Genomic DNA, 113356 nt, shown 5'->3' with positions numbered 1-113356 from the left:
GCGGAGTCTTCCGAAGACGATCGAACAGTTTGCCGTCAATGGCATTGACTATGAGGCTCAGGATATCGTGGTGATGGATGTGTTTGATTATTTCCGGTATGCCGGGCGGAAGGGGCTTGAGTTCGATCTGGTCGTCCTGGATCCGCCGAGCTTTGCCCGGTCCAAAAAACGCACGTTCAGCGCGGCGAAAGACTATGCCGCTCTGCTGGAGGACGTGCTTGCCGTCACGGCAAAGGGCGGAACCGTGATCGCCTCGACGAACCATGCCGGATTCGGAATGAAGAAGTTTAAGACGTTTATCGACAAGGCATTCCGTTCAGTCGGCAGAAAGTACCGCATCGTGAAGGAGTACCGTCTGCCGGACGATTTCCGCACACCAAGAAACTCTCCGGAATCCGATTATCTGAAAGTGGCGGTCATCCGGGCGGACGGGTGACGAAAAGTTTGTTAAGAGTTTGTGAAGATGCCCCACCCCCCGTGCAGATTCCGTTAGGATAGGGTGGACATCTTTTTGGGAGGGTTTTTAATGGAAAAGAAGGAAAGAGGGCGGTATGGCGAAATCTTGTCGGCGTCGCTCAAGCTGGGCCTGACGTCTTTCGGGGGGCCTGCCGCCCATCTCGGCTATTTTAGGGACGAATACGTGAAAAAACGGAAGTGGCTCGATGACCGGGCATACGCTGATCTGGTGGCGCTGTGCCAGTTTCTCCCCGGACCGGCCAGCTCACAGGTCGGCATCGGAGTGGGCCTGATCCGAGGCGGGGTCGGCGGCGCGATGCTGTCGTGGTTCGGCTTTACGATGCCGTCTGTCATCATTCTCATGCTGTTTGCATATCTTGTTGCTGGTGATGTGCCGTTTGATACCGGCTGGATCCGCGGCCTTAAGATTGTCGCGGTCGCGATCATCCTCCACGCACTGATCGGCATGGGGAAAAACCTGACGCCTGATGCGCCAAGAATAGCGCTTGCGGTTTTGGCGGGAGCGGGCGTGCTGCTCGTGCCGACGGCCTGGGGCCAGATCGGCGTCATCGTTCTTGCAGGCCTGATCGGTTATATCTTATACAGGAACAGGCAGGACGGGAACGGCGGAGAAGATGCGACGATCCCGATGCCGATCGGGAAAAAAGCCGGCGCACTGGCATGGGCGCTGTTCTTCGGTCTTCTCGCGCTGCTGCCGGTGATCAGCCGGGCAGCGGATCATATTCTCGTCTCAATCACCGATATTTTCTATCGGGTCGGTTCAATCGTCTTCGGCGGCGGCCACGTCGTCCTGCCGATGCTCGAGCGGGAAGTGGTGCCGCAAGGGTACATGGACGCAGAAACTTTCATTGCGGGCTATGGTGCCGCACAAGCCGTGCCCGGACCGCTGTTTACGCTGTCCGCATACATCGGCATGATCATGGACAGTGTGCCCGGAGCGCTTGTCGCGGTTGTTGCGATGTTCCTGCCGTCGTTCCTTCTCGTGATCGGAGCTCTGCCGTTCTGGTCGATTCTCCGCAAGAAAACTTGGCTGAGGGCGGCGCTGACCGGCGTTAATGCCGCTGTCGTCGGGATTCTCGCGGCGGCTCTGATCAACCCGGTCATCCCGAGCTCGATCTTCTCGGTTTGGGACGTCGGAGTCGCTGCACTTTGTTTTTGGCTGCTTCAGTTCAGGAAAACACCGCCATGGGTCGTCGTGGTGGTCGCTGGCGTACTCGGTGCCCTGCTCCATGCGTTTCTCTGAAGCTGGCCTCCACAAATAAAGAATCTTGTTTAACTGCACCCATTCTCGGGCAAGATTAATAAGTCAAGTGCAAATTGAGAAATTTATCTGAAAACAGTTGACATGGGCTGATCCGTAAGGGTAGTCTGTTAAGGCAAACAAACTAACGGAAAGGGAGGTATGGACGATGTACAACATGATCATTCCAATCGGACACGACAACAATTGCATATCGCCATGCCTGCCCGCACTGCGGCCGTAATCTGACGGCACCAGTGTCAATACACGGGGTCCGGCATGCCTGCCGGACCCTTTTTCATTGAGCGCGCCTCCATGATTCGGGGGCGCGTTTTTGTGCCTTTTTAGGTATCACCGTGCACTTGCGCGCTGAATACAAAACAAAAACCGGAGAGGAGAAATGGTGATGTGCATCACAAAAGAACGCAAAATTCTCGTCAAGGAATCTAAAGAAGGCGGGTAGTCCCCGCCTGGAGAGAAGGGATAACCAATGTTCTCAGTCTTATTCAAACTGAACTGGTTCTTCAAGGAAAATTGGAAGCGGTACACGGTGGCGCTTATTTTGCTTACGTTCACCAATATCCTCGTCGTCGTCCCGCCGTGGCTGATCGGCCGGGCGATCGACACGATGTACCGCGGCGACATGACAAAGGGGCTGCTCATGACCTTTGCCGGACTGATGCTCCTCGTCATGGCGGTCAACTACGCCTCGAACTTTATCTGGCAGTACCAGCTGTTCGGCGGGGCGAACGTGATCGAGCGTGTTCTCAGGAGCCGGCTCATGAAGCACTTCCTGAAGATGACGCCGACATTCTACGAAAAAAACCGGACGGGCGACCTGATGGCGCGCTCGACAAACGACCTGCGCGCAATTTCGGAAACGGCGGGATTCGGCATCATGACGCTGATCGACTCGACGCTTTACCTGGCGACGATCTTGCTGACTGCCGGCTTCCTCGTCTCGTGGAAGCTGACACTGGCGGCCATCCTGCCGTTGCCGATCCTGGCCATCGTCATGCAGGTGCTCGGCAAGAAAATCCATGAGCGGTATGTCGTGGCACAGGACGCCTTCGGTGAACTCAACGATGACGTGCTCGAGGCGGTTGCCGGTGTCCGTGTTGTCAGGGCCTATGTCCAAGAACGTGCCACTGAAGAAAAGTTCAGAAAGAAAACGGAAGAAGTGTACGAGAAAAACATGGCGGTCGAGCGCATCGATGCGCTGTTCGCACCGACATCAAAAGTGCTCACCGCGGCCAGCTACGCAATCGGGCTAGGCTATGGTGCCTTCCTCGTCTCGACTGGCGAGATGACGCTCGGCAACCTCGTCACATTCAACGTCTATCTCGGGATGGCCGTCTGGCCGATGATTGCGATCGGCGAGCTGATCAACGTCATGCAGAGGGGGAATGCCTCCCTCGACCGGGTCCACGAGACACTGTCCTATCTGGAAGACGTGCGGGATCCGGACCGGCCAAAACGGGCCGGACAGCCGGATGACGTCACGTTCGATGACGTGACATTCCGCTACCCGCAGTCGTCGTCGGTCAACCTGGACCGCGTCAAAGTACGCCTTGAGCGTGGCGGAACACTCGGCATCGTCGGAAAAACGGGCAGCGGAAAGACGACCTTCATCCGCCAGCTGCTCCGGGAATATCCGGCAGGGGACGGGGAACTCCGTTTTTCCGGGGTCTCCGTCAGTGACCTGACAAAAGACGAAGTGCGGGACTGGATCGGTTATGTTCCGCAGGATCATGTCTTGTTTTCACGGTCCATCCGGGACAATATCCTGTTCGGCAAGCCGGACGCGACCGATGCGGAAATCGATGAGGCAATTCGCCTGTCGCATTTCCGAAAAGACCTGGCGATGCTGCCGCAAGGGCTTGAAACGCTCGTCGGAGAAAAGGGCGTCGCGCTGTCAGGCGGCCAGAAACAGCGGATCTCGATTGCCCGGGCACTCATCAAGGACCCGGATATCCTGATCCTCGATGACTCCCTGTCGGCGGTCGACGCCAAGACCGAGACGGCCATCATTGAAAACATCCGGCAGGGCCGGAAAGACAAAACGACGATCATCACGACACACCGGCTGTCGGCGATCGAGCATGCCGACTGGATCATCGTCCTGGAAGACGGCAAAGTCACCGAAGAAGGGACACACGCCTCCTTGCTCGAATCGGGTGGCTGGTACCGAGAACAATTTGACCGGCAGCAAATCGGGGAGGTGGATCACCATGAATAAGGGAAAACGGCTGGTCCGCTATGCGACGGGCCAGAAACGCTATGTCATTCCCGGCGTGATCTGCCTGGCGCTTGCTGTCGCGGCCGATCTTGCCGGACCGCTGATTGCGAAACGGATCATCGATGACCATATCGCCGGCAGCGAAGGGGGCGGAATGGAATTCGCACCGATCCTGATGCTGCTTGCGGTCTTTATGGGCCTGGCCATAGTCACGGCGGTGTTCCGCTACTCGGAATACCTGCTCCTCCAGAAAGGAGCGAACCGCATCATCCAGAAGATGCGGAACGAAGTTTACGGCAAAATCCAGACGCTTCCGGTCCGCTACTTCGACAACCTGCCGGCGGGCAAGGTAGTCGCGCGCATCACAAACGACACGGAAGCGATCCGCGACATGTACGTCACAGTGCTGTCCCAGTTTGCGACAAGCGGCATGTACATGATCGGGATCTTTGCCGCACTACTGTATCTCGAACCGGCGATGGGAGCGATCACGCTTCTGCTCATTCCGGTACTTTATATCTGGATGATCTCCTACAGGAAGTACGCCTCCAAGTACAACAGGATCATCCGCAGCAAGGTCAGTGACCTGAATGCCATGATCAACGAAGCCATCCAGGGCATGACGATCATCCAGGCTTTCCGCAGGGAAAAGCAGATGAAACAGGAATTCGATGAGCTGAACGATGAGCACTTCAAGTACAACAACAAGCTGCTGTTCCTCGACTCGGCGACGTCGTTCAACCTGGTCGACGTCCTCAGATCGATGACGTTCATCGCGTTTATCCTGTACTTCGGCAACGTGGCGCTTTCCGCTCCGGCGGCGATCTCCGTCGGTGCACTGTACGCCTTCGTCGACTATATCACACGCCTCTTCAATCCGATCACGGGCATCGTCAACCAGTTTTCCCGCCTCGAGCATTCGCTTGTCGCGGCGGAGCGGGTATTCGAACTGCTCGACCAGGAAGGCGAGGACGTGAGCGACGAGAAGATCACCCGTTACCGCGGGAACGTCCGGTTCGAGAATGTCTGGTTCGCCTACAAGAATGAGGAGTATGTCCTGAAAGGCATCGACTTCGAAGCCAAGCAGGGCGAGACGGTGGCGCTCGTCGGCCACACCGGATCCGGAAAAAGTTCGATCATGAACCTGCTGTTCCGGTTCTACGACCCGACAAAGGGCCGGATCTTGATCGACGGGACGGACATCACCAAACTGTCCCGCCAGACAGTGCGCGACCATATGGGCATCGTCCTGCAGGATCCGTACCTGTTCACGGGAACGATCGGGTCGAACATCAGCCTGGACGATCCGCGGATTTCACGGGAAGACGTGGAACGTGCCCTTGAGGCCGTCGGCGGCGACCGGGTGCTGAAGCATCTGCCGGACGGCATCGATGAGCCGGTCGTGGAAAAGGGCAGCACCCTGTCCGCCGGCCAGCGCCAGCTTGTTTCATTCGCCCGCGCGCTCGCGTTCGACCCGGCGATCCTCATTCTCGATGAGGCGACGTCGAACATCGACACCGAGACAGAAGAAATCATCCAGCATGCGATGGACGTGCTGAAAAAAGGGCGGACAACATTCGTCATCGCCCACCGGCTGTCCACGATCAAAAACGCGGACCGCATCATCGTGCTCGACCGCGGCGAAATTGTCGAGCTCGGCACCCATGACCAGCTTCTCGCCTATGGCGGCCAGTACGCGCAGATGTATAAGCTCCAGGCCGGTTCGCAAGCTGCGGGGAAAACCGGATAAACGCAGGGGCTGGGCAATTGCCCAGCATTTGTCAGTCTCGTCATTCCACCGCTTAATTTCGTCATTCGTCAGTTCAGTTTCGTCATTCGCACGTTTAGTCTCGTCATTCACAGCCGTCCGGTTGCGAATGGCGAGACTTTTGACGTGAATGACGAAATCGGAGTCGCGAATGCTGAAATCGGGCCTGTGATTGCCGAAATCGATTGGACCGTTTCCGGCATATATAACGGGAGAAGATTGACTCCAGCTCTTGTTTCAATAATAATCTGAATAAACATATAGAGTTCTAAGGGGGAAACAAATGATGAAGTCGAGCCGGGAGGAAGTCCTGTCCATAACAAAAACACTGGTCCGGCAGGAAAGCATTGTGAACACGGACGGGGAAAAGCTGCTTGCGCAAAAGCTGCACACCATGATTGCCGGCTTTTCTTATTTCCGGCACCATCCGGATCAGCTGGTCCTTGCCCGGACAACGGATGATGAACGGGAACGGCACAATGTCATGGCGTTTGTCAAAGGTACGAAAGGTAAAAGTAAGCGCACCGTGCTTCTGATGGGCCACTTGGACACGGTCGGTACAGATGACTTTGTCCATTTGCAGGAAGATGCCTGCCATCCTGACCGGCTGATGGAAAAACTCCAGGAAGAGGCACTTCCCGATACCGTGAAGGAACAGTTGGATTCCGGCGACTGGCTTTTTGGCCGGGGTGTCCTCGATATGAAAAGCGGCTTGGCCAGCAATACATACTTGCTGAAGTATTATTCCGAGCACCCCGAAAAGCTGGACGGGAATCTTGTCTATCTGGCGGAGTGTGATGAGGAGGACAGCTCACACGGAATTTTGTCCGCGCTGAACATTCTCAGCCAATGGAAAGAAGAACACAGTTTCCGCTATGTGGGGGCCATCAATGCGGACTTCGTGTCTCCGCGTCACACGGAAGACAGGAACCGTTATGTCTATAAGGGAACCGTCGGGAAATTGCTTCCTTCCTTTTTCATCGCGGGAGCCGAAAGTCATGTGGGTTCCTGTTTTGAGGGACTGGATCCCAACCTGATTGCGGCGGAACTGACGAGGCAGATCAGCTACAATCCTGAACTTTGCGATGAAGCTGATGGGGAAGTGACCGTCCCTCCGGTTTCCCTGAAACAGACCGATCTCAAGCCGGGCTATACCGTTCAGACCGCCTTGTCCGCATTTGCCTATTACAATTTCTTCGTCCATTCATGGTCCCCGAAAGACGTATTGGAGAAGTTAAAAGGGCAGGCCCTCGCGGCATTTGAGAATGCCTTATCAATTTACGATGAGAGGTATCATCAATACTGCAAAACCGCCGGAGAGCCTGTTCGCCGGATACCTTGGCCACCGAGAGTGTTCACCTTTGAGGAGATGGAAACACTCCTGATCAAGGAGCACGGAAAATCGTTCACTGATCATATGGATCGCTTTAAAGAGAACCTCCTGGAAGACACCAGTCTGGATGTCAGGATGTTTTCCGTGAAGGTGGTGGAAGAAGTGTGGAAGTGGATGGCCGACCGGTCGCCGGCGATTGTCCTGTTCTATTCCTCCCTCTACTCGCCAAGAATCCGGATCACCGGAGAAACCCCGGAGGAAGCAGCGCTGAACAGGGCACTGGACCGGGCCATTGAGGAAGTGCAGCCCATGTATCCCCACCCGATCAAGGCCAGAAATTTCTTCCCCCATATATCCGACATGAGCTTCGTGGCCATCAGTGACGATGAAGAGGGGATCGAGGCAGTCAGGGACAACAATCCGGCATGGGGAACCAAACATTTCGTCGACTACGGAGCGGTGCGTGAACTCCAGATTCCCGTCATCAACATCGGACCATACGGGATGGATGCCCACAGCAAGCTGGAACGGGCCGAAATGACTTATTCGTTTGAAGTCGTTCCGACATTGACCCGCAGAGTGATTGAACGGCTGATCGGCACAGAGGAAGAGGACGCCAGAATCGGCGCGCCGGAAACAGAGTCCGGCTTCCGGTAAGAGACCGAATAACGATTCAAAGAGAGAAGCAAATAGAAAAAGAGGATTCTGCCGTTATGGAATCCTCTTTTTCATTTTGCCATGAAATCAACTATTTAGTGTTCAGGACCTGAGTGATTACCTCGCAATTCCGAGTGATTACCCCGGGCCAGATACCGTCCAATGCAATGATTTGATTGTGTTTTCCGTATGATTTGCATATAATCCGATTAACGAAATAATCGGAAGGCGAAGATTTCTTATGATGACTTGGTTTCGGGACTGGAAGCGAAAGATTTTAGCATTCAACCGGAATGTCCGGCTGTTTATACTGGCCAATATCCTCATCCAGATCGGGATGGGGGTATTTGCCGTGATGTACAACTTATACATCAAAGCCCTCGGTATGCCTGAAACCGTAAACGGCAGCATCATCTCGATGACGGCACTCGCAACGGCGATCATCCTCATTCCGGCAGGGTTGCTCAGCGACCGGTTCGGCAGAAAATGGCTGCTGATCGGCGGGTCCGTGCTGACGATGCTGACGCTGTTCTACCGTTCAGTGGAAACGGCTGAGGGCACACTTGTGGCGGCCGCGTTCGTAACCGGGCTCACGATGGCATTTGTGCAAGTATCGGGCGTCCCATTCCTCGCGGAAAACTCGACCGCATCGGAACGGGTCCATCTGTTCAGCCTTTATTTCTCACTCGTTACTGTGGCCGGAGTGATCGGCAGCCTTGGCGGGGGAGTGATCGCGGACGTATTGGAAAAATCGTTCGGTCTGTTCGAAGTGGATTCGATCCGCTGGTCACTCCTCGCAGGAGCGGCAATCTTCGCTGCTGGGATTCTGCCGCTTTTCTTCCTGTCTGGAGGAAAACAGGCGGACCAGCCGCAAGCGACTTCGGACCGGATTCCCGAACCGCCTGAATCCGGGGAGCCGGAAGAGGCGGCGCTCGGCCGCAACGTCAGGCTCATTTTCCATTTGGGACTCGCCAACCTGCTGATCGGTTTCGGATCGGGGCTTGTGATTCCGTACTTGAACCTGTACTTCGCGAACCGGTTCGCCGCGTCAAACGCTTATATCGGGCTGATTTTGTCACTCGGCTCTGCCATGACGGCTGTTGCGATGATGATCGGCCCCATGCTTGTCAAACGGATCGGCAAAGTAAAGGCGCTCATCTTTTTCCAGCTGGCGTCAATCCCGTTTCTGTTCCTGACGGCATATACGATGTCGCTCGGCCTAGCATCACTCGGATTCCTCATGCGCCAGGCGCTCATGAACGCCGGCAACCCGATCCAGAGCGCCATCTCGATGGAAATCGTTCATGACAAATACAAAGGCCTTGCAAACTCCGTTAACCAGACCGTGTTCCAGATAGGCTGGGCGGCAATGGGTCCCGTTTCCGCAGGACTGGTCGTCGCATACGGATCCTACTGGGGATACGCATGGGCGTTTACGATTACAGGCGTGCTGTATATGATTTCGTCAACGTACTATTACTTTGTGTTTGGAAGGAGGAAACTGTTGGGGGAATGAGAGTGACTGGCTGAATCTTAACGCGCTGCTTATCCGTATCAGTGTGAAAGGGGGAACGGCAATGATTCGGATTCTTCTGGTCATAGGCGTCATCGGATTTCTCGTTTCTGCAATTACCCTCGAGGCGTGGTCGGGAGGAGAGCGTGCACGGAATCGTTTTGACGGAGAAAGTGAAGCATCAAAGGAAGTTCGGGCGAAAGTGACTCTCTTCTCTGCGATCTGCGGCTTCGTTGCGTTTGGAGCAGCGGCATTCATGTACTTTTTGTGAGAACGAAAAAAGACTAAATGTAGTGTAGCCATCTAGTTGGGAGAGTGGTGGAGATGTCATGAATGTTCAAGCTCATCTGCTGTTCCGTCTTTTCGTCCATGTCACTCTGATTTTAATGTTTTCCCTATTAAGTCTCCCTGCCGCTTGTGCCGCATCAGACCGGCAAACGGTAGAAGATCGATTATCGGATTATCTAAAAACGCATCAGGAAACGGCGGCAGGAGTCGCCGTGATTGTCTTCAATGATGGTGAACTCACCTATCTGATGGACGGGTTTGCAGATCGTAATCGAAAAATCCTGATTGATGAGGACACGATTTTTGAATGGGGTTCCGTTTCCAAAATCCTCGTCTGGATCAGTGTTTTGCAGTTGGCCGAGGCCGGGCGGCTTGATTTGGATGAAGATATCGCGACATATCTGCCAGAGGATTTCCGGCCGGAAATTTCGTACGATAAACCCGTTACATTGGAACACCTCATGAATCACACAGCGGGCTATGATGACAGCTACACGGATTTAATGGTCCTGAATCCACCTGAGGTGAAATCATTAAGAGAAGTACTCGAAGCCGCGGACGTACGGCAAGTGTTTCCTCCTGGCCAAGTCGTTGCGTATTCCAACTACGGGGCAGGGCTTGCTGCTTACATTGTTGAACATGTGAGCGGGATGGATTACCGGGAGTATGTTGAGACCCAAATTTTCCAGCCTCTTCAGATGACGAAAACCGCAATAGACCCCGAACAGGACGACCATGATTGGGTAAAAAAGCAAAGGAAAAACGTGCAGGGTTACACAGAGGATCTGCAGCTGATCGAACAAAACCGGTATGTGATCCCGGTGTATCCGGCCGGAAGTGTCATGGGCGTCGCCCCGGATCTTCAAAAGCTGATGCTGGCGCTGCTTAGTGAAGATGGCGCCCCCTTGTTCCGATATCGCCATACGGCTGATTCTTTGTTGGAGCCCACTTTATATTATCCGGGTACGGATATTCCCAGGATTGCCAATGGACTGTTTTTCTTGCCGTCCGCCAGCGGACAAGTTTTTGGCCACGGCGGAAATACGTTTGCTTTCAGCTCTTCATTTTATGTGGATCGGCAGGCGGACACCGGTGTAGTGGTCGTGACAAATATGGCGGGTGAGAGTACCTTCACTCTGGGGATTCCTGAAATCATTTTCGGGGACTACAAACACAAGGAAGGCCACCGAGCGCTGGAGGCATCATCAAAATGGGCAGGAATTTACGAGCCCGCCCGCGTGCCTCGCCACGGATTCAGCAAGGTGTATGGACTGTTTCTCAGAAGCGAAGCGAAGCCGTCCAGCGCACACGAATTAACGATGAACGACCTCCGTTATTCACAGGCAGAGCCGGGAATTTACCTGACTGAGGACGACTTCAGTGCTTATGCGCTGGATGTGTATTCGGAGCATTGGGGAAATGGCAAAACATTATCATCCGCGCAGACGGACTTGTTCCGCATCCCTCTTTACCGACATCTCCTTGAATGGGGTGCGATTGTTCTGGGGGGCCTCGCTGCGCTGCTGTCCCTTTGTTTCGTGCTCTTCTCCATGGTAAGAAGAGTGCGGAAAAACTCATTCCTGTTGGCGCAGCATAGTTTAAATCTCCTGGTGGTCCTCAACATCATCTGGGTCGGTTATCAGACAGGATCAATGACCACCTATCGATCGATTCAGCCGTTCTTGACCGTTAATTTGTTTTACATGGTCGGATCACTGATCATCAGCGGCATCTTAATTTTTCAAATGAGATTTAACCCGATCAGCAAGCGGGATAGATTAGCAAGCATTCTGACTGTAATGACCGCTCTGATAGTGACGGGCAACATCCTGTACTGGGAATTTTATTTTTGATTCATTCCAGAAAAAGCCTCCACGTCCGATTCGGCCGTGGAGGCTTTTAGCGCTTATCGTTTTTGGTTGTCCGCAGTATTGATCATGCGGTTCTGCTCGTTCGGCTCGCGGGCCTTGTCCTTCATCGCTTCCTGTTCGCGCCGCTGCTGTTCGTTCAGCCGGTCCTTCTCTTCAAAGTTGTTCTGCGATTTACTGTCTCCCATCGGGAATTCCTCCTTCCGGTAATACTCAAAGTATTCCCGGCAAAGGCCCGAATCAAACGGTCCTGTCCTTTTGTAATGAAAGATCAGCAAGGTGCCCCGAAAGATCAGTAAGAGTCCGTGAAAGATCAATAAGGTGTCCCGAAACATCAGAATCCGGCGGTGAAAGATCACCAAGGGGCCGGGGCATTTCGGTCACTCATAGACGTGGAACGTCATGAGTTCATGGATCATTTCTTTGACCTGGTCCTCATCCGGCGGCGTGTCGCCCGACCAGACGATCGATCCGTCCTGGCGGTAGTCGCCGCCGTATCGCTTATTTTTATAATGGAAGGAAAATGTCCAGCCCGGAAGCTGGCCTCCTTCGAACATCGGCTTGTACGTGAAATGCTGCAGCATGTCCCTCATCCCTTTCATGATGGCCGCCCCGAACGCATACCTTGGTGGAAAGGTGACGAAAGGATGCGACCGCGTGTTTACCGATCAGCTTCGCGAGGCGATTGAGGACGAGTACAAGGCGTACTACTTCTACAAGTCGATGGCTTCGCTCACGAATGACCGGTATTGGCTCGACTTCATCCAGCATGCGATGGATGATGAGAAGAGCCATTACGAAATGTTCCAGCAACTCTATTATATGCTGACGGGCGCCTACGTTCAAAGCCTCAGGAAGCCGGGACCGGTGGACAACCTGAAAGGCGCACTCAAGCAGGCGATCCGGGATGAGCTGGAGGCGACCGATAAGTACAAAATCATGATGCTGGAATCCCCGCTCCAGGAAGGGGTCAATCCGCTGTTTATCGCAATGCACGACGAAATGGAGCACGCCATCCGGTTCTCGATGATGTACAACGCCATCTGAGCGGTGGCGTTCCTTTTTCTGTATAAGACTCTGTCTGTTATAATAGGACGGACACCAACAGAAAAAGGTGAAGTGATTGAACGCATTTCTGACCATCGCGCTGATGGCCATAATCGGCGCCATCATTGGGGGCATGACGAACCATCTGGCGATCAAGATGCTGTTCCGCCCCCACGAGGCAAAATATATCGGAAACTGGCGGGTGCCGTTCACCCCGGGACTGATCCCGAAGCGGCGTGACGAGCTGGCCAGGCAGTTCGGCCGCATTGTCGTCGATTATCTCCTGACGCCGGATACGTTCCGCAACAAGCTGTTTACGCCGGCTGTCCGGAAAAAGGCGGAGGGCGTTATCGGCCGCCTGATCGGCAAGCATGTATTCGGCGGGGACAAGACGTTATCGGACTGGCTGGACATGGCTGGCATGCGGGATGCGGACACCAAAATCGAGGCGGCCGCACTCCGGCTTGTCGATGGCAAGTTCGAGGAAGCGAAAAAGCGGCTCCTCACCGGCACGGTCGCGGAACAAGTGCCCGCCCGCTGGATGGAGGAGGCGGAAGAAAGGCTTCCTGAAATCCGCCGTTATATCCTGTCTCGCGCCATGGAATATGTAAACTCCTTCGAAGGACGGCAGACGATCCGAAAGATGCTCGACGACTTCCTTGAATCCCGCGGGACGTTCGGCGGCATGCTGCAGTCGCTGTTCGGAAATTCGGAAACCCTCGTCGATAAAATCCAGAGGGAAGGGCTTAAATTCCTATCGGCTCCAGGGACAGCGCGTCTTTTGGATGGACTGATCGAAGGCGAGTATGAGAAGCTGAAGAACCGTCCGGTCGAAGAGCTGATCGGCGGGTTTGACTGGGACGGCCTTAAGGCATCGGTCCTCGACTATGTCCGCAAAGAGCTGGCCGCTGGCGAGCGGCTGGACCGTACACTGAAAGACTATTGGCCTGAAGGGGAACCATGGGTGGCACGCAATGTGACACCCGCCCTCACCGACTTCGCTTTCAGGCAAGCGGAAGCGAAGATGGAAGAGGCGCTTGGCCGTCTGAAAATTGACCAGATGGTAAAAGAGCAGGTCGACTCGTTCCCAGTATCCAGGCTGGAAGATCTGGTTCTCGGGATCTCCAGACGGGAATTCAAGATGATCACGGTTCTTGGAGCGGTGCTTGGCGGCCTGATCGGGATCATCCAGGGTCTGATCGTATTTCTGATTAACTGATTGGAGTGGTGAAAATGGCAGTGAATATTTATGATGATATCAACCGGCTGGAAGCGACATTCCGCAAGACGGATGAGTTCGCAGCACTGGTCCAGGCAATCAATGACGTCAAGGCGGATGAAGAGGCACTGAACATCTTCCGTAACTTCCGGAAGATCCAGATGGACCTCCAGCAAAAGCAGATGGCAGGCGAGGAGATTGACGGGGACGTCATGGAATACGCGCAGAAAACGGCGCAGCTGGCCCAAAACAATCCGAAGATCGCCGGCATGCTGCAGGCTGAAATGCAGCTGAGCCGCATCATCGAAGATGTCAACCGGATTCTCATGAAGCCGGTGCAGACGCTTTACGAAGAAATCTGATTGACGACCAGGCCGTCCGGGGCATTCCGCTCCCGGGCGGCTTTTTCGTATCCGTAAATCGGACGGCTTCTGTCGTGAATCGCTCCGCCTGTCCATACAATGTAGGAAAGTCTTTTGAATAGTGACGGGCGCAGGCGAACGGGAGGGGAGCGGCAAATGAATGAGCTGAATGTCTGTGTGATCGGCACCGGGATGATTTCTGATTTTCATTTGCAGGCGTACAAGCGGAACAATCGGGTGAAGTTGTACGGGGTGTATGACCTGTCGGCGGAACGGGCGAAGGAAAAGGCGGCGCGTTACGGAGTAGAGAAGGTATTCTGTTCCGTTGATGAGGTGTTTGCGGATCCGGAAGTGGATGCGGTCAGCATTTGTACGTGGAACCACACCCATGCGGAACTTGGCGTGGATGCCCTGCGGAGCGGGAAGCACGTGCTGATGGAAAAACCGCTCGCGATGACTTATCCGGAAGCGCTTCGGATCCGGGATGCCGCAAAGGACCCGGACGTTGTATTCCAGGTCGGGTTTGTCCGCCGTTTCGCTGCGGGGACCCGTGTGCTGAAAACGTTCATCGATGACGGACTGCTCGGTGAGATTTACTATGCGAAGGGCACGCATCTCCGCAGGGTCGGCAATCCCGGCGGGTGGTTCGCGGACCGCTCCAGGTCAGGCGGCGGGCCGCTCATCGATCTCGGGGTGCACCTTCTGGATGTCTGCTGGTACTTGATGGGGAAACCGGAAGTCGCACGGATCAAAGGGGTGACGTTCAGCGAACTCGGAAACCGCGGTAATGTGGAGGCTCTTTCATTTTACAAGGCGGCGGACTACAGTGCCGACCGGAATGACGTGGAAGACCTGGCGGCGGCGATGATCATGTTTAAAAACGGAGCGACGCTCATGCTCGATACCTCGTTCAGCCTCCATGCCAAAAAGGACGAAACCGCAATCCGGCTCTACGGGAAGAAAGGAGGGGCGGAGCTCGAACCGGAACTCGTGCTCATAACAGAACAGAACGATACGATTTTGAACATCCACCCCCAGATCGACCATTTGACGATCGATTTTGACGAGGCGTTCGGCGCTGAAATCGACCATTTTGTCGCCTGCTGCCTGGACGGCAGAAAATCGGAAGCGCCGCTTGAGGACGGGCTTGAAGTGATGAAGATGCTGGACGGTGTCTATGAATCATCAAAAACCGGACGGGAGGTCGTTTACGATCAGGCTGACGAATAAAGTCGGGGTCATCACGGACAACTTGAGGCTGCCGGTGCGGGAAGCATTGACGAAGGCGAAGGAGATGGGGGCTGACGGCGTCCAGATGTATGCCGTGTCGGGAGAGCTCGACCCAAAGGAAATGAGCCCGGCCAAAAGGCGTGAGCTGAAGGAGTTTATCGATGGCCTTGGCCTTGAAGTCTCGGCGCTTTGCGGGGATCTGGGCGGGCACGGATTCCAGGACCCGGCGGCGAACCGGGAGAAGATCGAGAAATCCAAGCGGATCATTGACCTTGCCAAAGACCTTGGAACGGACATTGTGACGACGCATATCGGGATTGTGCCGGAAGATAAGGCGGGCAGGACATATGCCGTTATGCAGGAGGCCTGTGGGGAGCTCGCTTCCTATGCGAAGGAGATGGACGGGTATTTCGCGATCGAGACGGGGCCGGAGACGAGCGCCAAGCTGAAAGCGTTTTTGGACAGCCTCCCGGGGGATGGGGTTTCAGTGAACTTCGATCCGGCTAATCTCGTCATGGTCACCGGAGACGATCCTGTACAGGGGGTGCATGTGCTGAAGGAGTATATCGTCCATACCCATGTAAAAGACGGCATCCGGCTGCGTGCGGCCGACCCGCGGGATGTGTATGGGATGTACGGGTACAGGCCGGGCGGCTCTCACGGGGATATTGCGGAGATGGTGGAGCGGGGAGACTATTTCCGCGAGGTCCCGCCCGGCGAGGGGGCGGTCGATTTTGACGCCTACTTCCGGGCGCTGCAGGAGATCGGATATGGCGGATACCTGACCGTGGAGCGGGAAGTCAGGACGGATCCGGTCCGGGATATATCGGAAGCTGTCCGCTTCATCAACAAGTACCGGCATCCGCCGTGAGAAAGGAAGACTCATATGGCGGAAGAAAATGAATTCGGCGGACCTGTCTGCTATAATAAACGGAGATTTTTCATTCCACTGAAACAAGGAGCACAACATGAAACCAGTTTATATACAAGAATCGTTCGAGCAGGACTGGGTCCGCATGTTCCAAAACATTGCCAATTTGTTCTTTGAGGAAACCGAGATGGTCAAGGAGGAACCGGAGGATGGCGTCAGCGTCACTTTCCACTGGTCCGAGGAAGGCGGCATCATCCGCGGACGGGCCATGCTCCGGGATGGCGGCCTCGAATACACCGCTGCCTATGAAGAAGAATCTGCGCATTGCGGCGATCCGAAAGCGGAAAAGCGCCAGCTGAAGCGGGTGCTTTCCCACGTCTTCCTTGATGTCCTCGAGCAGTCGACGGGACTCATCCAGCCATGGGGCATCCTGACCGGCATGAGGCCGACAAAGCTGTACCACAAGATGCGCCGGGAGGGACTCACGCACGAAGAAATCTCGGAGCGGCTGATCAGTGACTACCGCATCACACCGGAAAAGATCGAACTCATGAAAGACATCGTCGCGCGGCAGCTGAAGATGATCCCGGACCTCGACCAGATCGGCGAGGAGGTCAGCGTCTACATCGGCATCCCGTTTTGCCCGACGAAATGTGCTTACTGCACGTTCCCGGCCTACGCACTTCCGCGCCGGGGCACGCGCGTCCAGTCGTTCCTGGACGGGCTTCACGTGGAGATCGAGGAAATCGGCGCCTGGCTGAAGGAGCGCGGAATCAAAGTGACGTCCGTCTACTTTGGCGGCGGCACGCCGACGTCGATCGAAGCGCATGAGATGGACGCGCTCTACGAGACGCTTTACAAGTCCTTCCCGGACATCGAAAACGTCCGCGAGATCACGGTCGAGGCGGGACGTCCCGACACGATCACGCCTGAGAAGATCGATGTCCTGAAAAAGTGGAACATCGACCGGATCAGCGTCAACCCGCAGTCGTACACCGACGAGACCCTCAAGGCGATCGGCCGGTTCCATACGGTACAGGAGACGATCGACAAATTCCACCTTTCCCGCGACATGGGGATGAACAACATCAACATGGACCTGATCATCGGCCTGCCGAACGAAGGGACGGAGGAGTTTGCGCACTCGCTCGCCGAGACGGAAAAGCTCCAGCCGGAATCGCTGACCGTCCATACGCTGTCGTTCAAGCGGGCATCCGAGATGACGCGCAACCGCTCCAAGTACACAGTGGCGGACCGCGACACCGTCGTCGACATGATGCACATGGCGCAAAACTGGACCGCGCGGAATGGTTACGTCCCGTACTACCTGTACCGCCAGAAAAACATCCTCGGCAACCTCGAGAACGTCGGCTATTCCAAGCCGGGCGAGGAAAGCATCTATAACATCGTCATCATGGAAGAGGTCCAGACGATCATCGGGCTCGGCTGTGGCGCGTCAAGCAAGTTCGTCAATCCTGAAACCGGCCGCATCACCCAGTTCCACAACCCGAAAGACCCGTCGGCGTACATCCTGAGCTATTCGGAATCGATCGACAAAAAGATCGAAATGCTTGATGAGCTGTTCGGCGGAGCGGTAACGGCAAAATAAGGGGCAGGAAATCCGGTTTGAATGCACTCACGGCAAGTTTCGAAGCACTCGCCCGGAATTTCGAGTCACCCGGCTGTCATTTTCACAAATAAGACCCGACCGGATTGCCGGTCGGGTCCAAATTTTAGCTTTTCACATTGTCCGGATGAAATGGCGAGTCCGGATTTTCTTCCACCACGCTGAACGTATTGCCATCCAGGTCGAAAAAGTCGAAGTACTTCATGCCGTTTTCTTCCTTGACCGGCGTCGTGACGACCGCGCGGGTGCTGAGCTTCAGGTGCAGGGCGCGGACATCCGGGACGAGCAGGTTGTAAAAGACATGTTGCTCTTTTTCATCCAAAAGGAATTCCGTGCCTTGGCGGGTCTTCGTGCGCACGAGCGCAAGCTGAGAAGAGCCGCCCGGCAGCGCGTAGCCGATGCCGCCTTCCCATTCACCGATCCGCTTGAGCCCGAGATGGGATTCGAACCATTCGGCAGAATGATCCAAATCCGATACCGGAACAAAAATGCTGCCGATTTTCATGATCAAGTTCCTCCCTGAGAACATTTCTTCCTGTTTATTATAGCGAATCTACCGAAAGTATTGGTGAGCTGGACTTGGAAAGAAGTGTTTTTCATAAATAATTCTCCTTGGAATAAAGGAAAACGCCTTAGCGGCACCGAAAGCCTACAGTGGTGAACGACTATTCATATCTATAGGAAGAGGTGTCGTTTTTGGCATACGAAACAATCCGCCTTGAACGGGACGGAAGACTGGCGCGAGTCGTCCTCAACCGTCCCGATGCGATGAATGCGATGAACAGCACGATGATGAAGGAACTGGCCGATGCATTTGAAGAACTTAAAGAGGACCGTTCCGTCCAGGTCGTCATCCTGAAAGGCGAAGGCCGGGCGTTTTCCGCTGGCGGCGACATCAAGCAGATGATCGATCCGGAAAACCCGATGGACCTGAGTGTTGTCATGAAAGACATCAGCCGCCTGGCAATTGCGCTTTATACGCTGCCGCAAATTACGATCGCTTCCGTGCATGGCGCCGCGGCGGGCCTCGGCTTCAGCATGGTCCTTGCTTGCGATGTGATCATCGCGGAACAGTCGTCGAAACTTGCGATGAACTTTATCGGCATCGGACTCGTGCCTGACGGAGGCGGCCACTTCTTCCTGAAGGAGCGGATCGGCGTTCCGAAAGCGAAGCAGATGATCTGGACGGGCGATGTCATGCCGGCCGAGCAGGCGGCGGGCTGGGGACTGATCGACGAGGTCGCCCAGGACGGCACAGCGCATAAGGAATCGGAAGGGATGGCGAAGAAACTTCTGTCCACACCGATCAGCGCGATGATCGCTTCAAAGGGAATCCTCCACACGTCCCGTCTTGAGGAGTTGCGGAGCATCCTGGAACTTGAAAGCGACGCCCAGCAGGCTATGAGGGAAACTGCCGACCATAAAGAAGGCATCAAGGCATTCGTTGAAAAACGAAAGCCGGCATTTACAGGACAATAAAAGAAACCCGCAGCATCCGTTGAACGGATGCCGCGGGTTTTTCTGTGTCAGGAATGGAACAGCAGCAATTTGCCTTCCGGAGAGGCCAGGCGGTGGGTCTGTTCGGACAAATCCTTTTCATCGAGGAGTGCGCGCCCCTTTTCCTTCGCCGCGTCGTCATGCTCCGCTTCGAATGTTTCCTCCGTGATCAGTTCCCCGTCCTGCTTGTAAGCCGTCAATTTGTACGTCTTCATATCAGCATCCCCCTTTCGATTCTATCCCCATTATAAAAGATATTCTGAAAAAATGAACGAATTTTGTAAAGGTTGCTTGACGCCTTGAATAAAGTAAAGTAGGCTTTACGTAAAGTTAGGTTTACGTAAAGGAGGCTTTACCTTGCGCATACAGCGTATTGCCGTGCTGAAAACACCGGGAAAAGGCGTCTTTACCGGACTTGCAATTTACCAGTCCGCAGTGGCGGGGCTGTTCATCCTTTCATCGGTTCTGTCGGGAAAGTTTCCGGTCGGGCATGAGCTGCTGCTGGCCTCCACGGCGATCATGCTGTGGTGCCTGTCCGCGCTGCACCCGCATTTTGCAGCAGATGATGAGCGCTGGAGAAAGATCCGGGAACGCGGGATGTTCTACAACTACTTTATCCTGCTCGTGTTCCTGGCGGTTCTCCTGACAGTTTTTGCTCTGACACCATTGGAGATGAACGGTTACCAAACTGTATCCGTCATCGCTTCATTTCTCATTTCATCTGTATTTATCACTTTTGTCGCCTTGTCCAGGAAGATGTAGGAGGTGGACATGATGAAGCCCAGTGAAAAGTTTACCACGTGGTTCTTGATCGCCCTGATGATCATCATTGGATTTTGGGGCTTAGCCAGAGTGATCAGTCAGCTCCAACACGGAGAGCTCGGCTGGTTCGCGGCACTGCTTCCTTTTATGATGTTGATCCCACTGTTCTACAACCTGATGGTTTTCCCGCATTGGGACATGAAGGATGAGCGGTGGCGCCGGATTATCGAAGGTTCGTCTTTCTTCAGTTCCCAAATCTTCATCCTGGTGCTGGCCGGTCTGATTCTCGTGTTGGCAACCTACCCGACCAATTGGACGGCGCTGCAGGCTGTGCTTGCCATCTTCGTGTTTTTCGGATTGACCAATGCAGTGACCACGATTGTCTTGACGAAAAGGATGTAGGAGGAAGCCATGAAAAACTATATCAGGGACAATCGGTCCGAGCGCGGGATGACGCAGGACGATCTCGCCGAAGCGCTCGGTGTTTCAAGACAGACGATCATCTCACTGGAAAAGGGACGGTACAATCCGTCGCTGGAACTGGCATTCAAGCTGGCTGGCGTATTCGGCTGCCGCATCGAAGACTTATTTGACCCGGAGGAGGAGTGAAAGATGCGTGAAGGATTTGAACTTGGTTCGTTTTTGGCAGGCCTGCCGCTCGGTTTCCTGGTCGCAGCCATCGTCCTGTTCTTTAGCTGGAGGAAAGGCAAGAAGGAGCGGCGGTATGATGAACGGTTCCATGCGATTCATAACTGGGCACGGTCGTTTTCCTGGGTCGTCACGACGATTGTGATACTCATCGCCTGGGCGGTCGTGATGATCATCGAGCCGGTCGGGACGGCCTTTTTCGTCCTGATGACGATCTATATGCTGCATATGATTTCATATATTGTCGGCGCAGCCATTGCCTCAAGACGGTATTAAGTTGAAACCTGCAGTTCGGATGAACCGTAAAGGAAATGAAAGGGGAGAGACGATGGCGCTCGAATTAAATCACGTTACGAAGAAGTTCGGGGAGTTTACGGCGGTCGACAACCTGTCGCTCGCAATTGGGGAAGGGACGATGTACGGTTTTCTCGGGGCGAACGGGGCGGGCAAGACGACGACGTTCCGGATGATCCTCGGGCTCCTCAACCCGACTGAAGGACGCATCACCTGGAAGGGGAAGCCGATCGACTACGGAACAAGCCACAAGATCGGCTACCTGCCGGAAGAACGCGGCCTTTATCCAAAAATGAAGGTGGAAGAACAGCTGATCTTCCTCGGAAAACTCCGCGGCATGCACCGGCTTGATGCCAAAGCGGCAATTCGCGAATGGCTGGACCGCTTTGAAGTCCCCCACTATCTCAACAAAAAAGTCGAAGAGCTTTCCAAAGGGAACCAGCAGAAAATCCAGGTCATTGCAGCCCTGATGCACAAGCCGGAGCTGGTCATCCTCGATGAACCGTTCTCAGGCCTCGATCCGGTTAATGTGGAAATACTGAAAAGCGCAGTCAAGGATGTGCGCAATCAGGGCGCGACAATCGTGTTCTCCAGCCACCGGATGGACCATGTCGAGGAATTGTGTGAACAGCTGAGCATCGTCCACAAAGGACAGCAGATCGTGGAAGGGTCCCTGCGAGATGTCAAGCGGTCGTTCGGCAGACAGAATGTCCGGATCCGCTCCGACTATGACCTGACGGCCCTGCAGACCGTACCTGGTGTCCGCAACGCATCCTATGCGCTGAATGGGGCAGTCTTCCAGGTGTCCGACGACGAGACGGCGCACCGCCTGCTCCAGGAGGCGCTGAAGGCCGGACCGGTCCGCCACTTCAGCATCGAGGAGCCGTCGCTGCAGGATATCTTCATCGCGAAAGTGGGGAACGAGCATGCGTGAATTCTGGATCATCTTCAAGCAGGCATTCATGAGCAAGGCAAAGTCGAAAACTTTCCTCATCACGACCGCCGTGGTCGTCGCCGGAATCTTCCTCCTGGCGAACATCACGACGATCATCGGGGCGTTTGACGACGGGGAGGAGGACAGCAAGGCCATTCCGGTCGTGACGGACAATGAAGCGGTCGTGGACCGGCTCGCTCAGCAGCTAGCAGCTATGGGGGAGGAAGCTGAGTTTAAAGTGACCGGAGATTTGCGCGGTGCACTCGAAGATCAGCTGAAGGAAGGCGAAATCGAGTCGTTCCTCATTCTCCAAGTCCCGGATGGCAATTCAATCGAAGCCGAATATGTTTCGGAGAGCTCGGAAATGTTCGGCTTCCCGATGATGCTGCAGGAGGCCCTGCAGTCGATGCAGACCGAGATGCGTGCAGAAGAGATGGAACTCGAACCGGAACAGGCAGCCGCGCTGTTCGAGCCGGTCGTCTTTGAGCAGACAGCAATTTCTTCCTCCGGCAAGACAGAAGAGGAAATGAACCAGGCACGGATCCTCGTGTATGTCCTCATGTTCCTCATCTACTTCGCGGTCATCATGTATTCCAACATGATTGCGACGGAAGTGGCGACCGAGAAGTCCTCACGCGTCATGGAAATCCTGATTTCCAGCGTTTCTCCGGTCAAGCACATGTTCGCGAAGGTGCTCGGCATCGGCATGCTCGGCCTTGTGCAGATGCTGCTGTTCGGCATCACTGGGTACTTGGCGATGAAGTCGTCCTCCTCCGTTTCCGACATGTCGGAGGAGCTGTTCTCGACACTGGGCCTCGGGAACATCCCTGCCAGCACCATCATCTACGCCATTTTGTTCTTTGTCCTCGGCTACTTCCTGTATGCGGTGCTTGCTGCTCTGCTCGGGTCACTCGTCAGCCGGACAGAGGACGTGAACTCTTTGGTCATGCCATTGACATTGATCATCGTCGTGGCGTTCATCATCGCGGCTTCCGGCCTGTCGACTCCGGATGCGGCATTCGTGACCTATTCGTCCTATGTGCCGTTTTTCGCCCCGCTCGTCATGTTCCTCCGCGTCGGGCTGCTTGATCTCCCATGGTGGGAGCCGGCGCTTGCAATCGGGCTCATGGTACTGACGATTGGGGTGCTCGGCTGGTTTGGCGCACGCGTCTACAAAGGCGGCGTTCTCATGTACGGCCCGTCCCGTTCGCTGAAAGACCTGAAAAAGGCAATGCAGCTCGGGAAGGAATAATGGCATTTCTCCTCCGCTCCGGCGGGGGTTTTTTAATGTATGATTCCTGAAAATGATGAAACAGGATTTGAGTATGATGAACGAGTGCTTGAAAGTGCCGAAAGAGCGTTTGAATGTGCTGAATAAGTGCCTGAAAGTGATGATGGGGTTTCTAGCTACTAGTGCGTACATTCCCAAAGTAGAATTCGAAGATCTCATTTCCAAGCCCTCCCTGATATGATAGAATAAGAACAAACATTCGCTTTAAGAGGAGGTGTCCGGATGACGATCCGATTCATCCATTCGGCTGACCTGCACTTGGGGAGTCCGTTCAAAGGTTTTACCGGTTTGCCGGGCAAGATGGCAGAAACTGTCCGTGAAAGCACGTTTACGGCGTTCCGCAATCTGATCGACCATGCCGCCAGGACGCGGCCGGATTTTCTGCTGATTGCAGGAGACATATACGACGGCGAGGACCGGAGCCTGCGGGCGCAGGAGCGATTCCGCCAAGGCATGGAAACGCTCCGCGGGGCGGGCATTCCCGTCTTTGTCAGCCACGGGAACCATGACCATCTGGCGGGTTCCTGGGTCCGGTTTTCCCTGCCGGACAATGTCCGTGTGTTCGGACCGGACGTGGAAACGGCTGAATTGATCATTCGCGGGACCGCCGTGAAGATCCACGGCTTCAGCTACCCGGAACGTCATGTTACAGAACCGGTCATCCGGCATTATCCGCAGGCGGGCGGCGATGCCGTCGAAATCGGAATGCTTCACGGAAGCATCCGCGGGGACGAGGCGCACGATGTGTACGCGCCGTTCACGAAAGACGAGCTCCTCGATAAAGGCTATGACTACTGGGCGCTCGGCCATATCCATAAGCGCCATGTGCTCCACGGTCAGCCGCCGATTGTCTACCCGGGAAGCCTTCAGGGACTTCACCGGAAGGAAAGCGGCGTAAAGGGATTTTATGACGTGACGATCGGGCAGGAGAAAGCGTCACTTGATTTCATTCCCGCGGGCGCGCTCGTCTTCGGCGAAGCAGAAGTGGAGTGCGCCGGCATTCGCCATGCGGACGAGTGGCTGGACCGCTGTGTGGAACAGATCCGGGTATTCCGTGAAGCGAACGGTCCCGGGCTGGTCGACCTCCGGCTTACCGGGATCGACGAAGTGGCGGAAGGGATGTTCGGCGATGCTCCGGAATCCGAATGGCTGGAATTCATCCGGGAAGCGGCCATGCGCGATTGCCCGGATGTCGGTATCCACCGGATCACATGGGAGCGTGCTGCCGCTCCCGCGGTTCCCGGCGGGCTGTTCCGGGATGTGATGGATGAACTCGTCAACTGGGACGGGGACGGCTGGAAAAGCCGGCTGTCCGACCTGTACGGTCACCGCCAGGCGTACCGGTTCACCGGCCGGCTGGATGAGGAAAGCCTCAGGGAGATCAGGGAAGAAGCGGAGCGGCTGCTCACCGACGGACTGATGAAAGGGGGACGGGCGGAATGATGACCATCACGAAGCTCGTCATCTATGGGTTCGGCAAGCATGAGAACGTGACAATCAACCTTCAGTCGGGCATCAACGTGCTGTACGGGCCGAACGAAGCAGGAAAGACGACGATCCGGCAGTTTATCCTCCACACGCTTTTCGGTTTTCCGCAGCGGGGAAGTTCGCTTCTCCGGTACGAACCGAAGACAGGCGGCGCATACGGCGGACAGGTCCACGTGACCGACAGCGATTTCGGCCCCTGTGTGATCGAACGGATTGCCGGCCGCTCCGCCGGTGAAGTGACCGTCCGCTTTCAGGACGGCAGGGAAGAAGGTGAGGAAGCGCTCGGGCGGCTGCTCCGTGGATACGACCGGCAATCGTTCGAATCCATCTTCTCTTTCTCGCTCCTGCAGCTTCAGGAAATCGGCCGGATGAATGAAGAAGAACTCGGCCAGGCGCTGATCGCTTCCGGAACGACCGGTGCTGAGGATCTTGCAGGGTTCAAAGCGCAAATGGAAAAAGAGATGGATGGGCTGTTCAAAAAATCCGGCCGTGTTCCCCGGATGAATGTCTTATTAAATGAGCTGAAGGAAATCGAGGACAAGATCGGGGAGTATCGGAAAAAGTCGGATGATTATGCCCCCATGAAAAAGCGAGCGGCAGACCTCGCCCTTCGATTAAAGGAGATTGCAGAAGAGGAAGCGGCACTCACAGCCGATCAGGAACGGCTGTCGGTCCTCAGGCAGGCTGCTCCGCTTGAAATCGAGCGTCTGCAGGCGGAAAAAGAGTTGCGGGAAATCGGCGATGCGCCATTCCCGGCAGATGGGATCCGCCGGTATGAGGCGCTGAAGGACCGCAAGATGGCAGCAGATGCAGCGATCCGGAATCTTCAGGAGCGGATCGCCGCTGTTGGCAGAGAAATGCCGGAAGAGCCGGATGCGGAGCGGCTATCAAGCCTCCGGTCGGTTCTCGCGGAAGAAGCGGCCTGGCATGAAGCACGTTCCATGGAGTCAGGTGCGGAACAGTCGCTGCGGGAGTTTGCCGGCATGAGGGACGGCCACCTTGCGCGTCTCGGTCTGGATGACGGAGAGACAGTCGCACGGGCGGACGCCTCGATCCGGAAAGAGGAAGAACTTCACGGTCTGTCCCAAGAGCATGACCGTGCCTTAAGAAATCTTGAGCGGCTGGATGAGCGAATTGCCGAAAAGACAGCCGAGGCCGGCCGGCTTGCCGAACAACGGACCGGGCTTGAGGCATCCGGGCCGGATGACGAGGAGATTGAATGGGCGTCGAAATGGCCCTCGCTCAAAAAGCGCCTCGCGGCCGCGGAAGCCAAGCAAATCGCTGGGCAAACCGATAGCCGGCTGCCGATCCTGATTCTCTTAGGTCTCGCCATACTGATCATTGCCATGGCCATCTTTTCGGAAAACTGGCTGTTTGCTGCTGCCGGAGTGGTAGCGGGTGTCGCTTCCGTGTACTTCCTCTTAAAGGGAGGAGGCGGTGATGACGGACTGACGGAGGACGAGCGTCGGCTTCTCAGCCATTATGGCGGAAGGGAAGAGGAACTGGACCGCAGGGCAGAACGGGTCGGACGGCACTTTGCTGAATTGGACCGGCTTATCGAAGCCGAAGAACGGATCCGGAGCGAGGTGGCGGAACTCCGCAGTTTAAGGAAAAACGCTGCCGCGGCCCTTGACCATACCGAAAACCGTTTAGGAGCATTTCTCGAAGCCTACGGCATTACCGGCAGGCTGCCTGCCGCCATCGTGCCGGAACTTTTTCGGCTGGTCCGGGAACTTCAGGAAACAATGCGCCGTTTCCGTGCCGAAGAAGAAAAGCGGGACCGGGCAATCCGGACATCCGGTTCCATCAGGAGCCGCGCGCATCAGCTGATCGGGCATCCGGTCCCGGATCCGCTTCTGTTTTCCGCTCTTAAAGAAGCGGAGAGGGACCTTGTGCGGGCTGCCGAGACGAGGGTGCGGCTGCTTGAGGAACAGAAGAGGCTGATAGAGGAGCGGGCCGAGGCGAAAAGCCTCACTGCAGCTTTCGAGACCGAAATCGGGACGCTGTTTGATGCAGCTGCAGCTGCCGATGAGCAATCGTTTTATGAAGCCTCCGGGAAAGCCGAGAGAAAAGCGGAACTCCGGGAGACGCTCAGACGCATCGGCGAGCAGTTCAAGCAGGTCGGCGCTCCCGGTGAGACAGATATTCCGGACATCGAGAAAATTGGTCTTCGGATGGAGAGGAACCGAGTATCCCTGCAGTCACTCTCGGATGACCGGAGCCGTCTGCTCAAAGAGCAGGCTGAATTGGAAGCTCGAATGAGTCATCTTGTGACGGACACCGCATATGATGCCCTGTTGCAGGAATTCGAAGACAAGAAGGCAATGTTCCGCGAGCTCGCCGTAGAATGGGCTGCCCGGAAAGCCGCCGTCTCTGCGATTGAGGGTGCCACGGGAAAACTCAAGGAACAGAAACTTCCGGACGTCATCGGGCGGGCTTCCGATTGGTTCAGAAATCTCACCGGCGGTGCCCACGCGGCACTTGTGCTGACTCACGGCGGACGGATCGAGGCCGAAGGGGAGAACGGTCTGCGGTTTGATTTGCATGAGCTGAGCCAGGCGACAAAGGAGCAGGCCTATATCTCCATGAGGCTGTCACTTGCCGCTTCTCTGCTGGATTCAGCCCCGTTCCCGATCATCATGGACGATCCGTTCGTCCACTTCGACCGGATGCGGCTCGGCAATATGATAAACTTATTGGAAGAATTGAAGATTCATCACCAGTTCCTGTATTTCACCTGCCACAAGGAGATGGCGGGCGCCTTCAGCGAGGCCGCCGTCATCCGCGTGGCCGAAGCCGGGAGCGAAAGGGGAGTGCTCAAATGAAAGGAATCGGAACCGAAACCAAAGGAATCGGAACCTATAAAACAGGCGAGCGTGTCGATCTGTTCATGCTCATCAAGCAGGCGACCAAGGGTATCACGACGACGGGAAGCCCATTTATGACGCTTATCCTGCAAGACAAAACGGGGGATATCGAAGCAAAGCTGTGGGATGCGAAAGAGGAGCACGAGAAGATGTTCCAGCCGGCATCGATTGTGCGAGTCGGCGGCGATGTCCATGAATACCGGGGCAGAAACCAGCTCCGCATCAAAAGCATCCGTCCTGCCAAGCCGGATGAGCCGATCCAGATTTCCGACCTTGTGCCGAGCGCCGAGAAGTCAAAAGAGGAACTTTATGAAGAACTGTCTCCCTATATCTTCGAGATTACTAACCCGAACATCCAGCGCATCACCAGGCATTTGCTGAAGCAGCATCGGGAGGCGTTCCTCGTCTACCCTGCGGCAACGAAAAATCACCACGACTACGTATCAGGCCTGCTCGACCATGTCGTCTCGATGCTGCGCCTCGGCAAGGCGATCGCCGAACTGTATCCTACCCTGAACAAGGACCTTCTGTATGCGGGGATCATCCTCCATGATGTCGGCAAGGTCGTGGAACTGTCCGGCCCGGTCGGCACCGTTTATACGCCAACGGGCAATCTCCTTGGACATATCACGATCATGGTCAACGAAATCGCCATGGCCGCAAAAGAGCTCGGCATCGAAGGAGAGGAAGTCGTACTCCTGCAGCATATGGTGTTGAGCCACCATGGCAAGGAAGAATGGGGCAGCCCGAAGCGCCCGATGCTGAAAGAAGCTGAAATCCTCCATTACATCGACAATATCGACGCCAAGATGAACATGCTTAACCGGGCACTGTCGAAGGCAGAGCCAGGTGAATTCACGGAGCGGCTGTTCCCGCTGGATAACCGCCAGTTCTACAAGCCGACGTTCGAATGAGCATGGCCTTATATCAAAAGAGCCCGACTCGATGAGTCGGGCTCTTTTAGATGACGCTACATGTTTTTGCTTTGCTGAAGCAGTTTTGAAACACCTGTCCGTTCCCATTCCTCCACTGTCTCATACGCTTCTTCAGGGGAATACCCTTTGCCTACAAGAACCCCCATGAGGATGAACTCCTGGAGGATATGCGTTGAGTTGATCCCTCTTCTGACGTCGTTCAGCCCTTCATTCACTAAATACTCCGTGTGCCTGACCCATTCATCGGGAGTTTTTCCGTCTATCGTGACGCTAGTTCCTGCGCTGGGAGACTTACTGTTTTCTGCAGCCATCGCGTCTGCTTTTGTAGGATGTACCGTGTTGAACGGGTGGTGGGGTGGAGCATAAATGGAATAGAGTTTTAGCGGAATCGTGCCGGTGTTGGTCAGATTATGCCAGGTGCCGGCTGGAACCATGATTGCTGAGTCTTCACGGACATGTCGTACATCGTCTAACCGGTCTTTCCTTTTGCCCATCTGGACCATTCCCTGACCTTGTTCAATCCGTAAAAACTGATCATCGTCGGGATGGATCTCCAAGCCGATGTCCTCGCCAGGATTCAGGGACATTAAGGTGACCTGCAAATGAGGACCGGTCCATAATGCAGTCCGGTAATTTTGGTTAAGCCTGGCTGCCCGGTTGATATTGATGGTAAACGGGTCGGGTCCGTAATCTCTCAGTATTTGTGCGGACATCCCCTGATTTACCGGGTCATGTGCTGGCGGGTAGGCATAAGGAGTTCCTGCGGTGTAGGACCAATAGTACGGGGTCCCGGCATAATAACCCGGAAAAGGGGGAGGATGATATCCGTAATGCTGACTGTACACATATTCCAATCCCTTCAAACAGACTTGGGACCATCATATGCCAAGGAATCTAAATCGTTCTTGAATGCAAAAAGCCGAACAGAATGTCCGGCTCTGGGTAAAGTCAATTTTGCTGCTGTTCGGCCATCAATTGGGTCCGCAACTGCTGAAACACTTCTTTTGAGGCGGGTGCGGCGGGTTTGTAGTACCCTTTCTGGAGGGCATAGCTGTAGAGTGTCCGCTGACGCGACTCATCCTGGTTCCTCAACTGGATCAATGTCTGCCTGAGTTCTGAGTTGTTCGTCTGTGCAATGATGTTGGCATAGCCGGCCAGGCTTGCATTTAAGCCAGCGAGATAGTCATTAACCATTTCTTTATCCTGGAACATGCACATCCTCCTTAATTCAAATAGGACAAGAGCTCCTGTTGCGCTTGCTTGGGGGCCTGGGCGTCCCGTTCGAAAATGGTATTCAGCTCAGGATCTGAGCAGCGCTGAGCATAATCCTCCAATTTTTTGGAGACGTTGCCATGACCGCCGATCAGACTCCGCAGATGTTCGACCTCGAGTTCAGTTAGATCGTGGTTCATATCGCACCTTCTTTTCAATAAATATCCCCAATCCTATGGGAATCCATCCTGCATGCTGCGCCAATGCATCCACACCAAATATGCCCCGGCGCTATTTGTCCGGGGCAGAGGATGTTTATCAGAGAGGGCGCATCATCCGTACACTGTTCAGGATGTGTCCGCCAAAGTCTTCTTCGAATTCAGCGACAGTGCTAAAGCCCCGCGCTTCATAGAACCGTCTTGCGTTCCCGTTGTCCCGCTCCACTGTGATGTACAGGCGCTCGGTTTCCGTCAGGTCGGCCATACCGCTTTCAAGCAGGGCGGTCCCAATTTTTTGTCCCTGGCAGGCGGGAAGAAGGTAGATTGCCGAGAGCTCGGCGTCACCTGGTTCCGGCAAGAGGAAGAAGTTGGCGAAGCCGACAACGGCACCGTTTTGTTCGGCTACATAGAGAGTGGATTGCTCCAGCCGTCTCTGCAAGGAAGCCGGGCTATAAGCCGCTTCCAGGAAACGCCCCCGGATTTCCTGTGGAATGATGCCTTCATACGTGTCATGCCAGCTTTCAATGGCAACCTGTCGGACCGCAGTGATGTCTTGTTGCTCCATTTTGCGGATCATGGCCATCCCTCCCCGGATGAATTTCAACCATTATAACAAAAATGAACCGGCATCCGTATTGGTTGCCGGTTCTTTATCCATTATTTTTTCTCTTCGGAATCTGCTGCCGGACCGTAGAACTGGTCAAGCGCATCTTTCAGATCTTCATCTTTAATTTTGATGTCAGCATCTTTGAGCATCTTGGACAGCTTGTCCATCAGTGCGTTCGGATCGGCCTTTTTCTGGATCAGCTCGTCCTTGATTTCGGCGCGGCGCTCGTCGGTGATGTCTTCTTTCTTCTCGGCATCTTCCGCTTTGCGTGTATCGGTCACCTGAATAATGTGGTAGCCGAAGTCGGACTTGACCGGGTCGCTGATCTCATCGACTTTAAGGCTATAAGCTGCATCTGTGAAATCGGCGACCATTTTGTCAGGACCGAACCAGCCGAGATCGCCGCCGGATTCCTGAGCAGCCGGCTCTGTAGAGTATTCCTTCGCCAGCTCGGCAAAGTCTCCGCCCTCATCCAGCTTGGCCTTGACTTCTTTTGCTGTTTCTTCATCGTCGACGAGGATGTGGCGGGCATTCAGCTCAGTGCCCATGCGGTCGATGTACTGGTCGACTTCTTCATCGGTCACTTCAACGCCGTCTGTCAGCGCCTTTTCCTGAAGCAGATTGAGCTTGATCATGTCTTTGTAGCTTTCTTCCGTGTACCCTTGCTGGGCCAGGAAGGAGTCAAAGCCGTCGCCGGCCTGTTCTTTCATATCGTTAAATTGCTTGTCGATTTCTTTCTGGTCAACATCGTATTTATCGTCGAGTACCTTTTCAATGACCATCAGCTGGAGCGCTTGCTCGCCGACAGTTGTCTTCATTTCCTCATACAGATCCTGCTGTGTGATGTCGCCCACTTTGGACGTAACGAGCACGTCTTCTCCTGCGTTGTTGCTGCAGGCGGAGAGGGCAAGCACCGATGCGGCGAAAGTGGCCGCGATTACAGATTTCTTCATTTTAAACTCCCCTTCTGGTTGTGTAAACAAAAGTAAATATATCATAAAAACGCTCCGTCTACAAAAAGGTTCCCGGCAAATGCCCACAGACCCCTTCCTCCCGCGCATACGATACGGGAGAGAAGGGAGGTGATCACATGAGCGGAGGTTTCAACTACGGCGGCGGCTTCGCCTTGATCGTCGTCCTTTTCATCCTGCTGATCATCGTCGGGGCAGCGTACGTCTACTGATGAGTGAGGGCCGGCCGGCATGATCCCCCTTCGGCCGCGCCGCCTGTATAACAGCAGCGAAGGGAAAGGACCGGTATGGCCGGCAGATTGTCCGGTGTACTAAAGGAGATGCCGGCACAAAATACCGTCCTACCGTCGAATGAAAAACGTCCATCCCCCGGAAAGCCGGGCGGATGGACGTTTATTATTTATATTAGGAGATAGCAGTCATAATCTCGACAAAAAACGAGATGATTAAAATGGTAATGAGGATGTTAACCGTCTGATAAATTTTCGGTTGCTTTTCCTCGGGGATTTCCCTGACTTCACAGAGGGCATAGGTCATCTTGTTGATCTGGAACAGATAGAAGATCGAAAACAGCACAGTGACAAGAATGATCATTCCATTTCCCCCTTTCTACATGACTATTGACTTAGCATAACAGAAGAAGAGCGAAAATAAAACTGCTCATTCTGGCAATGGAACCAAAATTTCGTAACCATCGTCATTTTCCTCGATGTAGGATGATTTAGGCGAACGGGAGAGGTTCTTGACATAGACAAAGTCGATCAGGCAGATGCCGCAGTGAAAAGCGAGCAGCGCCGTGAAATAATGCGAGAATACCGGGAACAGGATTCCACCAGTAACAAACAGCGGATTAAGGATAAAAAACGGTGCTACGAGCGAGACGGCAAACCGCTTTTTCGGGATCGGTTCGCAAATGCGCAGCAGGAAGAGCGGGAAAAACGCCCAGTCCCGGTTGACGACAAGCGTGATCCGTTTGCGGTATTTCCACAGGACCGCAAAGTGCAGCGCTTTGTGTACAGGATAAAGCAGGACCACCGCGACTAGAAACAGTGCGAAAAACGCATCTGTTTTTCCGCTTTCCCTTGTCAGTTCAAACCCGATATATGAAACAATGAAGACGGCAATCATCAGGATGGAAGAAAGCAGGAACAAACGGCTGAGTCCGTAGTGCTTCTTCACATTGATGGTCTTCCAGCATCGCATCAGCTGCATCTCCTTTAGTGGCTTCCCAAGATGGATGATACATACCGTACTGCGATTCGCGACAAAAATCAACCGTTTTAAACGAAAAAATACGAGATTAGGAAACTCCGTCTTTTTCCTCTGCGGAAAGCTCTTCTGCATCATCCGGGGAGCCGGCGCTTTCGCTCAAAGCTGCATCGTTAGCTTCTCTCCCGTACAGCTGTTCCATGTTCCTGAATCCCTGTTCGAAAATATCCATGAAGTCGTTGCCATAGATGTTGCGGATCACCGCCATCAGTTCGATAAATTCAGGGAAGCGGCCGTAAAGTTCCCGTACGGGAAGAGAGCCTTCCAAAACAGTGTGTTCTGTGTCAAAGTAGTGATTGTTGATCTCGAGCAAGAGCCCATGGCCCTGCCCGGTCACTTCAACATATGTACTGCGCTTGTCATCTTCGCGCTTGGAGAAAGACAGATATCCGCGTTCCTCCAATTTTTTAGAGAAGTTGAACGCTGTTGAAACATGCATGACGCCGAACTTCGCAACTTCGGAGATTGTCGCGCCTTTAAGATGCGCCGCAATCCAGAGAATGTGGTGTTCGTTGATGTTCAGGCCGAATGGCTTGATCCACTGTTGCCAGTCTTTTTCTACGGCTTTCCACAGTGCCTTTGAAAGCTGTGCCATCCGCTGGCTATACAACATGGCTTCAGGCATCGTATAGGATTGTTCCGCCAAGTTCCCACCTTCTTTCTCAATCTTCGGATAGTTTATAAATAGTATATCAGTAAAATAGATAGGAAAGAAGGGGTTCTGTAACAATCGTCACATTTTAAGAGCAAAAGAGGAAATCCCGGGGAGTTTCACGGTGGGCAAGGTAAGGAGAGAATCACAATAGAGAAGGACTCCGGCCGGATTTACCGGTTTTTGGAGTCCTTTTGACCCGGAGGAACCGCCGGGTGAATGCAGTTTTTTGGGGAGACGGCCAAATGGCGGATTCGTCTCCGCTCGCCGGAATATTATTATCGGCAGAGCCTCATTTCTTGATTGAGCTGACCGCCTGTTCCAGCTCGGCAATGGAGGTCTGGATCTGCTGGACACGCTTCTGGATTCTTTCGCGGTTTAGTTCCGTGTCGCGATTCCAGATATCAACCGATGTTTTCAGCTCGTCCGCGACTTCCGGGAAGCGTTCTTTCGCTTCATTGACCAGATGTTTGACCGAAGCCTTCAGGTCATTTGTTTTTGCCTTCACATCTTCGATTTTCGGTTTCAGATTGTCGGACGAGTTCTTGACCGAATAGCGCAGCTCTTTGCCGGACTGAGGCGCACTCAGCAGGACTGCTGCTGCGCTCCCGGCGGCACCGGCTAGGAGTCCGAGGAAAAATGATGATGCCTTCATGAGAGCACTCTCCCTTCTCTATATCATTCAATATTCCTTTCCGCATCTTTATTAAAACATGCGAAGAGTGGAGGGCACAACAAACGAACACCCCGGCCGCATCCCGGCCGGGGTGTTTGTTCCGATCAGTGGGACACAGCAGGCGTGTAGTTCGAGCGTTGCGCGAGCCGGAGAACGATCGGATAGATGATAAAGAAGGCGATGGCATTCATGGCAATTGCCGGCAGGACAACCGTCAGGAACAGCGCCAGAAACGGGAAATCCCCGCCGAGCAGGAAGATCGCGACGGACAGGAAGATCGAACCCGACATAACGGTTCCGAGAGCGGCCAGAACTGTTGCCGCGGCCAGCTTATCGGCGAACTTTCCGAGAAGAAGCACGACGCCGAAGAAGACAATCCCGGTCACCGTCTTGTCGATGACGTTCGGGATGAATCCGCCGGGGAATGTCGTGAACAGGCCGGACAGAATGCCGGTCGATACCGACATGACGAGCACGCTCCTGATATCGCGGAACAGCAGGATGCCGATGAACATCATCGTCAGCATGAAGTCGGGCTTCATGCCCCCGTTGATCCCCGGAATCACCAGATACAGCGCCGTCCCGATCCCGATCAGTAAAGCCATCAAAACCAGATTTTTCGTTTTCATTGCTCATCTCTCCTCAGCTAAGCTAAATTTGCTACCCCCGGCGTGCCCTTATGGCCGACAGCGGGTTGCGTAGTCCGATTGTACCGCTTTTGGCTGGGATTTTCAATCCATCAGTTTTTGATCTGCGCACCAATTGCCGTAGCGATTTCCTGCAGTTTTTCTTTCGGGAACTCGTCTTCTTTCGTTTCCCAATGCAGCCCGAACCCGTCCGTCTGGCGGTCGTAGCGCGGGATGAAGTGGAGATGGAAATGGTAGACGCTCTGGCTGGCAGCCGCTCCGGTGTTGTTCAGGAGGTTCATGCCGGCCGGCTCGAACTCGGCTTTGAGTGCGCGTGCGATTTTCGGCGCCGCCGAGAACAGCTGTGCCGCTTCGTCTTCGCTGAACTCATAGATGTTTTCGCGGTGCACTTTCGGAATCAGCAGGACATGGCCCTTCGTAGTCGGCATGATGTCCATAAAGGCGAGGACATGCTCGTCCTCATATACTTTGGCTGCCGGAATTTCCCCTTCCACCATCTTGCAGAAAATGCATTCGGTCATCGGTCAACATCTCCTTTTTTCATATCATGACAACAGTTTAACATATATTATTCTGAAAACAGAGGACAGGCGCGGAAGGAAAACCCGTCCGGGATTTGATAAAATGGAGGCAAGAATGGGGTGGAAGCATGAACGTATTGGAAGTGGAAAAGATTACCGGCGGTTACACGCGTAAGCCGGTTCTTCATGATCTGTCATTTGAAGTGGGCCCCGGCGAACTGGTCGGGCTGATCGGCCTGAACGGAGCCGGGAAAAGTACGACGATCAAGCACATTATCGGTCTCATGGAGCCTTCGGAAGGCGAGATCCGGATCGGCGGGACGGCTTTCCGGGATGATCCCGAGAAATACAGGAGCTCATTTTCCTATATCCCTGAGACGCCGGTGCTTTATGACGAGCTGACGCTCCGCGAGCACTTGGAGCTGACAGCGATGGCTTACGGCATTCCGAAAGATGTGTTCGAGGCAAGGTCCGCGGCGCTCCTGCGCGAATTCCGGATGGAAAAGCGGCTCCGCTGGTTCCCGTCGCATTTCTCGAAGGGGATGCGGCAAAAGGTGATGATCATGTGCGCGTTCCTCGTGAACCCGTCGCTCTACATCATCGACGAGCCGTTTGTCGGGCTCGACCCGCTCGGCATCCGCTCTTTGCTTGAGCAGATGAGCGAGAAAAAGGCGGACGGGGCGTCCGTCCTCATGTCGACGCATATTCTCGCGACCGCCGAGAAGTACTGTGACCGGATCCTGCTGCTGCATGATGGCCGCCTGCGTGCAGCGGGAACGATGGCCGAGCTGCGTGAGCAGTTTGGCATGCCGGGCGCGACGCTCGACGACTTGTATATCGAGATGGCAGGGGAGCCGGATGATGGGCAGCCTGCGTGACGTGTGGCGCAGTCGCTTCACCCATTACACGGAGGAGCTGCAGCGCTACACGAAGTTCATCTTTACCGGTCACCTTGCCATCGTCCTGGTATTCCTGATCGGAGCGGGGGGGTATGCATACAGCGGCTGGCTCAAGAATGTGTCCGAAGACTTTCCGGCTGCTCCGCTGGCAGGAATCATCCTGGCCGCGCTTCTCGCCTACGCGCCGCCTGCCACCCTGCTGAAAGAAGCGGATGCCGTCTTTTTCCTGCCGATGGAAGAAAAGCTTGGCGGCTATATGCAGAGCGCCCTTAAGTGGACGTCCGTCACGGGGATTCTGCTGCCGGTCCTTGCGTTTGTCGTCTCTGTTCCTTTACTGAATGCGGTTTACGGACTTAAAGGGATTGGGCTGCTCGCGCTTGTGTTCGGCATTGCGGCACTCCATGTCTGGAACGTTCGAACCGAATTCGCCCACCGCTGGGCTGAGCAGGGCGAAGGGGCGTGGGGTGACCGCGCCATCCGCTTTGTCCTGACGGCGATCCCGCTTGTTGCCGCCATGTACGGCAAATGGTGGCTCGGTGCGGCACTGCTGATCCCGATCGTAGTGTACGGTGTACTGAAACAGCGGACGAGCGAAGGCAAGCCATTCCCGTTCCTCCACTTTATCGAGCTGGAGCGCGGGCGGATGAGCCGGTTCTACCGGTTCGCCAACCAGTTCACGGACGTTCCGCATCTGCGCGGAGCAGTCCACAGGAGGGCGTGGCTCGACTGGGCGTACGGAAGCGCAACGTTTGAATCCAAAGCCGCCCCGCGCTACCTCGCGATGCGGACCTTTATCCGTTCGGATGACCTGTTCCTGCTGTGGGTTCGCCTGACCGCCATCTCAATGATCGGCGCGTTCTTCATTCCGATGCCGGCGGTCGCCGCCATCTTCAGCGGTACACTCGCCTTCGCGACGGCTTATCAGCTGTGGGACGCACTTGCCAGCCAGCATGAATTCCGGATGGACCGGCTGTATCCGGTGACGGAGACGGTGCGTGCATCGGCAGTACGCCGGACGGTCCGCAGTGTACAGGTTGTGCAGGCTTTGCTTGTACTGATTGCGGCGTGGTTCCAGTACGGGATGGGGACGGGATTGCTGTTGCTCGCGTTCGCCGTTTTGGTTGTGTCGGAAGTCACGCTCCGGATGTCGGGGAAGAAAGAATAGAAGTGAAAAGGCTTCGCGTCCATAGTGGATGCGGAGCCTTTTGATGGTAAATTGGGGTGATTGCTTCGGAAGCGGGGGCGAGTGCTTCGTGAGAGCTCGTGAGTGCATCGAAACGGTAGGCGGGTGCATCGAATGGAGATGCACCCGCCTATCAGCAATTCCGCTCAGTTCCGCAGCTTGTCCATGTTTGCAAATCCGATGTCCGTGTCGACGTGACCCGTGATCATCGTCCGTTCTTCGTCTTTCCCGCTGAGCCAGGCCCCGAAGTCCAATTCGATCGGATCCGTGTCTCCTCCGAGTGCGAACCAGGCGGTGAGCGTCTCCGGGAAGTAGGCGGAAGTGTGGATGGTGCCTGCCCAGCTTCTGTAATTGTCGGCGAAGACGCCTTTGTCGGTATCATTCAGGAGACGCCAAGCCTGCCGTGCATCCGTCAGGGCTTCGGGCCGCTCTTTCATGGCGTCCATCCGCTCGATGGAATCTTTCAGATAGCGGCGGTTTTCTTCGGTCTGGTGCTCGAAGTGGTTGGTGCAGTAAGCGGAATCGCGGACAATGACGCCTCGCGGTCCCGCTTCGACAAGGGCGCGGTTGCCGGTTTTGTCGAGCAGGTTGTAGCTGAACGAGCCCCGGTGGGGGAGGTCCTGGAGAAAACGGACGGCTTCTTCCGCGTCCGCACAGGTTTCCAGGATCAGGCGGCCGACCATCCAGCAGACGAATCCGTCGCCGGGCCGCTTCCGGTTCGTGAAGTTGTAGCCCATCGAGAGGCCCTTCTCGTTCAGGCCGTCCATCCGGCCGGTGATCCGCTGGGCGGGGCCGATGATGGCGTAGCCCCCGTCATCAGGCTGGAAGACGGTATAAAGCCCTTCGTATGTGTTCGGATGGAAGTCGTAGTTCCGTACGATGAAGTCGCTCCCTGTCAGCACCGAACATCCCGCGCGGACAACTTCCGTCCGGTAACCGCCGAAGTCGCGGAGAACTTCTTCCATCGGCAGGCCGAGTGCGTCCCGCATGCCGTTCAGTTCATTCCATAATTGCGGTGCATACCTGTCAAAGATGGCTTGTGCTTCCTGGACATCAATCCGAAAACGGGGCTTCATCGTCCGCCACTTGGTCCTGCGGTTATGGAGCGTGAGGGAATCGCGAAGCCGCTCGCCCAGGAGAAAGCCGAAATCATAATGCGACCCCCGGAACTGGACCACGTCGGTGTAAATCTCTCTCATCTGATTCTCATCCTTTACAACAGTCGTCTTTGTTCATCTTGGAACAGCATCCGGCAAGGGTCAAGAATTGAACCCGATAAAAAACCGGACCTTATTAGGAAAAGGTCCGGATGGTGCGGTCTTTATTCAGCCTGGTAGTCGGTTGCGGCGGTACCGAGGATTTTTGCTGCCAGGAGCATCGCCCGCTCATCAAAGTCGAAGCGCGGGTGGTGGTGAGGATACGGCTCTTCCGGAGCGGCGCCGGTGAAGAAGAATGTGCCGGGCACGTTCTCGAGATAGTAGGCGAAGTCCTCGCCGCCCATCTGCGGCGCGCCTTCCACAGCTTCCACGCCTTGGAGCCCTTCGACCGTCTTCACGAGGAAGTCGGTTTCGGCCGCATGGTTGACCACTGCCGGGTAACCGCGGAAGTATTTGCAGTCGATTTCGCTGTCCGTCGAGATGGCGGTTCCTTCGACGACACGGGCAATCTCGGTCTCCATGAGGTCACGGATTTCCGGGTGGAACGTACGGACTGTACCTTTGAGCTCAGCGGAGTCGGCGATTACGTTGAAGGCGTTTTCGGCTACGAACGAACCGACCGAAAGCACGGCCGATTCAATCGGATCTACGCGGCGGGAAACGAGCTGCTGGAGGTTCTGCACCAGCTGGGAGCCGATGACGACAGCGTCTTTTGTCTGGTGCGGGTTCGCGCCGTGTCCGCCGCGGCCCTGTACTTTGATCTCGAACCGGTCGGCCGCCGCCATGATCGGGCCGGTGCGGTACTCCACCGTACCGTATGGTGTCTGCGACCAGAGGTGCGTGCCGAAGATGGCATCGACGCCGTCCAGGCAGCCGTCTTCAATCATTGAAATGGCGCCGCCCGGGGCAAATTCCTCCGCGTGCTGGTGAATCATGACATACTCGCCGGCCAGTTCATCGCGCAGTTCGTGGAGCGCTTTGGCAAGTGTCAGGAGCGTGGCTGTATGGCCGTCATGTCCGCATGCGTGCATGACGCCGTCAACGGTCGACTTGTACTCGACATCTTTCTGGTCTTGGATCGGCAGGGCATCGAAGTCGGCGCGGAGTGCGACCGTCTTGCCCGGCTTGGCACCCTTGATGCGTGCGACGACGCCGTTGCCGCCGACATTCGCGCGGAACTCTACGCCGAGTTCCTTATAGAAATCCTGAATATATTGTGCGGTCTTGTATTCTTTGAATGAAAGCTCCGGATGCATATGCAGGTAGCGGCGGATCTTGATCATGTCCTCATTGGAAGCTTCCAGCTTGGAGAAGAGCTGTTCCTGCAAGTTCTCGGTGCTTACTGTCTGTTCGGTCATTGGAATCCCTCCGGAAAGCGAAATAATTAGAATGTTAGTTAATTATAGACCTCATCCGGAAGAAGAGCAATAGCACGTGACCAGACAAAAAGTGTCACAACCAAGGGGACGCTCGAAAACAGGAGCGCTTCGGGGGGTGCGAACGAAAAATGCCTCACCCCGGGGTTCGCGTGCGAAAAACTCCACGCCCCGGGGTTCGGGTACGAATGGGAGAAGTTTACGTACGAAAAATGCCTCACCCCCCGGAAGCTCGCGTACTTAAAACCTTCACACCCGCCCACATCCTCCTCCAACAAAAAACGGCGCCGGGGCGCCGTTCTGTCAGCCGGCTCAGAGGTTTTCGTCTTCCGGCTTTTCCGTTTCATATTCAGTGATGTAGGAGGCCGCGCTGAAAATGTTCTGCACCTTCTCCGCAGGCGGCGTCTGTTCTTTTCGTTCATGCGCGCCCTTGAATGCCTGCGAGCCTTTCCACAGTTCGTAGTGGTCCTTCGACTCCCATGCGGTCACGACGCGGTAGGTGTCGTCCTTGACCGGACGGAGAAGACGGAATGTGAGAAAGCCCGGCTGGCCGTCAACCATGTTTGCGCGGTTCTGGAAGCGGTGTTCGAAGATCGGACGTCCCTCGTCGGTCACAGGAATGTTGTTCACAATGTAATAGCCGTGTTTGGCGAGCGGTCCGCTGGCGCCGATCACTTCATAGTGCTTCGGGGTTTGGAAGACGGTCTTGCCTTCCGTTTCGTGCAGAAGAAGCGAGTTCCCCGCACCATGGAGGAGCACCATGTTTTCCCCGCTGTGTTTTTCTTTGATTTTCTCCATGAATTCCGGTGTTCCGGATGTTGTGTAAAAGTTCATTTGACTAACCTCCCGTATCTGCCTGTTCTTGCCTTAATTTTCCCATAGGCGGGCCGCTTAAAACAAGTGTGACCAATCCTTGACAAGATGTATGTCCAAACCATGTCGGGAAAGGTTAAATTCTATGACATTTGTGCGTCCAATCTATACAATAAATAATGGACAGCCTATAGTTAAAACGGAATGATTACGAATGAAAGTAGGAATCATCACATGACCAAGTTTAACGACACGCTGCTTCGCGCAGCTCGCGGGGAGAAAACGGAACACACGCCGGTATGGTATATGCGCCAGGCCGGACGTTCCCAGCCGGAATACCGGAAGCTGAAGGAAAAGTATTCGCTGGAGGAAATCACTCACCAGCCGGAGCTTTGCGCCTATGTGACGAAGCTTCCGGTCGACCAGTACAACGTCGATGGGGCGATCCTCTACAAAGACATCGTCACGCCGCTTGTAGGCATCGGGGTGGATGTGAAGATCAAGTCCGGCGTCGGCCCGGTGATCTCCAACCCGATCCGTTCGCGCGCGGACATCGACCGTCTCGGCGAGTTCCATGCGGAAGAACAGGTGCCGTATGTGCTTGAGACCATCAAAATCCTGACACAGGAACAGCTTAATGTGCCGCTGATCGGCTTTGCGGGCGCGCCGTTCACGCTTGCCAGCTACATGATCGAAGGCGGCCCGTCGCGGAGCTACAACTTGACCAAATCGTTCATGGTGTCGGAGCCGGAAGCCTGGCAGGCGCTCATGGACAAGCTCGGGGACATGACCATCGCTTATCTGAAGGCGCAAATCGCGGCAGGCGCGAAAATCGTTCAGATCTTTGACTCGTGGGTCGGAGCACTGCACGTCGCGGACTACCGGACATTCATCAAGCCGACGATGACGCGCATCGTCTCCGAAGTGAAAAAGACCGGCGTGTCGGTGATCACATTCGGTGTCGGGGCAAGCCACCTCGTCAACGAGTGGCATGACCTTCCTGTTGACGTCGTCGGACTCGACTGGCGCATGCAGATCCGTGAAGCGGAAGAACGCGGCGTGACAAAGCCGGTCCAGGGCAACCTGGATCCGACGCTTCTCATCGCGGACTGGAATGTTATTGAAGAACGTGCAAAGGACATCATCGAGCAGGGTGTCGAACACGGTGCGCACATCTTCAACCTCGGCCACGGCGTTTTCCCGGACGTCAAGCCGGCAACGCTGAAAAAGCTGACAGAGCTCGTTCACACGCATTCGGCACAGCTGAGGAAGTAATCCCAACTCCTTAATCGGAAGGTGAGATAAATGGCGAAAAAGACGATGGGCCTGCTCGTCATGGCCTACGGAACCCCATATAAAGAAGAAGACATCGAGCCGTACTACACGCATATCCGCCGGGGTCGCCCGCCGGAGCCGGAGCAGCTGCAGGATCTGAAGGACCGCTACGAGGCGATCGGCGGAATCTCCCCGCTCGCCAAGACGACCGACGAACAGGCGGAAGCGCTCGGCAAGCGGCTCAATGAAGTGCAGGACGACATCGAGTTTAAAGTGTATGTCGGCCTGAAGCATATCCATCCGTTCATCGAAGACACTGTGGAGAAAATGCATAAGGACGGCATCACCGAAGCGGTCACAATCGTCCTCGCGCCGCATTACTCGACGTTCTCCGTCGAGTCGTACAACAAGCGTGCAAAAGAGAAGGCGGCGGAACTCGGCAACATGGAGATCCGCTCGGTCAAGGACTTCTACCGCCAGCCGAAGTTCATCCAGTACTGGGAAGAGAAGATCCGTGAAGCGTACGGTTCGATGACGGACGACGAGCGCGAAAACGCGTGCCTCGTCGTCTCCGCTCACTCGCTTCCTGAGAAAATCAAGGAGCACGGCGACCCGTATCCGGACCAGCTGGACGAAACGGCCAAGCTCGTCGCGGAAGCGGCAGACGTGAAAACCTACGCGGTCGGCTGGCAGTCCGAGGGCAACACGCCGGACCCGTGGCTCGGCCCGGACGTCCAGGACCTGACCCGCGACCTTCATAAGGAACACGGCTACAAGGCATTCGTCTACACGCCGCTCGGATTCGTTGCGGAGCACCTTGAAGTGCTTTATGACAACGACTACGAGTGCAAAGTCGTCTGCGATGAAGTCGGCGCTTCCTACTACCGTCCGGAAATGCCGAAAACGCACCCGCTGTTCGTGGATGCGATGGCAGATGCCGTGATGGACGTACTGAAATAAGAAATGAATGGATCGGGAACGGCTATGTGCCGTTCCCGATTTTGTTTTGGGAGGGCCGAGTGGTTCGAAAACAGGCCCGAGTGCTCTGTGTGCGACTTTGAGTGCGTCGAAAAAATGTTTGGGTGCGTCCGTTTCCCCCTTCAACGCTTTCTTAAGCGAGGAAGCATAGGAAAAATACCTTCTGAGGTTCCCGGATTGGTAGCGTTGGGATAATGTCTGTTTCTCCAGTATGATAGTCTTAGCAACTTCGATCCGGATCCGATCCGGATCGAATGGAGGAGGAGATTGTTGATGATTACGGATGTAGATCTGAAACATTTGCGGCGCTGTGTGGAATTGGCGGAAACAGCGCTGAAAAAAGGGGATGAGCCATTTGGTTCGGTCCTTGTCTCCGCAGACGGGGAAGTGCTTGCCGAAGATCATAACCACGTGGCAGGGGGTGACCATACCCAACACCCGGAATTCGCGCTGGCGCGCTGGGCGGCGCAAAACCTGACACCTGAAGAAAGAAGCGGGGCGACCGTCTACACATCCGGCGAACACTGCCCGATGTGTGCTGCGGCCCACGGCTGGGTCGGGTTGGGCCGCATCGTCTATGCTTCTTCTTCGCAGCAGCTGGCCGAATGGCTCGGTGAACTGGGCGTTGCCCCGTCACGCGTCCGGAACCTTTCCATTCAGGAAGTGATCCGGGATACTCAGGTGGACGGCCCGGTTCCTGAACTCGCGGAGCAGGTACGGGAGCTTCATCGTGAGTTCCACAGTAGTTCGGGAAGATGAGAAGGAGTATTTAGCTCTCATGATCATGGGTACTGCGGTTTCGTCATTCGCGGTCGCGGTCTCATCATTCAAGGCTTCCTTTTCGTCATTCGCCCGGCCGGATTCATCGAATGACGAAACAATCGAAACGAATGACGAAATTATTTGGTCGAATGACGAAACCTGAACGCTGAATGCGGAAACCGGCACAAATCGAGGATTACATTCCAACCGACTGATTAAGCGATTCTGTATGATCCGATACAAGTAAAGTGTTGCTTACTGTCCATCCTACAAAAAGAAATCTGAAAAACAAGAAACGCCGTTCCGGACCCAACCGGAACGGCGTTTTCCATTTCAGAATCCGAGAATTTTCCTTAAAGTGGGGGCGTGGGTCTGGCTGACCGGGATTTCCGATCCGTCCGAGGTCGTGATGAGGAGTCCTGAGGTGAAGTCGTCTTTGCGGATGCGGCTGATGAAATCTGTGTTGATCAGATAGGAGCGGTGCACCCGGAGGAAGGAGCCCGGCAGTTCCGCCTCTAGCTGTTTCAATGTCCGGGTGGAGGCGAATTCTTCCCCGTCCGCGTAGAACCAGGTTTTCTTTTCGGCGCTTTCGATGTGGGTGATGCGGCTGACGGAGACCGGCACCCAGTCTTCGTCATTGCGGCCGGTCAGGTAGCGGATGGGGGCGGCCTTTTTCCGTTCTTCGGGAAGAAGGACGATGACGGCGCCGGGAAGCGTGCCGATCTCGACCGGGTAGCCGATTCCATAATAGGAAGTGTTCTGATCAGGGAAGGACAGCCGGTCTTCCGCTCGCCGGCCTGTCTTCATCACTTGATGGGCGATATCCCCGGGGATGACGGGATGGCCGGCGGCGAGCGGAATGTCCAGGCCCCGCTGGTCGAGGTGAATGTACCGCCCGTCTGCCGCCACAGCAAATGCCGCCTTTTCCGGAATCCACTCAAAAACAAACTGCGCCAACTGTTCTAACACACCGTTTTTCATCTAATCTCCTCCATTCATCGGCGAACCGCCCATGTTGATCAAAGAATTTCCCCTTTTAGTCCGAAAACCCAGACAAAAAAGACGATTCTGTTATATAGTAATTTACAACAACAACAGCTGTTATGAAACAGTCAGAAAGAACTATTTTATAACAGCGTTAATAAACCCTCTGAAAGGTGTGTTTCGGATGACGACAAAACAAGCGGAAATCGAACAGATTGAAATGGGATGGCAGGATGAGCGCTGGAACGGAATCACAAGGCCTTACACGGCGGAAGATGTGTACCGCCTCCGCGGCTCCGTCCAGATTGAACATACACTTGCAAAGCGCGGAGCGGCCCGGCTCTGGAAGTCCCTCCATGAAGAACCGTTCATCAACGCACTGGGCGCCCTCACCGGGAACCAGGCGATGCAGCAGGTCAAGGCAGGGCTGCAGGCCATCTACTTGAGCGGCTGGCAGGTCGCGGCGGATGCCAACATCTCCGGTCATATGTACCCGGACCAGAGCCTGTACCCGGCCAACAGCGTGCCGCATGTCGTGAAGCGCATCAACCAGGCGCTCCAGCGCGCTGACCAGATCGACCGCGCGGAAGGCCGTGAAGGGTTTGACTGGTTCGCGCCGATCGTCGCAGATGCGGAAGCCGGATTCGGCGGGCCGCTGAACGTCTTCGAACTGATGAAGGGCATGATCGAGGCCGGCGCGGCAGGCGTCCACTTCGAGGACCAGCTTGCATCCGAGAAGAAATGCGGCCACCTTGGCGGCAAGGTTCTCCTTCCGACACAGAACGCGATCAAGAATCTGATCTCCGCACGTCTCGCAGCAGACGTCATGGGCGTACCGACCGTTATCATCGCCCGAACCGACGCGGATGCGGCGGACCTGATCACAAGCGACATCGACCCGGCGGACCATGAATTCATCACCGGGGAGCGCACGCCGGAAGGCTTCTACCGCACACGTGCCGGAATCGACCAGGCGATCGCACGCGGTCTAGCGTACGCCCCGTATGCCGATCTGATCTGGTGCGAGACATCGAAACCGTCGCTTGAGGAAGCGAAAAAGTTCGCCGATGCGATTCACGAGAAGTTCCCGGGCAAGATGCTCGCGTACAACTGCTCACCTTCATTCAACTGGGAAGCGAACCTCGACAAGGAAACGATTGCCGAGTACCAGAGGGAAATCGCGAAGATGGGCTACAAGTTCCAGTTCGTCACGCTCGCCGGCTTCCACTCGCTGAACCACAGCATGTTCGAACTGGCAAATGCCTACAGGGACGAAGGCATGGCGGCCTACTCCCGCCTCCAGCAGGCCGAGTTTGCCTCCGAAGAAAAAGGCTACACGGCGACACGCCACCAGCGCGAAGTCGGCACCGGCTACTTTGACGAAGTCGCGCAAGTCATCTCAGGCGGCCAGTCGTCAACGACCGCGATGGCCGGGTCCACGGAAACCGCGCAGTTCGCATAAGGAAAGGAGCGGGTGCACATGACGACGAACGAAACGGCAAGGGAGCGGCAGGTCAATGTCACGGGCGGCAGGACGCCGTCATCGGACACAATCCTGACCGAAGACGCCCTCCGATTCATCGGCGAGCTGCATGAGCGGTTCAACGACCGGCGGCTTGAGCTGCTGGAAAAGCGGATGGAACGGCAGGCGAGGTTTGACGCGGGGGAGCAGCCGGACTTTCTTCCGGAAACGGAACAGATCAGGGAGGGCGATTGGGAAGTCGCCCCGATCCCTGAAGACCTGAAGGACCGCCGGGTGGAAATCACCGGGCCGGTCGACCGGAAGATGGTCATAAACGCGCTCAATTCCGGAGCGAAAACATTCATGGTGTGCTTCGAGGACGCGACTTCTCCGACATGGGAGAACATGATCGAAGGCCAGAAGAATATGCATGATGCCGTGCGGCGGACGATTTCCTACACCCGTCCGTCCGACGGCAAGGAATATCGGTTGGACGAAGAGACGGCGGTCCTGATTGTCCGCCCGCGCGGCTGGCATCTGGAAGAGCGCCACGTGACGGTCGGCGGGGAGCCGGTGTCCGGCAGCCTGTTCGACTTCGGGCTGTTCTTCTACCACAACGCCAAAGAACAGGTCGCCCGCGGGACGGGGCCGTATTTCTACCTGCCGAAGGTGGAAAGTCATCTGGAGGCGCGCCTCTGGAATGACGTCTTCACCTATGCGCAGGAGCGGCTCGGCATCCCGCACGGAACGATCCGGGCGACCGTCCTGATCGAGACGATCCTCGCCGCGTTCGAGATGGATGAAATCCTCTATGAACTGCGCGATCACGCGGCAGGTCTCAACTGCGGCCGCTGGGACTACATCTTCAGCTTCCTGAAGCGGTTCCGGAACCAGGATGATGTACTCTTGCCGGACCGCGGCCAGGTCACAATGACGGCACCGTTCATGAGGGCCTATACGCAACTGTGCATCAAGACGTGCCATAAGCGCGGCGCGATGGCGATCGGCGGCATGGCTGCCCAGATTCCAGTCAAAGGGGACGAAGAGGCCAATGCCGACGCCTTCAGGAAGGTCGCCGAAGATAAGCGGCGCGAGGCGACCGACGGCCATGATGGCACGTGGGTCGCGCATCCTGGACTGGTTCCGGTCGCGATGAAGGAATTCGATGCCGTCATCGGCGACGGGCAAAACCAGGTGGAACGGAAACGGGAAGACGTCCAGGTGACCGGCCAGGATCTTCTGAAGGTGCCGGACGGGACAATCACGGAAGGCGGCATCCGGACGAACATCAACGTCGGCATCCGCTACATCGCCGCCTGGCTGTGCGGCAGCGGAGCGGTCCCAATCAATAATCTGATGGAAGACGCCGCCACGGCAGAGATTTCCCGCTCGCAGATCTGGCAATGGATCCGCCACCCGGAGGCCCGCCTGGACGACGGCAGGGAAATCACGGAAAGCCTGTTCCGGCAGTTGCTTCAGGAAGAACTGTGGAAAATCCGCAAATCGGAAGGCGCCGAACGGTTCGCCGAGGGCCGTTTCCAGGAAGCCGCCGACCTGTTCAAGGAACTCACGGAAAACGATGAATTTGAAGAATTCCTGACCGTGCCGGGCTACAGCCGGCTGGCATAACCCCAAACCCATAAGGAGGAGATCAATATGATGAAAAACCAGCAGAAGATTGAAAAGTCCCGGAAGATCTGTGTCGAGTGCGGTTGCGAAATCGTCGAGAAAGTCGAGTCCCTCCACCATGAATGCGAACGCTGCGTCGGGAAATCGGAGCAGTAAGGGGAGTAACGGGGAGCCGTCATCGTGGATGACGGCTTCTTTTGGTTCCAACAAAAAGGTGAATACTGTCTGGGAACAGAAAACTATATTCAACACTCTAATGAAAGGAGGGCCTGTTATGGAGATTCTGCAAGCCTGGCAGCCCGTCACTTACTTGAAAGGAAGAAGTCGTGGGGACTTGGGATTTTTTGAAATCCTCACCCATTTTGATTATCTGAAACTCTCGTTCAGTGATTTGGCGGACACGAAAGTCGAAGTCATTTACGACCAGCTTGTTTCACCAGTCGAGTATTATGTTTGGTCTTATCGGTTCTCCACCGAATATGGCCGGTTTGATTTGCTCAGCAAGGATGAAGATTTGTCGACCGTGAAAGATAAAAGCTCGCTGTATTTCTATAAAGTCCTGAACTCGGAATACCTGAAATGGTTCGATCACAATCCACTGATTAACAGAAAGACGCACCCGAAACTGGAACATCATCTATATATGAACGGTGATCAGGTCTTTGAGGTCTTGTCCGAGTACGAGCCGAAATTCATTAAAGTATAACAACCTCAAGGGGAACTGCCCATGATCAGTCATGGGGCTTCCGCTTGAGGTTGTTTTTATGTTTATTGTTCCTTCACAACCGTCCCTGAAATCCGGTCGTGGGGGAATAGCGCTCCGCCCTGCGACTCGAAGGCTTCACGGTCTTTCAGGTACTGGAATGTGCTGATGGTGTCCCGGTAGGCCATGCGTTTCACAATCTGGCCGGGGGTCGGTTCGGTGCCGTCCGCGTTTTCGATGGCCAGTCCCATTGTCTTGTAGCCGATGGTCCGTCCGCTGTTGCGCAACTGTGCATATTCCAGCGCCCACATGACGGCGGTCGGGGTTACGAGCGCGTGGAAAGCCTCGCTTTTGATTTTCTTTCGCAACAGGTACTCGACGCCTGCGGTTGCGGCGGTTGATACGGCCAGATCGATCAAATAAGCCTTGAATCGTTTCTTGGTGATCGTTTTCACTGTGATTCCTCCAACTCGGGTCTTGTATGTATGGAATACGTAATAACAGAATGATTGGTTTCACCCATTGCAACGGATATAGGGGATAAACTGAATCTCTCAATTCTGTTTTATCGAAAGTTTATACTGTCTCGTCTCCAAATAACCTGTTTCATCGGAATTTAGCAGGACAAGCTGTACTGATACAAAAGAAAACTGTCTGTACTATAAAAGAATTTTCATCATTGTTTTGAAACAGAAGGAAAGCGCCCCGGACAGAAGGTCCGGGGCGCTGTTAAGGTCGATTGGCTTTTATTATTCGCAGTTGCACTTATCGCACTTATTGCTGTAGCACTCGTGCTGCTCCTCGATCTTTTCACCGCATTCAGTGCACATTTTCGGAGGCAGGTTCTTGAAGAACTCGACGACATTTTCAATCATTCCGCATTCTCCTCTCGAGGTGGTTTCATAACCATCTACTGTTATTGTACACAGTGTATTATAACAGTGTTGAGGGTGTCAATGGTTTTCACCTAATTTTACAAATATTTTTTCAGATTGCTTCCGGACAATTTCGGGCAACCTAATCGCGGGAGCGTTTCGGGGGTGTGTGATAAACTAAATGAAGGAAAATTACAGGAGGTCGATCCAATGAAATTCATCGACAACAAGGGCAACCACGACCCGTACATCAACCTCGCGATCGAGGAATATATCCTGAACACATTTGATACGGACAAGGATTCTTATCTGCTGTTCTACATTAACGGTCCGTCCATCATCGTCGGCCGCAACCAGAACACCATCGAGGAGATCGACGCGGGTTACGTGGACAAAAACGGCATCAAGGTCGTCCGCAGGCTGTCCGGCGGCGGAGCGGTATACCACGACCTCGGCAACCTGAATTACAGCTTCATCACGAAGGATGACGGGGAGAGCTTCCGCAACTTCAGGAAGTTCACGCAGCCGGTCGTCGACGCGCTCAACAATCTCGGTGTAAAGGCCGAGCTCCAAGGGCGCAACGACCTGCTCGTCGAAGGGCGCAAAATCTCCGGGAACGCCCAGTTCTCCACGCAGGGCCGCATGTACAGCCATGGCACGCTCATGTTCGATACGGACATCGGCGAAGTTGTGAACGCGCTCAAAGTAAAAAAGGACAAGATCGAATCCAAGGGCATCAAGTCGATCCGGTCCCGTGTGGCGAATATTTCCGAATTTCTCGAGGAGCCGATGACGATCGAAGAGTTCCGCCAGTACATCCTCGAACAGATCTTCGGCGGCAAGGACAAGATCGAGTATATCGAGCTCACGGAAGACGACTGGGAAAATATCAGGAAACTGTCCGAGAAGCGCTACGGCAATTGGGACTGGAATTACGGCAAGTCACCGAAGTTCAACATGTCCCATTCCAAACGCTTCCCGGTCGGCGGCATCGACGTGAAGCTGAATGTGAACAAAGGCCAGATCGAGGATGCGGCAATCTTCGGCGACTTTTTTGGCGTCGGCGAGGTGGCCGAGATCGAAGAAGCACTGAAAGGCGCGCAATACAGCACAGAAGGCATCGAGAAGGCCATCGAGGGCATCGACATCGAGAAGCGGCTCGGCGGCATTACGAAAGAAGAATTCATCGATCTGATCTACTGATCAGCTTCAGCTATACGAAGGGGACCCGACAGACGCCGGGTCCCTTTTCTGCTATCATAAAAGCAGTGAAAATCACGGATTCCGGCCGGATTCACAGGCCGGAACCGGAATGGGAAAAGAGGGAAAGACCGTGGAACAACACCGGATCCTCATCATTGAAGACGACCGGAAGATTGCCTCGCTGCTTGCCGAGACGCTCCGGAAATACCATTACGATGTGAAGACCGCAGATGACTTCGATCGGATCTTGGAGGCGGAGGCCGAGTTCTCACCTCACCTGATCCTTCTCGACATCAACCTGCCGTCCTATGACGGCTATTACTGGTGCCGCCAGTTGCGCCAGCGGACGACCGTTCCAATCCTGTTTATCTCGGCACGCTCCGGCGAGATGGACCAGGTGTTTGCGCTCGAGAACGGAGGGGACGACTTTATCACAAAGCCGTTCAACTATGAGATCGTCCTGGCAAAGATCAGGAGTCATTTGCGGCGGTCGTTCGGCGAATACGCGCCGAAAATGGAGGAGCGGACGATCCGCCTCGGCCGTCTGGAGCTGTACCCGGAGCGGATGGAACTGCATGCGCATGGGGAGGAAATCCCGCTCCAAAAAAAGGAGTGCGTCATCCTCGAGCTGCTTTTGTCCGAGTCGCCGAAGGTCGTGTCGCGTGAACGGTTCCTCGAGGAGCTGTGGGATGACCAGGCGTTTGTCGACGAAAACACGCTGAACGTCAATATGACCCGAGTGCGCAAAAAGCTCGCCGACTACGGCATCCAATCCCAGATTGAAACGGTGCGCGGGGCGGGCTACCGGTTTATCGCCGCTCCGGAGGAAGCATGAAGGCGCTCCGCCTGTTTGTCCGGGAGCACTCCGCCTATATTGTGTTCCATGCGCTGCTGACGGTTTTCATCCTGTCGCTGTACTGGCTGGACGGCTTCCGGAATGTGGACACGGCCGTGTATTCGGTCGTGATGGTTCTCATCCTGACCACGCTTTTCCTGGCGGCCCGCTTTATCGGACGGAGGGCGTACTACAATCGCATCCTGAGGCATCCGGCCAAGATGGAGGATCTGCTCATGCGGACCTCGAAATCCCCGGAAACTATCGAAGCGGAGCGATTCGGCCATGAATTGTACGGCATCTACCAGAAGGAAGTGCAGGCGCTGCGATCGGAAAATGAGCGCCATGAGACGTTCATGAACCAGTGGGTGCACCAGATGAAAACGCCGCTGTCTGTCATCTCACTGCTCCTGCAGGAAGAGGAAGTGGACCGGGAGGCGATCGGTGAAGAGGCCGACCGGATCCGGCGCGGCCTTGAGACCGTCCTATTGAATGCACGGCTCGGCACATTCGAGCGGGACATGCAGATTGCCCGTGCGGATCTTGCATCACTTGTGCGTGAAGTGATCTCGGAGCACAAGAAGCTGTTCATCACCAACCGGGTCTACCCGTCTTCCTCGATCGAAGCGGGACTCACCGTCACGACCGATCCGAAGTGGATGAAAACGATCATCGCCCAGTTCATCACGAATGCCGTGAAATACACGCGAGGTGAAGGCAGGCATGTCTACTTCAGCGCGGACCGGACAGAAGACGGCATCCGGCTGACCGTCCGTGATGAAGGAATCGGTATCCCGGCATCTGACCTGAAGCGCGTGACCCACGCATTCTTTACGGGGGAAAACGGAAGGCTGACGGGCGAGTCCACCGGGATGGGACTTTTTATCGCAAAGGAAGTGTGCGACCAGCTCGGACACGGCCTGGAGATTGAATCGGAACCCGGTGAGGGGACGGCGGTGTCCGTCCTCTTCAGGGAGAAGAAGGAAGAAGGAAAGGAAGAGGCGCATGCCGATCGTCAGCATTGAAGACGTCATCAAGATCTATGAGGGGAAAGTGACCCACCGGGCGCTCGACCGCCTCAGCTTTGACGTGGAGGAAGGGGAATTTCTTGCCGTCATGGGCCCTTCCGGAAGCGGCAAGACGACGCTTTTGAACCTGATTTCCGGCATCGACCTGCCGACATCGGGAAGGGTCCTCATCAAAGGCACCGATCCGTCGGTGCTCCGGCCGGATGACCTGGCCCGTTTCCGCCGCCGCGAGCTTGGTTTCGTCTTCCAGGACTTTAACCTGCTCCGTATGCTGACCGTCGAGGAAAACATCGTGCTTCCGCTGACGCTCGACCGGCTCCCCGTCGCGGAAATGGACGCCCGGGTCAAGGCGATCACGGCACGGCTCGGACTGGAAGGCATTCTGCACAAACGTCCGGATGAAATCTCTGGCGGACAGGAACAGCGTGTCGCGATTGCGCGCGCCCTTGTCCACCGGCCATCGATCGTGCTGGCCGACGAGCCGACAGGGAACCTCGACTCGAACGCGGCGCGCGAAGTACTGGACCTGCTCGGGACGATCAACCGGGAAAACCGCACGACGTTCATCATGGTGACGCATGACCCGATTGCCGCCAGTTACTGTGACCGTGTGCTCTTTATCAAGGACGGCGCCTACTACAATGAAATTCACAAGGACGACCGCCGCAGGACATTCTTCCAGCGCATCCTGAACATGCTGTCACTTCTGGGGGGCAACGTCGATGACCTTTCGTCAGTTCGCCTACCGTAATGTTGTCCGGAACCGCCGGATCTACGCGGCTTTCTTCCTGGCCAGTGTTTTTTCCGTCATGGTGTTTTTCCTTTACTCGATGCTCATGTTCCACCCGGGCATCGGGGAGCGGTTCATCACCGGCATCACGCTGATCGGGATGACCGTTGCGGATGTCGTCCTTTATGTGTTCATGCTGTTTTTCCTGTTTTACTCGATGCGGGCGTTTATGCAGGCGCGTTCGGGTGAATTTGCACTGCTGCTGCAGATCGGCATGGAGCGCCGGCAGCTCGGAAAACTGCTGCTTCTTGAGATGCTGCTGCTTGGTGCCGCCTCGACCGCCAGCGGCATCGTGCTCGGGTTCGCGTTCTCAAAGTACTTTTTCATGATCGTCAGGGAACTGCTCCAGCTGCCGACCCTGCCGCTCTATGTATCATGGGAACCGTTCCTCATGACTGCGGGTGCGTTCTTTAGCTTGTTCCTCCTGATCGGACTGCTGTCCGCCTACATCGTCTCCAACCGGGACATCTCTGAATTCAGGAAAGGGATCGGCGGGGAAGCGGATCCCTTCGGCTATTCACCGGGGAGGGCTGCTGCCGGCATCCTCCTGCTGCTGTCGTCCTACGGAGCGGCGCTTCTGGCAGGACGGGTGAACGTCCTGTACCTGTCGGTGCTGCTTCCGCCGGCGGCCACTCTCGGGACGTATTATTTCTTTTCGCACTCGATTTTGTATCTGCTCGACCTGTTCAGGGACCAGAAAAGCCTTTATTGGAAGCGCACAAGGCTGGTGTCGCTCGCCGAGACCGCAGCGAAGCTCCGCGACAATGCGAACATGTTCTTTATCGTCGCGATCGTCTCGACGGTCGCCTTCCTTTCAGTGGGGACGCTTGCGAGCCTGGCCACCTACACCGCCCAGTACCGGGCGCTGAACCCGCTCGGCCTCGTTTACGAAAGCTACCCGGGCAACCCGCATGAGTATGAGCATGTGACCGGGCTGATGAAGGAGCTGGAAAACGCGGGTCTCGAGTACACCCACGTGCCGCTCATCGTCGCCAGGGAGGAGTCTTCCTTCTCGGGGCAGCCCATCAATATCCTTCGTGAGGGTGAGGTAAACCTGCTCGCGGAAACGCTGGGCGCGGGCCCGGTGCAGTTAAGGCCGGGCGAGGCCGTCTTCCTTCCCTATTCGACGGAAGCCGCCCCGAGACTGCAGGATGCGGATATACAAACGGAACTTGAGGAGAGCGGAGTCGAAGTCCATGTAAAGGGCGTAGTCGGCGGCCTGCTGCTGCCGGCATACAGCCTCGGGACGAATTCGATTGTTGTCAGCGAGACCGACTTTGTGAAAGTCGCCTCCGCCCAGACTGACAGCCTGCTCCACATCCATGCATTCGACGTGCCGGATTGGGAAGAGACCGTCGGCATCGGGCTGTCGATCGAGCAGCAGATGGTCATGTCCGAAATCCGGGAAGGGGAGGCGCTGCCGTTCTACTTTAAGAACCCCGGCCTCGACTATTCGATCATCCGGTCGACTTTCCACTTGCTGCTCCTGACCGGCCTGCTGGTCGCCATGGTCTTCCTGCTGGCCGCGGGCAGTTTTATCTACTTCAAGCTTTACACGATGCTCGACCGCGACCGTCGCCAGGCGGCCGTCCTGAAGCGGCTCGGCATGACGGAGCGCGAATTCATCAAGATCGTCAACCGCCAGCTGATCCCGCAGTTTTTCCTGCCTTGGGGGATCGCGATGCTGCACAGCACATTCGCCTTCATCTCCCTTCAGGCGATCTGGAAGGAATTCGCCGACATTTCGATTCTGAACGAGATGGCCCTCGTCCTTGTGGGCTTCACGGTGATTCAGCTGCTGTATTTCTATCTGATCCGCTGGCGATATCTGGCGCATGTAAAAGGACCGGCCTGAGCGGTCCTTTTTATGTGGATTCAAGTGGCGGCTGATTGGTCTCTCGGCAAGTCCGATTGGTCTTTCAGTACGATTATTTGGTCTTTCATGCATCTTGTCTGTGCATTCAGCCGGCTGTATTAAATTTCTGTCTTCCGGTTGTCCGGTCTATATTATTGCTCTATAATAGTTAATGGGGATAGTGAATGACTATTCATTCAATTCAAACAAGGGGGATGGCTATGAATCTCGTGAAGCGCGTCCATCATACAGCGCTCGAGGAACCACAGAAGATTGCCTATCATTTCATGGGGAAAGACACGACTTACGCAGAGTTTGACCAGACAGTCGGGCTGCTGGCGGCCGGTTTGGAGAAAATCGGCATCGGCAAAGGGGACCATGTCGTCTTCCTGCTCGGCAACACGCCGCACTTCCTGGTCTCGCTGTATGCCACGATGCGCATCGGGGCGACTGCGGTGCCGGTCAACCCGATCTACTCGCCGGAGGAGATCTCATTCATCGTCCGCAACAGCGACGCCAAGGCGGTCATCGCACTGGACAAGCTGCTGCCGATGATCCGGCAGGCATCGGCAGCGTTCCCGGCGGTGGAAAGCTATGTGATCTGCGAAACTGAGCCGGGGACGGAGGAGAAAATCTCTTCTCTGCCGGAAGACATCAGAGGCAAAGTGAAACCGTTTACACATGTGGAGGCGCTCGGCGGGGCTCCGGCTGAAGCGGTGGAGGTGGATGACGACGACACAGCGGTCATCCTTTACACTTCCGGAACGACGGGGAATCCCAAGGGCGCCATGCTTACACACAAGAACCTGTATTCCAATGCGCGTGACGTTGCGGACTATCTCCAATTCAACCCGGATGACCGGGTCGTTGCCACACTTCCGGTGTTCCATGTGTTCGCCCTCACGGTTGTCGTGAACGCGCCGCTCCTGCGCGGCGCACAGATTCTGCTTGTTCCGAAGTTCAGCCCGGCGGACGTGTTCCGGATCATCCGGGAAAAAGAGGCGACGATTTTCGCCGGCGTGCCGACGATGTACAACTTCCTCTATCAATATCCGGAAGGCAACCCGGAGGACTTCAAGTCGATCAGGCGCGCGATTTCCGGCGGCTCGTCACTCCCGGTCGCGCTTCTCCACAACTTCGAAGAGAAATTCAACGTCCGTGTCTCGGAAGGCTACGGCCTGAGCGAAGCGTCCCCGGTCACCTGTTTTAACCCGCTCGACCGTGAGCGCGTGCCTGGATCGATCGGCACGAACATCATCAACGTGGAGAATAAAGTCGTCAATGAATATGGCGAAGAAGTGCCGGACGGGGAAGTGGGCGAACTCGTCGTCCGCGGCCCGAACGTCATGAAAGGCTATTACAAGATGCCTGAAGAAACGGCCGTCGCGCTCCGTGATGGGTGGCTCTACACAGGCGACCTCGCCCGACGCGATGAAAATGGCTACTTTTATATCGTTGATCGCAAAAAAGACCTCGTCATCGTCGGCGGTTATAACGTCTACCCGCGTGAAGTGGAGGAAGTCCTCTATACGCATCCGGACGTGGTCGAAGCCGCGGTCGTCGGCGTGCCGGACGCCAACTACGGCGAAGCCATCCAGGCCTATGTGGTGAAGAAGGACGGATCCGCCCTGACCGAACAAGAACTGAAAGCCTTTAGCACGGAAAAACTTGCGAAATATAAAATCCCGGCATCCATCGAATTCCTCGATGAACTTCCGAAAAACACAACCGGTAAAATCCTCCGGCGCTCGCTGAAGGACATGGCGGTGAATAGCAGATAAACCTGAATTGGCCCGCGGACGCGGGCTATTTTTGCGTGAGTGCCGAGTGTGACGATTCGGGCCGTGAGAATGATGAATGCGGCCTTGAGAATGACGAATCGCGCCGCGAAAGTGATGATTGTAGCATTGAGAGTGACGAACGGTTCCTGGAGGGCAAAGCTGATGGAGGAGCGGTAACGTCTTTTGATGTATTCGAGAGGGAGTGAAGGGATGGACTGGACGGGGTTGAATCTGAATTTATGGCAGAGGGAGTGTAACGCATGAAATATTTACAGGAAGTGATCTTGATTGTGTCCGGTCTGTGGATGATTATCTATTTCTTTTACCCAGCCGGTTCCCAGTTGTTACAGCTGGCATTCTGGGCCATTCCGTTCGCAATGATTTACACGGCAATCCTGATGATTGCCGTAAAGAGGAAACGCGGCTCTTCAACGCCTCCATGAACTTCAGCGGTGTTCTCCTCCTCATTCCCTGCTGACACTTAAGTAAAGAACGATATTGTTCCGCAAGTCGAAATAGTTTAGACTTATCAGTAGGTTTAGATAAAGGGGGAGTTACTGATGAGCAAGAAGAACATTACTGCTGAATCGCTGTTTGACCTTTATTCCGTGGCGAATCCGAACTTGTCGCCGGAGGGCGGCCGGGCGGTGTTCGTGCGGACGCATATGGACAAAGAAGAAAACAAGTACGTTTCGAATCTGTTCCATGCAGATTTGGCATCCGGAGAGGTGACGCAGTGGACGTATGGCAAGGACCGGGTGAGCAGTCCGGCTTGGGCCGCTGACGGCAGCAAGATCGCCTTCCTTTCCGACCGTGACGGCAAGAATCAGCTTTACGTGCTGAGTGCTGCAGGAGGCGAGGCGGAGCGGGTGACCGATTTTGCAAACGGGGTCTCGGCATTTGCATGGTCACCTTGCGGCAAGAAAGTGTGGGTGAACGGAGCGGTCAAGAAAGACAAGTCGTTCACGGACAAGGAAGAGGAGAAAAAGGACAAAAAGCCGGAGCCGGTCGTCATCAAGAAGATGAAGTACAAGGCGGACGGGCTCGGACTCCTGCCGCAGGATCAGTTCCGCCAGATCGGTGTCGTGGACCTCGAGTCGGGAGAGGTGACGCAGTTCACGGAAGGCGATCACCAATACGGCCTGAACACGGTGTCACCAGACGGCAAGAAAATCGTGTTCAGCGTCAACCGCGCTGAAAACCAGGACTTCGAATTCCGCGGTGCGCTTTATCTCGCCGATGTGGAGTCGAAACAAGAGACGACCATCATCGACCGGGACGGATACTACGGCGGTGCGACATTCTCCCCGGACGGCAAGAAGATCGCCTTTATCGGTGCGGATCGCAGGCTCGAGAATGCGACCCATGCAGATGTATACGTCTATGACATGGCATCCGGTTCGCTCACTGTTCTGACGGAATCACTCGATGCACCGGTCGGAGACCTTGTTGCGGCCGATTTCCAGCAGGGCGCCGAAGCTCCGGTTGCCGTCTGGGCGGGGAACGATGCGCTCTATTTCCAGGTGTCCGTAATGGGCGACGTCCGCCTATACTACGCGACGCTCGAGGGCGAATTGTACCCGGCGACACCGGAAAACGAGCATGTTTACGGCTATGACGTCACAAAAGACGGGAAGACGGCGGTTCTTACGGTAAGCAATCCGCTCCACCCGGGTGAGCTGTACCTCCAGGAAATTACGACCGGAGAACGCAAGGCGCTGACCTCATTTAACCAGGCGTTCATCGAAGAACATGAACTCGCAAAGCCGGAGCCGATCGTCTTCAAGGGTCCGAAAGATTGGGATGTCCACGGCTGGATCATGAAGCCTGCCGGATTCGAAGAAGGGAAGAAGTACCCCCTGATCACGGAGATCCATGGCGGGCCGCACACGATGTATGCGAACACGTTCTTCCACGAATTCCAGGTGCTCGCCTCCGAAGGTTATGGCGTCCTGTTCGTCAATCCGCGCGGCAGCCACGGCTACAGTCAGGAATTCGTCGATGCAGTGCGCCGCGACTATGGTAACGGCGATTATCAGGACATTATGGCGGGCGTCGATTACGCCATTGAAAATAATGACTGGATCGATACCGACCGTCTCGGCGTCACCGGAGGCAGCTACGGCGGCTTCATGACGAACTGGATCGTCGGCCACACCGACCGGTTCAAGGCGGCGGTCACACAGCGCTCGATCTCTAACTGGATCAGCTTCTTCGGGGTCTCCGACATCGGCTACTACTTTAGCGAATGGCAACACGGCGCGGTCATGGATGACGTGGAAGGGCTCTGGGACATCTCGCCGCTCAAGTACGCGTCCAACGTTAACACGCCGCTCCTCATCCTTCACAGCGAGAAAGACTTCCGCTGCCCGATCGAGCAGGCGGAGCAGCTGTTCATCACACTGAAGCACATGGGCAAAGAGACGGTCTTCGTCCGTTTCCCGGAAGCCGACCACAACCTGTCGCGAACCGGCAAGCCGAACCTGCGCATCGAGCGACTGGACCAGATCACCGGATGGTTCGAGAAGTACCTGTAAGAAAGGGACGAATCCGTTGACCTACACCGAAAACGGCACGACGATCCGCCCGGTCAAAGAAGCGGATCTCCGCCGCATGTGGGAGCTCAGCTTCCGGGACGAAAACCCGGAATGGAAAAAGTGGGACGCCCCGTATTATCCCCACGAAACGATGGAGTGGGAAGCGTTCTATGAGAAGAAAGACAAGCTCGTCGACCAGGACGACTACTGGCTGATGGAGCACGAAGGCACGATCATCGGCATGGTCGGCTACTACTGGGAACACAAACCATCACTCTGGCTTGAGATGGGCATCGCCATCTACGACCCGGCCTACTGGAACGGCGGCATCGGCACGACCGCTTTCAAGTTGTGGCGCGACCACCTGTTCAACACGATGCCGCTCGTCCGGACGGGCTACACCACCTGGTCAGGAAATGAACGAATGATCCGGGCCGGCGAGAAACTCGGCTTCAAGATGGAAGCCCGCATCCGCAAAGTCCGCTACTGGAACGGGACGTACTACGACTCGATCCGGATGGGGATGCTGCGGAAGGAGTGGGAGGAACTTCAGGAATAGAGATTGCGGGAAAACAGGCAGGGCGGCGACGTCCCGCCTGTTTTCTTCTGTTAAGATAGTAAGAAAAGAGATAGGGGAAAACGGAATGCTAGCCGCTTTGATTCACGGAATTGTTTTGGCTTTCGGACTGATCTTGCCGCTTGGCGTACAAAATGTCTTCATCTTTAACCAAGGGGCGACGCATCGCAGGTTTTCAAGGGCTTTGCCGGCAGTTATTACCGCCGGTATCTGCGATATGCTCCTGATTCTGCTTGCGGTGATGGGCGTGTCGCTGATCGTCTTCAGCTTTGCTTGGTTGAAGAACCTGATCTTCATGGTCGGCTTTGTCTTTATGGTGTATATGGGCTGGTCAATTTTCAGGAGTGCTCCCGGAACCGGGGAAGGCAGGAGGGAGGCGCTCACCACCAAGCAGCAGATCCTCTTCGCCGCTTCGGTCTCCCTGCTTAATCCACACGCTATTCTCGACCTGATCGGTGTCATCGGACCGAGTTCGCTGGCGTACGAGGGGGACCGGCTCATTGTGTTCACGGCAGCATGTATCGTGGTTTCCTTCACTTGGTTTTTCGGCTTGGCAATAGCCGGCCGGTTGATCGGAGGCTTCGATACAGACGGCAAGATCATCAGAAGGCTCAATCAGATCTCTGCACTCATCATCTGGGGGATTGCCGTTTATTTGGGGGTCCAGCTTATGGAGAGCTTGTAGTTCCGCATCCAAGAGACAGTACTCAAAGAGGCAGCGCACTGGGCGCTGCCTCTTTCCTTTGGATTATTTTCGAAACGCGATGGCCACCGCGATTGAAGACAGACCTGCGACAAGCGCAAGGGGAATAGTCCTTGCGCTTAATTCGTCGGCGATATACGAGGATTGAAGGATGGCAACCAGGGCGATGGTTGTGCCGGCCAGGAGGGTAACCAATCCCCATTTCACAATTTGTACCGACATGGGCAGACCTTCTTTCCAGTGGTTTTCCCGGATCACTCATACCTCAACGCGTCGATCGGGCTCAGCTTGGACGCTTTGTTGGCCGGCAGGATGCCGAATACGATTCCGATCATCGAAGAAAAGAGGATCCCGATAATGACGACTAACGGGTTGATGATCGGCGAGAATGGCAGGAACTGTGCGGCGACGGCGGTTACGAGTGCCGCGAAGCCGATTCCGATCATCCCGCCGAGAGAAGTGAGCGTCACGGATTCGATCAGGAACTGCCGGAGGATCTGGCCGCGCGTCGCGCCGAGCGCTTTGCGGAGACCGATCTCCCTCGTGCGTTCCGTGACGGAGACGAGCATGATGTTCATGACGCCGATGCCGCCGACCAAAAGCGAGATGCCGGCGATGCTGCTGATGAACAGCGTGATGGTTGCATAGAAGCTGTCGAATTCCTCGACGTACGCGGACATGTCTTCGGCGACATACATGCCTTCTTCGCTGCCGACGACTTCAGTCAGCTTATCGGCAGCGGCAAAGCCGGTTTCCGTCAAGGTGTCGGGCTGATCAGCGATGACGTTGATCGTATCGATCTCCGGGCTCCCGAACATCATGGAAATGAGCGTGCGGGGCATCAGCATCTGTCCGTTCGAGAATTCATCCATGTGCCGGAACTCCGGGGGCAGTGTAGATTCATATACACCGACCACTTTATACGGATTGTCGTTGATGTCGATGATCGCCCCCACCGCTTCTTCATCCGCCCCGAACATATTCTCTCTTGTAAGGGAATCAATCATCGCAACGCGTGAATAGCTGTCGTTGTCGCGTGTATTCAGGCGGCGGCCCTCCAGAAGCGTGAGGTCTTTGGCGATAAAGTATTGGTTGTCGACGCCGATGATTTCCATTTCGGCCGAGTGTTCGTTATGGTTCATCGTGCCCCAGCCGCTGTTTGTGCCGAGGACATATTTCACGCCGGGCACATCCAAGACCTGATCCAGATGCTCACCGGTAACCGGCGGCGGTCCGGTCCACAGCATTTCTTCGCCGCTTTCGTCGAACACCGGCTCAAAGTAGAGGGGGATGGCATTCTCGTCCGTGCTGAAGAGCTCATCCGACATCTGTTGCCGGGCGCCGTCGCCGATCGCCACGACGATGATGACGGCGCTGACGCCGATGATGATGCCGAGCATCGTCAGAACGGAGCGGATCTTATGGTTCCAGATGGAAGAAAGGGCGAGGGAGAAACTTTCCCATATGTTCATGAGGTCACCTTCCTGTCATCCACGATCAGCCCGTCACGCAAGACGATGATGCGGTCTGTGTAGGCCGCGATCTCTTCTTCGTGGGTGACGATGATGACGGTCTTGCCTTCGCGGTTCAGTTCGGTGAGCAGCTCCATGATCTGTGCGCCGGTCTTTGAGTCCAAAGCGCCTGTCGGTTCATCCGCCAAAATGACGGTGGGCTGGTTGACGAGCGCCCGGGCGATGGCGACCCGCTGCTTCTGGCCTCCGGACAGTTCACTCGGAAGATGCCCTGTCCTGTCTGTGAGGCCGACCTTTTCCAGCAGGCCCAGAGCTCGCTCAGCCCGTTCTTTTTTCGAAACCCCGGAATAGAGCAAAGGTGTTTCGACGTTTTTCTGGGCGTTCAGGCGGGGGAGCAGGAAGAACTGCTGGAAAACAAAACCGATATGTTTGTTGCGCAGGCCCGCCAGCTGCTTTTCATTGGCCTGCTTCACGTCTTCTCCGTTCAGGGTATATGTGCCGCCAGTCTGCTTGTCGAGGAAACCGATGATGTTCATCAGCGTCGATTTGCCGGAACCGGACGGCCCCATGATCGCCACGAATTCGCCGTCCCCGATTTCCAGGTCCAGACCCCGGAGCACAGGGACGGAAAGGCTTCCGCTCCCGTAGGTCTTGGTAATCTGAGAAAGCCTGATCATGTTAGGCCTCCTCCGATTCGTCAGCTTCCGGCTCCGTTTCTTCAGGGGCGTCCCCGCCTTCTGCCGGCTCTGTTTCTGATTCTTCCACTGTGGACGGCTCTTCCATGCCTTCGTCCATCGTCACGAAATCCGGAACTTCCTGGCCGGGTTCCAAGTTTTTCACCGCGATGATGTATGGGTTCGTGATGACCAGATCCCCGGGTTCCAGTCCTTCCGCAACGCCTGCAAACTCGTCATTCATCTCGCCGAGCACCACCGGGCGTTTTTCCAGAATGTTTTCCTGGCTGATTACATAGACGAACTCATTGCCTTCCTCATCCATATCCATCGCCATATGGGGGATGGCCAATTGTTTGCTCTGTTCAAGGTCGGAGACATTAATTTCGAGTGATACATGGAATCCCTGGCGTAAGTCTTTCGTATCGCCGGCAATCGTCACCGTGAACGGATACATCGTCACATTGCCGCCGCCTCCTCCGAATTCATCCATGGCGCTCTGGTCGCCTTCAGGAAACTGGGAGACCGATTCGATGCTGCCGTCCCATGTCTGGTCTTTAAAGACCTTGGGGCGGATGACGACGGGCTGTTCGGGTTTGACTTTCACCGTGTCAAACTCGCTCATTGTACCAATCACCTTAAATGGGCCATTGGAAATAATGTGGACAACCGGTTCGGCGGATCCGTTTTCGGACGGCTCCACATTTTTATTGACCTTCACGACAGTGCCGGCAATTTTGCTTTTGACGGTCAGTTTTTCTTTCTGGATGGCCAGTTCATCGATCGACTGCTGGGCGGAACCGACTTCATCTTTGATACTCTCGATATCCATTTCCAACTGGACGATTTCCTTGGATGCCGCACCAATCTCTTCTTTTGTGACATCCGGATTTTTCTTCATATCCTTCAGTTGTTTTCGCGCTGACGTCAATTCATCGTTCGCGATGGCCAGGCGCTTATTCGTCAGATCGCGCGTGCGGACCGCTTTATTGTATTCGCTGTTCACAGCCGAGTCGTCGTATGCAAACAGCGGGGTGTCCGCTTCGACCACCTGGTTTTCAGATACAAGAAACTCCTTTACTTCACCGTTTTCTGTCTCATGGAACACTTTCTGCTCATCGCTCGGGATGATCTGGCCCGTGACAAGAATGCTCTCACCCAGTTCCTGCGTCGCGGCAGGCTGCACCATCACCGGCTCATCATGTTCTTCTGAGGCACCGGAAGCAAACAGCCGGTCCTTGAAGACAAATGCCGCTGCTCCCAGCAGCCCTACGGCGAGAACGGCGATGCCTGTCCAAATCAATAGTTTCTTTTTCATCTTTCCCCCCTGAATAATCTGGCGACCTCATATCTGTTTGTCTGCGCGCCTTTTATTTTTGCCGGCCTCTTATCGAAGCCAAAAAAAAATGCTCCGCCCGCCATTGGTCCAACAGTCGCTTGAAATCCAAAAAACGGGAGAACACTTTTCAACATGATTATACAATATTTTCCGTTTAAAAGAACCATATAAAAAGGGGATATTTGATAAATATTTGATGTTCTGCGGAGTTTTTTATGAATTCATTTCGAATGAGCCCTTGTCCATCTATAATGGAGATTCAAAAAGGTCGCATGGCTCGAACGAAAGGACGGCGCTGCTCACATGACTTGGGATGTATTGAATATTATCGGCACCCTCGCCTTCGCCATCAGCGGCGCACTCGTCGCGATGGAGGAGGACTTTGATATCTTCGGCGTGATGATCCTGGGGTTCACCACGGCGTTCGGTGGAGGGACGGTCCGCAATCTGCTGATCGGAATCCCGGTTGATCTGATTTGGACACAGGGCAACCTGTTTATCCTGGCCTTCAGCGCCATCCTGGTGGTGTTTCTGTTTCCCAATCAATGGTGGATCCACTATTGGAACCGTTGGGGCATCTTTTTCGATGCCATCGGACTGGCCGCCTTCGCCATCCAGGGCGCCTTCATGGCCGTCAACTCCGGCGCGTCGCTCTCCGGAGTCATTGTCGCCGCGACCATGACCGGGGCAGGCGGAGGGATGATCCGCGATCTCTTCGCAGGAAGGAAACCGATGATCTTCCGGGATGAAATCTATGCGCTCTGGGCAGCGCTCGGGGGCCTGCTGATCGGCCTCGGCATGATCGAAGGCGCCTGGATGACGGGCGGCCTGCTCGTGGCGATCGTGATTCTGCGGATGCTGTCAGTGAACTATAAGTGGCACTTGCCGAAAAGTTCCATGACGTGATGGGGCGCGAGTGCTTTCAAATGGGGGCTGAGTGCATCGGAATTTAGGGTGAGTGCTTTCAAGTGAAGCGTGAGTGGGCGTAGCGGCGCTGATTGTTTTCTCCAGCAGGAAGACCTTGGTCACCAAGACCCGGAAAATCAGCTCCGGTTTGGATACACGCAGGCATTGCTCCACATTGCCTGCTTGTTTAATTGAAAGGACTCAGTCAAAGGCGGCGGGAAAAAGTCTGATTTTGTGGTAATTGGTCCTTCAAAAAGGAACCGTTGAATGGCATCGTGATTTAAGGCAGGATGCTCCATTTGCATTTGTATCATAAAGCTGTTTCTGAACAATTAATCTGGCCGGTTGCTGAACCATAAGTCCCGTTTATAGCTTAAGTTGAAGGATTTTCCTATTCCATTTAGAATAAGAGATGACAAATGTCGTCAGTAACAAACGTTTTTTATCATCATTTTGATTTGTGGAACTAATGATTGAATACATATAGGGCAGGAGGTCTTTCAATGAAAGCTGACTTCGGGCAAGTGGCGAAGGGCTATGCACTCTACAGGAATGACCTGACGGAAGAATTGTTTGATGGCCTGGAAGTGAGGGGGATTAACTTTCGGGGCCGATCGGTCGCAGACCTCGGATCGGGCACCGGCATCCTTTCGCGGATGCTTCGGGAGCAGGGGGCAAAGGTGACGGGCGTCGAGCCGTCCGCCGAACTGATCAGGGAAGCCAAGCTCATAGATGCGGAATGCGATGCGAACATTGACTACATAAATCGGTACGCGGAAGATACCGGTCTGCCCGGACAATTTTTTGATGCCGTGACTGCTTTGCGTGCGTGGCACTGGTTCGATGGGCCGACCGTTCTCAAAGAAGCAAAGAGGATTCTGAAGCCTGGCGGGGATCTTCTGATTATGGACTCCGGATTTGTCAGTGCCGACCCGGTCGTCCAGGAAACGATGGGCCACCTGAAAAAGGCGATTCCCGGCCGGATCAAACCTGCCGGAAGAAAAGCCGATTCCGCTCAATCCATCAGTAGTTTCCCGGTGGAGTGGTTCGCGGAATGGCAGGCGCACGGCTTCGACCTGAAAGAATTGTACAACGAGGACTACACGGTGGCTTTCACGTTGGACACCTGGTGCGAGCGGCTCAAGACGCTTTCCTGGATGCTGCATTTGGAAGAGGGTGAACGGGACCAGATTATGGACAGCCTGAAGCTCCATCTGTCCAATCTGTTCGGAGACCGGACCTATGAGATTGACCATAAACTTCATGTGGTCTTGCTCAAAAATGTCTGAGGAGGATTTACAATGCTGAAAAATAGCTTGGGCTACGGCCTCTTCCTCTTCGCCGGTCTGACGCTGTGGCAGTTTATTTTTAAAAGGGAAGTCGACTGGGGGATGGTGACCGCTGTGAGTACCCTGGGCGGTCTGTTTAACCTTTTATGGGATTGGGCGAAAGAGCCCTACGACTGGAAAAAGCGGAGCGGAGATTGAGCGGCATCCGTCCAGGCGGTGGTATACTCGGGAGGATAAATGATTGACCGGAGGAGCGGAAGCACGTGTTGATAACAGAAGAAGCCAAAGAGCTTTTGAAGCCATTTCTCGAGGCGCACGGCTTGGGAGGGGTGCGTCTGACGGTGGAGACGGGCGAATTTGGACCCCAGTTCGCCATCACATTCGACGAGCCGCAGGAGTTCGATGTTGTGCAGGAAATCAAGGGAATTCGCGTGGCGGTCGATGCACAGCTGAGCGACACGGACCTTCTCACGCTGGACGTCGAGGAAACGGCGGAAGGGCGGGGCATCGTCCTGCGGAGCTGAAACGAAAAAACAGGAGCATCCCCGACGGATAACCCGTTCAGTTGAGTGGTGCAAAACAAGAAATAACAAAGGTTTTAGACCCCAAACTAGCAACGATTTCGGCGGTCTTTTTTTGTTGCTATGTATGGGTTTATCCCTTTTGACAATGCTTTTAACACGCTAATTAGCATGTGTTCTGATGCACGTACAAAAATTATTGCACGTTCGAAAAATCGTGCTAAAACGACTGCTGAAAACCCTGCTAATTTTGTTGATTAACCATAGTGTAGGGACACCTAGCCAACATCAGATAAATGTGCTGTTTTGGTATTTACGTTAAAAGAAGAACAAGTTTGTGAAGGTTTACACTTAAACTAACGAAGAACGTTATTTAACTTGTGTTCAGCAATCGGACCATTATGTTGTAAAGGGGGAAGACATTTGGAGCACCGTATTTTCAAAATTCCTGCTATATTTTTTAGTTCTTTTCATCGGAAACCTTATGATTAATGCTATTTTTAAAGATGATTTGAATATATTAACAGCATTTTCAGTTGCACTAGGTGTGAGTTGGGGACTCATCTATTTTGGTCCATACATGTACGAGAAGCTTAGTAAAAGGTGAGCGTATACATAAACAAACGGGCGCGTTTACTCCATAAGTTGCACTTCAAACGGACCAATTAGGGGAAGGGGGTAATTGAAATGGGGAAACGAGGTGCTGGAATTGCATTTATTGCTATATCTGCTTTTTTAATATCAACAAAATATATAAGTGCTGCAATTTTTGGGTCAGGGGTTTCAAGTTGGAGTCAAGAATTATTCGATGGGATGTTATCCTATTTAGGATATACTTTAAACATTTTTAGTGTGTTATCTCTACTTGTAGGTATTCTTTATCTCGTATGGGGAGAATATAAAGAATTAAAACGTCAAAGATAAAGTGATACTTAAAGTTCAGCAATCGGGCGCGATTTTTTAATATGCGTTTTTTTCTTGTTCAACTAACGGATGCTTTAGTAAAAATGGACGTCAAATTACAATGAGCTTGGAGATAGAGTTCCCAGCTCATTTTTATGTGCATTTCTTTAAGCCATAAAAAAGCACCCATTTGGGTGCTAAAAAGATGTTCATGTCTTGCTAAAACCTCTGCTATTTGCGGTGCTAATTCGCTTGTTTGCACCACTCAACCGAACGGGTTACCCGACGGATGCTCCTGCTTTTTTGTCACTGAAGCAAATACGTGCTCAGTTCCTCTTTTAATGAATGATTAAACTGGACCCACTGGTCGAGGGGATGGTGATTCAGCTCTTTTGCGAGGTTCGGCCTGATGCCGATCAGTTTGATGACATTGCCGGTCATAAAGTTCAGTGTCTTGACCAGATGGATACATTTTGCCCTCACCAGTCAAACAGCCGGCCGAACGATCGGCCGATCCACGTCAGCAGCCCCCAGAGCATCCTGAACGGCCACACAAGCAGTTCAGGGAACCAGAGAAAAAATTCCGCAATGTCGCTTCTGTCTTTTTTCCTTTTGTATCTTTGCCCGTCCCGTTCCTTGCCGTGCATGAGCCGATCGCCTCCTGTTTGGATGCATGTCTTTCCGGTTAATACGGTTCAACGGCCGGTGAGGTTTCAGGAAATCCGTGGGAGGGGGGAAGAAAACAAGTTTATAGCGCACAATATTATCATGTTCGTTTGAGTGTTCGATTGACATTCAAGAGAAAGCTTGAATACAATGAAAACAAACATTCAAACGAATATCATAATGAGGTGAAATCATGTCATCCGAAAAGGTTACGAGCCTTTCCAAAGATACATGCGATACAGTTTGTTACGATGAAGAGAAAGTCAGCCGCATCCAGTCGAAAATCGACCAGGTCAGCGGCGTCGAGATGATTTTCAAGGCATTGGCGGATGCCACCCGGCTCAAGATCGCCTACGCGCTCACATTGGAAAAAGAGCTGTGCGTGTGTGACGTGGCCCAGATCATCGGCGCCACGACCGCCACGGCTTCGCATCACTTGAGGCTGCTCCGGAACATGGGGCTAGCCAGATACCGAAAAGAAGGCAAAATGGTGTTTTATTCGCTGGAGGACGACCACGTCCGGCAGCTTGTGGCGATTGCCATGATCCACGAACAGGAAGGGATCCGTCATGGAAGATAACCGGAATGTTTACCGTCTGCAGGGGCTGTCCTGCGCAAACTGCGCCGCCAAGTTCGAGAAAAACATCCGTGCGATTGAATCGGTGGAAGACGTCCAGCTGAACTTCGGGGCAATGAAGGTCACGGTCAAAGGCGACGCCTCCATCGAGCAGCTCGAGAAGGCGGGCGCATTTGACGGGATCAAGGTATATCCGGAGCGGGAACGGCTGGAAAAGTCGGAGCCGTTCTGGAAAAAGCGTGAGAACGTCGCAGCGATGATCTCCCTCGTGTTCATCATCGCGGGGTATGTCTCCTACTTCCAGGCGGGAGAAAAGAGTCCCGTGACGATCGGTCTGTTCGGTTTGGCGATTCTCATCGGCGGATTCGATCTGTTCAAGGTGGGGCTGCAGAACCTGACAAAGCTCGAGTTCGACATGAAGACGCTGATGACGGTCGCGGTCATCGGGGCGGCTCTGATCGGCGAGTGGGCCGAGGGAGCGGTCGTCGTGTTCCTCTTTGCGGTCAGTGAAGCGCTTGAAGCGTACTCCATCGACAAGGCCCGCCAATCGATCAAGGCGCTGATGGATATCGCGCCTAACCGGGCCACGGTCAGACGCGGAACAGAAGTCATGGAAATCGATGTGGAAGAAGTCCGCATCGGCGACATCATGCTGATCAAGCCCGGTCAGAAGCTCGCCATGGACGGCCAAGTCATTAAAGGGCAGTCTTCCATCAACCAGGCCGCCATCACCGGCGAATCGATCCCGGTCCATAAAATGGCCGGTGACGAAGTGTTCGCCGGCACGCTGAACGAAGAAGGTGCACTGGAAGTCCGGGTCACCAAGCGGTCGGAAGACACGACGATCGCGAAGATCATCCACCTGGTGGAAGAAGCGCAGGCTGAACGCGCGCCTTCCCAGCAGTTTGTCGACAAGTTCGCCAAGTACTACACCCCCGCGATCATGGTGGTCGCTTTGCTTGTGGCCGTCGTTCCGCCGCTGCTGTTCGGAGCCACCTGGTCTGAGTGGGTGTACAGCGGGCTCGCGGTCCTCGTCGTGGGCTGCCCTTGCGCACTCGTCATCTCCACGCCGGTCGCCATCGTCACCGCGATCGGGAACGCGGCCCGAAAAGGCGTCCTCATCAAAGGCGGCATCCACCTTGAAGAAACAGGGAAGCTGAAAGTGGTGGCCTTCGACAAGACCGGAACGCTCACGGAAGGCAAGCCGGTCGTTACAGACGTGGTGAGTTTGTCTGGCATGGACACCGGTGAAATTCTGGCTGTTTCAAGGGCGATCGAATCCTACTCCCAGCACCCGCTCGCTTCAGCGATTGTCCGCAAAGCGGAGGAAGCCGGGGCAGAAGCCGTCCAGGCGGCCGATTTTCAGTCGATCACCGGCAAAGGCGCAAAAGCGTCGGTTGGGAACGACGTCTACTACATCGGAAGCCCGATTCTGTTTGATGAGCTCCTCTCTGTACCGGAGACTGTGGCCCGGCAGGTAAAGGATCTTCAGAAACAGGGTAAAACCGTCATGCTGCTCGGAACCGGGCAGGAAATCAAAGGGTTGGTCGCGGTGGCCGACCAGGTGAGGAAGAGCAGTGCCTCCATTATTCAAAAGCTTCATCATTTGGGAATCGAGAAGACCGTCATGCTGACGGGCGACAACGAGGCCACCGGCCAGGCGATCGGCAGCCAGCTGGGCCTGAGTGAAACGAGGGCCGAACTGCTGCCTGAAGATAAGTTGGATTACATCAGAACTCTCCGCGGCCAAAACGGCAATGTCGCCATGGTCGGTGACGGCGTCAATGATGCCCCGGCATTGGCCGCCGCTACGGTCGGAATAGCCATGGGCGGCGCCGGAACGGACGCCGCACTCGAAACAGCCGACGTCGCCCTGATGGCCGATGACCTTGAAAAACTGCCGTACACGATTGCACTAAGCAGAAAAACGCTGGCGATCATCAAGCAGAACATCTCGTTTGCCATTTTGGTCAAGATCGCCGCACTGCTGCTCGTGGTCCCGGGATGGCTCACGCTCTGGCTCGCCATCTTCGCCGACATGGGCGCGACGCTGATCGTCGTCGCCAACTCGCTGAGACTGTTGAGGATGAAAGAATAAAAAGCTGGCCCGGAACTTTCCGTAACCCGTTCAGTTCAGTGGTACAAAAGAAGTTTTAAACCCGTAAATAACCTCCAAACCAGCATTGGTTTTGGAGGTTATTTTTATTGATACATCAAGCTTTTATGTTATTTTGACGTGTAAATCAGCAATGAAATCAACAGACTTACAATGGCTATTGTAATGTGAAAAAATGGTGCTGAAATGATTGCTGATTTCGATGCTAATTTGCATGTTAAAACCGTTGCTGAAAAACTTGATAAAATGAACCGAAGTGGCTGTAATTAGCGAAATTATAAAAAAAGCACCCGTTTTGGGTGCTTGTATAAAATACACTTATCTAATTATCTTTTGCTCTTTACTCAGATTTAGGATTTCTTTTTAAGACCACAAAAGAGGGCAGGTATAAGAGAGGGGAAGGAAAAGAAGTTGCTATTAATCTCGATCCCTCTTTCTACTTAAATATATAATACTGAATATCGCACTCAAAAAAATAATATTTCCCATAATAGTCATAACCAGATTACCTTGTTCTCCCAATTTACCGAACGTTATAACTACCATAAAAGCACCAATTACTGCTAAAATTAATAAAAAAGTGTTTTTAATTATACCAACACCACATTTCAATTAATTTTTTTAATTACATAATTCCTCTATTATCTTAAAGAAGGTTGTGAAGAAAATCTAACGTTTACGCTATGCCACAAAGTGTCTACGTTCGTTGTAATCCCCACTAATTTGATACGTTCTCAACGGCCAATAAGTTTCGTTAATTGGAAATAAACTACTTACTATCATCATTTTTCTCCTCGCTCTATCATCATTGGATTCAGCTCGGTTTATCGACTGTGCTAATGAACGTTTTTGATTGATAAAAAAAGCACCCATTTGGGTGCTGAAAACGATGTTAATGTCTTGCTAATACCTCTGCTAATTCCTGTGCTAATTCGCCTGTTTGCACCACACAACTGAACGGGTTAAACTTTCCGGGCCTGCTTTTATTTTGAGATACCGAGCGCTTCTTGTGTGCAGGCGGAATGCGGGGGATAGCCCAACTCCTCGGCTTCGCCCAAGGTTGAATCCTCAATGAAATTGGTCGGGTCCGATTCCTCGAAACAGGAAGGCGCGATGTACGTTTTATGGGTGTGATCCAAGATCACCCTTGAATTTGATTGATCGTCTTTTAGCAGGTTGAAAGCAACAACAGCAATAATGAACAGTAAGATGAGCGAGACAATCAGCACTTTCACGTTTTTCTGCATGTCCCTCCTCCTTCCCATGGATGTGCGTTCTAAAAACTCAGCATAACATTGCTTCTATGATTAAGGATGATGGTCTCCATCATGTTCGAAAACTGTCATAAACATTCGGGAAACCTTAACTAGGGTAACCCGGCTGCTGAATATAAAAACAGAAAGAAGGAAGGAAAGGGAAGATGAAGAATATGGTGAAATGACGTTAAAAAAGCAAACGAGAGGAGAAAAAATGTTTCCGACATTAGATACGGGAAGATTGCAATTAAGAGAAATAACCAAGGCTGATGCCGGCGATGTATTCGCGTGTTTTTCTAATGAACGTGTCACCCGATTTTATGGGCAGGAAACATTGGACAGCATCGAGCAGGCAGAAGCGTTTATTGATTTTTTTGCAAACAGCTACAATGAAAAACGGGGAATCCGCTGGGGAATTGAAGTAAATGAGCACCCGGGCATCATTGGGACCATCGGATTTAATGCCTGGTCAGCGAAACATAAGCGCGCAGAAATAGGATATGAAATTCTCCCTGAACATTGGAGGAAGGGTTACACTTTCGAAGCTGTAACCAGTGTCATCCAATATGGGTTTGACCAATTGGGCCTGACCCGCATCGGTGCCGTTGTGTTTATGGAAAATGAAGCATCCAACCAATTACTGAGCAAAGCCGGATTTCAACGAGAGGGCATCTTAAGACAGTACATGTATCAAAATGGAAAGGCGTATGACACCTATGTCTATTCAATCCTAAAATGATTCAGTCCCGCTCCATACAAAAGCAGCAGAGGAACCTTAATCTGAAGGGTCCGCTGCTGCTTTTTTTCCGTTCGAGTTCAATAAGGTGACGCCGCCGATGATCAGGATGAGCCCTGCGATTTTAAGCGCTCCGAACAGCTCGCCCCAGACGAGAACACCGAGAAGCGCGGTCAGGGCTGTCCCGATGCCTGACCAGATGGCGTAGGCAAGGCTAAGCGGAACGGTTTTCAAGCAGAGCGACAGGCAGTAAAACGACAGCCCGTAAGCCGCCGCAACTCCGATCGCAGGGAGGGGGACGGTAAATCCTTCCGACAGCTTCAGCATGGCGGTGCCGAACACTTCGGTGATGATGGAGATGGCGAGATACAGATAGCCTTTCATTCGGCACCTCCAATATTCAGCAGGATGACGCCTGCGATGATCATGGCAAGCCCGGCAAGCTTCCGGCCGTCGAATGCTTCTTTATAGACGATGACGCCGACCATCGCGGTCAGCGCGGTCCCGAGCCCCGACCAGACGGCGTAGGTCAGGCCGAGCGGCAGCGTGAGCAAGGTCAGCGACAGGGCATAGAAGGCGAGGCCGTAGCCGGCGACGACGCCGAGCGTCGGCAGTGGCCTTCTGAACCCATCGGTCGCCTTGAGGAGAGAACTGCCGATCACCTCGCAAATGATCGCAAAGAGCAATAATAGGTAGGCATTCATCAGATGAACCTCTCTTTCTTTCCCATTTAAAACTCTATCAACCGGGTGCCGGTTTGGGAAGAAAAAGAATCCTACGTGAGTAAAGCCGGGAGCGCTTTGGCTCCCGGCAGTTTCATCTATTGTATTTTGGGGGCCATCATAGAGGAGGCAGGCCGACCAGCGCTTTGCCGATTTGGTCCAGTGCGATATTGTTTGACGGCGCCATCGGAATGCCGCCGCGCGCATCACGATAAAGCTTTTCGAAAATGCCGGTATGATAGCCGTAGCCGCCCGCAACATCCATGGCCATTCTGGCTGCAAAATCGGCAAGCTCGGTGACCTGGACTTTACACTCGTTCACTTCAGCGGTGACTGTATTTAATGGCTCTCCCGCTTCCTTCAGATCATCCAGATGGCGGGCGATGTCGGTCAGCCATGCGCGGGAAGACTTGATGCGGATGGCGACCTTTGCAAGTTTGGTCCGGATCACCTGATGATCGGCAAGTGTATTCTGTAAGCCTTCATTTTTTGTTTTCACCACATAATCGGTGGCTGCATCCAGCGCAGCCTGGGCGACGCCCAGCCAGACGGCGTTCAGGCCGATGATGGCCGCGGAGTTTTGGTAGATATCTTCAGGCGTCGCGTTCAATAAGTCGCTCTTGTGCACGCGTACATTTTCAAAAGTAAGCGGACCGCTGCGATTCCCCCTTACGCCCAATGCACTCCATGGCGCAGCGTGAATTCCCTCATGCCGGCCATCCACGATGAAATAGCTTTGTGCGCTCAACTCTGCCGTGTTTGCCGTTCCGGTCTGGGTAACATAGAAATCCGCATGGCCGCCGCTTGTGGTAAAGGACTTTGTGAGATTTAAAATGTACTCATCGCCATCTTGGACAGCGCGGCTCAGATTGTACCAGACGTGTCCGCCTGTGGACTTTTCGCTGATGGCGAATGTCGTGATTGCTCCCTTTTCCCGGACCGGGAGCAGCCAACGCCGCTTCTGGTCTTCTGTACCATAAAGGTACACTTTCTCTGAGGCGGCGATGTGCATGGCATAGACGAGGCCGGTCGATGCATCTGCCTTCGCGATTTCTTCCGCAGCGATCACAAACTCCGTATAGCCCAAACCCAGACCTTTCAGGCTCTCATCAAACAGGACTGAATTCCAGCCAGCCAAGCCCAATGCCGTCAGACTCTCTCGCGGGAACAGCCCGTCCCGGTCGTCCACCTTTACATGGGGAACCACGTTCAGCGCTACGAATTCTTTTATCTCACTTCTGACAGACTGCAAATACTGACGGTCATACCGTTCTATATCGACTGCACTGATCACATGTATTCCTCCCATCAGAAGTAGACCTCATGAATCGGCAGTTCTTCACCATTTACCAGATAATTGCCGATCCATCGTTCTTTGTAGACAGTCGGATTATGGGAAGCGACCGTGCGGATATTGCGCCAGTGTCTGTCGTATTGCTTGCCCGCCCGGACGGCGGACGAGCCGCCGACTTCAAACAGCAGGCTCGCGGACTGCAGGGCCAGTTCGTCGACGATCACTTTTGCCTCTGCAGCTTCCAGTGCCGCCTGGTGCGTAGCGCTTACCTGCACCTCGCCATTTAGAGCGCTGTCCACGGTTCTTTGCAGGGCATGGGCTGCCTGCAGGACAATCGCTTTTGCCGCATAGGCATTGCTCGAGAGGCGGCCGAGCACTTGCTGAAGCTGAGGATCTTCTGCAGGTGTATTGGACGTTGCATAGGTAAAGGTCCGGTTGCGGGAAAGGATGATCTCCTTTGCATCAGATACAATTTCTTGCGTAATGCCGGCAATCACTGCCTGCAAGAATAGCTGCAGATACGAATTGAATGGAGTTTTGGCTTCCATGAGACTGAACTCATCAGGGGAAACTTCTACATGACGGAAATGAGTGGTTCCGCTGCCGGTAGAACGCTGCCCGAATCCGTCCCAGTCATCCACAATCTCCACGCCCTCACGGTCAGCGGGGACCACAGCCGCCACAGCATCGTTTTGTTCATTGGCCGCGGTTACGACGATATAGTCAGCGTACATCGTGCCTGTGCTGTAGTATTTCGTCCCGTTCAATACATAGCCGTCCCCGTCCGGGAGGAGGGTCGTGTTGAACTGCAATTTTCCTACGTTCTTCGATGAGATTTCGGTGTAGGCATTGCCCAGGATTGCGCCGTCTGCGACTTTTTCAAGCCACTTTTTATTGCCGGGGGCTTCAGTGTCCATTAAATAGGCTTCCACCTGCCAGAAGTGGGCTCGCAAAATATGTGCGACATCCGGATCCGCTTCCGCCAGCCGGATCAGGGCTTCAAAAAGTTCCGGAATGGTGGCACCACCGCCTCCAAGGGCAACCGGCAGGCGCAATGCGCCGAACCTTGCCTCTTTCAGCAGGCGGATTGACGGATAGGGATGTTCAGTTTCAGGCAATTCACGTCTCCGTTTTGCATCATTCCGGACAGCAGCAATCAGTTCGTCGAATTCAGCAGTGCCATATTGGATGGCTTGTTCTTTAACTGTCAATTTGCAAAGCCTCCTGTCTTTTGGTTATTTAACGGGTTCAGCAATTCGTTTATAGCTGTGTCCGATATGATCTCTCCGGAGATAAGGAGACTCACCGAAAAGTTTTTCGCGCAGTGTGCCTTCACCGTATTCTTTCTTGAAGATTCCGCGCTTCTGCAGTTCCGGGATCACCAGCTCGACGATATCTTCAAAGGTGCCTGGCGTAATGGCGTATGCCAGGTTAAAGCCGTCAATGTCGGTATCATCGATCCACTCTTCAAACAGATCTGCGATCGACTCCGGCGTCCCGATGAACACAGGTCCCAATCCGCCGATGCCGGCAAAGTTGGCGAGCTCACGCGGTGTCCATTTTTTGTTCGGGCTGGCTTTCGTCAGACCTTCCAGCATGGACTTGATTGCGTTTGTTTCGATGTACTGCAGCTCTTGGTCGGGGTCAAACTTGGAAAAATCGATGCCCGACCATCCGCTCAGCAGGGTCATCGCACCCTCATAGCTCACATATTGGGCCAGGTCCTCATATTTGGCTTGGGCTTCTTCTTCTGTTTCCCCGACAATAACAGTTGCCAACGCGAGAACCTTGAGGCTTTCCGGGTCTCTGCCTTGTTTTGCGGATTCGGCACGCAAGGTTTTCACATAGGTCGCGGTCGCTTCCTTCGACGGTGTCGAAATGAACGTCAGCTCCGCATGTTTGGCGGCGAATTGTGTGCCGCGAGGGGAGGCACCTGCCTGGTAAAGGACCGGGGTACGCTGCGGCGACGGCTCGCATAAGTGAATCCCGGGAACGCTGAAGTATTCTCCCTGGTGACCGATTTCGTGAACCTTTTCCGGGTCTGTAAATACGCCGCGGCCGGCGTCCCTGACAACGGCGCCTTCTTCCCAGCTGGATTCCCACAGTTTATAGCAGACCTCCAGGTATTCGTCCGCGATGTCGTAGCGCTTCGTATGCTCGAACTTGTCGCCGATCTCAATGTTTTTGGTCCCGCTTTCCAGGTAGGAAGTAACGATATTCCAGGCGATCCGTCCTTTTGTCAGGTGGTCCAGTGCGGAGATGCGGCGGGCGAATGTATACGGATGTTCGAATGTGCTCGATGCCGTCAGGCCGAAGCCGATATGCTCGGTGGCGTAGGCCATGGCAGAAATCAGCATGGCAGGATCATTGACCGGAACCTGTGTCGCTTCGCGGATGGTGGCTTCACGGCTGTTTTGGTAGACGTCATACAGTCCTATCACATCTGCGATAAACAGCCCGTCAAATTTGCCCTTTTCCAATAACCTGGCCAGATTCACCCAATACTCGATCGTGTTGTAGGTGTCTGATTGATCGTTGGGATGCTTCCACAGCCCGGGGGACTGATGCCCGACACAGTTCATGTCAAATGCGTTCAGATAGATTCTTTTTTTGCTCACCTAAAAACCTCCATTACTGTTTTTCTCGCCAATTACTCTTATCAGTCTAGTCGGGATAAATGCTGATGGGGGCTCGGTGTTTTTCTCTGATGGGTTTCAGGCGCTCTGCATGGGAACGACAACAAAAAGCCCCTTCCCGATGAGGAAGGGGCAATCATTATGATATTCCGCCCTCATCTTTCAAGCATACGCTTGCTGGACTTAGCACCTTGTTACATCGTAACGGTTGCTGCGGGATCTCAGGACCAGGTTCCTCCCCCGACTCTTGATAAGGAAATCGAGCTATTCAATTAGCGAGTATCCACATCGTAACCGAAAAGAATTTGACTGTCAACAATGAATTTTCTTGAAATTAAAATCAGCCCAAACCCGCCTGAGGGGTGGAACGGGGAGTCGCCAGAGGCTTGCTGAACCCGCCGGCCGGTTCCCGTGTGATCAGATCATATGATAGTATTGGAAATAAGAGGGGAGGAGTGGGGCCGATGTATCTGAAATCGCGTATCAAGCACTACGTGCCGGTGCTTTTGGCCATGGCGGCCGCGTTTGCGGTGATTTTCATGGTGGTGGAGAAGCCTGACTATCCGACGGCCCTGATTGCAATTGGGACCGGCTTCGTGGCGGGGGAAACAATCCATTACCTGAATTCGAAAAAGACCGGTCGGATCACCGATTAACCCTTCAGATAAGTGGTGCTGCAAACTATATACCAAAAAAAGACCGCCGAATCAGCAATTGATTCGGCGGTCCCCATTTAAAATTAAGCTTTTTGAACGTTAGCTGCCTGAGCTCCGCGAGCACCTTGCTCAACGTCAAACGTTACTTTTTGGCCTTCGTCCAAAGATTTGAATCCGTCGCTTTGGATTGCGGAGAAGTGTACGAATACATCGTCTCCACCTTCACGTTCGATGAAGCCAAAACCTTTTTCTGCGTTGAACCATTTAACTGTACCTTGTTCCATTTTTGTTGCCTCCTAGTGCATTCCCGCACAATGTATTACTATCGTTGCTCAAAGTATTCTCAAGATGAAGAGTGGATATTCATCTTATCCTTTACGCCGAACAAGAATAATTATTTGTATCATATCACGTATCGGAAAAAAATGCAAATTATAATGATGACTGGGAAAACTTCTTCCCGATAAGTTACCAACCGCTATTTCCGGTTCATCAGATAAACCATCATACTGTTACTTTTAGCGCAGGGGCAGAAAGTAAAGACGAGGATAAATTCTATATGATCTAGTTGTTTTCCGCAAAGCATAAATAAAAACGGTTCACCATGCGAATAATGAAATGAAGCTATGATTCAGGGCAGACGTTTCCGAAGCATTAGCGGAGGGGAAATGATGGGATTGTGAGTGCAACGTGTATAGGCCTTTCGCTTGCGGCCCCTGCATATTGTTAAATACCATATCTCCACATAATAACGAGGGCAACATCCCACATGCATAAACAGTGACTTGCTATTTGGAAAAGTAAGTCACCGACATGCTTTCTTAGTTTTGATTGCTATAAAGATTAATTTGAGGATCGGTGAAAGAAAAAGGAGATTACAATGTTTCCAGGATGGAAAGAGGCAGATGAAGCATTAAAGAACATTGAAGTGCAGGGACATGAAAATAATCAACCTGTTACCATTATAGGGTTTGCTGAAGGCCTAACTTGCGTTGGGATCGGAACGGATGCAGCAGTCTTTCGATATGATCAGATACCGAACTACGTATTTAAAGTATATTCTCCTAAAGCATTAAAGAAAAAAGAGGTCGAGACAGATGTATACGAGTGTTTAAAATGGTCTTGTTTCTTCCCTCAATATTACGGGGCTGGGTCCAACTACATTGTTTTAAGCTTTGAACAAGGAATAACTTTGTATGATTGTTTATTGCAAGGCATTCCGATTTCTGATCAAGTAATCCAAGACGTTGAGGATGCTCGTGAGTTTGTCAGGAGCCGGGGATTAAATCCGAGAGATATTCATTTGAAAAATATAATTTTACAAGATGGTAGAGGGAAAATCATAGACGTATCGGAATATATGAAAGAAGGAAATGATCATCGCTGGGAACACCTTGTCTGGGCATATAAAAATTTCTATCCGCTAATTTCCGGAATTCAAATGCCTTTATGGATTTTAGAAACCATTAAACGTTGGTACTTTCGCATAGGCTCAGCAAGTTTAAGGATAAAAAATTTTTCCCGGCGAGTGAGTCAACTTTTTTTCGAGGGGCGCAAATAGACTGGGTTGATTTTATGTTTACAACTTTCCCCAGAATATCTCGGCAAAAAAGACAGCCGGAAACATGACGGAGCGTCCTTTTGGGCGCTCTATTGATTTGAAACCAAGACTCGTGTTGTAAACGTTTTCTGTTTCTATTAAAATAATTCTGATAAGATGAACTGTTCTGAAGGGAGAGGGTTACATGTTTGCTGCGCTGACGCCGCTTGACTGGAAGCGGAGGGCGGTCAAGTACTACCCGGACAAAATTGCGGTGATTGATGAAGACAAACAATTTACTTATAAAGAGTTTGCGGAGCGGGCGGACCGGCTGTCCATCGCGCTGCACAACGCCGGCATCCGCGAGGGGGACCATGTCGCGGTCATGCTGCCGAACACGCATTACATGCTCGAGGCGTTCTACGGCATCTGCCAGATCGGGGCGGTCATGGTGCCGCTCAACTATCGGATCTCGCCTGCGGATATGGAATACATCCTGAACCACAGCGATTCCAGGATGCTTATCGTTGACGAGGAGTTCACGGCTCCGATCAAGGAGATCGAGGACAAGCTGAACTTTGACCAATTCGTCGTCGTGAAGGTGGATGGAGCGGAACACGGCCTGCCTGCAGCGGACTATGAGGCATTTATCGGGGACATTCCGGAAAACGCCGAGGTGCCGGAAGTGAAGATTGACGAGAATCAGCTGCTCACGCTCAACTACACAAGCGGCACGACGTCCCGTCCGAAGGGCGTCATGCTGACGCACCGGGGCAACTACCTGAACGCGGCGAACTTTATGTACCATCTGAGCGTGAGGCATGACGATGTCTACCTTCACACGCTCCCGATGTTCCATGCAAACGGCTGGGGCGGGGTATGGGCGATCACGGCGGCCGGCGGAACGCATGTGTGCCTCCGTAAAGTCATTCCGTCGCTGATTCTCGACCTGTTCGAAGACAAGAAGATCAGCCTGCTGTGCGGCGCTCCGACTGTCGTCAACATGCTCGTCAACGAACCGAAGGCCCAGGAAGTGAAGATCACGACAAAGCCGCGCATGGCGACTGCGGGCTCTCCGCCGGCGGCAGCGCTGATCCAGCGCGCCCAGGACCTTCTAGGCCTTGACATGATGCACGTCTACGGTCTCACGGAGACGTCGCCGTTCATCCTGTATAACGAGTGGAAGCCCGAATTTGACGAGAAATCCGCCGACGAGCAGGCGGCGATCAAGGCGCGCCAGGGCATCGAGCTCGCCTTTAACGGCGAGACGAAAGTCGTCCGCGAAGACGGCACCGAAGTGGACTGGGACGGCATGGAGCTTGGCGAGATCGTCACACGAGGCAACGTCGTCATGGAAGGCTACTACAAGGACCCGGAAAAGACCGCAGAAGCGATCAGGGACGGCTGGTTCCATACCGGCGACCTTGCCGTCACGTATCCGGACGGCTATATCGAGATCCGCGATCGCGCCAAGGACATGATCATCTCCGGCGGCGAGAACATCTCCTCGACCGAGATTGAAGGCGTCCTCTACAAGCACGGATCCGTCCTGGAAGCCGCCGTCATCGCCGTGCCGGACGAGAAGTGGGGCGAAGTCCCGAAAGCAATCGTCGTCCTGCACAAGGACCGCCCGGCGACCGAACAGGAAATCATCCAGTTCTGCCGCGACAATATGGCCCACTTCAAGGCGCCGAAGTCTGTAGAGATTGTCGACGCCCTCCCGAAAACCGCAACAGGGAAACTCCAGAAGTTCAGGCTGCGTGAAATGTACTGGGAAGGCGCGACGAAGGTGAACTGAATCAACATGAAAAGCCGCCATTCCTATTTGGCGGCTTTTTGATATGGGGGATGCTCGATATACTTGTGGAAGTGCCCGATATCCGTTTGAAAGTGATTGATATTCGTTGGAAAGTGCTTGATACCTTGATTTTACACTTTAAGGGATCCGCGGAATCCTCTGGCGGCATAGTACGAATCGGCGCCGTTATGGTAAGTGAAGACCGTATCATACCGGCGGTCGCAGAAAAGGGCGCCTCCCAGCTTGCGGATGCGCTCCGGAGTCTGCACCCAGCTGGACGTTTTCTTGTCGACCTGCTCCAGCTCCTGCAGATGCCGGTACTCGTCTTCCGTCAGCATCTCGATGCCCATCTCGGCGGCCAGAGCCATTGCGGAGGTCTCCGGCTTGTTCTTTTTTCTCTTCTCGAGTGCTTCCCGGTCATAGCAGATGCTCCGACGGCCTTTCGGGCTTTCCGGCGAGCAGTCGTAGAACAGATACTCGCCCGTTTCCGGATCTTTCCCGACCACGTCCGGCTCGCCTTCGGTGTCTTCCATGGCTTGGAGGGAGCGGAGCTTGTCCGGGTTTGCTTCCAGCCTGGATTGGACATCTGCCCATTCGAGGCCTTCGTGGCGGTGCATGTTATCTTCGAAGCGTGTTTTCAGTACGTTGAGCAGTTCTTCATGGTTTTGTGTCATGGAGGAGCCTCCTTGATCAAGGGATAGATTCAGTATACCGAATTTCCAACGGGCGGTCTGTTTACGAATGAGGGCTTACTTGCCACATGGGATCGGAAGTCGCCACATGGCATCCGGAGTTGCCACATGGGGCTTGGACTTGCCACATGGGCTTCGAAGTTGCCACATGGGCTCCGAACTTGCCATATGGGATCCGAACTTGCCACATGGGCTTCGAAGTTGCCATATGGGCTCCGAAGTTGCCTCAAGGAGTCCTAACTTGCCACATGGTCCCAAAATCGCTGCAAGACTCGATTTGCCACATGCGGATCATCTCAAACAAAGCCGGAGAGTCCCGCAGCGGACTTTCCGGCTTTCACTTTATCTCCCTTTAAACTCCGGCTTGCGCTTTTCCGCAAAAGCGTTCAGCGCCTCGATCCGGTCTTCTGTCGGAATCGTCACTTCATATGCCTTGCGCTCGATGGCGAGGCCGGTCTGGATGTCGGCGTTCATACCGTGCTTGACGGCGAATTTTGCCTGCTGGAGGCCGATCGGGCCGTTGGCGAGCATCTGGTCGGCGAGTTCATAAGCCGCGTTCACCAGTTGTGCAGCAGGCACGACTTTTGTGACGACGCCATACTGATACGCTTCCTCCGCCTTCATCCGCTTCGCGGTCAGGATGAGTTCGAGCGCTTTCGCTTCGCCGATCAGGCGGGGCAGGCGCTGTGTGCCGCCGGCGCCGGGGATGATGGCGAGGCTTGTCTCGGTCAGGCCCATGACCGCCGTTTCCGAGGCGACGCGGAAGTCGCAGGCGAGTGCCAGTTCCATCCCGCCGCCGAATGCGTATCCGCCAATCACGGCGATGGTCGGCTGCGGAAGGTTTTCGATGGCGGTGAATACTTCGCCGATTTTATACAGGTTCCGTTTGACGTGTTGCTCGGGAAGGGTTTTGCGTTCCTTCAGGTCCGCGCCGACACTGAATGCGCGGTCGCCTGATGCCGTAAACAGCACGACACGGATGTCCGGATTGATTCGGATCGATTCGACGACCTGTCCCAGATCGGTGATGAGTTCATAGTTAAATGCATTCATTGCGGCCGGCCGGTCGAGCGTCACGATTCCGAGATGCCCTTTTTGTTCGTAGCGGATCGTTTCCATATTCAGTCCCCCTTATTGTTCGAAAAATCCCCTGTTTACAAAAACATTACCATGAGGCGGCACGTTCCGCCACCACATGACAGAAAAAGGTCATTGCATAAACATGAAGGAATGGGGTAGAATAAAAACACGAACAGATGTTCTTTTTCTTCGGAAGGAGGGGAAGGGACGATGCCGCTGATCCCGCCGGAGGCACTGCCTCACTTTGAAAACCAGATCTACCTGCCGATGCTCCTGATCATCCTGGAGCGCGACCGGCTCGCATTCGAAAAAGGCCCGTTCAAGCTCAAGCGCCCGTACCTCGCGATGATCGCGGAGGCGGAAAAGCTTGTGCAGAAGGACCTGAAGGAATCCCGTCTCTACATGCGCCGCCACTCGATGAAGGTGATCAAGGGGGACCATGACGACATGTTTACGGAGTATGTATTCATCCATGGCGGCTACGAGGACCACCGGCGCTACCTGAACGTCCGGCTGCGGAACCGGTCGGAGGAACTGCTGGGCGTGTATCTGGCAATGGGGGACCGCGCCATCTAAATGAATTCCCGGTCGAGCCCGGGGTGGCGGAGATAATACTGCATCCGGGAAAATTTTTTGTCGAGCCGGCATGCGAGGGCATACTGTCGGTTCATCGTCTGGATGGAGACGTTCACCCGGATGGTGTCACCGTTTTCCAACAGTATCTCACAGGAGCCGGAGTCTCCCCAATAATCCTCGATGCCATGAAGGCCAATCCAGACATTGCTCTCGGATTGCGGCGAGAGGGTCGGGAGGAAAATGCATGGCATCCCCATATCCTGGACGATGAGCACAGGAACTTTATGATGGTTTCCGATCAGTTTGCTGGAAATCTGGATCGCCTGGCGAAGTGTGGTCCCGTACATCTCGCAAGCTCGCTTCAGGTTATTGAGCGGCCTGTTGTCGAGAAGGAGCTTGTCTTTCTTCTCCGTAACAACTGTGCAGACTTTGCCATCAATCACTTTTGGCTCAAGAGCCAGTGTGTCAAACGAGATATAATAAGGAGATGCCAGCCGTTTCAATTCCAAAATAGATGACCCCCTGACCATGTATACTTCTAATTATAGAAATCGTTGGAAGAAAAGCAAGGCTTATTTCTTACTATTTTTAATTAACTGTGAATATCGAATTTTTAAAAATAACCGTTGCATTCGCCGGCCTTTTGCATATATAATAGGAAAAAGCGCCAGGTGGTGAATGGAATGGAACATTACTATTCGTACGCGGAATTCCTGAAGGCGGTCGGCAAGGGCAAGGCGAGTCCGTCCGAGCAGCTGCTGAACGACATTTACATGGACCTTTTCCTGAAGCATGTGCACCGTGAGCAGAACCGGGAACGCCTGCTTAACCTAATCGACGAAGCCCTCGACAAGAAGGACATGGAGGCCTTCAATTTGTACACCGGACAGCTGAATGAGCTGGACGACGATGAAACCGGGAAACCGTAACTTGGAGGATTGCTGACATCATGCCGAAATCATATTGTTGAACCGTCCGTACAAAAGGGGATCTGAGCCCTGTGTGCGGGCGGTTTTGTGTGTCCGGACCCGTTCGGACCGGCCGCCCGGAGAAGAGAATGACCGCTCCGCTTCCCCAAAAAGCCGGCACGAGAATGATAGAAAACACCTGTTCGCTTTTTACTCGAGAAGAATAGGGGAATATGGTACGATAGTGACATTATCGTAAGTTTTATGAACGCAATCGGAAGGGGACGGGACATGGTCCAGAAATTTGAACTGCAGGCGCCGTATGAGCCTTTGGGCGACCAGCCGAGGGCGATCGAACAGCTGGTGGCCGGAGTCAAGGAAGGCAAGCGGCATCAGACATTGCTCGGGGCGACGGGAACGGGGAAAACGTTCACCGTCTCGAACGTGCTGACGGAGATCAACCGGCCGACGCTCGTCATCGCACATAACAAGACGCTCGCCGGACAACTGTACAGCGAGTTCAAGGAGTTTTTCCCGAACAACGCCGTCGAATACTTTGTCAGCTACTACGACTACTACCAGCCGGAAGCCTACGTGCCGTCGACGGATACGTATATCGAAAAAGACGCAAGCATCAATGATGAGATCGACAAGCTGCGCCACTCGGCGACGTCTTCGCTGTTCGAACGGAACGACGTCCTGATCGTGGCGTCGGTGTCTTGTATCTACGGCCTCGGTAACCCGGACGAATACCGCGAGATGCTCGTGTCGCTCCGGGTGGGCATGGAAATCAGCCGAAACGATCTGCTCCGGCGGTTCGTCGACATCCAGTACACCCGCAATGACATGAACTTCATCCGCGGGACGTTCCGCGTACGCGGGGATGTCGTGGAGATCTTCCCGGCATCGCGCGACGAACGGTGCATCCGCATCGAGTTTTTCGGCGACGAAATCGACCGGCTGCGCGAGGTCGATGCACTGACCGGCGAGATCCTGGGAGACCGCGACCACGTGGCGATCTTCCCGGCGTCCCACTTCGTCACACGCGAAGCGAAGATGAAAAAGGCGATTGAGAACATCGAGGCCGAGCTGGAAGAGCAGCTGAAAGCGATGCGCGCGGAGGACAAGCTGCTGGAGGCCCAGCGGCTCGAGCAGCGCACGCGCTATGACCTGGAGATGATGAAGGAGATGGGCTTCTGTTCGGGGATCGAGAACTATTCCCGCCACCTGAACCTGAAGCCGGCCGGCGCGACGCCTTATACGCTGCTCGACTACTTCCCGGACGACTTCCTCATGATTATCGACGAAAGCCACGTCACGCTTCCGCAGATCCGCGGCATGTACAACGGGGACCAGGCGCGCAAGCAGGTGCTCGTGGACCACGGGTTCCGCCTGCCGTCGGCGCTCGACAACCGTCCGCTGAAGTTTGAAGAGTTCGAGGCGCGGCTCCGTCAGGCAATCTATGTGTCGGCAACCCCGGGCCCATACGAACTGGAGCATTCCCCGGAAATGGTCGAGCAGATCATCCGGCCGACCGGGCTGCTTGATCCGGTCATCGAAGTCCGTCCGATCGAAGGCCAGATCGATGACCTGATCGACGAGATCCAGGAGCGCATCAAGAAAAACGAGCGTGTGCTGATCACAACTCTGACGAAAAAGATGTCCGAAGACCTCACCGACTACCTGAAGGAGATCGGCATTAAGGTCAACTACCTCCACTCCGAGATCAAGACGCTCGAGCGCATCGAAATCATCCGCGAACTGCGGCTTGGCACGTACGATGTGCTTGTCGGGATCAACCTCCTGCGGGAAGGCCTGGACATCCCGGAAGTATCGCTTGTCGCCATACTCGACGCCGACAAGGAAGGGTTCCTGCGCTCCTCGCGATCGCTGATCCAGACCATCGGCCGGGCTGCACGGAACTCGAACGGGCACGTCATCATGTACGCCGACCGGATGACCGACTCGATGCGCATCGCGATCGACGAAACGGCACGGAGGCGCGAGAAGCAGATTGCCTACAACGAAGAGCACGGCATCACGCCGACGACGATCAATAAGCAGATTCGCGAATCGATCCGTGCAACGCACGAGGCCGACGAAACGGCAACGTATGCGGAAAAGGCGACACAAGGGAAGAAGCTGACAAAGGACGAGAAGGCGGCCCTCCTTGCTTCCCTCGAAAAGGAAATGAAAGAGGCGGCAAAGGCGCTCGACTTCGAACGGGCCGCCACGCTCCGCGATACGATACTCGAACTGAAAGCAGAGGGGTGAGATCCGCATGAGAAACCAGGAAATCATCATTCAGGGCGCGCGTGCGCATAACCTGAAGGACATCAATGTCACTATTCCGAGGGACAAGCTGGTCGTCGTGACTGGCCTGTCCGGGTCGGGCAAATCTTCGCTCGCCTTTGACACGATCTACGCAGAAGGCCAGCGGCGCTATGTGGAGTCGTTGTCCGCCTACGCCCGCATGTTCCTCGGTCAGATGGACAAGCCGGACGTGGATGCGATCGAAGGGCTGTCGCCGGCAATCGCCATCGACCAGAAAACGACGAGCCGAAACCCGCGGTCGACCGTCGGGACAGTCACGGAAATCTCCGACTATCTCCGGCTGCTGTACGCGAGGATCGGCAAGCCGATCTGCCCGAACCACGGGATCGAGATATCTTCCCAGACGGTCGAGCAGATGGTCGACCGCGTGATGGAACTTCCGGAGCGAACACGCCTCCAGATTCTTGCGCCCGTTGTTGCGGGACGCAAGGGCACGCACAAAAAGCTTCTGGAAGACATCAAGAAGCAGGGCTACGTCCGCGTGCGGGTCAACGGGGAACTGTATGATCTGGACGATGACATCGACCTGAACAAAAATAAAAAACACGATATCGAAGTCGTCATCGACCGGATCGTCGTGAAGGATGACGTGGAAGGGCGCCTCTCGGATTCGCTCGAGACGGCATCGTCCCTCGCCGGTGGGCGCGCGATCATTGACATCATCGGCGGGGAAGAACTGATTTACAACGAACACCATGCCTGCCCGGTGTGCGGATTTTCCATCGGCGAGCTTGAGCCGCGGCTGTTTTCGTTCAACAGCCCGTTCGGCGCCTGCCCGGAATGCGACGGGCTCGGCTCCAGGCAGGAAGTCGATCCGGAACTTGTCATTCCGGACAAGAGCCTGTCGCTCGCTGAAGGTGCCATCGCCCCGTGGGAGCCGACAAGTTCCCAGTATTATCCGGAACTTCTGAAGGCGGTCTGCAAGCATTATGGGATTTCTATGGACGTGCCCGTCAGCGAGCTTCCGGACAGCCAGTTGGACAAGATCCTCTACGGCTCGGCCAACGACCGGATCCATTTCCGCTATACGAATGAGTTCGGGAAAACACGCGACAACCATATCTACTTTGAGGGGGTCCTCAAGAACGTCGAGCGGCGTTACCGGGAGACGAGCTCCGACTGGATTCGCGAGCAGATGGAAAAGTACATGGCGGAGCGTCCATGTCCGGTCTGCCGCGGCGACCGGCTGAAGGAAGAGGCCCTTGCGGTGAAAATTGCCGGCCTCAATATCTCCCAGGTGACCCGCTTCCCGATCACGGAAGCTGCCGACTTTTTCGGCAGCCTCAACCTGTCGGAAAACGACCGGGCGATCGCGAACCTGATCCTGAAAGAGATCAACTCCAGGCTCGGCTTCCTCGTGAACGTCGGGCTGGATTATCTGTCGATGTCCCGCTCGGCGGGCACGCTGTCAGGCGGCGAGGCGCAGCGGATCCGCCTGGCGACTCAGATCGGCTCGAAGCTGTCGGGCGTCCTCTACATTCTCGATGAGCCGTCGATCGGGCTTCACCAGCGTGACAACGACAAGCTGATCGGCACGCTGAAAGAAATGCGTGACCTGGGCAATACGCTCATCGTCGTCGAGCACGACGAAGATACGATGATGGCCGCCGACCATCTGATCGACATCGGGCCGGGCGCCGGCCTGCACGGCGGGGAAATTATCGCGCAGGGCACACCGCAGGAAGTGGCGGAGGACCCGGATTCGATTACGGGTGCTTATTTAAGCGGCAGGAAGTTCATTCCGATTCCTGTCGAGCGGCGCAAATCGGACGGCCGTTTTGTCCGCATCAAAGGCGCGTCGGAAAACAACCTGAAGACCATCGACGCCGACTTCCCGCTTGGCCAGTTTATCGCCGTCACGGGCGTATCGGGTTCCGGGAAGTCCACGCTCGTCAATGAAATCCTATATAAGGCACTTGCCCAGAAGCTGAACCGGGCCAAAGCGAAGCCTGGCACCTATGCGTCAATCTCGGGTCTGGAAGAGCTTGAAAAAGTGATTGACATCGACCAGTCCCCGATTGGGCGCACGCCGCGCTCGAACCCCGCCACGTATACCGGCGTGTTCGACAACATCCGTGACCTGTTCGCTTCGACCAACGATGCCAAGGTCCGCGGGTTCCAGAAGGGCCGCTTCAGCTTTAACGTCAAGGGCGGACGATGCGAGGCGTGCAGGGGAGACGGCATCATCAAAATTGAGATGCACTTCCTGCCGGATGTCTACGTGCCGTGCGAGGTGTGCCACGGCCGCCGGTATAACAGGGAGACGCTCGAAGTCCGCTATAAAAGCAAGAACATTTCCGATGTGCTTGATATGACCGTTTCCGATGCGGCAGTGTTTTTCGAGAACATCCAGAAAATCCACCGGAAGCTTCAGACGCTCGTCGATGTCGGCCTCGGCTACATCAAACTTGGCCAGCCGGCGACGACACTGTCAGGCGGGGAAGCCCAGCGGGTCAAGCTCGCATCCGAACTTCACCGCCGGTCCAACGGCAAGACGTTCTATATCCTGGACGAGCCGACCACGGGGCTCCATGCGCATGACATTTCGCGCCTGCTGGAAGTGCTCCACCGGCTTGTCGACAACGGCAATACGGTCTTGGTCATCGAGCACAACCTCGACGTCATCAAGACGGTCGACCATATCATCGACCTCGGGCCTGAAGGCGGCGACCGCGGCGGCCAGATCATCGCGACCGGCACGCCGGAACAAGTGGCGGAAGTCCGGGAATCCTATACCGGCCGCTATCTGAAGCCGATTCTCGAGCGTGACCGCAGGCGGACCGAGGCGCTTCTCGCGGAAGCGGAAAGCCGGGCGTGACGAATTTCCGCGCACGGCAGTGAAACTTTTCCTGTTCCCGGAACGTACCATAACTATCAACGGAAGCGCGAAGCCGCTTTCGAAGGAGGAACGCACATGAAAGACGAGAAAAGCCGTATTCTGGACATGCTGGAACAAGGGACAATCAGCGCAGACGAAGCATTGCGTCTTTTGGAGAAGTTCGAGAGCAATCGCGAGGCCGTGAAGGAAAGCCATCCGGAAATCCGTGAGGGGCAGACGGACAAGCGGGATGCGGAACCTCAGCCGGCAGCCGCTGGTGAGGAAGCGGACAACTGGCAGGGGGACTTTCAGCAGGATGCCCAGCCGGAAAGTGAAGAGCAACGCTCCGGGAAACAGGCTTCGATGGATGACTTCCTGGACGACGTCCGGCGTGATTTCACAACGATCGGCAACCGGTTCATGCAGTTCATGCAGACGGCCGTCGACCGCGTAAAGACATTCGACCTCGACAAGCCGTTCGGCGAGCCGATCGTCTTTCATGAAACCTTCTCGAAAAACGCGGAAGGCATCGAGGAAATCGTTGTCGACCTTTCCATGGGCAGCTTTGACATCCGACTTGGCGAAGGGGAAGAGCTCCGCGCCGAGTGTGAAGTGAAAGTGCACCGGGCAGAGGATGAGGCAGAAGCCAAGCGTGAATTCGAGGAACGTTTTCTCTTCGCCGCGGACGGCAGCCGTCTCCGGATCTCGAACGACCAGAAAATGACCCAGGTGAATGTCGTGCTCCATGTGCCGGAAAAGCAGTATAAGAAGCTTTCCGTTCGCATGTTCAACGGCACGTTCAAATCCGGAGCCGGGCTGACGGCGGCAAACGTGCGGGTACGCACAGCCAACGGCAAGATCGAGGCGGATAACCTCCACTTTGACGAAGCCGAGTTCGAGACCGCAAACGGCGCGATCCGGCTGACGGACATCCATGGTGAGCAGGTCGAAGCGGAAACGCTCAACGGCCGAATCGACATCGATGGGATGCTGAAGGACATCGAGGCCCAGTCGGTGAACGGACACGTCATCGTCACGACGCGTGATGCCGAATCCCGCAAGGTAGAAGCGACCGCCATGTCCGGAAGCGTAGAAGTGTACGTACCGCAGGATGCCGGCATCGAAGGGGAAGTCTCTTCGAACTTCGGCCGCATGGATATCCGCATGCAGGACGTCACCCGCACGAAGGAACAGGAACAGCTGCTCCAGAAATCCATCCGCTTCAGCAAACAGGGCGGAAATCCCGACCTGCCTCCGCTCCGCATCAAGGGCGAAGCCAAGACCGGAACCGTCATCGTCGGCTATATCGGAAACTGAAGCATGTTTAAAGGACGGAAGGCCTCGTGGCCTTCCGTCCTTTTTTTCATATGGGGCCTTTTGCGCGAGAATGACGAATCGGTCCGCGAGTGTGATGAATGGCGCTCTGAGAATGACGAATCGGTCCGCGAGAATGATGAATGGCGTTCCGAAAGTGTCGAATCGCCTTCCACGCATGATGAATTGCCACACCAGGCGCGAGCCTGCCGATTATAGTCCCTTCCCGTAGTACCAGTTCACCACGGCGAATGCGATGGCATTGGCGCATTGTCTCCTGTACCGGTCGTGTTTCAGGAGTCCGGCTTCCTGGCGGTTGGTCATGAAACCGCACTCAAGCAGGACGGCGGGCATGCGGGTGTCACGGACAACGGCGAAGTCGGCGCGCTTCACGCCACGGTTTTTCCGGCCGGTGGCGGAGACGAGTGCTGCCTGCATGTGGCCCGCCAGCAGTTCCGACTGGCGTTGTGCACGCGGATAAATATAGGACTCGATACCATTCGCCGCATTCCAGCCGGAGCCGAACGCGTTGGCATGGATCGAGACATAAGCATCGGCTCCCCAGTTGTTCGCCTTGCGAATGCGTTCTGCAAGAGGAACGTCGCGCCCCGGTTCGTGTGCCGTCATCACCGCAATTCCTTCGGCTTGGAGAAGCTTTTCCGCATAAGCGGAAACCGAAGCGTTGAACGCAAATTCCAGCATCGTTCCGTCGGGCGTCCTCTTGCCTGGTGTTGCCGGACCATGGCCGGCATCCAACATGATTTTCTTCAATTCACTCCACCTCCGACTGTTACATAGATACATTCCGGCGGATGTATACGCTTGCAAAAGGCATTCCGGATAAAAGCGATGTTCATTGACCGAATCTTTGTTAGAATATAGGGCATGGCCGACATTCGGCAGTGAAGGGGGCAATGCCGATGGATCACGTGACGGTAAAAGACGTGATGGAACGTTTCGGACTTGAACTGTCAGCGGGAGCGGAAGGAATCGGGCGGCACATCGCCAGCAGCGATATTTCCCGTCCCGGACTTGAAGTGGCCGGTTTCTTCGAATATTATCCGGCGAACCGTATCCAGCTTCTTGGGAAAAGCGAGATATCCTTTTTCTCGATGCTTCCCCGTCTTGATAAAATGGAGCGTGCCCGGAAGCTTTGCTCTCCGGACACGCCGATGATCGTCATCTGCCACAGTATGCGGATTCCGCCGGAGATGGTGGCGGCAGCGGAAGAGGAGCAGGTTCCGCTTCTCTCCTCGCCAATGACGACGACCAAACTGTCGAACAAACTGAGCGACTTTCTCGAAAACCGCCTGGCTCCGATGACAGCGGTGCACGGCGTCCTTCTCGACATCTACGGGCTCGGCGTCCTGATCACGGGCAAGAGCGGCATCGGCAAAAGCGAAGTGGCGCTCGACCTCGTCAAGCGCGGACACCGGCTTGTCGCGGATGACATGGTGGAAATCCGCCAGGTAGCTGAAGACACATTGGTGGGCAATCCGCCTGAACTGCTCCGTCATCTGCTTGAAATCCGCGGGCTCGGGATCATTGATGTACAGATGCTGTTCGGGGCAAGCGCCATCCGTGACTTTAAGCGGATCACGCTCATCATCGACCTGGAATCATGGGATCCTGAGCGCACCTACGACCGGCTCGGCCTCGAGGAAGAGAAGCTGAAAATCCTCGACACCGAACTGACGCGGCTCACCGTGCCGGTGCGTCCGGGGCGGAACATGTCGTCGATCGTCGAAGTGGCGGCGATGAACCATCGCATGAAGCAAATGGGCATGAACGCAGCAGAACAATTTTCTGACCGGCTGAACGATATGATCGGACGGGAACAGGACCCGTCCTACTAAGCCGGCATTTTTGCCGGCACGCACGGAAGAAGGGATCAGTGTATGCAGTTTTCTCTTGCGGCGATCAATCCGATCGCCTTTTCTCTCGGACCGATTGATGTCCGCTGGTACGGCATCCTCATTGCGACAGGAATCGTGCTCGGGTTCCTCGTCGTTCAGCGGGAAGCGGTGAAGCGGGGGCTCCACCCCGACTTCATGACAGACTTCCTGATCTGGGCGGTGCCGATCTCCATCGTTGGTGCCCGACTTTACTATGTCATCTTCCAGTGGGAGTACTACCGGAACGACCTCGGAAAAATCTTCAGGATTTGGGAAGGCGGGCTCGCCATCCACGGCGCGCTGATTGCGGCGGTGATTACGGCCGTTATATATACGAGGAAGCATGGCGTGTCGTTCTGGAAAGTCGCAGACATCACTGCGCCCGGCCTGCTCATCGGCCAGATTCTCGGCCGGTGGGGCAACTTCGTGAACCAGGAAGCGCACGGCGGGCCGGTCGCCGATGACTGGTGGGGCTATTCGGCTCTGCCGGATTGGATCGTCAATCAGATGACGATCGACGGCGTCACCTACCATCCGACGTTTCTTTATGAGTCGGTCTGGAACTTGATCGGACTTCTTCTGATCCTGTTTGTGCTCCGCCGGGTGAATCCGTATCGCGGCGTCATTTTCCTGTTTTACATCGCCTGGTATTCATTTGGCCGCTTTTTCATCGAAGGGATGCGGACGGACAGCCTGATGGCTTCGGGCCTGAAGGCGGCGCAAATCGTCTCGTTGCTCGGTTTCTTCGGCGCGATTCTGATTTACCTGATCCGCCGGTTCGCATTGAATATCCGTACTCGCTATAAAGAATAATTCAGCAGACGGCCCGGCTCGTGGGCCGGAACGATAGGAAAAGGATGTCGAACTGAAACATGTCTACTCTACGCATAGGAATCCAGGCAGGGCTGAATACGACGTGGACGCTCGGTAAGATCATTTTCCCGATCACACTGCTGGTCGTCATCCTGCAGCACACGCCCGTCCTGCCGTGGATCATTGATCTTGTTGCACCGCTCATGGGACTGTTCGGACTTCGCGGGGAGGCGGCGATTCCGCTCGTCCTCGGCAATGCACTGAATCTGTATGCCGGCATCGCCGGCATCCTGTCGCTGGAACTGACGGTGAAGGAAGTATTCATCCTGGCCGTCATGCTGTCGTTCTCGCATAACCTGTTTATCGAATCGGGCGTCGCGATGCGCGTCGGGGTCAAGCTCTGGGTCATCCTGGTCGTGCGCCTCGGACTTGCATCGGTTTCCGCCATTCTGATCAACCTGTTCTGGAAGGGCGGATCTGAAATTGCGCAGTACGGGATGGCGCCGGCACCGGAAGCGGCACCTGAAACCTGGGGAGCCATTGCCCTGCTCGGATTTGAAAAAGCAGGATTCGGAGTCCTGCAGCTTGCGGTGATTGTGATTCCGCTCATGGTCGCCATCCAGTTCCTGAAAGACGGAGGCTGGATGCAGAGGCTCTCCGCCAAGCTCGGACCGCTTACGAAGCTGATCGGCGTCCAGCCAAACGCCGGCATGACACTGGCCACCGGACTTGTCGCGGGACTGGCAATGGGAGCGGGCGTCATGATCCAGGCTGTGGAAGAGGACGGCGTCAGCAAAAAGGACGCGACACTCGTCCTTATCTTCCTCGTCAGCTGCCACGCGGTCATCGAAGACACACTGATCTTCGTTCCGCTCGGTATTCCGGTCTGGCCGCTCCTGCTGATCCGTGTGGTGACCGCGTTTGCGCTGACGATGGCGGTTGCTTGGGCATGGAAGCGGGCAGAACTATCCAAAGGGAAGGGAGTCGTGCTGCCGCATGGCCAATAAAATCGAAACCATCCTGTTTGACTTTGATGGGACTCTGTTTGATACGAACGATCTGATTATCGAAACCTTCATGGCGGTGCTCGGCAAGCATTTCCCGGGCCGCTATTCACGCGAGGACTGCCTACCGTTCATGGGGCCTCCGCTGCGTGAGACGTTCGAGGCGCTTGCGCCTGAGAATGTCGAGCAGATGATGGAAGAGTACGTGAACTGGAACCTGGAAAACCATGACAGACTGACGACGGAGTTCCCGGGCGTGTCTGACGTCCTCAAGAAGCTGAAGGAGCGCGGCCTCAAGATGGCAATCGTCTCCACCAAGAGGAACAAAACCATTCACAGGGGCCTCGGCCTCATGGATGCGGACGGTATCTTCGACGTTGTGATCGGATTGGACGACGTCACTCACGCGAAACCCCATCCGGAACCGCTTCAGAAAGCGATGGACGCGCTTGGCGCCGACCCGGCGACAACACTGATGGTTGGCGATAACTCTCATGACATCGAAGGCGGCCGCAATGCCGGCACACTTACGGCAGGCGTTGCCTGGAGCGCGAAGGGAAGGGAGTTCATGGAATCCCTCAAGCCGGACTATATGCTGGATGCAATCGAGGATCTGCTGGAGATTGCGGATGGGAAGGTCCGGGCGGAATGAGGCGGACCGACCGCCATCCTGCGCCGGTCAAAGGGACGAATCCGCTCTGGCACATGTACCGGACGGTCTCATTCTTCAAGGTTGCCAAGAATTTCATCGTCATCCAGATTGGGCGGTATACCCCGTTCCTGTCCGTGAAGCGTTGGCTTTACCAAACGTTTCTCGGCATGAACATCGGGGAAAAGTCGGCGCTCGCCCTGATGGTCGTCCCGGACACGATGTTTCCGGAGCGCATCCGCATCGGCCGTAATTCGATCATCGGGTTTAACACGACGATTCTCGCGCACGAATACCTGACCGACGAATACCGGCTCGGCGATGTTGTCATCGGCGACAATGTGATGATCGGAGCCAATACGACGATCCTGCCGGGCGTGGAGATTGGGGACGGCGCCACCGTCTCAGCGGCCTCACTCGTCAACCGCGACATTCCGCCCGGCAGCCTCGCCGGGGGAAACCCGGTACGCATCATCTACACCGCGGAAGAACTGAAGGCACGGAAGAGAACCCCCCGTCAGAAATGACGGGGGGTTCAGTATGTCAACGTCTCAACCCGTCCCACACCGCCTCCGGAACGGCCCCCTTCAGCATCGCATCCATCCATTACCGGCGACCGGCTCACATGTCTGTGATATAATGGGAAGCTGAAACCATTGACCATTCTGACCATTACGCGGCTTTGCCGCTTCCATAATCCGGAGGAATCTTTATTGAACAATCACTCTCAACAGGGAAATCATAAGAAAGTCATCAATTTCATTCCGAATGGTGAATTTTACTATAAAAAAGCACTCGGTGCGCTGAAGCGCGACGAGGTGGAGAAGGCCCACAAGTTTCTCAGCAGGGCGGCGGACCTAAGCCCGGAGGATGCTGACATCCTCCTGCAGTACGCCATTCTGGAAATTGACATGGGCCGTTTTGAGCATGCCCGCGACCTCCTGATGACCGCCCATGATTCGGGCGCGGAAGATCCGGACACCCTGTTCTACCTATCCGAAGTGCATGCGAATCTCGGCTATCTCCGGGATGCGATCCGATATGCGCAGCGTTACCTCAAACTCGCGCCGGAAGGGCTGTATCGAGACGAGGCGATGGACATTATCGAATTCTCGGAGCATGAGCTGTACGGACTGCCGGATGACGCCGAGGGAGACGGGCGTCTTGACTACATTCTCGATCGCGGGCGCCGCCTGATGGAATCCGGTGAATTCCGTGAAGCCGTCAGCCTGCTTGAGTCGGCGATCGAGGAACACCCCGATTTCTGGGCAGCCTACAATAACCTGGCGCTTGCCTATTTCTATATCGGTGAGACCGAGCAGGCCGAGGCGCTCCTGAATCAGGTGCTCCGGGGAGACAACGGAAATCTTCACGCCCTTTGCAATTTTGCAGTGTTCCACTTTTACAAGCAGGATGCGGAAGCGCTCAACAGGACGGTATCCATCTTGCTGAAGATTCACCCGATGCTCGTCGACCACCGCTACAAGCTTGGGGCGACGCTCGCATTGGTCGGCCGCCATCAGGAGGCGTACGGTTGGCTGCGCGGACTTCAGCGGATCGGCTTCGAAGGCGATCCGGGCTTTTACTTTTGGCTGGCGCATGCTGCGGCGATGATTGGAGAAGATAAGGTTGCCCAAGATGCGTGGGCGGTGCTCGTCTCGATGGATCCGTCCAAGGTAGGCAAGGAACCTTGGCTGCGTGCCCGGATTCCCGATACGCCCGAAAACGATCCGAAGTTCATCATCGGCAAGCTGAACAGCGGGGAAGAGGGACTGCGGCTTCTCGGCCTTTTCCTGACCGGCAAATCGATGCGCCGCGAAGACATCCTGACCCATCCCGAATGGCCGGATGTCGAGAACATGTCGACTACCGAAAAGCTGTTCCTCGCGCATGGTCTCGGCCACCGGCTCCCGGGCAGGGACCGCGGGGAACTCCTTTATAATCGTGTGTTCGAAGCGACTGATATGCTATACAGCCGCTATGAACCTCTTGTCGAAGAGGAAATGCCGATTCTCGAGATGTGGTTCCTCATGTGCAGCCGCGCCATTGAAGAAAGCTATGCCTTCCGAAATCCGCGTGCCATTGCAGCGTCGGCGGAGTACATGTACCGTTCTTCCCGGCATGCGGGCACGACGAAAAAAGAAATTGCGGAAGCTTACGGCATTTCGGTGAAGACACTCACGAAGTATGTCAACGAACTGTTCCGCTTCCTGCCGTTCCCGCGCAGCTAAGCAAAAATGTTGAGCCCTGTCTGCAAATGGAATAGCATGGGGGCAGATAGGCGTTCACATTTAAGGAGGAACTTTTCATGGCTGAAGATAAAATTTATGATGTCATCATCATCGGTGCCGGACCTGCCGGGATGACGGCTGCGGTATACACAAGCCGCGCCAATATGTCCACGCTCATGCTGGAGCGAGGCATTCCCGGAGGCCAGATGGCCAACACTGAAGACATCGAGAACTATCCGGGATTCGACAGCATCCTCGGTCCGGACCTCTCCAATAAAATGTTCGAACACGCGAAGAAGTTCGGCGCCGAGTATGCATACGGCGACGTATCCGAAGTCCGTGACGGTGAAGCGTACAAGACGATTGTCGCGGGCGGCAAGGAATATAAGGCCCGCTCGATCATCATCGGCACAGGCGCGGAATACAAAAAAATGGGCATTCCGGGCGAATCGGAGCTGGGCGGCCGCGGTGTCAGCTACTGTGCTGTCTGTGACGGTGCGTTCTTCAAAAACAAGGACCTCGTTGTGGTCGGCGGCGGCGACTCCGCCGTCGAAGAAGGCAACTTCCTGACACGATTCGCAGACAAGGTGACCATCGTCCACCGCCGCGATGAGCTTCGTGCACAGAAGATCCTGCAGGACCGTGCTTTTGCGAATCCGAAGATCGACTTTATCTGGAGCCACACGGTCAAGTCAATCAACGACCAGGACGGCAAAGTCGGCAGCGTCACGCTCGTTTCGACAAAAGACGGAAGCGAGCGCGAATTTCAAGCGGACGGCGTGTTCATCTACATCGGCATGGTTCCGCTTACCGCTCCGTTCAAAACGCTCGGCATCACCGACGAGAACGGCTATATCCCGACGGACGAACACATGAAGACCACGATTCCAGGCATCTTCGCCGCTGGGGACGTTCGGGCGAAAACGCTGCGTCAGGTCGTCACGGCGACAGGGGACGGAAGCATCGCCGCGGAAACCGCGCAGAAGTATGTTGAGGAACTAAAGGAAAAAATCAGCACAGAAGTCTGATTTAACACGTTCTTAACCGCGCTGTAACAGCGTTGCAATAAATAGTGTGTATAGTTATAAGTGTAAATTGACCCCCCTTTATGATAGCAACACCTTTTTGACGGCACCGGCACTCCCGGCTGCCGTCCTTTTTTTCATTCCTTTTGTATCCCCCTTCGGATGCATAGTATAATAAAGGGTAGAATGTTTTCCGGGAAGGTGGGAGACCGATGCAGCGGATCGCCAATCTGTTGGTTGTACAGGACGGAAAAGTCCTGTTGTTGAAGAAGCCCCGCCGCGGCTGGTATGTCGCGCCGGGCGGAAAAATGGAAGCGGGAGAGTCCGTTTATTCGGCCGCTTTCCGGGAGTTTACGGAAGAGACCGGTGCGACACCGGTCGAACCGCACCTGAAAGGGGTCTATACGATGGTGATCCGGGATGAAGAAAACTCCCGGACGCTCGATGAATGGATGCTTTATACATTCACGGCACGCAGCCTCAAAGGGGTGCCGTTTGAGGAAAATCGTGAGGGCAAACTTGAATGGCATGAGGTCGGCGAACTGGATACTTTGCCGATGGCTGAAGGAGACCGGATGAACTTGAAGTTCGCAGCCGGAAGCCCGGGCACCCAGTACGGCACGTTCACCTATACGGAAGAATTCAGGCTGCTTGGGGCGGACCTCCAGCAGTCGGCAGAAAGGATGGGACCATGACAAAGCAGACGAAAGAAAACAGCGGCAACATGGAACTGGTCGTCATCACCGGGATGTCGGGAGCCGGCAAAACGGTCGCCATGCAGAGTTTCGAGGACCTCGGCTACTACTGCATCGATAATCTTCCGCCCGAGCTGCTTTTGACGTTCCTGAAGCTGCTCGCTGATTCGGACCGGAATCAGAAGCGGGTGGCTGCCGTCATGGACATGCGGGGCAGGGAATACTTTGATTCGCTGATCGGAACGCTTGACCAGATCGAAGCGGCGGATGGATTCGACCTTCAGGTGCTGTTCCTCGACGCCGACGACAGCACGCTCGTCAAGCGATACAAGGAAACCCGCCGCAAGCACCCGCTGTCACACGGCGGGCTGGTCAGCGACGGCATCCGCAAAGAGCGGGAGATGCTATCCGAACTCAAGGGCAGGGCGCGCTACATGTTCAACACTTCCTATCTGCGCCCCCGCGAACTCAGGGAAAAGATTGTAGAAAGCTTTTCGGGTACGGAAAAAGGCGCGTTCACGGTCAATGTCATGTCGTTCGGTTATAAGCACGGCATCCCGATTGATGCGGATATTGCGCTTGACGTGAGGTTTTTGCCAAATCCGTATTATATCGAGGAGTTGAAGCCTCTGACCGGCCTACAGTCCGAAGTCTATGATTACGTCATGAAGCAGAACGACACAAAAGAACTGATCACGAGGCTGGAAGATCTCTTCCGCTTCCTCATCCCGAGATACAAGGAAGAAGGCAAGGCACAGCTTGTTATTGCTTTTGGCTGCACGGGCGGCCAGCACCGCTCCGTCTCTCTAGCTGAGTATTTCGCGGAGAAGCTGAGCGGCGAGTACAAAACGTCAGTGACCCATCGGGATATCAAACACAGAAAGGGCTGATCCCATGCCCGGAAAAAAGGGGAAAAAGCGCATTGTGGCGATTGGCGGGGGGACCGGCCTGTCCACGATCCTGCGCGGCCTGAAACAGTATGATGTCGACCTGACTGCCATTGTGACCGTCGCGGATGACGGGGGCAGCTCGGGGAAAATCCGCAAAGATTACATGATTCCGCCGCCGGGTGACGTGAGGAACGTCATCGCGGCGCTTTCCGATGTGGAGCCGCTCGTACTGGAAATGTTCCAGTACCGCTTTTCTTCTTCCGAGGGTCTCGGCGGCCACTCGCTCGGAAACCTGATGCTCGCTGCAATGACGAACATCACCGGTGATTTTTCGAACGCGGTGGCTGAAATGAGCAGGATCCTCAACATCAAAGGCCGTGTGCTTCCTGCCGCGAATCAGATCATCACCCTCGGAGCGGAGCTGGAAGACGGCTCGATCATCAACGGCGAATCGAAAATTCCGGTCTACGGACACCGGATCCGGCGGGTGTTCCTGCTTCCGGACGAGGTCGAGCCGCTGGAAGATGCGGTCCGCGCAATCCGCAAGGCCGACATGATTGTTGTTGGGCCCGGCAGCCTGTATACCAGCATTTTGCCGAACCTGCTCGTACCCGGCATCGGGGATGCCGTACTCAGGTCCAATGCGCGCAGGCTCTACATATGCAACATCATGACGCAGCCGGGTGAGACGTCGTCGTTCAGCGCATCGGACCATGTCCGTGTAATGTACGACCATCTGGGCGGCAGGTTCCTTGACGGCGTCGTCGTCAACGACGGCACCGGCCTGGATGCCGTGGCGGAAGAATACCGCCAGAACCAGTCCGTTCCGGTCCCGGGTGATGTGGAACGTCTTGAAGAACTGGCGGCTCATGTCATTCTGGCAGATATTGCGACCATCGTCGCAGGGCATGTCCGGCACGATGCGGGCAAGGTCGCAAAGCTGATCTGCAGCTACCTGGACAGCCCGGACGGGGCGGCCGTCTGAACAGGATGGCCGTTCGTGAAAGGAGAGGAAGCCGGTGTCATTCGCATCGGAAACGAAAAAAGAACTGACTCAGGTGGAGATGGACGAGTGCTGCACACGTGCCGAACTGTCCGCATTCATCAAGATGAACGGTGTGCTGTCGTTTTCCAACCGTCAGATGAGCCTCGATGTGCAGACGGAGAACGCGGCGATCGCCCGCAGAATGTACTCGAACATGCGGAAACTCTACCCGTACAAAGTGGAGCTGCTCGTCCGGAAGAAAATGCGCCTAAAGAAAAACAATGTCTATATATGCAGGATCCGTGAAGGCGCGAAGACGATGCTTGAAGATCTGAAGATTACAGGAGAAGGGATCGGTTTTGACGAAGGCGTTTCGGAGGATATCGTCAAGGACGACTGCTGCAGGCGTTCCTACCTGCGCGGCGCTTTCCTCGCGGGCGGTTCGGTCAATAACCCGGAAACTTCATCCTACCACCTGGAGATTTTCTCTCTCTACCAGGAGCACAGCGAGGCACTGGTCGAGCTGATGAATGCCTACGGCCTCAATGCAAAATCAATCGAGCGCAAAAAAGGCTTTATCGCGTACCTGAAGGAAGCAGAGAAAATTTCCGACTTCCTCAGCCTGATCGGCGCCCACTCGGCGCTGTTCAAGTTCGAGGACGTCCGCATCGTGAGGGACATGCGCAATAGCGTCAACCGGCTCGTCAACTGCGAGACGGCAAACCTGAACAAGACGATCGGCGCCGCCATGCGCCAGGTGGAAAATATCCAGTACATCGACCGGATGATCGGCATCGAAGGACTGCCGGACCGTCTGCAGGAAATTGCCCGGCTCCGTGTCGAGTACCAGGATATCACGCTGAAAGAACTCGGAGAGATGGTATCGGGCGCGCCGATCAGCAAGTCGGGCGTCAACCATCGCCTGCGCAAGATTGACGAGATCGCGGAAAAGCTGCGCAAAGGCGGAGTCTCGCTGAAGTAAGTTTGTCCTTGTCCTTTTCGGGCTTCTCCGATACGATAAAGGAATAGACAAGCAACCGGTTGCAAAGGAGGAAGTCGGCCATGACCGAACGGACACTAGAGGTGAAACTGAAATCCGGCCTGCAGGCCAGGCAGGCGGCGCTGTTCGTCCAGGAAGCGAACCGTTTCTCCTCGGACATCTACCTTGAAAAGGGTGCGCGCAAGGTGAATGCCAAGAGCATCATGGGCATCATGAGCCTGGCGATCGCAAGAGGGGTCGAAGTGACGCTGAGCGCGGACGGCCACGATGAGGAAGACGCCGTAACAGCTCTTGCTGCGATCATTGAAGATGAAGCGGCCAAGTAGGCAGCGGCCGTTTTTAAAATCGGCAAAATCAAAAGACCCGGCGGGATGCCGGGTCTTTTAATTTTTTACTTGTCTTCTTTTTTCTTGTCCGGAAGTTCGTTCCGTTCGATGATGTGGTCGATGAGGCCATATTCCTTCGCGCGCTCGGCTGTCATGAAGTTGTCGCGCTCTGTGTCGCGCTCAAGCACTTCAAGCGGCTGGCCGGTGCGCTCTGCGAGAATCGTGTTAAGCTTCTCGCGGAGGAAGAGAATGCGTTTTGCCGCAATCTCGATTTCCGTCGCCTGGCCCTGTGCGCCGCCGAGCGGCTGGTGGATCATCACTTCCGCGTTCGGGAGAGCATAGCGCTTGCCCTTCGTGCCTGCCGCAAGAAGGAAGGCGCCCATCGATGCAGCCATGCCGATGCAGATTGTCTGCACGTCCGGCTTGATGAACTGCATCGTATCGAAGATCGCCATTCCGGCCGTGATGCTGCCTCCCGGGCTGTTGATGTAGATTGAGATGTCCTTGTCCGGATCTTCAGCTTCAAGGAAGAGAAGCTGCGCGACAATTGAGTTTGCCACGTTATCGTCAATGCCCGAGCCGAGCATGATGATGCGGTCTTTCAGGAGCCGCGAGTAAATGTCGTATGCCCGCTCACCGCGGTTCGTCTGTTCGATTACTGTAGGGATGAGATTCATCTGTTCGTCCTCCTTTTAGTGGATGAGTAAATACCTGCACTGGAACACTATACCCTCCAGCCCTTGAAATTATCATAAGCTATTTGGTCAATGAAGGTCAAATGGGACGCTTAACCAAAAATGAAAAAGGGGCTTGCATCCCGGATAACATACTTGTATAATAAAAAATGTCGTCCGGTAAGGAGACTATGAATGTTCTGCCCTCGTGGTGCAACGGATAGCACGTAAGATTCCGGTTCTTAAGATGTGGGTTCGATTCCTGCCGAGGGCGCTGACAGACGCATCACCTTAATAGGTGGTGCGTTTTTTCGTTGTACCGGAAATCTGTGTCTGCCTGTTGTTCCCTAAGCTTGATTCCACATCTCCTGAATCTTTTCCTTCTTTTGTCCGTAGAGAATAACGAACCGGCCGTTGTTTCAAGGGGAAACGGGTTAGGGTAAGGTAGGGTTAGATATGCAGGTAAGAGAGGGGACTGAAGCGAATGAGAAAAATGATGGGCCCACTGTTGATTATAGTGGGAATCTTGGTCGTACTGGCCATCATGCTGGTGCCGAAGTACAATTCTTTCGTGAATCTGGAGGAAGATGTGAACCAGGCGTACAGCCAGATCGAAAACCAGCTGCAGCGTCGGATGGATCTGATTCCGAACCTCGTGGAGACAGCGAAAGGCTATGCCAAGCATGAAGAAGAAGTGTTTACGGACATCGCGGACGCACGCTCGCGTCTGGCAGGGGCAGGTTCGCCCGAAGAACAAGCCAATGCCAACGAAGAACTGACCGGTGCGCTCAGCCGGCTTCTCGTCATCGCAGAAAATTATCCGGACCTTAAGGCGAACGAAAACTTCCGCCAGCTCATGGACGAACTGGCCGGTACGGAAAACCGTCTTGCTGTCGCAAGGATGGACTATAATGAGGCGGCCACCCAGTTTAACAGGAATGTCCGGAGCTTCCCGGGCAATCTCGTCGCCGGCATTTTCGGATTCGACCAAAAAGAGTATTTCGAAGCGTCGGAGGCCGCCCGTGAAGTGCCGAAAGTCGATTTCGGGGAGTACGGTAACTGATGAAGCAGCTCGGCAGGACCCTTTTGTTCGTCCTGCTTCTGTTTACCGGAGCGCCTGCTCTGGCGGCGGAGCCGGACGTACCGGAACCGATCGGCGACAATATCTATGTGCAGGACCACGCCGGCATCCTGACAGCTGATCAGCGATCACAGATTGTCTCTATGGCCTCGGCGCTTGACCGGGGAACAGGCGCGCAAATTGCCGTACTGACCGTCCCGTTCGCGGTGGAAATACCCGAGATGTACGCTCTCGAAGCGCTGCGAGAGTACGGGCTCGGTGCGGCAGAAGAGGACAACGGCGTTTTGCTGCTTGTCTCGACTGTCCCTGACTCCTCAGGCAAACGTGCTTTCGAAGTGTCAGTCGGGTATGGCCTTGAGGGTGCCCTTCCGGACGGGAAGGTGGGAAGGATCCTCGACGAGTATGGAGTCCCTTACCTCGCCAACGAGCAGCCGGCAACCGCCATCATGAACGTGTACCGCGTTCTCCACAACGAAGTGGCCAAAGAGTACAACTGGGACGGCACCGTCGAGCAGCCGGCGCCTAATTCCGATTCCGGGAGCGGCGGCGGTGGCGGTATCAACCCGATCGTCGCCATCATCATCATCTACGTCCTCATCAACATGTTCTTTGGCGGCGGAGGACGGGGAGGTGGCGGCGGTCCCGGCGGCAGACGCCGCAGGGGCGGACCGGTCATCTTCATCCCGGGCTCCTTCGGCGGCGGAGGCGGATTCGGAGGTGGATTCGGAGGTGGCGGGTTCGGCGGCGGCGGTGGCGGCTCCGGCGGCGGAGGCGGAGCAGGCCGAGGCTGGTAACCTGACAGGAAAGAAGGATGACCTCATGAATATCACACTGTTTGTCGGCAACGACTGCCCGCTCTGTGAAGAGGCGTTGCTGAATCTGAGACTGGCAGCGGAAGACATCCCGCTCGATATCGAAGTGATCGACATCGGGCAGGATGACCGGCTGCATGAGAAATATATGCTGATGATCCCCGTCTTGGAGAAGGACGGCGAAATCCTGCTCTATGGGAACATCGGCTATGGTGATGTGATGGAAGCGCTCCTGTAGCGCTTCCTTTTTATTTTGGGTAAAAAGTTTGCAACTGGCCGATCCGTGGAATACAATAAATACGAAGTGGGACATAATTTATATCACTGGGACGTAAAGTGTCCCGAAGTGAGGAGGATGTCCATGGATGCAGTGACGCAGTCATTGCTCAGTGTTCTCCCCGAAATGCCGGAGATGCTATCCGTGCGCTGCGGTATCCTGAATGCCATCCGGCAGGAAGGACCCGTCGGCAGGCGTTCGCTGGTCGGCCGGGAAGGTCTCAGTGAACGGGAAGTCCGCGCGGTATGCGATCTTTTTCGGAAACAGGGGCTGATTACAGCGGAGACTTCGGGCATGAAACTGACGCCCGAAGGAAAAGCTGTGCTGGATGCGCTGCAACCGGTGATTTGGCAATGGACAGGACTTGAAGAAATGGGGACTGAACTATGCCTGAAATTGGGTATACAGAAAGTGATGGTCGTTCCCGGCGGGAATGACCATGACCTTACAAAACGCAGGATGGCGAGGGCCGCATGCGGCCATATGGCCGGCGTCCTCAAAGAAGGGTCTGTGGTGGCCGTCACCGGCGGAAGCACTGTCGCGGCGGTTGCCGACGAGGCAGCGACTGCCGGACTGCCCGCAGGAATGCGCTTTATCGCGGCCCGCGGCGGCACAAGCGGTGATGTGAAGTCACAGGCCAATATGATTGCGGCCATGCTTGCAGCTGCAACAGGAGGCGGGTGGACGCCGCTCCATCTGCCCGAAGCGCTTGCAGAAACATCGGTCGGACCGCTTCTGGAAGAGCCGTCGGTGAAGGAAGCGCTGGACCTGTATGACCGGACGGACTGTATCGTCCATGGCATCGGGGATGCGCTCGAACTGGCACGGCGCCGAGGTGCCGATGATGGGACCATGGGGAAACTGGCTGCTGAAGGCGCGGCAGCAGAAGCGTTCGGATATTATCTTGGCCGGGACGGTTCGGTGATTGACCGCCTCTGCACGATCGGGCTCAGCAGGAGCCAGATTGACCGCATCCCTCATCCGCTTGCAGTGGCAGGCGGGCAGGAAAAAGCGGGACCGATACTCGCTTATATGAAGCAGGCCCCGGCACAGACGGTCCTTGTGACCGATGAAGGGGCCGCAAGAGAAATTCTCCGCCTGTCCGGCGGGGAGGCTGAGGAAAGAAACTGACGAATGAATGATAAAAAACCGGAGGGATTCAGATATGGCATTGAAAGTGGCAATCAACGGATTTGGTCGGATTGGACGCGTTGTCTTCCGTCAGGCTTGGGACAACCCGGAACTTGAAATTGTGGCGGTCAACGATCTGACCGATGCGGCGATGCTCGCCCACCTTCTGAAATATGATTCCGTGCACGGTATCTTCGACGCGGAAGTGGACAGTGACGAGCAGCACCTGATCGTGGCGGGCAAGAAAATCCGCGTATTTGCTGAAAAGGATCCTGCGGCTCTTCCGTGGGGTGACCTGGGAGTCGACGTCGTCCTTGAATCGACGGGCGTTTTCCGCGACCGCGAATCGGCCGGCAAGCACCTGGAGGCGGGCGCGAAGCGCGTGCTCCTTTCCGCACCGGGCAAGGGTGACATCAAGACCCTCGTCATGGGCATCAACGAAAATGACTACAATCCGGAAACGGACCAGATCGTCTCGAATGCATCCTGCACGACGAACTGCCTGGCACCGGTCGTTAAAGTGCTCAATGATACGTTCGGCGTGAAAAAGGGCCTGATGACAACCGTCCATTCGTACACAAACGACCAACGGATCCTCGACCTTCCGCACAGCGACTACCGCCGGGCGCGTGCCGCAGCGGAATCGATGATTCCGACAACAACAGGCGCCGCGACCGCCGTCACCAAAGTGCTTCCGGAACTGAAGGGCAAGCTGGACGGCATGGCGGTCCGGGTACCGACACCGAACGTCTCCCTCGTCGACTTCACAGCGCAACTTGAAAAGACGGCGACTCCGGAAGATGTCAACGCGGCGATGAAGGAAGCGGCGGAGGGCGACCTCAAGGGCCTCCTGTTTGTATCCGATCTGCCGCTCGTCTCCAAGGACTACAACGGCGTGCCGGCATCGTCCACTGTTGATGCGCTGTCGACGATGGCGATCGGCGACGATATGGTCAAAGTCATTAGCTGGTATGACAATGAGAGCGGCTATTCCGCCCGCTGTATCGATCTGATGATCCACATGTCGAAGGCAGGAATCTGATAGCCTTCCCATAAAGAAACCACTATAATGGAATGGGGCCTGGAACGGACGCCCCGTTCCTTTTTACATACGGAAAAAATGGAGGGGTTTTCATGATCCGAAAAAAATCCATCAATGATCTCGACGTCGCCGGCAAGCGTGTGTTTGTCCGTGTCGACTTCAACGTGCCGCTCGACGGCGGCCATATCACGGACGACACCCGGATCCGCGCGGCGTTGCCGACAATTGAGAAGTTGGCCGATTCGGGTGCAAAAGTTATTCTCGCCAGCCACCTCGGACGGCCGAAAGGCCAGGTCAACGAAGACATGCGCCTTGCTCCTGCCGGCAAGCGCCTGTCCGAGCTGCTCGGTAAAGATGTCCGGATCCTGCCGGAATCGACGGGTGACACTGTGAAGGAAGCAGTGGCATCCATGCAGGACGGCGATGTCGTCCTGCTTGAGAACGTCCGATTCCATGAAGGGGAAGAAAAGAACGACCCGGAACTGGCGAAGCAATTTGCCGAGCTTGCGGATGTGTATGTGAATGACGCGTTCGGCGCCGCCCACCGTGCGCATGCGTCGACGGCGGGCATCGCGGAACATCTTCCTGCGGCTTCCGGCCTGCTGATGGAGAAGGAACTGGACGTTCTAGGCAAGGCGCTGGCGGAACCGGAGCGTCCGTTCACCGCCATCATCGGGGGTGCCAAAGTCAAGGATAAAATCGGTGTCATCGATCACCTCCTGGACAAGGTCGATCATCTGCTTCTCGGCGGCGGTCTTTCCTACACCTTTACAAAGGCACAGGGCCATGATGTCGGAAACTCGCTTGTCGAGGAAGATAAAATCGACCTGGCCAAGTCGTTTATCCATAAAGCCGAGGAAAAGGGCGTGAAGCTGCATATTCCGACTGACGCGGTGGTGGCTTCCGAATTCAAGGCGGATGCGGAGACCAAAATCGTCCGAACCGATTCGATTCCTGAAGGCTGGATGGGGCTGGATATCGGACCTGAGACAGCGGCCGAGTATGCAGATGTCATCCGCCAATCAAAAACCATCCTTTGGAACGGGCCGATGGGCGTATTCGAAATGGATGCTTTTGCGGAAGGCACCAAGACAGTCGCACAGGCGGTTGCTGAAACGGAAGGCTATACCATCATCGGCGGCGGAGACTCTGCGGCTGCAGTCGAAAAGTTTGGTTTGGCAGACCGGATGGACCATGTGTCCACGGGCGGCGGAGCTTCCCTCGAGTTCATGGAAGGAAAAGAGCTTCCGGGCGTGTCTGCCCTGGACGACAAGTAAACGGCTAAAAATTGGAGGGAACGGATATGCGAAAACCGATCATTGCAGGCAACTGGAAAATGCACAAAACCCTCGGTGAAGCGGAATCGTTCTTTGACTCGGTCAAAGGAAAGCTCCCGGATGCCGGCCGGGCGGATACGGTAGTATGCGCACCGGCGCTTTTCCTGGCTAATCTCGCGGAACGTGCCGGTGACGGGATGCCCGCAGTGGGTGCGCAAACGATGCACGAGGAAGAAAAAGGAGCCTTTACCGGAGAGATCAGCCCGGTGATGCTGGCAGACCTGGGCGTCAAGTACGTCATCATTGGACACTCAGAGCGCCGCGAATACTTTAACGAAACCGACGAGTCGGTCAACCGGAAGGTAAAGTCCGCATTTGTCCACGGACTCGTTCCGATTGTCTGTGTCGGCGAGTCGCTGGAAGAGCGCGAAGGCAATAAGACCGCCGAGAAAATTTCCGGACAGGTGCGCGCTGCGCTGGAAGGTGTCAGCGCGGAAGAGGCAGCTGGGGCAGTGATCGCCTATGAACCGATTTGGGCGATCGGGACAGGGAAGACCGCGACTTCCGATATGGCGAATGAGGCATGTGCCGAAATCCGGAGTACGCTTGCGGAGCTGTACGGGCGAGAAACAGCCGAGCAGATCCGGATCCAGTATGGCGGCAGTGTGAAGCCGGATAATATTGCGGAACTTCTTGCGCAACCGGATATCGATGGCGCTTTGGTCGGAGGCGCCAGCCTGGAGCCGGAGTCGTTCATCGCGCTGGCGGAGGCGGCGGGCCATGAATAAACGCCCTGTCGCGCTGATCATCCTTGATGGCTTCGGCCTGAGGAACGAGTCGGCCGGCAACGCCGTCGCGCAGGCGGACAAGCCGAATTTCGACCGCTACCATGCAGACTATCCGACGACGACGCTCACGGCGAGCGGAGAGGCGGTCGGCCTTCCGGAAGGCCAGATGGGCAATTCCGAAGTCGGCCACCTGAACATCGGCGCAGGCCGGATTGTCTACCAGAGCCTGACCCGCATCAACAAATCGATCCGGGAAGGCGATTTCTTCGAGAATGAAATGCTCCTTTCCGCTGTCCGGAACGCCAAGCAGCCGGGGCGGTCCCTTCATATCATGGGGCTCCTTTCGGATGGCGGCGTCCACAGCCATGTCAGCCACTTGCACGCCCTCATTGACCTGGCGGAACAGCACGGTCTGGAGCGCGTCTATCTGCACGCCTTCCTGGACGGCCGGGACGTCGGGCCGAAAACGGCCCTCGGCTACATCGAGGAGACCGAACGGCATCTGAAAGCAGCTGGCGTCGGCCAATTCGCTTCGGTCAGCGGACGCTACTATGCAATGGACCGTGACCGGCGCTGGGACCGGGTCAAGCTCGCCTACGATGCCATCACGGAAGGCACGGGCGCCATGGCACGCTCTGCCGCGGAAGGCGTCGAAGCCGCCTACGGCCGGGGGGAGACGGATGAGTTCGTCATCCCGTTCGTTGTTTCCGGTGAAGACGGGAAGCCGGTCGCCACGGTCAATGATGGCGATTCGATCATCTTCTTCAACTTCCGTCCGGACCGTGCGATCCAGCTGACATCCGCGTTTGTTTCTGATGACTTCAGCGGGTTTGGCACAACCTATCGCCGTCCGGCGGAACTCACCTATGTGACGTTTACGCAGTACAGCGAGGATTTCGAAGGACAGGCACGGGTCGTTTATCCGAACGTGAACCTGAGAAAGACTGCGGGTGAAGTGATTTCCGAGGCGGGACTCCGTCAGCTCCGGATTGCGGAGACGGAAAAGTATCCGCACGTCACGTTCTTCATGAGCGGCGGCAGGGAAGAGGTCTTTCCGGGCGAGCAGCGGATCCTCATCGACTCTCCGAAGGTCGCGACGTATGACCTGAAGCCGGAGATGAGCGCCTATGAAGTGACGGAAGCACTTGTCGGCGTGATTGAACGGGACGAGACGGATGCCATTTTCCTGAATTTCGCCAATCCCGACATGGTCGGACACAGCGGCATGCTGGAGCCGACGGTCAAGGCGATTGAAGCCGTTGATGAATGTCTCGGCCGGGTCGTCGATGCCATCCTCGCAAAAGGCGGGGCGGCCATTATCACTGCGGACCACGGGAATGCTGACGAAGTCGTCACGATCGACGGCCGTCCGATGACTGCGCATACGACAAACCCGGTTCCGGTCATCGTGACGGAAAAGGGACTTGAACTGCGGGAAGGCATTCTTGCCGACCTGGCACCGACCATGCTCAAGCTTCTCGGTGTCGAACAGCCGGAAGATATGACAGGCAAACCACTATTCTAATCAGAGGGAGTGTCAATGTAATGCCAATCATCAGCCATATTCAAGCACGTGAAGTACTCGATTCCCGAGGGAATCCGACAGTGGAAGTGGAAGTCTTCACGGACAGCGGCGCCTATGGCCGCGCCATCGTGCCATCGGGCGCGTCGACCGGCGAATACGAAGCGGTAGAACTGCGTGACGGGGACAAGTCCCGTTACCTCGGCAAAGGTGTTCTGAAAGCCGTCGACAATGTCAATGGTGTGATCGCAGATGAACTGTCAGGCATGTACTCGGTACTTGATCAGGTATCGATCGATCAGGCGCTCATCGAGCTGGACGGAACAGAAAACAAAGGCAAGCTAGGCGCCAATGCGATTCTGGGCGTATCCATCGCGGTCGCGCACGCGGCAGCGGATTACCTTGACCTGCCGCTTTACCAGTACCTCGGCGGAGTCAACGCCAAGCAACTGCCGGTTCCGATGATGAACATCCTGAACGGCGGCGAGCACGCAGACAACAACGTCGACATCCAGGAATTCATGGTCATGCCGGTCGGAGCGGAATCGTTCCGGCAGGCACTCCGCATGGGCACGGAAGTGTTCCACTCCCTGAAAGCGGTTCTGAAGGAAAAGGGCCTGAACACGGCAGTCGGCGACGAGGGCGGATTTGCCCCGAACCTCGGTTCCAACGAAGAGGCGCTTTCCACCATCATGGAAGCGATCGAAAAAGCGGGCTACAAACCTGGTGAAGACCTCGTTCTTGCGATGGATGTGGCTTCTTCCGAGTTCTATGACAAGGAATCCGGCAAGTACAACCTGTCGGGCGAAGGCATCTCTCGCACTTCCGAAGAAATGGTTTCCTGGTACGAGGAACTGTGCAACAAGTATCCGATCGTCTCGATCGAGGACGGCCTGGACGAAAACGACTGGGACGGACACCGCATGCTGACCGAGCGCATCGGAAGCAAAGTCCAGCTTGTCGGCGACGACCTGTTCGTCACCAACACGAAAAAGCTGTCTCGCGGCATCGAAGAAGGCGTCGGCAACTCGATCCTCGTTAAGGTCAACCAGATCGGCACGCTGACCGAAACATTTGACGCAATCGAAATGGCGAAGCGCGCGGGCTATACGGCTGTCATCTCCCACCGCTCCGGCGAGTCGGAAGATGTGACGATCGCCGACATCGCAGTCGCGGTCAATGCAGGCCAGATCAAGACCGGTGCGCCATCACGTACCGACCGTGTCGCCAAGTACAACCAGCTTCTCCGCATCGAAGACCAGCTGGCGGCAACTGCGCAGTACCCGGGCAACAACGCATTCTACAACCTGAAGAAGTAATCGAAAGGACCGGCTTGTATGCCGGTCCTTTTTCTATGGATGGGATAAAAACGGGAACCCGGGGATCCGGGGTGCAATAAGGCGTGCCGACTTGCAATAAGGGGCTCCAGCTTGCAACAAAGGTTGACGAGTTGCTACATGGCTTGACGACTTGCAATATGGCATGCCCACTTGCCACATGGCACCCGAACTTGCCACATGGCGCACGGACTTGCCGCATGGCCCACGAACTTGCCACATGGCGCACGAACTTGCCACATGGCGCACGAACTTGCCACATGGCACCCGGACTTGCCACATGGCACACGGACTTGCCACATGGCACACGGACTTGCCACATGGCCCACGAACTTGCCACATGGCCCACGGACTTGCCACATGGCGCACGGACTTGCCACATGGCGCACGGACTTGCCACATGGCGCACGGACTTGCCACATGGCGCACGGACTTGCCACATGGCG

General features: G+C 55.0%; 121 protein-coding genes, 1 tRNA gene and 1 riboswitch (1 of these 123 cut by a window edge). Of the genes, 83 read left to right on the top strand and 39 right to left on the bottom strand.

Features of this window, described 5'->3' with window-relative positions; all coding sequences use genetic code 11:
• From KHA84_RS12880 to KHA84_RS12845, 8 genes are all read left to right on the top strand, one after another.
• Nucleotides 1–436 carry the 3' portion of a class I SAM-dependent rRNA methyltransferase gene (locus KHA84_RS12880; RefSeq protein ID WP_213423921.1) on the top strand. 761 nt of this gene lie to the left of the window's left edge, so only the last 436 of its 1197 coding nucleotides appear in the window; its start codon lies beyond the left edge, outside the window; the stop codon is at nucleotides 434–436.
• Nucleotides 437–526: 90 nt separating this feature from the next.
• The gene (chrA, locus tag KHA84_RS12875) at nucleotides 527–1720 is read left to right on the top strand and encodes a chromate efflux transporter (RefSeq protein ID WP_213423920.1); all 1194 of its coding nucleotides are present in this window, start codon (nucleotides 527–529) and stop codon (nucleotides 1718–1720) included.
• Between the two features lie 487 nt (nucleotides 1721–2207).
• Entirely contained in the window at nucleotides 2208–3956 is a 1749-nt protein-coding gene (locus tag KHA84_RS12870) for an ABC transporter ATP-binding protein (RefSeq protein ID WP_213423919.1), read from the top strand.
• Nucleotides 3949–5706 (top strand): ABC transporter ATP-binding protein, encoded by a 1758-nt coding sequence (locus KHA84_RS12865; RefSeq protein ID WP_213423918.1) that lies wholly within the window; start codon nucleotides 3949–3951, stop codon nucleotides 5704–5706. Before KHA84_RS12870 ends, KHA84_RS12865 begins: the two co-directional genes overlap by 8 nt.
• A gap of 304 nt (nucleotides 5707–6010) precedes the next feature.
• Nucleotides 6011–7714 carry a M20/M25/M40 family metallo-hydrolase gene (locus tag KHA84_RS12860; RefSeq protein ID WP_213423950.1) on the top strand — a complete coding sequence of 568 codons (1704 nt, stop codon included), beginning with the start codon at nucleotides 6011–6013 and terminating at the stop codon, nucleotides 7712–7714.
• Nucleotides 7715–7955: 241 nt separating this feature from the next.
• Nucleotides 7956–9230, top strand: a complete 1275-nt coding sequence (locus tag KHA84_RS12855) for an MFS transporter (protein WP_213423917.1) — start codon at nucleotides 7956–7958, stop codon at nucleotides 9228–9230.
• 61 nt (nucleotides 9231–9291) lie between these two features.
• Nucleotides 9292–9498, top strand: coding sequence for a hypothetical protein (locus tag KHA84_RS12850; RefSeq protein WP_213423916.1), 207 nt, complete (start codon nucleotides 9292–9294; stop codon nucleotides 9496–9498).
• A 58-nt stretch (nucleotides 9499–9556) separates the two neighbouring features.
• Nucleotides 9557–11368: a serine hydrolase domain-containing protein gene (locus KHA84_RS12845; protein ID WP_236823277.1), complete on the top strand. Its 1812-nt coding sequence runs from the start codon at nucleotides 9557–9559 to the stop codon at nucleotides 11366–11368.
• Nucleotides 11369–11421: 53 nt separating this feature from the next.
• Here KHA84_RS12845 and KHA84_RS12840 read toward each other — a convergent pair whose 3' ends face one another.
• Both KHA84_RS12840 and KHA84_RS12835 read right to left on the bottom strand, forming a co-directional pair.
• On the bottom strand, nucleotides 11422–11571 hold the full coding sequence (locus tag KHA84_RS12840) for a hypothetical protein (RefSeq protein WP_213423915.1): 150 nt from the start codon (nucleotides 11569–11571) through the stop codon (nucleotides 11422–11424).
• Between the two features lie 192 nt (nucleotides 11572–11763).
• Nucleotides 11764–11967 carry a YheE family protein gene (locus KHA84_RS12835; protein ID WP_213423948.1) on the bottom strand — a complete coding sequence of 68 codons (204 nt, stop codon included), beginning with the start codon at nucleotides 11965–11967 and terminating at the stop codon, nucleotides 11764–11766.
• 73 nt (nucleotides 11968–12040) lie between these two features.
• On the opposite strand from KHA84_RS12835, the gene KHA84_RS12830 reads away from it, so the two are divergent.
• The 6 genes from KHA84_RS12830 (at nucleotide 12041) to KHA84_RS12805 (ending at nucleotide 17721) form a co-directional block, all read left to right on the top strand.
• Nucleotides 12041–12430, top strand: a complete 390-nt coding sequence (locus KHA84_RS12830) for a ferritin-like domain-containing protein (RefSeq protein ID WP_008300798.1) — start codon at nucleotides 12041–12043, stop codon at nucleotides 12428–12430.
• Between the two features lie 76 nt (nucleotides 12431–12506).
• The gene (locus KHA84_RS12825; protein WP_213423914.1) at nucleotides 12507–13649 is read left to right on the top strand and encodes a DUF445 domain-containing protein; all 1143 of its coding nucleotides are present in this window, start codon (nucleotides 12507–12509) and stop codon (nucleotides 13647–13649) included.
• A gap of 14 nt (nucleotides 13650–13663) precedes the next feature.
• Complete coding sequence (locus KHA84_RS12820) at nucleotides 13664–14011, top strand: YlbF/YmcA family competence regulator (RefSeq protein WP_213423913.1); 348 nt, start codon at nucleotides 13664–13666, stop codon at nucleotides 14009–14011.
• Nucleotides 14012–14167: 156 nt separating this feature from the next.
• Complete coding sequence (locus KHA84_RS12815; protein WP_213423912.1) at nucleotides 14168–15241, top strand: Gfo/Idh/MocA family protein; 1074 nt, start codon at nucleotides 14168–14170, stop codon at nucleotides 15239–15241.
• Complete coding sequence (locus tag KHA84_RS12810) at nucleotides 15189–16112, top strand: sugar phosphate isomerase/epimerase family protein (protein ID WP_213423911.1); 924 nt, start codon at nucleotides 15189–15191, stop codon at nucleotides 16110–16112. Before KHA84_RS12815 ends, KHA84_RS12810 begins: the two co-directional genes overlap by 53 nt.
• Nucleotides 16113–16209: 97 nt before the next feature.
• Nucleotides 16210–17721 carry a coproporphyrinogen III oxidase gene (locus KHA84_RS12805; protein ID WP_213423910.1) on the top strand — a complete coding sequence of 504 codons (1512 nt, stop codon included), beginning with the start codon at nucleotides 16210–16212 and terminating at the stop codon, nucleotides 17719–17721.
• A 124-nt stretch (nucleotides 17722–17845) separates the two neighbouring features.
• Here the strand turns inward: KHA84_RS12805 and KHA84_RS12800 are convergent, their stop codons facing one another.
• Nucleotides 17846–18244 carry a VOC family protein gene (locus tag KHA84_RS12800; protein ID WP_213423909.1) on the bottom strand — a complete coding sequence of 133 codons (399 nt, stop codon included), beginning with the start codon at nucleotides 18242–18244 and terminating at the stop codon, nucleotides 17846–17848.
• Nucleotides 18245–18435: 191 nt separating this feature from the next.
• Between KHA84_RS12800 and KHA84_RS12795 the strand changes: the two genes are divergently transcribed.
• Entirely contained in the window at nucleotides 18436–19218 is a 783-nt protein-coding gene (locus KHA84_RS12795; RefSeq protein WP_213423908.1) for an enoyl-CoA hydratase, read from the top strand.
• 47 nt (nucleotides 19219–19265) lie between these two features.
• Here KHA84_RS12795 and KHA84_RS12790 read toward each other — a convergent pair whose 3' ends face one another.
• Nucleotides 19266–19451 (bottom strand): YhzD family protein, encoded by a 186-nt coding sequence (locus KHA84_RS12790; protein WP_213423907.1) that lies wholly within the window; start codon nucleotides 19449–19451, stop codon nucleotides 19266–19268.
• A 142-nt stretch (nucleotides 19452–19593) separates the two neighbouring features.
• Between KHA84_RS12790 and KHA84_RS12785 the strand changes: the two genes are divergently transcribed.
• From KHA84_RS12785 to yhaM, 9 genes are all read left to right on the top strand, one after another.
• Nucleotides 19594–19998 (top strand): hypothetical protein, encoded by a 405-nt coding sequence (locus KHA84_RS12785; protein WP_213423906.1) that lies wholly within the window; start codon nucleotides 19594–19596, stop codon nucleotides 19996–19998.
• 12 nt (nucleotides 19999–20010) lie between these two features.
• Complete coding sequence (locus KHA84_RS12780) at nucleotides 20011–20400, top strand: hypothetical protein (protein WP_213423905.1); 390 nt, start codon at nucleotides 20011–20013, stop codon at nucleotides 20398–20400.
• Nucleotides 20401–20409: 9 nt separating this feature from the next.
• Complete coding sequence (locus tag KHA84_RS12775; protein WP_213423904.1) at nucleotides 20410–20607, top strand: helix-turn-helix transcriptional regulator; 198 nt, start codon at nucleotides 20410–20412, stop codon at nucleotides 20605–20607.
• Nucleotides 20608–20610: 3 nt separating this feature from the next.
• Nucleotides 20611–20922 (top strand): DUF2178 domain-containing protein, encoded by a 312-nt coding sequence (locus KHA84_RS12770; RefSeq protein WP_213423903.1) that lies wholly within the window; start codon nucleotides 20611–20613, stop codon nucleotides 20920–20922.
• 52 nt (nucleotides 20923–20974) lie between these two features.
• Nucleotides 20975–21874 (top strand): ABC transporter ATP-binding protein, encoded by a 900-nt coding sequence (locus tag KHA84_RS12765; RefSeq protein WP_213423902.1) that lies wholly within the window; start codon nucleotides 20975–20977, stop codon nucleotides 21872–21874.
• Nucleotides 21867–23126, top strand: coding sequence for an ABC transporter permease (locus KHA84_RS12760; protein ID WP_213423901.1), 1260 nt, complete (start codon nucleotides 21867–21869; stop codon nucleotides 23124–23126). Before KHA84_RS12765 ends, KHA84_RS12760 begins: the two co-directional genes overlap by 8 nt.
• 261 nt (nucleotides 23127–23387) lie before the next feature.
• Entirely contained in the window at nucleotides 23388–24608 is a 1221-nt protein-coding gene (locus KHA84_RS12755) for a metallophosphoesterase family protein (RefSeq protein WP_213423900.1), read from the top strand.
• Complete coding sequence (locus KHA84_RS12750) at nucleotides 24605–27478, top strand: ATP-binding protein (protein ID WP_213423899.1); 2874 nt, start codon at nucleotides 24605–24607, stop codon at nucleotides 27476–27478. Before KHA84_RS12755 ends, KHA84_RS12750 begins: the two co-directional genes overlap by 4 nt.
• Entirely contained in the window at nucleotides 27475–28434 is a 960-nt protein-coding gene (yhaM, locus tag KHA84_RS12745) for a 3'-5' exoribonuclease YhaM (RefSeq protein WP_213423898.1), read from the top strand. The genes KHA84_RS12750 and yhaM overlap by 4 nt, the downstream gene beginning before the upstream one ends.
• Nucleotides 28435–28490: 56 nt before the next feature.
• Here the strand turns inward: yhaM and KHA84_RS12740 are convergent, their stop codons facing one another.
• The 5 genes from KHA84_RS12740 to KHA84_RS12720 form a co-directional block, all read right to left on the bottom strand.
• Nucleotides 28491–29300 carry a cupin domain-containing protein gene (locus KHA84_RS12740; RefSeq protein ID WP_336511153.1) on the bottom strand — a complete coding sequence of 270 codons (810 nt, stop codon included), beginning with the start codon at nucleotides 29298–29300 and terminating at the stop codon, nucleotides 28491–28493.
• A gap of 103 nt (nucleotides 29301–29403) precedes the next feature.
• Complete coding sequence (locus KHA84_RS12735; RefSeq protein WP_213423897.1) at nucleotides 29404–29667, bottom strand: spore coat protein; 264 nt, start codon at nucleotides 29665–29667, stop codon at nucleotides 29404–29406.
• A gap of 11 nt (nucleotides 29668–29678) precedes the next feature.
• Nucleotides 29679–29867 (bottom strand): hypothetical protein, encoded by a 189-nt coding sequence (locus KHA84_RS12730; protein ID WP_213423896.1) that lies wholly within the window; start codon nucleotides 29865–29867, stop codon nucleotides 29679–29681.
• A 118-nt stretch (nucleotides 29868–29985) separates the two neighbouring features.
• Nucleotides 29986–30462 (bottom strand): GNAT family N-acetyltransferase, encoded by a 477-nt coding sequence (locus KHA84_RS12725; RefSeq protein WP_236823276.1) that lies wholly within the window; start codon nucleotides 30460–30462, stop codon nucleotides 29986–29988.
• A gap of 80 nt (nucleotides 30463–30542) precedes the next feature.
• Nucleotides 30543–31445, bottom strand: a complete 903-nt coding sequence (locus KHA84_RS12720) for a peptidylprolyl isomerase (RefSeq protein WP_213423895.1) — start codon at nucleotides 31443–31445, stop codon at nucleotides 30543–30545.
• A gap of 137 nt (nucleotides 31446–31582) precedes the next feature.
• Here KHA84_RS12720 and KHA84_RS12715 point away from each other — a divergent pair, with 137 nt between their 5' ends.
• Nucleotides 31583–31675 (top strand): YjcZ family sporulation protein, encoded by a 93-nt coding sequence (locus tag KHA84_RS12715; RefSeq protein ID WP_008300760.1) that lies wholly within the window; start codon nucleotides 31583–31585, stop codon nucleotides 31673–31675.
• A gap of 193 nt (nucleotides 31676–31868) precedes the next feature.
• On the opposite strand, the gene KHA84_RS12710 is transcribed toward KHA84_RS12715, so the two are convergent.
• The 6 genes from KHA84_RS12710 to KHA84_RS12685 all read right to left on the bottom strand — a co-directional run bounded on the left by KHA84_RS12710 (nucleotide 31869) and on the right by KHA84_RS12685 (nucleotide 35228).
• On the bottom strand, nucleotides 31869–32057 hold the full coding sequence (locus tag KHA84_RS12710; RefSeq protein WP_008300758.1) for a hypothetical protein: 189 nt from the start codon (nucleotides 32055–32057) through the stop codon (nucleotides 31869–31871).
• A 66-nt stretch (nucleotides 32058–32123) separates the two neighbouring features.
• Nucleotides 32124–32666 carry a DUF3267 domain-containing protein gene (locus tag KHA84_RS12705; protein WP_213423894.1) on the bottom strand — a complete coding sequence of 181 codons (543 nt, stop codon included), beginning with the start codon at nucleotides 32664–32666 and terminating at the stop codon, nucleotides 32124–32126.
• A gap of 97 nt (nucleotides 32667–32763) precedes the next feature.
• A complete protein-coding gene (locus tag KHA84_RS12700) occupies nucleotides 32764–33378 on the bottom strand; it encodes an HTH-type transcriptional regulator Hpr (protein WP_272875304.1) in 615 nt (204 codons plus the stop codon).
• A gap of 298 nt (nucleotides 33379–33676) precedes the next feature.
• Nucleotides 33677–34039 (bottom strand): YtxH domain-containing protein, encoded by a 363-nt coding sequence (locus KHA84_RS12695; protein ID WP_213423893.1) that lies wholly within the window; start codon nucleotides 34037–34039, stop codon nucleotides 33677–33679.
• Nucleotides 34040–34164: 125 nt separating this feature from the next.
• A complete protein-coding gene (locus tag KHA84_RS12690) occupies nucleotides 34165–34689 on the bottom strand; it encodes a tryptophan transporter (protein ID WP_213423892.1) in 525 nt (174 codons plus the stop codon).
• Between the two features lie 110 nt (nucleotides 34690–34799).
• Nucleotides 34800–35228: an HIT family protein gene (locus KHA84_RS12685; RefSeq protein WP_213423891.1), complete on the bottom strand. Its 429-nt coding sequence runs from the start codon at nucleotides 35226–35228 to the stop codon at nucleotides 34800–34802.
• Between the two features lie 128 nt (nucleotides 35229–35356).
• On the opposite strand from KHA84_RS12685, the gene KHA84_RS12680 reads away from it, so the two are divergent.
• Together KHA84_RS12680 and KHA84_RS12675 are read left to right on the top strand one after the other, a co-directional pair.
• Nucleotides 35357–36106 (top strand): ABC transporter ATP-binding protein, encoded by a 750-nt coding sequence (locus KHA84_RS12680; RefSeq protein WP_213423890.1) that lies wholly within the window; start codon nucleotides 35357–35359, stop codon nucleotides 36104–36106.
• Nucleotides 36090–37292 carry an ABC transporter permease gene (locus KHA84_RS12675; RefSeq protein ID WP_213423889.1) on the top strand — a complete coding sequence of 401 codons (1203 nt, stop codon included), beginning with the start codon at nucleotides 36090–36092 and terminating at the stop codon, nucleotides 37290–37292. The genes KHA84_RS12680 and KHA84_RS12675 overlap by 17 nt, the downstream gene beginning before the upstream one ends.
• Nucleotides 37293–37456: 164 nt before the next feature.
• On the opposite strand, the gene KHA84_RS12670 is transcribed toward KHA84_RS12675, so the two are convergent.
• From KHA84_RS12670 to KHA84_RS12660, 3 genes are all read right to left on the bottom strand, one after another.
• On the bottom strand, nucleotides 37457–38509 hold the full coding sequence (locus KHA84_RS12670) for a C45 family autoproteolytic acyltransferase/hydrolase (RefSeq protein WP_213423888.1): 1053 nt from the start codon (nucleotides 38507–38509) through the stop codon (nucleotides 37457–37459).
• A 122-nt stretch (nucleotides 38510–38631) separates the two neighbouring features.
• Nucleotides 38632–39825 carry a M20 metallopeptidase family protein gene (locus KHA84_RS12665; protein WP_213423887.1) on the bottom strand — a complete coding sequence of 398 codons (1194 nt, stop codon included), beginning with the start codon at nucleotides 39823–39825 and terminating at the stop codon, nucleotides 38632–38634.
• 330 nt (nucleotides 39826–40155) lie between these two features.
• Complete coding sequence (locus tag KHA84_RS12660) at nucleotides 40156–40677, bottom strand: antibiotic biosynthesis monooxygenase family protein (RefSeq protein WP_213423886.1); 522 nt, start codon at nucleotides 40675–40677, stop codon at nucleotides 40156–40158.
• A gap of 213 nt (nucleotides 40678–40890) precedes the next feature.
• Between KHA84_RS12660 and hemE the strand changes: the two genes are divergently transcribed.
• The 4 genes from hemE (at nucleotide 40891) to KHA84_RS12640 (ending at nucleotide 43834) form a co-directional block, all read left to right on the top strand.
• Complete coding sequence (hemE, locus tag KHA84_RS12655; protein ID WP_213423885.1) at nucleotides 40891–41931, top strand: uroporphyrinogen decarboxylase; 1041 nt, start codon at nucleotides 40891–40893, stop codon at nucleotides 41929–41931.
• A 30-nt stretch (nucleotides 41932–41961) separates the two neighbouring features.
• Complete coding sequence (gene hemH / locus KHA84_RS12650; protein ID WP_213423884.1) at nucleotides 41962–42891, top strand: ferrochelatase; 930 nt, start codon at nucleotides 41962–41964, stop codon at nucleotides 42889–42891.
• 291 nt (nucleotides 42892–43182) lie between these two features.
• Nucleotides 43183–43668, top strand: coding sequence for a nucleoside deaminase (locus KHA84_RS12645; RefSeq protein WP_213423883.1), 486 nt, complete (start codon nucleotides 43183–43185; stop codon nucleotides 43666–43668).
• Nucleotides 43669–43687: 19 nt separating this feature from the next.
• Complete coding sequence (locus tag KHA84_RS12640; protein WP_213423882.1) at nucleotides 43688–43834, top strand: hypothetical protein; 147 nt, start codon at nucleotides 43688–43690, stop codon at nucleotides 43832–43834.
• 170 nt (nucleotides 43835–44004) lie between these two features.
• On the opposite strand, the gene KHA84_RS12635 is transcribed toward KHA84_RS12640, so the two are convergent.
• Nucleotides 44005–44652, bottom strand: coding sequence for a LytR/AlgR family response regulator transcription factor (locus KHA84_RS12635; protein WP_213423881.1), 648 nt, complete (start codon nucleotides 44650–44652; stop codon nucleotides 44005–44007).
• A 187-nt stretch (nucleotides 44653–44839) separates the two neighbouring features.
• Between KHA84_RS12635 and aceA the strand changes: the two genes are divergently transcribed.
• The 4 genes from aceA (at nucleotide 44840) to KHA84_RS12615 (ending at nucleotide 48452) form a co-directional block, all read left to right on the top strand.
• Nucleotides 44840–46117 carry an isocitrate lyase gene (gene aceA, locus KHA84_RS12630; protein WP_213423880.1) on the top strand — a complete coding sequence of 426 codons (1278 nt, stop codon included), beginning with the start codon at nucleotides 44840–44842 and terminating at the stop codon, nucleotides 46115–46117.
• 18 nt (nucleotides 46118–46135) lie between these two features.
• On the top strand, nucleotides 46136–47746 hold the full coding sequence (gene aceB, locus KHA84_RS12625; protein ID WP_213423879.1) for a malate synthase A: 1611 nt from the start codon (nucleotides 46136–46138) through the stop codon (nucleotides 47744–47746).
• A gap of 27 nt (nucleotides 47747–47773) precedes the next feature.
• Entirely contained in the window at nucleotides 47774–47902 is a 129-nt protein-coding gene (locus tag KHA84_RS12620) for a hypothetical protein (RefSeq protein ID WP_008300729.1), read from the top strand.
• A gap of 118 nt (nucleotides 47903–48020) precedes the next feature.
• Nucleotides 48021–48452, top strand: coding sequence for a hypothetical protein (locus tag KHA84_RS12615; RefSeq protein ID WP_213423878.1), 432 nt, complete (start codon nucleotides 48021–48023; stop codon nucleotides 48450–48452).
• A 62-nt stretch (nucleotides 48453–48514) separates the two neighbouring features.
• Here KHA84_RS12615 and KHA84_RS12610 read toward each other — a convergent pair whose 3' ends face one another.
• Nucleotides 48515–48904, bottom strand: coding sequence for an RDD family protein (locus KHA84_RS12610; RefSeq protein WP_213423877.1), 390 nt, complete (start codon nucleotides 48902–48904; stop codon nucleotides 48515–48517).
• Between the two features lie 294 nt (nucleotides 48905–49198).
• Nucleotides 49199–49324: a protein YhfH gene (yhfH, locus tag KHA84_RS12605; RefSeq protein ID WP_092097540.1), complete on the bottom strand. Its 126-nt coding sequence runs from the start codon at nucleotides 49322–49324 to the stop codon at nucleotides 49199–49201.
• Nucleotides 49325–49534: 210 nt separating this feature from the next.
• Between yhfH and KHA84_RS12600 the strand changes: the two genes are divergently transcribed.
• The 10 genes from KHA84_RS12600 (at nucleotide 49535) to KHA84_RS12555 (ending at nucleotide 60615) form a co-directional block, all read left to right on the top strand.
• Nucleotides 49535–50527, top strand: a complete 993-nt coding sequence (locus KHA84_RS12600) for a lipoate--protein ligase (protein WP_213423876.1) — start codon at nucleotides 49535–49537, stop codon at nucleotides 50525–50527.
• A 130-nt stretch (nucleotides 50528–50657) separates the two neighbouring features.
• Nucleotides 50658–51362 (top strand): response regulator transcription factor, encoded by a 705-nt coding sequence (locus KHA84_RS12595; RefSeq protein ID WP_336511152.1) that lies wholly within the window; start codon nucleotides 50658–50660, stop codon nucleotides 51360–51362.
• Nucleotides 51359–52387, top strand: coding sequence for a sensor histidine kinase (locus tag KHA84_RS12590; RefSeq protein ID WP_213423874.1), 1029 nt, complete (start codon nucleotides 51359–51361; stop codon nucleotides 52385–52387). Before KHA84_RS12595 ends, KHA84_RS12590 begins: the two co-directional genes overlap by 4 nt.
• Complete coding sequence (locus KHA84_RS12585; RefSeq protein WP_213423873.1) at nucleotides 52368–53141, top strand: ABC transporter ATP-binding protein; 774 nt, start codon at nucleotides 52368–52370, stop codon at nucleotides 53139–53141. Before KHA84_RS12590 ends, KHA84_RS12585 begins: the two co-directional genes overlap by 20 nt.
• The gene (locus tag KHA84_RS12580; protein ID WP_213423872.1) at nucleotides 53113–55035 is read left to right on the top strand and encodes an FtsX-like permease family protein; all 1923 of its coding nucleotides are present in this window, start codon (nucleotides 53113–53115) and stop codon (nucleotides 55033–55035) included. Before KHA84_RS12585 ends, KHA84_RS12580 begins: the two co-directional genes overlap by 29 nt.
• A gap of 221 nt (nucleotides 55036–55256) precedes the next feature.
• Nucleotides 55257–56816 (top strand): fatty acid--CoA ligase family protein, encoded by a 1560-nt coding sequence (locus KHA84_RS12575; protein WP_213423871.1) that lies wholly within the window; start codon nucleotides 55257–55259, stop codon nucleotides 56814–56816.
• A gap of 260 nt (nucleotides 56817–57076) precedes the next feature.
• Complete coding sequence (locus tag KHA84_RS12570; protein ID WP_213423870.1) at nucleotides 57077–57259, top strand: hypothetical protein; 183 nt, start codon at nucleotides 57077–57079, stop codon at nucleotides 57257–57259.
• 117 nt (nucleotides 57260–57376) lie between these two features.
• Nucleotides 57377–59353 carry an alpha/beta hydrolase family protein gene (locus KHA84_RS12565; RefSeq protein WP_213423869.1) on the top strand — a complete coding sequence of 659 codons (1977 nt, stop codon included), beginning with the start codon at nucleotides 57377–57379 and terminating at the stop codon, nucleotides 59351–59353.
• Between the two features lie 16 nt (nucleotides 59354–59369).
• Nucleotides 59370–59912, top strand: coding sequence for a GNAT family N-acetyltransferase (locus KHA84_RS12560; RefSeq protein ID WP_213423868.1), 543 nt, complete (start codon nucleotides 59370–59372; stop codon nucleotides 59910–59912).
• Between the two features lie 85 nt (nucleotides 59913–59997).
• Nucleotides 59998–60615 (top strand): LysE/ArgO family amino acid transporter, encoded by a 618-nt coding sequence (locus tag KHA84_RS12555; protein WP_213423867.1) that lies wholly within the window; start codon nucleotides 59998–60000, stop codon nucleotides 60613–60615.
• A 63-nt stretch (nucleotides 60616–60678) separates the two neighbouring features.
• Here KHA84_RS12555 and KHA84_RS12550 read toward each other — a convergent pair whose 3' ends face one another.
• Genes KHA84_RS12550 through KHA84_RS12535 form a run of 4 tightly spaced genes read right to left on the bottom strand, consistent with a single transcriptional unit; the run spans nucleotide 60679 to nucleotide 64097 of the window.
• Nucleotides 60679–60855, bottom strand: a complete 177-nt coding sequence (locus KHA84_RS12550) for a hypothetical protein (protein WP_213423866.1) — start codon at nucleotides 60853–60855, stop codon at nucleotides 60679–60681.
• Between the two features lie 32 nt (nucleotides 60856–60887).
• Nucleotides 60888–62105: an ABC transporter permease gene (locus KHA84_RS12545; RefSeq protein ID WP_213423865.1), complete on the bottom strand. Its 1218-nt coding sequence runs from the start codon at nucleotides 62103–62105 to the stop codon at nucleotides 60888–60890.
• Nucleotides 62102–62782, bottom strand: coding sequence for an ABC transporter ATP-binding protein (locus KHA84_RS12540; RefSeq protein WP_213423864.1), 681 nt, complete (start codon nucleotides 62780–62782; stop codon nucleotides 62102–62104). The genes KHA84_RS12545 and KHA84_RS12540 overlap by 4 nt, the downstream gene beginning before the upstream one ends.
• 1 nt (nucleotide 62783) lies before the next feature.
• Nucleotides 62784–64097 (bottom strand): efflux RND transporter periplasmic adaptor subunit, encoded by a 1314-nt coding sequence (locus KHA84_RS12535; RefSeq protein WP_213423863.1) that lies wholly within the window; start codon nucleotides 64095–64097, stop codon nucleotides 62784–62786.
• Between the two features lie 324 nt (nucleotides 64098–64421).
• On the opposite strand from KHA84_RS12535, the gene KHA84_RS12530 reads away from it, so the two are divergent.
• The 5 genes from KHA84_RS12530 to KHA84_RS12510 all read left to right on the top strand — a co-directional run bounded on the left by KHA84_RS12530 (nucleotide 64422) and on the right by KHA84_RS12510 (nucleotide 67758).
• Nucleotides 64422–65024: a trimeric intracellular cation channel family protein gene (locus KHA84_RS12530; protein ID WP_213423862.1), complete on the top strand. Its 603-nt coding sequence runs from the start codon at nucleotides 64422–64424 to the stop codon at nucleotides 65022–65024.
• Nucleotides 65025–65527: 503 nt separating this feature from the next.
• The gene (locus tag KHA84_RS12525) at nucleotides 65528–66313 is read left to right on the top strand and encodes a class I SAM-dependent methyltransferase (RefSeq protein WP_213423861.1); all 786 of its coding nucleotides are present in this window, start codon (nucleotides 65528–65530) and stop codon (nucleotides 66311–66313) included.
• 12 nt (nucleotides 66314–66325) lie between these two features.
• Entirely contained in the window at nucleotides 66326–66511 is a 186-nt protein-coding gene (locus tag KHA84_RS12520) for a hypothetical protein (RefSeq protein WP_213423860.1), read from the top strand.
• A gap of 65 nt (nucleotides 66512–66576) precedes the next feature.
• Nucleotides 66577–66837 carry an adhesin gene (locus KHA84_RS12515; protein ID WP_213423859.1) on the top strand — a complete coding sequence of 87 codons (261 nt, stop codon included), beginning with the start codon at nucleotides 66577–66579 and terminating at the stop codon, nucleotides 66835–66837.
• Nucleotides 66838–67521: 684 nt separating this feature from the next.
• On the top strand, nucleotides 67522–67758 hold the full coding sequence (locus KHA84_RS12510) for a hypothetical protein (RefSeq protein ID WP_213423858.1): 237 nt from the start codon (nucleotides 67522–67524) through the stop codon (nucleotides 67756–67758).
• Between the two features lie 285 nt (nucleotides 67759–68043).
• Here the strand turns inward: KHA84_RS12510 and KHA84_RS12505 are convergent, their stop codons facing one another.
• Nucleotides 68044–68220, bottom strand: a complete 177-nt coding sequence (locus KHA84_RS12505) for a hypothetical protein (RefSeq protein WP_213423857.1) — start codon at nucleotides 68218–68220, stop codon at nucleotides 68044–68046.
• Nucleotides 68217–68384, bottom strand: a complete 168-nt coding sequence (locus KHA84_RS12500; protein WP_213423856.1) for a hypothetical protein — start codon at nucleotides 68382–68384, stop codon at nucleotides 68217–68219. Before KHA84_RS12500 ends, KHA84_RS12505 begins: the two co-directional genes overlap by 4 nt.
• A 212-nt stretch (nucleotides 68385–68596) precedes the next feature.
• On the opposite strand from KHA84_RS12500, the gene KHA84_RS12495 reads away from it, so the two are divergent.
• Both KHA84_RS12495 and KHA84_RS12490 read left to right on the top strand, forming a co-directional pair.
• On the top strand, nucleotides 68597–68983 hold the full coding sequence (locus KHA84_RS12495) for an ArsR/SmtB family transcription factor (protein WP_213423855.1): 387 nt from the start codon (nucleotides 68597–68599) through the stop codon (nucleotides 68981–68983).
• Entirely contained in the window at nucleotides 68973–71078 is a 2106-nt protein-coding gene (locus KHA84_RS12490; protein ID WP_213423854.1) for a heavy metal translocating P-type ATPase, read from the top strand. The genes KHA84_RS12495 and KHA84_RS12490 overlap by 11 nt, the downstream gene beginning before the upstream one ends.
• Nucleotides 71079–72079: 1001 nt before the next feature.
• Here the strand turns inward: KHA84_RS12490 and KHA84_RS12485 are convergent.
• A complete protein-coding gene (locus tag KHA84_RS12485) occupies nucleotides 72080–72343 on the bottom strand; it encodes a hypothetical protein (RefSeq protein WP_213423853.1) in 264 nt (87 codons plus the stop codon).
• A 223-nt stretch (nucleotides 72344–72566) separates the two neighbouring features.
• Between KHA84_RS12485 and KHA84_RS12480 the strand changes: the two genes are divergently transcribed.
• Nucleotides 72567–73091 (top strand): GNAT family N-acetyltransferase, encoded by a 525-nt coding sequence (locus KHA84_RS12480; RefSeq protein ID WP_213423852.1) that lies wholly within the window; start codon nucleotides 72567–72569, stop codon nucleotides 73089–73091.
• 36 nt (nucleotides 73092–73127) lie between these two features.
• Here the strand turns inward: KHA84_RS12480 and KHA84_RS12475 are convergent, their stop codons facing one another.
• The 5 genes from KHA84_RS12475 to KHA84_RS12455 form a co-directional block, all read right to left on the bottom strand.
• A complete protein-coding gene (locus KHA84_RS12475; protein ID WP_213423851.1) occupies nucleotides 73128–73472 on the bottom strand; it encodes a DMT family transporter in 345 nt (114 codons plus the stop codon).
• On the bottom strand, nucleotides 73469–73792 hold the full coding sequence (locus KHA84_RS12470) for a DMT family transporter (RefSeq protein WP_213423850.1): 324 nt from the start codon (nucleotides 73790–73792) through the stop codon (nucleotides 73469–73471). Before KHA84_RS12470 ends, KHA84_RS12475 begins: the two co-directional genes overlap by 4 nt.
• Before the next feature lie 136 nt (nucleotides 73793–73928).
• Complete coding sequence (locus KHA84_RS12465) at nucleotides 73929–75104, bottom strand: acyl-CoA dehydrogenase family protein (protein ID WP_336511151.1); 1176 nt, start codon at nucleotides 75102–75104, stop codon at nucleotides 73929–73931.
• Nucleotides 75105–75118: 14 nt separating this feature from the next.
• Nucleotides 75119–76315, bottom strand: coding sequence for an acyl-CoA dehydrogenase family protein (locus tag KHA84_RS12460; protein ID WP_213423848.1), 1197 nt, complete (start codon nucleotides 76313–76315; stop codon nucleotides 75119–75121).
• 24 nt (nucleotides 76316–76339) lie between these two features.
• Nucleotides 76340–77722, bottom strand: a complete 1383-nt coding sequence (locus KHA84_RS12455; protein WP_336511150.1) for an LLM class flavin-dependent oxidoreductase — start codon at nucleotides 77720–77722, stop codon at nucleotides 76340–76342.
• Nucleotides 77723–77892: 170 nt separating this feature from the next.
• Nucleotides 77893–77997: riboswitch (SAM riboswitch) on the bottom strand.
• A gap of 207 nt (nucleotides 77998–78204) precedes the next feature.
• On the opposite strand from KHA84_RS12455, the gene KHA84_RS12450 reads away from it, so the two are divergent.
• Nucleotides 78205–78396 carry a hypothetical protein gene (locus tag KHA84_RS12450; RefSeq protein ID WP_213423847.1) on the top strand — a complete coding sequence of 64 codons (192 nt, stop codon included), beginning with the start codon at nucleotides 78205–78207 and terminating at the stop codon, nucleotides 78394–78396.
• A gap of 83 nt (nucleotides 78397–78479) precedes the next feature.
• On the opposite strand, the gene cspC is transcribed toward KHA84_RS12450, so the two are convergent.
• Nucleotides 78480–78680 (bottom strand): cold shock protein CspC, encoded by a 201-nt coding sequence (gene cspC / locus KHA84_RS12445; RefSeq protein ID WP_092097212.1) that lies wholly within the window; start codon nucleotides 78678–78680, stop codon nucleotides 78480–78482.
• A gap of 596 nt (nucleotides 78681–79276) precedes the next feature.
• Here cspC and KHA84_RS12440 point away from each other — a divergent pair.
• Together KHA84_RS12440 and KHA84_RS12435 are read left to right on the top strand one after the other, a co-directional pair.
• On the top strand, nucleotides 79277–79957 hold the full coding sequence (locus KHA84_RS12440) for a serine/threonine protein kinase (RefSeq protein WP_213423846.1): 681 nt from the start codon (nucleotides 79277–79279) through the stop codon (nucleotides 79955–79957).
• A 184-nt stretch (nucleotides 79958–80141) separates the two neighbouring features.
• Nucleotides 80142–81734 (top strand): long-chain-fatty-acid--CoA ligase, encoded by a 1593-nt coding sequence (locus KHA84_RS12435; RefSeq protein WP_213423845.1) that lies wholly within the window; start codon nucleotides 80142–80144, stop codon nucleotides 81732–81734.
• Between the two features lie 131 nt (nucleotides 81735–81865).
• Here the strand turns inward: KHA84_RS12435 and KHA84_RS12430 are convergent, their stop codons facing one another.
• Nucleotides 81866–82408, bottom strand: coding sequence for a DUF4256 domain-containing protein (locus KHA84_RS12430; RefSeq protein ID WP_213423844.1), 543 nt, complete (start codon nucleotides 82406–82408; stop codon nucleotides 81866–81868).
• Nucleotides 82409–82768: 360 nt separating this feature from the next.
• Nucleotides 82769–83545, bottom strand: coding sequence for an enoyl-CoA hydratase-related protein (locus tag KHA84_RS12425; RefSeq protein WP_213423843.1), 777 nt, complete (start codon nucleotides 83543–83545; stop codon nucleotides 82769–82771).
• Between the two features lie 171 nt (nucleotides 83546–83716).
• Here KHA84_RS12425 and KHA84_RS12420 point away from each other — a divergent pair, with 171 nt between their 5' ends.
• Nucleotides 83717–84082 carry a YhjD family protein gene (locus KHA84_RS12420; RefSeq protein WP_008300262.1) on the top strand — a complete coding sequence of 122 codons (366 nt, stop codon included), beginning with the start codon at nucleotides 83717–83719 and terminating at the stop codon, nucleotides 84080–84082.
• Here the strand turns inward: KHA84_RS12420 and KHA84_RS12415 are convergent.
• Nucleotides 84079–84591, bottom strand: coding sequence for a competence protein ComK (locus tag KHA84_RS12415; protein ID WP_157293872.1), 513 nt, complete (start codon nucleotides 84589–84591; stop codon nucleotides 84079–84081). The two genes, KHA84_RS12420 and KHA84_RS12415, sit on opposite strands and share 4 nt — an antisense overlap.
• Nucleotides 84592–84765: 174 nt before the next feature.
• On the opposite strand from KHA84_RS12415, the gene KHA84_RS12410 reads away from it, so the two are divergent.
• From KHA84_RS12410 to KHA84_RS12395, 4 genes are all read left to right on the top strand, one after another.
• Nucleotides 84766–85011 carry an IDEAL domain-containing protein gene (locus KHA84_RS12410; RefSeq protein WP_213423842.1) on the top strand — a complete coding sequence of 82 codons (246 nt, stop codon included), beginning with the start codon at nucleotides 84766–84768 and terminating at the stop codon, nucleotides 85009–85011.
• Between the two features lie 270 nt (nucleotides 85012–85281).
• Complete coding sequence (uvrB, locus tag KHA84_RS12405) at nucleotides 85282–87264, top strand: excinuclease ABC subunit UvrB (protein ID WP_213423841.1); 1983 nt, start codon at nucleotides 85282–85284, stop codon at nucleotides 87262–87264.
• A gap of 7 nt (nucleotides 87265–87271) precedes the next feature.
• Entirely contained in the window at nucleotides 87272–90142 is a 2871-nt protein-coding gene (gene uvrA / locus KHA84_RS12400) for an excinuclease ABC subunit UvrA (RefSeq protein WP_213423840.1), read from the top strand.
• Between the two features lie 96 nt (nucleotides 90143–90238).
• The gene (locus KHA84_RS12395) at nucleotides 90239–91459 is read left to right on the top strand and encodes a DUF4097 family beta strand repeat-containing protein (protein ID WP_213423839.1); all 1221 of its coding nucleotides are present in this window, start codon (nucleotides 90239–90241) and stop codon (nucleotides 91457–91459) included.
• A gap of 210 nt (nucleotides 91460–91669) precedes the next feature.
• On the opposite strand, the gene KHA84_RS12390 is transcribed toward KHA84_RS12395, so the two are convergent.
• A complete protein-coding gene (locus tag KHA84_RS12390) occupies nucleotides 91670–92227 on the bottom strand; it encodes an N-acetylmuramoyl-L-alanine amidase family protein (RefSeq protein WP_213423838.1) in 558 nt (185 codons plus the stop codon).
• 149 nt (nucleotides 92228–92376) lie between these two features.
• On the opposite strand from KHA84_RS12390, the gene hprK reads away from it, so the two are divergent.
• From hprK to KHA84_RS12330, 12 genes are all read left to right on the top strand, one after another.
• A complete protein-coding gene (gene hprK / locus KHA84_RS12385; RefSeq protein WP_213423837.1) occupies nucleotides 92377–93312 on the top strand; it encodes an HPr(Ser) kinase/phosphatase in 936 nt (311 codons plus the stop codon).
• 42 nt (nucleotides 93313–93354) lie between these two features.
• Entirely contained in the window at nucleotides 93355–94164 is an 810-nt protein-coding gene (gene lgt, locus KHA84_RS12380) for a prolipoprotein diacylglyceryl transferase (RefSeq protein ID WP_213423836.1), read from the top strand.
• A 59-nt stretch (nucleotides 94165–94223) separates the two neighbouring features.
• Nucleotides 94224–95171, top strand: coding sequence for a nucleoside recognition domain-containing protein (locus tag KHA84_RS12375; protein WP_213423835.1), 948 nt, complete (start codon nucleotides 94224–94226; stop codon nucleotides 95169–95171).
• Nucleotides 95161–95820, top strand: coding sequence for a pyrophosphatase PpaX (gene ppaX / locus KHA84_RS12370; RefSeq protein ID WP_213423834.1), 660 nt, complete (start codon nucleotides 95161–95163; stop codon nucleotides 95818–95820). The genes KHA84_RS12375 and ppaX overlap by 11 nt, the downstream gene beginning before the upstream one ends.
• Entirely contained in the window at nucleotides 95817–96344 is a 528-nt protein-coding gene (locus KHA84_RS12365) for an acyltransferase (protein WP_213423833.1), read from the top strand. The genes ppaX and KHA84_RS12365 overlap by 4 nt, the downstream gene beginning before the upstream one ends.
• Nucleotides 96345–96530: 186 nt before the next feature.
• Nucleotides 96531–98048 carry a tetratricopeptide repeat protein gene (locus KHA84_RS12360; protein ID WP_213423832.1) on the top strand — a complete coding sequence of 506 codons (1518 nt, stop codon included), beginning with the start codon at nucleotides 96531–96533 and terminating at the stop codon, nucleotides 98046–98048.
• Nucleotides 98049–98125: 77 nt separating this feature from the next.
• Nucleotides 98126–99076 (top strand): thioredoxin-disulfide reductase, encoded by a 951-nt coding sequence (trxB, locus tag KHA84_RS12355; RefSeq protein WP_213423831.1) that lies wholly within the window; start codon nucleotides 98126–98128, stop codon nucleotides 99074–99076.
• 209 nt (nucleotides 99077–99285) lie between these two features.
• Nucleotides 99286–99768: an NUDIX hydrolase gene (locus KHA84_RS12350; RefSeq protein ID WP_213423830.1), complete on the top strand. Its 483-nt coding sequence runs from the start codon at nucleotides 99286–99288 to the stop codon at nucleotides 99766–99768.
• Nucleotides 99765–100658, top strand: a complete 894-nt coding sequence (gene rapZ, locus KHA84_RS12345) for an RNase adapter RapZ (protein WP_213423829.1) — start codon at nucleotides 99765–99767, stop codon at nucleotides 100656–100658. The genes KHA84_RS12350 and rapZ overlap by 4 nt, the downstream gene beginning before the upstream one ends.
• Nucleotides 100659–100662: 4 nt before the next feature.
• Complete coding sequence (locus KHA84_RS12340; RefSeq protein ID WP_213423828.1) at nucleotides 100663–101643, top strand: gluconeogenesis factor YvcK family protein; 981 nt, start codon at nucleotides 100663–100665, stop codon at nucleotides 101641–101643.
• A gap of 34 nt (nucleotides 101644–101677) precedes the next feature.
• A complete protein-coding gene (gene whiA / locus KHA84_RS12335; RefSeq protein WP_213423827.1) occupies nucleotides 101678–102625 on the top strand; it encodes a DNA-binding protein WhiA in 948 nt (315 codons plus the stop codon).
• An 80-nt stretch (nucleotides 102626–102705) separates the two neighbouring features.
• A complete protein-coding gene (locus KHA84_RS12330) occupies nucleotides 102706–102969 on the top strand; it encodes an HPr family phosphocarrier protein (protein WP_008300287.1) in 264 nt (87 codons plus the stop codon).
• A 65-nt stretch (nucleotides 102970–103034) separates the two neighbouring features.
• Here KHA84_RS12330 and clpP read toward each other — a convergent pair whose 3' ends face one another.
• The gene (gene clpP / locus KHA84_RS12325; RefSeq protein ID WP_213423826.1) at nucleotides 103035–103646 is read right to left on the bottom strand and encodes an ATP-dependent Clp endopeptidase proteolytic subunit ClpP; all 612 of its coding nucleotides are present in this window, start codon (nucleotides 103644–103646) and stop codon (nucleotides 103035–103037) included.
• A gap of 199 nt (nucleotides 103647–103845) precedes the next feature.
• On the opposite strand from clpP, the gene KHA84_RS12320 reads away from it, so the two are divergent.
• From KHA84_RS12320 to eno, 10 genes are all read left to right on the top strand, one after another.
• Nucleotides 103846–103917 (top strand) — tRNA-Arg (locus tag KHA84_RS12320).
• Nucleotides 103918–104127: 210 nt separating this feature from the next.
• Complete coding sequence (locus KHA84_RS12315) at nucleotides 104128–104706, top strand: LemA family protein (RefSeq protein ID WP_213423825.1); 579 nt, start codon at nucleotides 104128–104130, stop codon at nucleotides 104704–104706.
• Nucleotides 104706–105518: a TPM domain-containing protein gene (locus tag KHA84_RS12310; RefSeq protein WP_213423824.1), complete on the top strand. Its 813-nt coding sequence runs from the start codon at nucleotides 104706–104708 to the stop codon at nucleotides 105516–105518. Before KHA84_RS12315 ends, KHA84_RS12310 begins: the two co-directional genes overlap by 1 nt.
• Nucleotides 105519–105543: 25 nt before the next feature.
• Nucleotides 105544–105774 (top strand): glutaredoxin family protein, encoded by a 231-nt coding sequence (locus tag KHA84_RS12305; protein ID WP_213423823.1) that lies wholly within the window; start codon nucleotides 105544–105546, stop codon nucleotides 105772–105774.
• Nucleotides 105775–105897: 123 nt separating this feature from the next.
• A complete protein-coding gene (locus KHA84_RS12300; RefSeq protein WP_213423822.1) occupies nucleotides 105898–106944 on the top strand; it encodes a sugar-binding transcriptional regulator in 1047 nt (348 codons plus the stop codon).
• Nucleotides 106945–106978: 34 nt separating this feature from the next.
• Entirely contained in the window at nucleotides 106979–107986 is a 1008-nt protein-coding gene (gene gap / locus KHA84_RS12295; protein ID WP_213423821.1) for a type I glyceraldehyde-3-phosphate dehydrogenase, read from the top strand.
• 92 nt (nucleotides 107987–108078) lie between these two features.
• Entirely contained in the window at nucleotides 108079–109263 is a 1185-nt protein-coding gene (locus KHA84_RS12290) for a phosphoglycerate kinase (RefSeq protein ID WP_236823275.1), read from the top strand.
• A 26-nt stretch (nucleotides 109264–109289) separates the two neighbouring features.
• Nucleotides 109290–110051, top strand: a complete 762-nt coding sequence (tpiA, locus tag KHA84_RS12285) for a triose-phosphate isomerase (protein ID WP_213423820.1) — start codon at nucleotides 109290–109292, stop codon at nucleotides 110049–110051.
• A complete protein-coding gene (gene gpmI / locus KHA84_RS12280) occupies nucleotides 110044–111576 on the top strand; it encodes a 2,3-bisphosphoglycerate-independent phosphoglycerate mutase (RefSeq protein ID WP_213423819.1) in 1533 nt (510 codons plus the stop codon). The genes tpiA and gpmI overlap by 8 nt, the downstream gene beginning before the upstream one ends.
• Before the next feature lie 20 nt (nucleotides 111577–111596).
• Nucleotides 111597–112892, top strand: a complete 1296-nt coding sequence (gene eno, locus KHA84_RS12275) for a phosphopyruvate hydratase (RefSeq protein WP_213423818.1) — start codon at nucleotides 111597–111599, stop codon at nucleotides 112890–112892.
• Nucleotides 112893–113356 lie beyond the last annotated feature (464 nt).

Source organism: Bhargavaea massiliensis (assembly GCF_018390575.1).
Classification (GTDB): domain Bacteria; phylum Bacillota; class Bacilli; order Bacillales_A; family Planococcaceae; genus Bhargavaea; species Bhargavaea massiliensis.
Note: the sequence above shows the minus strand (reverse complement) of the source record. Positions and strands in the feature narration are given on the sequence as shown.

Coding starts and splice junctions, on each gene's coding strand:
- chrA (WP_213423920.1), top strand. CDS start 527: ATGGAAAAGAAGGAAAGAGGGCGGTATGGCGAAATCTTGTCGGCGTCG.
- KHA84_RS12870 (WP_213423919.1), top strand. CDS start 2,208: ATGTTCTCAGTCTTATTCAAACTGAACTGGTTCTTCAAGGAAAATTGG.
- KHA84_RS12865 (WP_213423918.1), top strand. CDS start 3,949: ATGAATAAGGGAAAACGGCTGGTCCGCTATGCGACGGGCCAGAAACGC.
- KHA84_RS12860 (WP_213423950.1), top strand. CDS start 6,011: ATGAAGTCGAGCCGGGAGGAAGTCCTGTCCATAACAAAAACACTGGTC.
- KHA84_RS12855 (WP_213423917.1), top strand. CDS start 7,956: ATGATGACTTGGTTTCGGGACTGGAAGCGAAAGATTTTAGCATTCAAC.
- KHA84_RS12850 (WP_213423916.1), top strand. CDS start 9,292: ATGATTCGGATTCTTCTGGTCATAGGCGTCATCGGATTTCTCGTTTCT.
- KHA84_RS12845 (WP_236823277.1), top strand. CDS start 9,557: ATGAATGTTCAAGCTCATCTGCTGTTCCGTCTTTTCGTCCATGTCACT.
- KHA84_RS12840 (WP_213423915.1), bottom strand. CDS start 11,571: ATGGGAGACAGTAAATCGCAGAACAACTTTGAAGAGAAGGACCGGCTG.
- KHA84_RS12835 (WP_213423948.1), bottom strand. CDS start 11,967: ATGCTGCAGCATTTCACGTACAAGCCGATGTTCGAAGGAGGCCAGCTT.
- KHA84_RS12820 (WP_213423913.1), top strand. CDS start 13,664: ATGGCAGTGAATATTTATGATGATATCAACCGGCTGGAAGCGACATTC.
- KHA84_RS12815 (WP_213423912.1), top strand. CDS start 14,168: ATGAATGAGCTGAATGTCTGTGTGATCGGCACCGGGATGATTTCTGAT.
- KHA84_RS12810 (WP_213423911.1), top strand. CDS start 15,189: ATGAATCATCAAAAACCGGACGGGAGGTCGTTTACGATCAGGCTGACG.
- KHA84_RS12805 (WP_213423910.1), top strand. CDS start 16,210: ATGAAACCAGTTTATATACAAGAATCGTTCGAGCAGGACTGGGTCCGC.
- KHA84_RS12800 (WP_213423909.1), bottom strand. CDS start 18,244: ATGAAAATCGGCAGCATTTTTGTTCCGGTATCGGATTTGGATCATTCT.
- KHA84_RS12790 (WP_213423907.1), bottom strand. CDS start 19,451: ATGAAGACGTACAAATTGACGGCTTACAAGCAGGACGGGGAACTGATC.
- KHA84_RS12780 (WP_213423905.1), top strand. CDS start 20,011: ATGAAGCCCAGTGAAAAGTTTACCACGTGGTTCTTGATCGCCCTGATG.
- KHA84_RS12775 (WP_213423904.1), top strand. CDS start 20,410: ATGAAAAACTATATCAGGGACAATCGGTCCGAGCGCGGGATGACGCAG.
- KHA84_RS12770 (WP_213423903.1), top strand. CDS start 20,611: ATGCGTGAAGGATTTGAACTTGGTTCGTTTTTGGCAGGCCTGCCGCTC.
- KHA84_RS12765 (WP_213423902.1), top strand. CDS start 20,975: ATGGCGCTCGAATTAAATCACGTTACGAAGAAGTTCGGGGAGTTTACG.
- KHA84_RS12760 (WP_213423901.1), top strand. CDS start 21,867: ATGCGTGAATTCTGGATCATCTTCAAGCAGGCATTCATGAGCAAGGCA.
- KHA84_RS12755 (WP_213423900.1), top strand. CDS start 23,388: ATGACGATCCGATTCATCCATTCGGCTGACCTGCACTTGGGGAGTCCG.
- KHA84_RS12750 (WP_213423899.1), top strand. CDS start 24,605: ATGATGACCATCACGAAGCTCGTCATCTATGGGTTCGGCAAGCATGAG.
- yhaM (WP_213423898.1), top strand. CDS start 27,475: ATGAAAGGAATCGGAACCGAAACCAAAGGAATCGGAACCTATAAAACA.
- KHA84_RS12735 (WP_213423897.1), bottom strand. CDS start 29,667: ATGTTCCAGGATAAAGAAATGGTTAATGACTATCTCGCTGGCTTAAAT.
- KHA84_RS12730 (WP_213423896.1), bottom strand. CDS start 29,867: ATGAACCACGATCTAACTGAACTCGAGGTCGAACATCTGCGGAGTCTG.
- KHA84_RS12725 (WP_236823276.1), bottom strand. CDS start 30,462: ATGATCCGCAAAATGGAGCAACAAGACATCACTGCGGTCCGACAGGTT.
- KHA84_RS12720 (WP_213423895.1), bottom strand. CDS start 31,445: ATGAAGAAATCTGTAATCGCGGCCACTTTCGCCGCATCGGTGCTTGCC.
- KHA84_RS12715 (WP_008300760.1), top strand. CDS start 31,583: ATGAGCGGAGGTTTCAACTACGGCGGCGGCTTCGCCTTGATCGTCGTC.
- KHA84_RS12710 (WP_008300758.1), bottom strand. CDS start 32,057: ATGATCATTCTTGTCACTGTGCTGTTTTCGATCTTCTATCTGTTCCAG.
- KHA84_RS12705 (WP_213423894.1), bottom strand. CDS start 32,666: ATGCGATGCTGGAAGACCATCAATGTGAAGAAGCACTACGGACTCAGC.
- KHA84_RS12695 (WP_213423893.1), bottom strand. CDS start 34,039: ATGAAGGCATCATCATTTTTCCTCGGACTCCTAGCCGGTGCCGCCGGG.
- KHA84_RS12690 (WP_213423892.1), bottom strand. CDS start 34,689: ATGAAAACGAAAAATCTGGTTTTGATGGCTTTACTGATCGGGATCGGG.
- KHA84_RS12685 (WP_213423891.1), bottom strand. CDS start 35,228: ATGACCGAATGCATTTTCTGCAAGATGGTGGAAGGGGAAATTCCGGCA.
- KHA84_RS12680 (WP_213423890.1), top strand. CDS start 35,357: ATGAACGTATTGGAAGTGGAAAAGATTACCGGCGGTTACACGCGTAAG.
- KHA84_RS12675 (WP_213423889.1), top strand. CDS start 36,090: ATGGGCAGCCTGCGTGACGTGTGGCGCAGTCGCTTCACCCATTACACG.
- KHA84_RS12670 (WP_213423888.1), bottom strand. CDS start 38,509: ATGAGAGAGATTTACACCGACGTGGTCCAGTTCCGGGGGTCGCATTAT.
- KHA84_RS12665 (WP_213423887.1), bottom strand. CDS start 39,825: ATGACCGAACAGACAGTAAGCACCGAGAACTTGCAGGAACAGCTCTTC.
- KHA84_RS12660 (WP_213423886.1), bottom strand. CDS start 40,677: ATGAACTTTTACACAACATCCGGAACACCGGAATTCATGGAGAAAATC.
- hemE (WP_213423885.1), top strand. CDS start 40,891: ATGACCAAGTTTAACGACACGCTGCTTCGCGCAGCTCGCGGGGAGAAA.
- hemH (WP_213423884.1), top strand. CDS start 41,962: ATGGCGAAAAAGACGATGGGCCTGCTCGTCATGGCCTACGGAACCCCA.
- KHA84_RS12645 (WP_213423883.1), top strand. CDS start 43,183: ATGATTACGGATGTAGATCTGAAACATTTGCGGCGCTGTGTGGAATTG.
- KHA84_RS12640 (WP_213423882.1), top strand. CDS start 43,688: ATGATCATGGGTACTGCGGTTTCGTCATTCGCGGTCGCGGTCTCATCA.
- KHA84_RS12635 (WP_213423881.1), bottom strand. CDS start 44,652: ATGAAAAACGGTGTGTTAGAACAGTTGGCGCAGTTTGTTTTTGAGTGG.
- aceA (WP_213423880.1), top strand. CDS start 44,840: ATGACGACAAAACAAGCGGAAATCGAACAGATTGAAATGGGATGGCAG.
- aceB (WP_213423879.1), top strand. CDS start 46,136: ATGACGACGAACGAAACGGCAAGGGAGCGGCAGGTCAATGTCACGGGC.
- KHA84_RS12620 (WP_008300729.1), top strand. CDS start 47,774: ATGATGAAAAACCAGCAGAAGATTGAAAAGTCCCGGAAGATCTGTGTC.
- KHA84_RS12615 (WP_213423878.1), top strand. CDS start 48,021: ATGGAGATTCTGCAAGCCTGGCAGCCCGTCACTTACTTGAAAGGAAGA.
- yhfH (WP_092097540.1), bottom strand. CDS start 49,324: ATGATTGAAAATGTCGTCGAGTTCTTCAAGAACCTGCCTCCGAAAATG.
- KHA84_RS12600 (WP_213423876.1), top strand. CDS start 49,535: ATGAAATTCATCGACAACAAGGGCAACCACGACCCGTACATCAACCTC.
- KHA84_RS12590 (WP_213423874.1), top strand. CDS start 51,359: ATGAAGGCGCTCCGCCTGTTTGTCCGGGAGCACTCCGCCTATATTGTG.
- KHA84_RS12585 (WP_213423873.1), top strand. CDS start 52,368: ATGCCGATCGTCAGCATTGAAGACGTCATCAAGATCTATGAGGGGAAA.
- KHA84_RS12580 (WP_213423872.1), top strand. CDS start 53,113: ATGACCTTTCGTCAGTTCGCCTACCGTAATGTTGTCCGGAACCGCCGG.
- KHA84_RS12575 (WP_213423871.1), top strand. CDS start 55,257: ATGAATCTCGTGAAGCGCGTCCATCATACAGCGCTCGAGGAACCACAG.
- KHA84_RS12570 (WP_213423870.1), top strand. CDS start 57,077: ATGAAATATTTACAGGAAGTGATCTTGATTGTGTCCGGTCTGTGGATG.
- KHA84_RS12565 (WP_213423869.1), top strand. CDS start 57,377: ATGAGCAAGAAGAACATTACTGCTGAATCGCTGTTTGACCTTTATTCC.
- KHA84_RS12555 (WP_213423867.1), top strand. CDS start 59,998: ATGCTAGCCGCTTTGATTCACGGAATTGTTTTGGCTTTCGGACTGATC.
- KHA84_RS12550 (WP_213423866.1), bottom strand. CDS start 60,855: ATGTCGGTACAAATTGTGAAATGGGGATTGGTTACCCTCCTGGCCGGC.
- KHA84_RS12545 (WP_213423865.1), bottom strand. CDS start 62,105: ATGAACATATGGGAAAGTTTCTCCCTCGCCCTTTCTTCCATCTGGAAC.
- KHA84_RS12540 (WP_213423864.1), bottom strand. CDS start 62,782: ATGATCAGGCTTTCTCAGATTACCAAGACCTACGGGAGCGGAAGCCTT.
- KHA84_RS12535 (WP_213423863.1), bottom strand. CDS start 64,097: ATGAAAAAGAAACTATTGATTTGGACAGGCATCGCCGTTCTCGCCGTA.
- KHA84_RS12530 (WP_213423862.1), top strand. CDS start 64,422: ATGACTTGGGATGTATTGAATATTATCGGCACCCTCGCCTTCGCCATC.
- KHA84_RS12525 (WP_213423861.1), top strand. CDS start 65,528: ATGAAAGCTGACTTCGGGCAAGTGGCGAAGGGCTATGCACTCTACAGG.
- KHA84_RS12520 (WP_213423860.1), top strand. CDS start 66,326: ATGCTGAAAAATAGCTTGGGCTACGGCCTCTTCCTCTTCGCCGGTCTG.
- KHA84_RS12510 (WP_213423858.1), top strand. CDS start 67,522: ATGGGGAAACGAGGTGCTGGAATTGCATTTATTGCTATATCTGCTTTT.
- KHA84_RS12500 (WP_213423856.1), bottom strand. CDS start 68,384: ATGCACGGCAAGGAACGGGACGGGCAAAGATACAAAAGGAAAAAAGAC.
- KHA84_RS12495 (WP_213423855.1), top strand. CDS start 68,597: ATGTCATCCGAAAAGGTTACGAGCCTTTCCAAAGATACATGCGATACA.
- KHA84_RS12490 (WP_213423854.1), top strand. CDS start 68,973: ATGGAAGATAACCGGAATGTTTACCGTCTGCAGGGGCTGTCCTGCGCA.
- KHA84_RS12485 (WP_213423853.1), bottom strand. CDS start 72,343: ATGCAGAAAAACGTGAAAGTGCTGATTGTCTCGCTCATCTTACTGTTC.
- KHA84_RS12480 (WP_213423852.1), top strand. CDS start 72,567: ATGTTTCCGACATTAGATACGGGAAGATTGCAATTAAGAGAAATAACC.
- KHA84_RS12475 (WP_213423851.1), bottom strand. CDS start 73,472: ATGAAAGGCTATCTGTATCTCGCCATCTCCATCATCACCGAAGTGTTC.
- KHA84_RS12470 (WP_213423850.1), bottom strand. CDS start 73,792: ATGAATGCCTACCTATTATTGCTCTTTGCGATCATTTGCGAGGTGATC.
- KHA84_RS12450 (WP_213423847.1), top strand. CDS start 78,205: ATGTATCTGAAATCGCGTATCAAGCACTACGTGCCGGTGCTTTTGGCC.
- cspC (WP_092097212.1), bottom strand. CDS start 78,680: ATGGAACAAGGTACAGTTAAATGGTTCAACGCAGAAAAAGGTTTTGGC.
- KHA84_RS12440 (WP_213423846.1), top strand. CDS start 79,277: ATGTTTCCAGGATGGAAAGAGGCAGATGAAGCATTAAAGAACATTGAA.
- KHA84_RS12435 (WP_213423845.1), top strand. CDS start 80,142: ATGTTTGCTGCGCTGACGCCGCTTGACTGGAAGCGGAGGGCGGTCAAG.
- KHA84_RS12430 (WP_213423844.1), bottom strand. CDS start 82,408: ATGACACAAAACCATGAAGAACTGCTCAACGTACTGAAAACACGCTTC.
- KHA84_RS12425 (WP_213423843.1), bottom strand. CDS start 83,545: ATGGAAACGATCCGCTACGAACAAAAAGGGCATCTCGGAATCGTGACG.
- KHA84_RS12420 (WP_008300262.1), top strand. CDS start 83,717: ATGCCGCTGATCCCGCCGGAGGCACTGCCTCACTTTGAAAACCAGATC.
- KHA84_RS12410 (WP_213423842.1), top strand. CDS start 84,766: ATGGAACATTACTATTCGTACGCGGAATTCCTGAAGGCGGTCGGCAAG.
- uvrB (WP_213423841.1), top strand. CDS start 85,282: ATGGTCCAGAAATTTGAACTGCAGGCGCCGTATGAGCCTTTGGGCGAC.
- uvrA (WP_213423840.1), top strand. CDS start 87,272: ATGAGAAACCAGGAAATCATCATTCAGGGCGCGCGTGCGCATAACCTG.
- KHA84_RS12395 (WP_213423839.1), top strand. CDS start 90,239: ATGAAAGACGAGAAAAGCCGTATTCTGGACATGCTGGAACAAGGGACA.
- hprK (WP_213423837.1), top strand. CDS start 92,377: ATGGATCACGTGACGGTAAAAGACGTGATGGAACGTTTCGGACTTGAA.
- lgt (WP_213423836.1), top strand. CDS start 93,355: ATGCAGTTTTCTCTTGCGGCGATCAATCCGATCGCCTTTTCTCTCGGA.
- KHA84_RS12375 (WP_213423835.1), top strand. CDS start 94,224: ATGTCTACTCTACGCATAGGAATCCAGGCAGGGCTGAATACGACGTGG.
- ppaX (WP_213423834.1), top strand. CDS start 95,161: ATGGCCAATAAAATCGAAACCATCCTGTTTGACTTTGATGGGACTCTG.
- KHA84_RS12365 (WP_213423833.1), top strand. CDS start 95,817: ATGAGGCGGACCGACCGCCATCCTGCGCCGGTCAAAGGGACGAATCCG.
- trxB (WP_213423831.1), top strand. CDS start 98,126: ATGGCTGAAGATAAAATTTATGATGTCATCATCATCGGTGCCGGACCT.
- KHA84_RS12350 (WP_213423830.1), top strand. CDS start 99,286: ATGCAGCGGATCGCCAATCTGTTGGTTGTACAGGACGGAAAAGTCCTG.
- rapZ (WP_213423829.1), top strand. CDS start 99,765: ATGACAAAGCAGACGAAAGAAAACAGCGGCAACATGGAACTGGTCGTC.
- KHA84_RS12340 (WP_213423828.1), top strand. CDS start 100,663: ATGCCCGGAAAAAAGGGGAAAAAGCGCATTGTGGCGATTGGCGGGGGG.
- KHA84_RS12330 (WP_008300287.1), top strand. CDS start 102,706: ATGACCGAACGGACACTAGAGGTGAAACTGAAATCCGGCCTGCAGGCC.
- clpP (WP_213423826.1), bottom strand. CDS start 103,646: ATGAATCTCATCCCTACAGTAATCGAACAGACGAACCGCGGTGAGCGG.
- KHA84_RS12315 (WP_213423825.1), top strand. CDS start 104,128: ATGAGAAAAATGATGGGCCCACTGTTGATTATAGTGGGAATCTTGGTC.
- KHA84_RS12310 (WP_213423824.1), top strand. CDS start 104,706: ATGAAGCAGCTCGGCAGGACCCTTTTGTTCGTCCTGCTTCTGTTTACC.
- KHA84_RS12305 (WP_213423823.1), top strand. CDS start 105,544: ATGAATATCACACTGTTTGTCGGCAACGACTGCCCGCTCTGTGAAGAG.
- KHA84_RS12300 (WP_213423822.1), top strand. CDS start 105,898: ATGGATGCAGTGACGCAGTCATTGCTCAGTGTTCTCCCCGAAATGCCG.
- gap (WP_213423821.1), top strand. CDS start 106,979: ATGGCATTGAAAGTGGCAATCAACGGATTTGGTCGGATTGGACGCGTT.
- KHA84_RS12290 (WP_236823275.1), top strand. CDS start 108,079: ATGATCCGAAAAAAATCCATCAATGATCTCGACGTCGCCGGCAAGCGT.
- tpiA (WP_213423820.1), top strand. CDS start 109,290: ATGCGAAAACCGATCATTGCAGGCAACTGGAAAATGCACAAAACCCTC.
- gpmI (WP_213423819.1), top strand. CDS start 110,044: ATGAATAAACGCCCTGTCGCGCTGATCATCCTTGATGGCTTCGGCCTG.
- eno (WP_213423818.1), top strand. CDS start 111,597: ATGCCAATCATCAGCCATATTCAAGCACGTGAAGTACTCGATTCCCGA.